The following is a 112,113-nucleotide window of genomic DNA, read 5'->3' as shown; positions in this document are numbered from 1 at the left end:
CAGGTCCTTCCTGGCGTTGTAGCTGATGAACGCGTCGTAGGGCGGCATCCCGCCGACGGTCTCCGCTCTCCACCGTCCCCCGTAGAAGTGCCCCCGCATTCCGGAACACGAGCGAACGCCGCGGCCCGGCACGGTCACCCGATTGTGCCCGCCGGGACTGACACGGCGGTAACTCGTGGCGGCCCGAGCGGCGTTCGGTCAGGTCCCGGTCCGGCGACTCAGCCAGGAGCGGTGACCGGCTGCTGACGGGTGTCCACCACGCTCCGCAGCTTGCCGGTGCCGGGGGTCCGTTCGAGGTCGGCGCGGTCCGTCTCCGTCACCTCCAGCCCCAGCAGCCCCTCGGCGACGGCCGTCCGCAGCTCGGGGTAGCCGGCGAGGAACACCTCGCGGGCCCGCGGGGCGCGCGGCTCGCCGCCCGCCCGCTCCAGGCGGACGGTGAGGTGCTCCCGCAGCCCGTCGTGGGCGAGCACGATCTGCGTCTCGCCCCGGTGGCCCAGGGACTCCTCGGCGAGCGTGACGAACCGGCGGTAGTTGAGGAAGTACGTGGCCACCCGCATCACGTCCCCGAGCCGCCCCAGCAGCTCGAAGCGCGGGGCGCGGTTGCCGCAGGGACAGGGGCCCGGTACGGCTCGGCCGAGGTCGCCGATGACGTACCGGCCCAGGTCCTGGCCCCGCCGCGCACGCGTGGCGAACACCAGCCGGCCGGTCTCGCCGTCGGCCACCGGTCGGTCCTCGTCGACGTCGAGGATCTCCAGGGCGTGCAGATCGGCGTGGAGGTGGTGCACGCCCCCGGTGCTCTCGGTGCACTGGTAGCCCAGCGGGCCCAGGTCCGTGCTGCCGTAGGTGAGCGAGCGGACCGTCTCGATGCCGAAGTCCTCCGCGAGCACCCGCCGCTGCTCGGCGGTGAAGTGCTCGCCGCCGTAGAAGATCCGGCGGATCCCGCCGTAGGCGCGCAGCAGGTCGCTCTGGTCGTGCAGCAGCTGCCACAGGTACGAGGGCATGCCGAACAGCGTGTCGACCTCGCACTCCACCAGCGCCTGCGCCGTCGCCCGGTGGTCGGGGCCGGCCGCCAGCGGTATCTGCACCCCGCCCAGCCGCTCCAGTATGGAGAAGAAGCTGATGAACCCGCCGTACATGCCGCCGCAGTAGAAGAGGTTGGCGGTCCGGTCGCGGCGCGGGTCGTAGCCGGCGGCCAGCAGACCGCGGGCGGCGGCGTGCATCTGCGCGTCGTAGTCCTCGTAGGTGAACAGCGACAGCGCGGGGGCGCCGGTGCTGCCGCCGCTGCGGAAATACAGCTCGACGTCGGCCCGGGAGACCTGCTCGTTCAGTTCCCGCACCGCGGCCTTGTCGCGCAGCGGCCCGCGCCGCGCGGGCGGCGGCACCAGGCGTACCAGATCGTCGAGGCAGGCCACGGTGGCGAACCGCTCGTCGGCCTGCACCGCCACGCGGCGGCTGTAGCGCTGCAGCGCGTACACCCCGTCGTGCGGTTCGCCGGAGTAGCCCGACAGCATCGCGCCCAGCGGCGTGACCCGCGTGGCGCCGGCGGTCAGCACCAGGTGGGAGAGCTCGGCGACGTCGGTGCGATCGCCCGCCACGCCGGCCGTCTGCAGGTAGCGGCGCATCGGCCGCAGCACTGCCAGGGCGCGCTTGCGCGGCAGCGGCTTGACCCAGATGCTCCGGTGCAGCGGGGACGCGGTGAGCGCCGGCCGGGTATCGGCGATCACGCGCCAGGAGCCGTCGGCCGCCGCGTGGACGCGCGTGAGTCCGAGGTGTTCCTCCAGCCGGGCGATCAGCTCGGTGGTGGTGACCTCCGCCTCCTCTGCGATGCCGGGCGGGTCGGCGGCCGGGGCGGGCGCCGCGGCCAGCACGCCGGCGAGACGCTCGGCGAACGCGAAGACCTCCTCCTCGTCGTCGGTGTCGAGGTAGACCACCTGCGGGCTGGAGCACGCCTGTTGCTCGTATGCGCAGACGTCGGCGGCCAGTGCCGCGAGCGCCTGGTCGTCGTGCCAGGCGGCGCGCGCCAGATAGGCGAAGGAGATCCTGTGGCCCCACTCCACCAGGCGGCAGCCGGGCGGTACGTGTTCGGCGACGCCCGCGACGGCCGCCTCCCCGCCCCACACCGCGACCGCGTCGGCGGGCGCGCACATCATGCGCAGCCACTCCTGCCGCGACGAGGGGAAGCGCAGCACGATCACGCGCTCGCAGACGGCTCCCGTGGGGTCCAGCGCGGCCAGTTCGGCCAGGACGTGCTGGGCGAACAGCGAGTCGCCGGAGCTGGTCTTGAGCACGTTGACGTTGCCGGTGAGCAGGCCCTCGACGACGCTGAGCGGGGCGACGGTCGCGGCGTTGCCGGGCGCGATGTGGGCGACCAGACCCACCGGCGCCCATGCCTCGTAGGCGGTCTCCTTCGCGTCGGGCCGGGTCAGCCGCCGGGGCGCCGTGCCGCCCAGTTCGCGACGGAGTTTGCGGGTCAGCTCGGCGCGGGTGAGGGCCAGGCCCAGTTCGGCGAGCACGCCCTCGTCCTCGTCGGCGGGCAGCTGTGCGGCCAGGCGCAGACGCGTCGGGTGCGCGGGGTCGAGCAGGGCGGTGGCCAGCGCGTCGCACGCGGACAGCACGGCCGCGGTGTCGATCGGGGTGGCGAGGACGGCCTCGACGGTGTCGGCCAGGGTCGCCAGGCGGCGGCCCGCCTCCTCCTCGCCGATGAACGAGTTCTGCCAGTAGTGGTGGAGGTCGGCTGGTGTGCTCGCAGGCGGTGTCGTCACGACAGTCCCTTCATCAGTTCGGCGGCGGCCACCGCACAGCTTCGGTTGCGGCTCACTCCGGCCCGGCCGAGGACGGTGAACCAGGGTGTGTCCAGGTCGCACGGGCACTCCCGGCCCGGCTGCAGGGTCGCCAGGTCCCCCATGACGACGCTCTGCGCGGGCACGGAGGTGATGTACGGGGAGACCAGGTGGAGGAAACCGGGCTCGCCGTGGGGCAACGGCTCCAGCGTGCGTGTCGAGCGGACGAACACCCGTGACCACACGGGGGCGTGCAGCCGGTGGTGGTCGCATTCGATGTAGGGAACGCAGTGCTCGACCGAGCCGAAGGTGTCGCGGATCCGTTCCGACGGCACACCCAGCTGCTCGGTGACGCGTGCGTACAGCTCCTCCTTGCCGATCTGCCGGTCGGTGTGGCCCTTCCAGCCACCGCCGAGCACGATCAGGGAGCCCTCCGGGAGGCGCAGCGGCGGCAGCTCCATGGCCCGCATCCGCTCCAGGGTGAACCAGAGGAAGGCGGGAAAGCCCAGGATCCGCACCGGTGCGTCGTCCTGGGCGAACCGCCGTAGCGCGGCGACGGTGCCGAACGGGTCGAACTCGTGGCCGCCGCCGGTGTGCCGCAGCGCGTACTCCACCTGCCGGGCGGGCGCGAAGTCGCACAGGTAGTTGTCGGTGAAGGCGGTGCCCAGTTTCAGGCCGGGTGCCGGCTCGTAGCTGTAGAGCAGGTAGTTGACCTCTTGGTCGGGAGTGATCCAGCCGTTGCGCTCGAAGATCCGGGCGACCATGCGCTGGGCTGCGCGGATGGTCCAGCGGTCGAAGAACATCTGCGACTTCTGGCCGGTGGTGCCCGAGGAGGTCAGGTGCAACTCCACCTCGTCCCGGGGGATGGAGAGCACCTCGTGCCGCTTGAAGAAGTTGGCGTGCAGGAGAGGAGCGCCGTACGCCTCGGCCGCACCCCGGCCGGCCCGCTCCGACAGCGAGCGGAAGAACGGGGAGCGGTCCGCGTGCCAGGCGTTGATCTCCGCCATGGCCGCGGCGAACAGCTCGTCCTGCCGGGGGCCGCAGGCGTACGGATCGGTGAGATCGCACAGCTCCTGGACCCGCGGCAGCAGGGTGGGGTCGGGGACCTCGACGGGGGCGAGGTGGGGATTGACGAGGGAACTGCTCACGGTCATCAGGCAACCTCGAAAGGGGGCAGGTAGGTCGACGCCCAGGTCGACAAGTAGGCGTCCAGGTAGGGCTGCAGGGGGCCGTCGGCGACCACGCCGCGGAAGTCGATCTGTTCGGCGGTCCGCGACATCACCACGTAGTCGTGGCGGCCGTCGCCGTCGGGCTCGGGGCGCATCGCCGGATAGAGCGCGCTGGGGATGAAGCCCTGCGCGAGGAACGTCGACAGCAGGTCGTGCCGCGCCAGCGGCAGCAGCGCCTCGACGTAACCGGCACCGGCCCTGGTCAGGACCCGGTTGACGGGCTCCAGCCAGGCGGCCGCGGCCTCCGGTTCGGGGTGCGCGGCGACCAGGGAGCAGTAGCGTCCGGCCCGGTTGAGGTACGCGTACACCTCGAAACCGTCGTCGTCGGGCACGAGCAGGGTGTTGGGCAGGTGCAGTGGGTAGAACCAGCGCTCGGCGCCGGGGAACCGGTCGCGGAAGCGGCGGCGGACGAAGCCGGGTGCCTCGATCATCTCCAGCCGGTCGGCCGGGGCGGCCGGGCGGGCCGGCACGGGGCGCGGTGCGGTCGTGCGGGTCAGTCCGTAGTCGATGCCCAGGCTGCGTTCGGCGGCACGGAGCAGGGGGGCCAACGGGGCCGGCACCTCGGCGACGGGGACGCGGCGGTCGAGCACGCCCGCGGAATGACGCGCGTAGAGCGCGAGGCTTTCACGGGTGCTGAGGTCCACGGCGTTGGCCAGCAGGCCCAGTGGCCGAAAGCCGTTGCGGGCGACGACACGCTGCGGACCGGCGCCGACGGTACGGACGGTGGCGTACACCGAATCCAGGCGACGGGTCCCCAGCGTGCGCCGGCACAGCTCGTCGGTGAGCGCCGAGGCCAGCCCGCCGGCCCGGTGACCGGGGTGCACGGCCAGGCCCTCCAGCCGGCCCACCCGGCCGCCCGGCTCGCCGTGGATCGCGGCCGACGCGATGAGGGCGCCGGTGTCCGGGCAGCGCGCGACCAGCCAGAGCGTGTCCGGGTCGCCGATGAGCCGCGACATCTCCGCGGGGTCGGTCCCCAGAGCACCGGGGTAGTGCGGCCCGTAGACGGCGTAGTAGAGCTGGCGCAGCTCGGCGATGTCGGCCGGCGACGCCGGGACGATCGCGGCGGTCATCGTTCTCCTCCGGTGGCCACGAACTCAGGGGACGGATCGGACGGGTGGGGCTGCTGCTGCACTCCGGCCTGCCCGCGATCCCGGCCGTCCGCGTCCGGCCCGCGCAGCAGCGCCAGCGCGATCGCCGCGGGCACCAGCCCCGCGGCCTGGACCAGGCACAGCGTCCGCGCCGGAAGGTGGTCGCCGAGCAGGCCGAACAGCAGCGAGGCGACGGGAAAGGACGCGCCGAGCACGGCCTGCATGACGGCGAAGAAGCCGGGCTTGTCCGCGGGCGGCACGAGCCGCTGGAACAGGGCGACGAAGCGCACGCCGATGACGCCCACGCACCAGCCGGCCACCACCAGGCAGCCCGCCAGGACCAGCCGCCCGGCCACCAGGTGGGCCACGGCGAACGCCGCTGCCATCACGGCCAGCAGAACGGCCCCCAGGCGCGTGGGCCGGCCGGGCACCCGGGCGCCGGTGATCGAGCCGAGCAGCGTGCCCGTGCCCAGCCCCGCTTCCAGCAGCGCCACGGTGGAACCGCCGCCACCGAGCTCCGACTTGGTGTAGAGCGGGATGACCACGAAGACGGCCGTGGTGAACAGGTTGGCCGCGGTGAAGCAGACCAGGATCTTCCGGATGGCCGGCAGCCCGGCCAGCACCTCGCGCAACCCGCGCGCCGTGCCGGCCCCGGCCGCCGCGCCGTCCTGCGCCTCCTGCGCCTCCTGCGGCTCCGGTGCGGCGGCCGGGCGGAAGCGGACCGTCGTGACGAGGAGCGCGGCGGCCAGGTAGGCGGCCGCACAGCCGGCGGCCAGCCCGGCCACGCCGGCCGCGTCCACGACCAGCGCGCCCAGCAGCGCACCGCCCAGGCTCGCCAGCGACTGTGTGGACAGCTCGAAACCGGTGGCGGCCTCGATGTCCTCGTCGTCGACGAGTTCGGGGACGGATGTGGTGAGGCAGGGGTCGAAGAACGCCTGGCACGAGGCCAGTACCAGCGTCGCCGCGTAGGCGGCCGCCGCGGGCGGCGCGCTGCCGTACGCCACCAGGGCCAGCAGCAGGACGGCGGCACCGGCCGTCGCCGCGGCCGTACGCAACACCGACCGGTGCGAGAGACGGGCCACGGCCCGGGCGACCACGGGCGCCAGCGCCACGGCCGGCAGCGTGCTGACGGCCATGAACAGGCCCGAGGCCAGCCCCCGTCCGGCGCCGACCGCGTACGCCACCAGCCACCACGCCACGCCGACCTGGAACATGCGTACCGCGGCCTGGGTCAGCACCTGGCCCAGCCAGACCGCGCCGAAGGCACGGTTGCGCAGGACGAGCGGCAGCCTGCGCCGCTGCCTCACGGTGGTGGCGGTCACGCGGTCGGCCTCTCGTCGACCACGCGGACCAGCTTGCCCGAGCGGGGGTTGACCACCAGGTCGGCGTGGCGTGCCCACTCGACGGCGAGCGGGTGGACGTGCCCGGCGGCCACGCTCTCCGGGTACAGCGGCCGGGCCCGGTTCAGCCCGTCGACGACCGTACCGCCCAGGGCGGTAAGCCCCCGGCCGTCGTCACCGGGCGCCGTGACCAGGCGCAGCACGAGCCCGTCGCGGCCCTCCCAGCGCCGCACCACGAGCTGGGTGCCCACGATGCGCCCGCCGGAATCCGCCGTGGCGACGGCGTCCTGCGCGTCCTGCGCGAACAGCGACACCGGTCCCACGCGCACCCCCTCGTCGGCCCGGCCCAGGATGCGGAAGCAGCCGGCCTCGGGGTCCGTCCACTCGGCGCGGTCTCCGGCGGGGTAGCGCAGGACGGGCATGAGGCGGCGGTAGAGCTGGGTCACCACGACGCGCCCCGGCCGGCCGGTCTCCCGAATGGGCTCCCCGGTCGTCTCGTCGAGGATCTCCAAGGCGGTGTGCGGGGTGAAGGTGCGATGCACACGCGGGTCCGGCCCGGGGACGGGACGGCCGAGGAGGCCGGCGTCGACGCTCGCATAACCCAGCGACCGCGGTTCGGCGTTGGGGAACGCGGCGGCCAGCAGGGGCCGCTGGTCGGCGAACAGCGGCTCGCCGCCGAAGAACAGCAGCTCCACTGCGGGCAGCTGACGACCCGTGGTCACCAGGTGCGCGGCGAGCCGGCACAGCGTGGTCGGGGTGCCCGCCACCACCTGCGCCCGGAAGTCCTCGAGTGCGGGGACGGTGGTCTCCACGGGAGCGGCCCCGCCGATGGGGAGACGGACGTTGGCGACGGGGGCGTGGGCCAGGGAGTCCAGGACGAAGAGGAAGCTGGCGTACAGGTCGCCGGCGTAGAACAGGTCCGCCACCCGGTGCCCCGGACGCAGCCCGGCGTCCACGAGGCCCTGGCCGAAGGCGGTGACGAACTCCCGCCACTCCTCACGGCCGTAGTACGAGAACTTCGGCGCGCCGGTGGTTCCGCCGGTCTTGTAGACGACCGCCTCCGTCAGCGGGCCGGTCAGCACGCGGTTGTTCTGGACGGTGTTGGCCGCCCAGTAGGCGTCCTGGTCCACGACGGGCAGCGCGGTGAGGTCCGTCACGGCCGGCGGGAGCGCCGCGTAGAGCTCGGAGTAGAAGGGAGAGTTGTCGCGGGCGTGACGTACGAGGTGCGCTAACGGATGAACGGACATGCGGCCTCTGCCTAGGTGGTGCGGACGGTAGCGGTTGGGGTCTGCCGGCACGGCGAAGCTGCGACGAGGGCGCAGAGAGGCGCCCGTGCGTCACGTGCCGGTTCACGATGTCGTTCCGCGGGGGGCGTGAGTACCGCCCTCCCGGCGTCGTGCCGTCGTCGAATCCGACGTTCCGTCACGAGGGAACGCCGTAGAAGATATCGCACATGAGAGACACACCTGGACACATGCAAGGCAAAGCTGACCAGAAACCTCTGTTTCATCGATTCCGCGGGGCGGTGGCGGTCGGGCGGGTGACCGCGAGACGCCGGCCGCGGTCATGTCCGCGGCCACCCCCGCCCGCACCTCACGGCAGTTGCCGCGGCCTTCCGCCCCCCGCGCGGCCGACCGCCTACCACCGGCTCACCGCGCGGACGACAACGAGTAGGATCGTTGGCGACATCGCGTGTCGGTCACCGGCTGGGTGAGGCATGGAGGTGTTGGGAGATGCCCACGGAGGCATTCCTTGTCAGTTGAGTTGAACCACACGATCGTCCACGCCCGGGACAACCGGGAGTCCGCGGAGTTCTTCGCGGGCCTGTTGGGCCTTGAGATCACCGCCGAGTGGGGCCCGTTCATCGCCGTCGACCTGAGCAACGGCGTCACGCTGGACTTCGCCACGATCCCCGCCGACAGGATCACCCCGCAGCACTACGCCTTCCTGATCTCCGAGGAGGAGTTCGACGCGGCGTACGCGCAGATCAGGCGGCGCGACATCGAACACTACGCCGACCCCCACCAGAAGCAGCCCGGCACGATCAACCACAACGACGGCGGCCGCGGCGTGTACTTCATGGACCCGACGGGCCACGCCATGGAACTGATCACCGTGCCCTACGGCGGCTGGCCTTCGTAAGCACACCCGCCGAGGGCTGCACCTCCCTCCGGGGTGCGGCCCTCGGCGGCTGCTCACGGCCGACGGTCTTGCCCGGGGAGAACCCGGTCCCGGCACCAGTCCCCTTGGTGTCGATCGGCTAGGAGCACCAGAAGAGGAAGCAGGTCCGCGGCCGTGTGGGGCGTGGTGCGGGCGTCGGGTTCGACCCCGCGTTCGTGGGTGAGGGCTGTGGCCGGGGTGGCTCCTCGGCGGGGGGTCGGGTGGCGGCGGGCGGCGCCGTGGTCGCGGCTGCGGGAACCGCGGAGGGGGAGACGGAGACGTCCGATGCCGATGTCGAGGGCTTCGCGGTGTGCGACGGGCGAGCCGGCTCTCCCGCGGTCCGGCCCGGTGCGGGCTGCGCGGTGGCGGACGCGTCGACGGGCGTGGGCGACGCCTGCGACTCCGTGTGCTCTGCGGGTGTCGGACCAGTGGGCAGCAGTTCCCCCGACAGGCCCGTCGCGACGACGCCGACCAGTACGACCCCACCGGCGACGCCGAGGGCCAGCTTGGTCTTGCCGCCCTTGCGGCGTCGCGCCCGGCGCGGGCCCTTGCTGCGGCGGCGCGTCGTCGACGTCCGGTGGGAGGCGTACGCTCCGTCGCCCTCACCGGCAGCCGCAGCCGCGTCGGATCCGGCGGCCGTGCCGGGGTCGAAGTCTCCATCGGCCGGGCCGGGTCCGTCGGGTTGGCCGCCCTGTTCGGGAAAGGGCCCGGTCTGGTACGACTCCAGGGGCTCGTACGCCTGCGTCTGCTCGTAGGTGTGCGGGGCCCCGAGGCTCCCGTCGTACCCGTAGGTTCCCGTGTGCCCGTAGACCGGCGGCTCGGGCATCGGCGGTACGTCGCTCCGGTAGAGGGGGTGCGGCCGTGCTGAGGGGTACCCGGTGGCTACGCCACCATGGGCACGGCGACACGTCGGGCACACCTCCGCCCCATCGAGATAGCTCCCGCATCCCACGCAGTAGTCCATGCGGTTGTCCGTTTCCTCCGGTCGCCGCCCCCGCCCCCCCCGATTGCGGCACCCTACTGGCGCGGCGATGTCCGGCCCACCCCGCCCCCTCGCCAGGCCCGAGCTGTACCGATGCGCCCCTGGTGCGGCACTACGCCCTGCCGACCCCCGGCTTGCCCGGTTGGCCGACAGCGAACGCGTGGAGGGCGCAGGTTCTCTTGCGGCACCGTGACCGTCGCGGCCGTTCGTGTCCGGCCCGGCGCATGACCGGCCGGACCCGGCCTAGCGCGAGCCGAGGAACTCGATCGCCCGCCGGGTCAGGAGCGCGGCGGCGTCCGGGTCGTAGGAAGGCAGCGAACCGTCCGCGAACAAGTGCTGGTCTCCGGGGTACAGGAACATCTCCGCGTCGGCGCAGTCGGAGACGAGTGCGCGGGCCGCGTCGATGTCCTCGGCGAAGAACGCATCGCCTTCCTTCGCATGCACCTGTACCGGCACACCGTGAGGCCAGGCCGCGCCGTACTCCGACACGGGGATGCAGGCGTGGAACAGCAGGGCGCCCCGCGCACCCGGCCGGGTCTGCGCCAGCTTCTGGGCGGGCAGCACACCGAGCGAGAAGCCGATGTAAACGGTGTCCTGCGGCAGGTGCTCGGCCGCACGGACGCCGCGGTCGGTGATCTCGCCGAAGCCGATCTGCTCGACGTGGCCCATGCCCTCCTCAAGGGAGCCGAAGGCAAGCCCGTCGAAGAGATCGGGCGTGTGGACGGTGTGGCCGGCCGCGCGGAGTTCGTCGGCGAAAGCGGCGACTCCGGGAGTCAGCCCCTGCGCGTGATGGAACAGTACGACCTGTGTCATGCCCGAACCCCTTGCTTGTGGGAAGCGAATGATCCGGAACTGTAGAACGTCGTGCGGACCCGCGGGGTGCGGGCCGTCGACGAGCGCTGCTACGGCCGCACCGCGCGCATCTTCCGCGTCGGCACGGCCGGCCCGACCGACGCGGACGCCACGCCGTACTGCAACAACGGTCACCGACACACACGATGCGGGACGAACCGACCTAGCCTTCGGGCCGGGACACCCTGCCCACGGTGGCGACCAGGGTACGCAGGAGGCCCGTGCCGGCGAGCACGACCGAGGAGACCGGCCGTCCCACCCATCGCGCCAGGTCGCCCTGGAGGTCGGGATCCACCTCGAGGGTCACCCTGATGTATCGGCTCTGCAGCGTGGTGACCTTGGTGTGCCGGGGTGCGGAGCCGTCCCGCCCGCGATCGCCGCGCGCTTCGCGCTGCAATGCCGCGCGGTAGTTGTCCTTGCGCTGGCTCATACCTCATCCTGACGCTTGATCAGTTCCTCCGCGAAGTCCATGTACGCCGAGCCCTTGGCCTGGACCGGGTTCCCGAAGGACTGGGCGTACAGGTCGAGCCGCGCGATCTGGGTGTCCAGCACTTCGAAACCCCGCTCGGTGAGTGCCTCGCGAGCGTCGGCGTCGGGCCCGGTGCGCGTGGCATCGGGACGGTTGGTGCGATTGAGCAGGACCGCCGTGCGGGCCGGTTCGGCGCGCAGGGACTGCACGTCCGCCATCTCACCGCGGATGGGAGCCATCCGGTCCAGTTCGATGGGGGCGGGGGTCACGGGCACGATCCACTCACCGGCGTACCTCATGATGCTGCGGGCGATGCGGGGATGGTCCTCCAGCTGGGGCGCATCGAGCACGACGGCCTGCCGGTTGCCGAGGAAGTCGTTCACGCGACGGTGGACGTCCCCCACCGGCAGGGCGATCACCGGAAACGGAAAGCCACCGGCCAGCTCGCTCCAGCGCAGCGCGGACGCGGCCGGGTCCCCGTCGACCAGCAGCGGCGACAGACCCGACTCATGGAGCGCGTGGGCCAGCCACACAGCACTCGTCGTCTTTCCGACGCCGGGTTTGAGGTTCACAAACGCACAGCTCAATGGCACAAGCTGACAATAACGGTCATGATCGTCCAGTCTCGGTCGCCGCGAGGGCGTGGCTTCGTGGTTCACCCGTAAGCAGTGAGGAACGGCGGGCACCCGGTCGTGGTCACGGCCGACCGTGTCCGTGGCGGTCCGAGCGTGCCCTAACCGAGAAAGCTCAACCGCACCCGCCGATCCGGGTTGTCGACGTTGGTGTCGACCAGGCACACCGACTGCCAAGTGCCCAGCGCCAGTTCTCCCCCGATGACGGGCAGTGTGGCGTGCGGGGGCACGAGCGCGGGGAGCACGTGGTCGCGGCCGTGGCCGGGGCTTCCGTGTTTGTGCTGCCAGCGGTCGTCCGCGGGGAGGAGGTCGCCGAGGGCGGTCAGCAGGTCCTCGTCGCTGCCGGCGCCGGTCTCCACCAGTGCGACGCCCGTTGTGGCGTGGGGGGTGAAGACGTTCAGCAGCCCGTCACGTCCCTGGGCGACGTCCCGCAGGAAGGACGCGCACTCCCGGGTCAGGTCGTGGACCGTCTCGCGGGAGCCGGTCCGTACGTCGATCTCTCGTGTCGTGAAGGTCTCAGCCATGGAGGGACCTTCTCAGAGTCGACGGGGCCGGTGGGAGGCGACTCGGCCGGGTGGGTCCTGATGGGGGCCGGTGGCCGTGGCCGGGGGTGTACCCAGGTACACCCCCGGCCGGCATGCAGGTCCAATGGCGACGGCCCCGTGAGGCGGCATCGTCGGTGTCATGCGAATGACACCTGTGGACATCAGGGCGATGGCCTCGTTCCTCGCCGTCACCTTCCTGGCAGCCGGCGTGCTGGGCGCGGTCCAGCCCACGACGGGGATATCGGTCGAGGTGATCCAGCTGACCCAGTTCGGTCCCGCCCTCGGGGTGGGGGTCGCCGCGATGCTGTGGCCGGGGCGCGTACGGGCGCTGCTCACGAGCGGCCGGCGGGGCGGCGGCCATGGGACGGCGCTGATCGTGACGGCGCCGCTGATCATCGCGGTGAGTGCCGGCGCGTACGCGGCGTTCAGCGGGGACATGCGGTTCACGCGTCCGGATGCCCCGTTCGCGCTGATCGCCTCGGCGCAGCTGATCGGCGCGTGCGGCGAGGAGATCGGGTGGCGCTGCTTCTTGCAGCCGCTGCTGCGCACGCGTTTCGGGCCCCTTGCCTCCTCGGTCGCGGTGGGCATCGTGTGGGGCGTCTGGCACGTCCAGGTGTTCGCGCAACACCCCGTGTACGCGGGGGCGTTCCTGGTGGCGGCGGTGTCCATGTCGGTGGTGATGGGGTGGGCCCTCGAAGGAGCGCGGGCTTGCGGGCTGCTGTTCGCGGGGGGCTTCCACGCGCTGGTCAACCTCGGCATGCTGCTGTTCATGGACGAGGAGTCCGGCGCGGTGCTCCCGATGGTGCTGTTCGGCGTCTCGTGTCTGGTGGCGGCGGTCGGGTGGACGTTGCTGGGCGCCGGGCGGGGGTGGGCGACGGCGGCGGCACCGGCTAAGCTCACCGCGATCATGGAAGATGTTCGATAAGCCGCGCGAGGTCGTCGCCCGCGCCGGTATCGCCCTCGGCCGGTGCCAGCTGACGAGTCTGCATGCGCTCGCGGCGTCGGCGGCCGGTTCGTTGGTGGTACTGGCGCTGCTGCTGTTGCCGGTGGGCATCGGCTTCCGGCTGCTGCCGCCTGCCGCGCGAGCCCTGCGCGCGCTGTCCGACCGCTCCCGCTCGCGCACCGCCCGCTGGACGGACGTCCGTCTCGGCCCGCCCGAGCCGCTGCCCGCCGCCCCCGGTGCGAACGCCCGCAAGAGGTCGGGGGCGATCCTGGCCGACGAGGGGTTCTGGCGTGACGTCGGGTGGGCGTGGTGGGAGCCGGTGACCGGCGGGCTCCTGGTGGCCCTCCCCCTCGCCCTGGTCGAGTACGGGGCGTTCGGCGCGCTGGTGCAGCCTTTCGTCTGGCGGCTCATCGACGACGGCAACTGGTACGCGTTCGTCCCGGTGCACACCACCGCGACCATGCTCGCCGCGCTGCTGCTGGGGCTCGTCTTCATGGCCGCCGGCCTGCTCGCCGCCCCCGCCGTGCTCCGCCTGCACGCCCGGGTGAGCCGGCCGCTGCTGTCGGCACCGCGCAGCACGCAGCTCACCCGGCGGATCGAGCGGCTCACCGACACCCGCGGCCGGGCCCTGGACACCCTCGCCGCCGAGCTGCGGCGCGTCGAACGAGACCTGCACGACGGCGCGCAGGCCCGGCTGGTCGCCCTGGGGATGACACTGGACCGGGCCACCCGCCTGCTGGAGACGGACCCGGAGGCGGCACGTGAACTCCTGCTGGAGGTCCGCAGCACGTCCGAGCGGGCCCTGCAGGACCTGCGCGACCTGGTCCACGGCATCCACCCGCCGGTCCTCGCCGACCGCGGCCTGGGCGACGCGGTCCGGTCGCTGGCGCTCGACAGCTTCCTCGACGTCCATGTCGCCGCGCGGCTGCCGGGCCGGCACCCGGCGCCCGTGGAGTCCGCGGCCTACTTCGCGGTGAGCGAGGCGCTGGCGAACGCGGCGAAGCACTCCGGAGCCCGCGAGGTCCACATAGCCCTGACACACGAGGACGGCCTGTTGCGCATCGTCGTCACAGACGACGGCCAAGGGGGTGCCGACCTCTCCCGGGGTACCGGACTGGCCGGCGTGCGGCAGCGGTTGGATACCTTCGATGGCACTCTCGCCCTGCACAGCCCGCAGGGCGGACCGACCACCGTGACGATGGAGATTCCGTGCGCGTTGTCCTCGCCGAAGACCTCTTCCTGCTGAGGGACGGGCTGACCCGCACACTCCGGGAGCACGGCTGCGAGGTCGTGGCGGTGGACAACGGCCCGTCCCTGCTGCGTGCGCTGCTCGACGAGGGCGACGCGGCACCGGACATCGCGGTGGTGGACGTGCGGCTGCCGCCGACCTTCACCGACGAGGGCCTGCAGGTGGCCCTGGAGGCCCGTCGCCGGCGCCCCGGCCTGCCCGTCCTCGTCCTCTCCCAGTACGTCGAGCAGCTCTACGCCAACGAGTTGCTGGCCGGAGGAGAGGGAGCCGTCGGGTATCTGCTCAAGGACCGGGTGACCCACACCGAGCAGTTCGTCGACGCGGTGCGGTGCGTCGCCGCCGGCGGCACGGTGATGGACCCCCAGGTCATCTCCCGCCTGTTGTCGCGCGGCGACGCCCGCGGCACGATCGGGAGCCTGACGCCACGTGAGCGCGACGTCCTGGAACTGATGGCGGAGGGCAGGTCGAACGCCGCGATCGCCGGTGGTCTGCACATCAGCGAGAGCGCCGTCGCCAAGCACACCGCCGGTATCTTCACCAAGCTCCGGATCAGCCCGTCGACGGACGACAATCGCAGGGTGCTGGCCGTGCTGGCCTATCTCAGGAGCTGAGCGCGGGCGCGCGCCGCGGGTTCGTCCCGGTCCAGGGCGACTGCTGCCGGGCAATGCGGCGGTATCCGCCGGCGGGGAAATGGGCGCGGCAGGCGTTTCCCGCAAGGGCGAAGCCGTGTTCCCGCCATGCTCCGGCAACAAAGGTCCAGTTGCCGAGACGGTGTTTGACCCCTCTCGGACGGCACCGCTACGTTCGGCGACATGTCTGCTTCAGCCCTGCTCACCACGCGCGGTCATATCGACCTGGTGCGGGTGGCGTCCGCCGCGTGTCGTCGCGGCGCGTGCTGATGTCCCGACGCTGATTTTCGAGACTTCGGGCCGTCTCCGTTCTTGCCCGCCCTCCATTGCCCGCTGTTGAGTCGGCGCACGGGTTTTTGTCGCGCTGAAGTGCGTGGTGCCGGCTTTGTGCCGCCACCGGCCGGCCCTCTCCGGCGTGCTCTTCCTTCCTTTTCTCCCCACCCCCGCTTCAACGGTGATCTGCCGCCGTCGACCACGGCGCCGCGTACCTACGGAAAGGCCGAGTGAGATGTCCGTACACCTGCACTGGTTTCTGCCGACCGGCGGCGACGGGCGGACGCTCGTCGACCGGCACGCCTACACCGACGGCGGCATCCGGCGGGACCGCATCACCCCGGTGAGCGGGGTACGGGCTCCGGACATCGAGTATCTGGCCCAAATCGCCAAGGCTGCCGAGCAGTTGGGCTTCGAGGCGGTGCTCACACCGACCGGAACGTGGTGCGAGGACGCCTGGCTGACGACGGTCGCGCTCACCCAGGTCACCGAGCGGCTGAAGTTCCTGGTCGCGTTCCGGCCGGGGGTGATCTCGCCGGTACTGGCCGCGCAGATGGCCGCGACCTATCAGCGGATCTCGCGCGGGCGGCTGCTGCTGAATGTGGTCACCGGCGGTGACTCGACCGAGCAGAAGCGGTTCGGCGATCATCTCGACCACGATCGCCGATATGCCCGTACGGATGAGTTTCTGCAGGTCGTACGGGGTGTCTGGAGCGGTGAGCCATTCGACTTCCGGGGCGCGCACTATCAGGTGCAGGGCGGGCTGACGGCGCTGCCGCCGGACCCGCTGCCGCAGATCTTCTTCGGTGGGTCGTCCGCGGCCGCGGGGCCGGTCGCCGCCCGGAACGTGGATGTGTATCTGACCTGGGGCGAGCCGCCCGAGCAGGTGAAGGAGAAGATCGACTGGATCCGGGGGCTGGCGGCGGAGGAGGGGCGTACGGTCCGGTTCGGGATCCGGCTGCACACGATCTCGCGGGACTCGTCGAAGGAGGCCTGGGCGACCGCCGGGCGGCTGCTGGACGACCTGGATCCGCGGACGGTCGCGGCCGCCCAGCAGGCGCTGGGCAGGAGCGAGTCGGTGGGTCAGCAGCGGATGCTCGCGCTGCACGGCGGCTCGCGCGACCGGCTGGAGATCTCGCCCGGTCTGTGGGCGGGGGTGGGGCTGGTGCGCGGGGGCGCGGGCACGGCGCTGGTCGGCAGCCATGCCGAGGTGGCCGACCGGATCGAGGAGTACCACTCCCTGGGCGTCGAGCACTTCGTGCTGTCCGGGTATCCGCACCTGGAGGAGGCGTACTGGTTCGGTGAGGGCGTACGGCCGGAGCTCGCCGCCCGTGGTCTGCTGGAGCCCGGACCGTCGCCGCTGGCGGGCGTACCGGCCGCCGACGGCCGGCCGGCGTCCGCGCCGGGCGGTGCGCCGCTGCTGATCACCGGGGGGCGCTGAGGCGGGGCGGAACACGTGCCGGGGAGCCCGGGAAGAGATCACTCCCTCCCCCGGTTTGTAGAAGCATGAACTACACCGGGGTGCGTGCGGTCGAGGTCGTGGTGGTCGGGGCCGGGCAGGCGGGACTGGCCGCGGCCTTCCATCTGCGGCGGGCGGGGTACGAACCGGACCGGGACTTCGTGGTGCTCGATCACTCTCCGCGGCCCGGCGGTGCCTGGCAGTTCCGGTGGCCGACGCTGACGTACGACAAGGTGCACGGCATGCACGCGCTGCCGGGGATGGAGCTGACCGGCGCCGATCCGCGGCGGCCGTCGTCCGAGGTGATCGGCGCGTACTTCGACAGCTACGAGCAGGCCTTCGAGCTGCGGGTGCACCGACCGGTGAGCGTACTGGCGGTGCGCGAGGGCGAGGACGGGCGGCTGCTCGTCGAGACGTCACAGGGGCCGTATGCGGCACGGGCGCTGATCAATGCCACCGGTACGTGGGACCGGCCGTTCTGGCCGCGGTTCCCCGGGCAGGAGACGTTCGGCGGGCGGCAGTTGCACAGTTCCCAGTACGCCGGGCCGGAGGGGTTCCGCGGGGCGCGGGTCGTGGTGGTGGGCGGCGGGACCTCGGCCGTACAGCAGTTGCTGGAGATCGCTCCCGTCGCGGCGGCCACGACGTGGGTGACGCGTCGGCCGCCGGTCTTCCGCGAGGGCTCCTTCGGCGAGGCCGAGGGCCGGGCCGCGGTCGCCCTGGTCGAGGAGCGGGTCCGGCAGGGGCTGCCGCCGCGGAGCGTGGTGAGCGTGACCGGGTTGCCGATGACGGACGCGATCCGGCGGGCCCGCGAGAGCGGCGTGCTGGAGCGGCTGCCGCTCTTCGAGCGGCTCACGCCCACCGGGGCGAGCTGGACCGACGGGCGCACGGTCGAGGCCGACACGATCTTGTACGGGACCGGGTTCCGCGCCGCCATCGACCATCTCGCCCCGCTGAAGCTGCGCGAGGCGCATGGCGGGCACCCGTGCGGTGCGCGACGCACGGGTTCACCTGGTGGGTTACGGGCCGTCGGCGAGCACCATCGGCGCCAACCGGGCGGGCCGGGCCGCGGTACGGGACATCCGCCGGCTGCTGGCGCGCGAGCCGGCGGTGGCCGTCGGGTGACGGGCACGGTGGGCGGGCGCGTGCGGCACGCGAGGCGCACCGCAGGCGCCCGCCCACCGTGCCCTCACACGCCTTGCAGCCGCGCCTCGTACGACGACGCCGCGTGCTCCACGAGGCCGATCAGCACCTCCTTGCAGGACGTGCGGTCGCGGGCGTCGCACAGCACCACGGGGGTGCCGGGGTCGAGGTCCAGGGCCCCGGCCACCTCCTCGGGCCGGTGCGCCCGGGCGCCGTCGAAGCAGTTGACCGCCACCACGAACGGGATCCCGCGGTGCTCGAAGTAGTCGATGGCCGAGAAGCTGTCGGCCAGCCGTCGGGTGTCGGCCAGCACCACGGCACCGAGCGCGCCCTGCGCCAGCTCGTCCCACAGGAACCAGAAGCGGTCCTGCCCCGGGGTGCCGAACAGATACAGCGCCAGGTCGTCGTGGATGGTGATCCGGCCGAAGTCCATCGCCACGGTCGTGGTGGTCTTGTCCGGGACCCCGTCGAGCCGGTCGACCGGGCGGCCGGCCTCGGTGAGCCGTTCCTCCGTGCTGAGCGGACGGATCTCGCTGACCGAGCCGACCAGCGTCGTCTTGCCGACCCCGAACCCGCCGGCCACCAGGATCTTCAGGGCCATGAAGGAGTCGGAGCGCAGGGCGTCACAGCGCGCGGAGTCCATCGATCACTTCCTTCAAAATGTGCGCGTCGGGCAACTGGGCGGGCGGCACCGGGGGGTTGACGCGGATCAGTTCCGCCGCGAGCAGATCGCTCAGCAGCACGCGGACCACACCGAGCGGCAGTCCGGAGTCGGAGGCGATCTCGGCCACCGGGCGGGGGCGGTCACCGCACAGCGCGAGGATGGCGAGCTGCTCGGGCGAGAGCACGGGAGGGTCGCTGCCGTCGGGGCCGGGCTCCGCCTGCACCACGGCCATCAGCTCGAAGGCCGCACTGCTCGGCCGGGCCCGCCCGGCGGTCATCGCGTAGAGCCGGACCATCGGCCCCGCTTCGTCGTCGTACCAGTGCGGGGTGGAGTCGGTCATGGGCGGCCGGTCACTTCGCACCGGCCCGCTCGGGCGTGCCGAGGTGCTCACCGACCCGCTTGACGAGCCGGGCCATCTCGTAGGCGACCAGGCCGACATCGGCCTCGGCGTCGCCGAACACCCCCAGGCACGACCCGTCTCCGGCCGCCACGACGAAGAGGAAGCCGCCTTCCAGCTCGACCATGGTCTGGACGACCTGGCCGGCCGCGAAGTGCCGGCCGGCTCCCTTGGCGAGGCTGTGGAAGCCGGAGGCGATGGCGGCGAACCGCTCACTGTCGTCACGGGTCAGTCCGCTCGACGTACCGACGGGCAGACCGTCGCCGGAGAGGACCACGGCGCAGCGGATCTCCGGTATGCGGGAGACCAAGTCGTCGAGAAGCCAGTTGAGTTCACCGGAGAGGTGCGGGTGCTGTTCGGCGGTCATGGTGTCTCTTCTCCTCGGGGCGGATGCTGCTGCGCACCGTCGTGCTGCCGGTCGTCGTGCGGGGAACGGCCCTGCGGTGGCCGGCCGGTGGCGTCACGGCCACGGGTCCAGCCGGCGCGCAGGGACGCCATGGTGGCGCGGGCCTGCTCCGGGGAGCGGCGCGGCGTGGGGGTGCCCTCGGTACGGGGCACCCACTCGGGTCGCTGCTGCTGCGGGGTCCCGCGCAGCGCGGGTGCGAGGCTGGCCTGCCGGACGCGGCGAGGCAGGACGGGGTCGGGCTCCGCGGGCGCGGGGCCGGCGGTGGCGGCCTGCGCGGGAACGGCCTCCGCCGGGACGGCCTTCGGCATGGCGGGCTCCGGAGGGGCGGTCGGCGCGGGGACGGGGGCGGTGTCCGGCGCGGGCCGGAGCGGCGGGGGCGGCGGGGGCGGTGCCGGAGGGTTCGGTGGGCGCGGCGGGACGGGCGCCGACGGGGTCGGGGCCGGCGGGAGGGCGCCGCGCCGGGCGGCCGCGGGCTCCAGTGCCCGCACGACGGAGGGCCGTCGGCGGAACGGCGACCGCTCTCCCCCGTCCTGTGCCGGGTCGCCGTCGCCCTCGGCCAGCAGGGCGTCGGGCAGCAGCACCACGGCCGTGACGCCGCCGTACACCGACGGCTGCAGCGTCACCTGGACGTGCTGGCGGTGGGCGAGCCGGTTGACCACGAAGAGGCCGAGCTGCTCGGTGTCCAGGAGGTCGATCTCGTCGGCGTCCGCGATGCGGCGGTTGGCCTCCTGCAGCGCCTCCTTGCCCATGCCGAGCCCGCGGTCCTGGATCTCCAGCACGATGCCCGTGCCCACGCGTTCGGCGTGCACCCGCACCTTGGTGTGCGGCGGGGAGAACATCACCGCGTTCTCGACGAGTTCGGCCAGCAGGTGGGTGACATCGGCGACCGCGTCACCGGTCAGCCGGGCCTCGGCGACGCCGAGCACCTCCACCCGCGCGAAGTCCTCGACCTCGGCGACCGCGGCCCGCACCACGTCCAGCAGCGGAACGGGATGGCGCCAGCCGCGGCCGGGCGCGGCGCCGGAGAGGATGATCAGGCTCTCGGCGTGCCGCCGCATCCGGGTGGTGAGGTGGTCGAGCCGGAAGAGGTCCTCCAGCTCCACCGGGTCCTCGGTACGGCGTTCCATGGTGTCCAGCAGGGCGAGCTGACGGTGCAGCAGCAGCTGGCTGCGGCGGGCGAGGCTCACATAGACGCCGGAGATGCCGCTGAGCGCGGCGGCACGGTCCGCGGCGGCCCTGAGCGCGGCGCGGTGCACCGCCACCATGGCCTCGCCGACCTGGCCCACCTCGTCCCGGCCGGTGCCGCGGTCGGCTCCGGGCGGGGCGAGGGCGTCGATGTCGACGGGCTTGCCCGCGTACAGCCGCCGCAGTGACCGGGGCAGGTCGTGGCCGGCGATCCGCAGGGCGGAGTTGCGCAGTTCCTCCAGCTCCACGACGAGCCGGCGGCCGATCTTGACGGAGATGAGCAGGGAGAGCAGCACCCCGGCCAGTCCCAGGACGACGGCGAGGCCGGATCCGCCGAGGGTGTCGGGGGACAGCGGGTGGGCGTCGCGGGCCGCCTCGGTGCTCGCCGACCGCTGCGCCGCGCGCAGTTCGCGCAGGACCGTGCCGTTGGCCTGGCTCCACTGGGCGGCGGGGACGGCCGTGGCGGCGGGGGTGCCCGCGCCGGCGTGCCGTACGGCGTCCTCGGCGGCCCGCAGCGCACGGTACGCCGGTCCGTCGAGGATCCGGTGGTAGGCCGCGGCGTCCTCGGTCCGCAGGTCGTCGACCGCGGCGGCGAACAGCTCGCGCTGGGTGTGCACGGCACCGATGAAGGAGTCGAACCCGTCGGACGACATCCGTCCGGAGGCCTGTGCGGCGCCGAGCACCGCGTCCTCGCGGGCGATCGCCTCCCGGGCCCGGGCGAGTTCCAGGACGACGCGCGGCTCCGAGCTGCCGGCCGGGTTCTGCAGGCCGGTCAGGGCCCCGACGGTGGCCAGGCCGTGTTCGACGATGTCGGTGTAGCGGGCGACGGCGCGGTCCGCGGCGGGCCCGGTCGCGGTCTGCTGCGCACGCAGCGCGGAAAGCCCGTCCGCGTCGCGCATCAGCCGGTCGATCCTGCCGGGCAGATCGGCGTCGGCGCCCTCCGCGTCGGCGCTGCCCGCGTTGACGCCGTCCCGGAGGGCCGTGACGGCGGCGTCGGTGGCCCGCCGGCGGTCGTGCAGCGTCTGCTGCCGCGCGGCGCTCGGGGCGGCCAGGGCGCGGGCGGCGGCGCTTCGCTCGTCCTGTACGGCGGCGGCGAAGTCGCCGACCGGCGCCACGAGGGTGGCGTCGATCTCCTTGAGCCGGTCGAGATCGGAGACGTTCCGTGCGGAAGTGACGGTGGCGAAGGCCCACAGGGCGATGAGGGACACCACCGGGACCATCAGCAGCGCGACGATCTTCGAGCGTACGGATCGGGGCATCAGCGGGAGGGGGAAGCGAGCGCCGTAATTCCCCCTCCAATCACCGCCCTTGGGGCCGGATTCGGGGTCGGCCCCGGAAATCACCGGGAGCGTTTTCACGGTCCCGGCACCGGATGGCGGTGCACCTCGTACACCCCCGGCACGATCCGGGTTCTGTCGTACGCGCATGAATTCCTCAAAGGTCAGGGAGAAGTGGGGAGTTCGGCCTCGCGGAACGATTCGGCGGAGGCGGAGGCGGCCCGCTCCTGGGCGGTTGGCGACAGTGCGACAAAGGCCACGGTGAGGAAGAGGGAAGAGCCGAGCAGAACGGTCAGCGGAAAGATGAATTCCATCGCGGTGGCCCCGGCCAACGGCGCCCGGGTGGGCGTCAGATCGATGGTCACGGCGGCCATTCCGGTGTAGTGCATGCTGGTGACCGCCAGCCCCATCACCAGGGAGGCGATGGCCGCGCCGGCCGCGCCCCGCACGCTGAGCGCGGCCCACAGGGCGGCCGTCGCCGCGGCGACGGCGATCGCGACGGAGAGCGCGACCAGGAGCGGGTCGTAGCCGACGTTCCCGTGCAGGCGCAGGGCGGCCATGCCCAGGTAGTGCATGGCCGCGACGCCCACACCGGTGCCCAGGCCGCCGAGCAGCAGGGAGCGCAGCCGGGCGGCGCCGTGGCCGACGGTGAAGACCCCGGCGCCGACGACCACCACGGCGACCAGCAGGCTGAGCACGGTCAGCGGGACGTCGTAGCGGATCGGGCTGCCGGTGACGCCGAATCCGAGCATCGCGATGAAGTGCATGGTCCAGATGCCGGCGCCGATGGCGACGGAGGCGGTCAGCAGCCAATTGCGGCGCGAGCGGCCTTCGGCGGCCAGCGCCCTTACCGTGCAGCGCAGTCCGAGGGCGGATCCCACGCACGCCATCGCATAGGCGAGGACCGGGGATACCCAGCCCGCACTGAAGTGGTGGATGTGGCCCACGGAGTTTCCTTTCGCGTTATTCGGTTCGCGGCGATGGACGGTAGCAGGTGATCGTCTTGTGAAAATCGGACACGGCTCGCACCCGAATCCGGGCAGCACTGCGGACTTCTCGACGCACGGCTTCCTTACCGGCGAGTTCCGTGACCCCAGGGCCGGGTAAATGTCCGCCATTACCCGGCACCGGCACCTCTGATTCTCCGTCAATTCCGGAGTACGGAACCGCGCTGGAAATAGGCGATGACCTCGACAATGAGAAAGGTCACGCATATCGCGCCCGCTATGCCGCCATACGTCGGGCAGTTGCCGCAAAGTGCACATCGCCACCGGACCGAACGGTTCAGGACTCCGCCACCAGTTCGGACTTCACACGTTTACATGATCGAAAACGAACGCGAGAACGAGTGTTCACTGGAAAGCATGATCGATACCGGGAGGGGTTCCATGGGCACAACGAGTCAGGTGATGCTTACGGGGCGCAAGCGGCGGGCTGCAGACCGTCACGGCGCCTCCGGTCGATATCCCTTGCTGGGCCGGAGAGTTGGTCCCACAACGCACGACTTTCCCAAGGAGCACAAGCCAGATGAACGACATCCTCACCAACGTGATCGCCGGCATCGTCCACATCGTTGGTTGGCTCGTCTGACGGACTTCGCAGCAAAAGCAGCGCCGCCCCTCCCTGTCCCGGGAGGGGCGGCGCTCCGCGTGTCCGCGGTGCCTCAGTTCTCCAGCTTCCGCCGGGAGGTCTCGGGCAGCGTCAGATACACCACGAAGGACACCAGGCACAGCGCCGCCACGTACCAGGGGAAGAGGTCGGCGTGGCCGGCCTGCTTGAACCAGGTGCCGACATAGGGGGCGGTACCGCCGAAGAGGGCGACGGTCAGGGAGTACGGGAAGCCGATACCGGCGGCCCGCACCCGAGCGGGGAACACCTCGGCGTTCACGGCCGCGGCGATCGCGGTGTACCCGGTGAGCAGCACCATGCCCGCGCACTGCACCAGCAGCAGCGACAGGAACGCGTCGGTGACCAGGTGCAGCAGCGGCACCGCCAGGACGGCGAACCCCAGCGAGAAGCCGAGCAGCAGCGGTTTGCGGCCGATGCGGTCCGAGAGCATCCCGCCGAGCGGCTGGAGCAGCGCGAAGAAGGCGAGCGAGAGGGTGCCCACGGTCAGCGATTCGCCCTTGTCGAAGCCGGCGTTGACCTGCGCGTAGGTGGGGAGGTAGGTCGTCCAGGTGTAGTAGGCGATGGTGCCGCCCGCGGTGATGCCGCAGATCAGCAGGGACTCGCGCGGGTGGCGGCGCAGCGCCTCGAAGAGGCCGGGCCGTTCGGCGGCCCGCCGCTCGGCGCCCGGGGTCCTTCCCGCTCCGGCGGAGCTGCGGGCCTGCGGAAGGGTCTCCTGGGCACCGCGCCGGATCCACAGTCCCAGCAGGCTCAGCACCGCGCCGATGAGGAAGGCCACCCGCCAGCCCCACTGGCCCATCTCCCGCTCGGTGAGCGTGGCCGCCAGCAGCGCCGCGGTCCCGGAGGCCAGCAGCTGGCCGAGGGTCGTGGAGACGTACTGGAAGCTGGAGAACAGTCCGCGCCGCCCCGGCCCCGCCGATTCGACGAGGAAGGTCGAGGACGCCGCGAACTCACCACCCACCGACAGGCCCTGCACCAGCCGCGCGACGACCAGGACCAGGGGAGCCAGGACCCCGGTGGCCGCGTAGGTGGGCGTGACGGCGACCAGCAGGCTGCCGGCGCCCATCAGCAGGATGGTGACGGTCAGCGCGGTCCGGCGGCCGCGCCGGTCGGCGACCGCGCCCAGCAGCAGCCCGCCGACCGGCCGCATGAAGAAGCCGACCGCGAAGACGGCGAACGTCGAGAGCAGGGGCACCAGGGAGTTCCCGGTGCCTTCGGGGAAGACCTGCTCGGCGAAGTAGACCGCCAGGAAGGAGTAGGCGTACCAGTCGTACCACTCGACGGCGTTGCCGACGGAGGCGGCGGCCAGCTGCCGCAGCCGCGACGGCGCACGGGCACCGTCATCGGGTGTCCGGCCCTCGGTGATCTGCTCGGCGCTCGACATGGTCCTCCGCTCCCGGTTCTTCTCCTGGGCCTGCTGCTGGGGCAGGATGAGCCGTCAGGTGATCATGTACCGATGAGGCGGGTGTCCGCCAGAGTCCGTGGCGGTCGAAAGGAGACCGAAAGGAGATGGCAACGTGCGGGTAGCACTGTTCGTCACCTGCATCAACGACATGCTCCATCCCCGGACCGGCCAGGCGGTGGTGACCCTGCTGGAGCGGCTGGGGGTGGAAGTCGACTTCCCCGCCGAGCAGAGCTGCTGCGGGCAGCCGCAGTTCAACACCGGGTACCGGCACGCGACCGAGCCGCTGGTACGCCGCTTCGACCGGGCGTTCCGGGACTACGAGTACGTCGTCACCCCGTCCGGTTCGTGCGCGGCGATGGTGCGGGACAACTACCCGCGGATCGGGGCGAAGGCCGCGGCCGAGGGGCGCGGCCGGGAGCTGGCCCGGGCCGCGGCGCTCGCGGTGCCCAAGACCTATGAGCTGACCGAGTTCCTGGTGGATGTGCTCAAGGTCGAGGACGTCGGCGCCTATTACCCGCATACGGTCACCTACCACCCCACCTGCCACGGTCTGCGGATGCTGGGGCTGGGCGACCGGCCGCGGCGGCTGCTGGCGCAGGTCAGCGGGCTTGAGCTGCGGGAACTGCCGGGCGCCGAGGAGTGCTGCGGCTTCGGCGGCACCTTCGCGGTGAAGAATCCGGCGGTGTCGGCGGCGATGGGCGCGGACAAGGTCCGCTATGTCCTCGGCACCGGCGCCGAGGCGGTCTGCACCGTCGACAACTCCTGTCTGCTGCACATCGGCGGCACCCTCGCCCGGCAGGGCGCGGCGGTCCGCCCGGTCCATATCGCCGAGATCCTGGCCAGCACGGAAGGGAGCGTGTGGTGAGCGGCACGTATCTGGGCATGCCGGCGTTCCCCCGGGCCGCGGAGGTCTCCACCCGCGACGCCCGGCTGCGCGCCAACCTCACCCATGCCACCCGCACCATCCGCGACAAGCGGGCCGGGGCGGTGGCCGAGCTGGACGACTGGCCGCAGTTGCGGGCCGCGGGCGCCGCGGTGAAGGACCGTACGCTGCGCCGGCTCGACCACTATCTGGAGCAGCTGGAGACCGCGGTGACCGCCGCGGGCGGCCGGGTCCACTGGGCGGCGGACGCCGAGGAGGCCAACCGGATCGTCACCGGGCTGGTGCGGGACACCGGCGAGCGCGAGGTGGTCAAGGTCAAGTCGATGGCGACACAGGAGATCGGGCTGAACCAGGCGCTGGCGGCGGCCGGCATCCGGGCCTACGAGACGGATCTGGCCGAGCTGATCGTGCAGCTCGGCGACGATCTGCCGTCGCACATCCTGGTCCCGGCGATCCACCGCAACCGCTCCGAGATCCGCGACATCTTCCGTCGCGAGATGGGAAGTTGGGGGCGGCCGGCGCCCGAGGGGCTGTCCGACTCCCCCGCCGAGCTGGCGGAGGCGGCACGGCTGCATCTGCGGGAGAAGTTCCTGTCCGCCAAGGTCGGGATCTCGGGCGCGAACTTCATGGTCGCCGAGACCGGCACGCTGGTGGTCGTGGAGTCCGAGGGCAACGGACGGATGTGCCTGACCCTGCCCGAGACCCTGATCTCCGTGGTCGGCATCGAGAAGGTGGTACCGACCTGGCAGGACCTGGAGATCTTCCTCCAGCTGCTGCCGCGCTCCTCCACCGCGGAGCGGATGAACCCCTACACCTCCACCTGGACCGGCACGACGGACGGGGACGGACCGCGGACCTTCCACCTCGTACTGCTCGACAACGGGCGCACCGACACCCTGGCCGACACCGTCGGACGGCAGGCGCTGCGCTGTATCCGCTGCTCGGCCTGCCTGAACGTCTGCCCGGTGTACGAACGGGCCGGCGGGCATGCGTACGGATCGCCCTACCCGGGCCCGATCGGCGCCATCCTCACTCCCCAACTGCGCGGCGTACAAGGCCCGTTGGAGGCCTCGCTGCCGTACGCCTCCTCGCTGTGCGGGGCCTGCTACGAGGTGTGCCCGGTCGCCATCGACATCCCCGAGGTGCTGGTGCACCTGCGCGAACGGGTGGTGGAGGGCGGGCCGGTCACCCGGAGCGGCACACGGGCCGTGCTCAAACCTGCCAGGGGGCACGCCGCGGAGCGGGCCGCGATGCGCGCGGCGGCCTGGGCGTTCGACCACCCGGGCGCGCTGCGGGGCGGGATGCGGCTCGCGGCCCGCACCCGTCGGCTCCATCCACGGCGGCTGCCGGGGCCGGGCCGCGCCTGGTCCAGTACCCGCGAACTGCCGGCGGTGCCGGCCGAGTCCTTCCGCGACTGGTGGCAGCGCACCCGGGAAGCACCGCCGAACGGGTCCGCGGAGCGGGGTGGGGCCAAGTGAGCAGCCGGGACGTGGTGTTGGGGCGGGTGCGGCGGGCACTGGCGGATGTGCCGCGCGGGCAGCGGCCGGCCGGCCCCGGTGATCCGCCGGTGGTCCGCGACTACCACCGGGTGCACGGGTCCCGTACGGCCGCGCAGACCGTCGATCTGCTCGCGGAGAACCTCGCCGACTACCGGGCGATCGTGCACCGCAGCGACCCCGGGGACCTGCCGGCGCTGATCCGCCGACTGCTGGCCGAGCGGGGGGCACGGACGGTGCTGGCACCGCCGGGGCTGGAGGCGGCATGGCTGGCGGCGGCGACGTCCGCCGACTTCGGCGTCACCCTCGTCGAGGACCGCGCGAGCGACACGCCCCGCGAACTCGACGCCGTGGACAGTGTGGTGACGGGCTGTGCGGTGGCCGTCGCGGAGACCGGCACCCTCGTTCTGGACGCCGGCCCGGACCAGGGAAGACGGCGGATCACCCTGGTGCCCGACCATCACATCTGTGTCGTCCGCGCCCCGGACCAGGTCGTCGGCTCGGTGCCGGAGGCGCTGGAACGGCTGGCGCCCGGGCGCCCGCAGACCTGGATCTCCGGCCCGTCCGCCACCAGCGACATCGAGCTGGACCGGGTGGAGGGCGTGCACGGGCCGCGGACACTGGAGGTGATCCTTTTGACGGGGCACGCCCAAGCGGTCCGCTAGCGCGTGCCCGATGGGTCAGGGCCGGACAGGCCCAAGGCCCCTGCCCCTCCGTCCGGCGGACCAGGACCGGCGGACCAGGACCAACGGCCGATCGCGTCCCCGCCCTGGCGCCCGGTACCTTGCTTTCGATCATCCGACGGGCCCTTACCGGGACCCGGCGTCCCCACAGGAGTCCCCATGCGCGTCATCGCCTTCGACCACCTCGTTCTGAACGTCGCCGACCTCGAACGATCGCTGGCCTTCTACTGCGGGCAGCTCGGTCTGGAGCCGGTCCGCGTGGACGACTGGCGCGCGGGCGAGGCGCCCTTCCCCTCCGTGCGTGTGAGCCCGACGACCATCATCGACCTCGTCGAGGGGCCCCGCGGCGGCTCCAACGTCGACCACCTCTGCCTGGTCGTCGAGCCCCTCGACTGGCAGGAGGTCGTCGACGCGGGCGAGTTCACGGTCGTCGACGGCCCCGGTCCGCGCTTCGGTGCCCGCGGCGACGGACAGTCCCTGTATGTCAGCGACCCGGACGGCAACATCGTCGAACTCCGCTGGTACGCGCCCGACGCCTGAGGCCACCGGAGCCCGTCACCGTCCGGGGCACCCACGGCCCCCTGGCCATGGGTGCCCCGGACGGTCCGCGTCACATACCGCCCGTGAGGCGGCCGACCAGCCCGCCGGGGGAGTCGTCCTCCATCTTGCGGTCGGAGGCGCCGTCGGAACCGCGCCCGCCCTCGCGACCCGACACCACCACGTCCTTGCCCATGGGGGCGTCGGAGACGTCCGCCCCGGAAGCCGAACGGGGGGTGGAGTAGTCCGGGTTGGCGTCGGCGGCGGCGGTGCCCGCGCCGCCGAGCAGGGCGGCGGTGGCCAGGGTTACTGCGAAGAGCGTGGTGCGGATACGCATGAATCCTCCTCAGAGCCGAGACATCGATCAGCCTCTGTACTTCCCGCCGTCGTCTGCGCGATGTGGAGAGCGCCACAAAGATCACCCCGTTGGACCCTTGCGCGGACGGTCCTCCTTGCTGCCTGCCCGTCATGCGCCGTACGGGGCAGGCCCCGTGCACACGTGCCATCGGTCAGGCCCGTACGGCGGGGCATGGCCGGGCCGGCCTGGACAGGTGTGCGACCCCGTTGTCAGTGGGGATTCCTACACTGATCGGGACGTCTCTCGCGCACGCGGTGCGCGGGCGCGCCCCGGGGGGAGGGAGCAGGCGATGCTGCGGCAGGAGTTACCACCTCGGCGTTCCGGAGCGGCCGACGGCCCGCCCGCGCCGGATCCCGGGACGCCGGCCCCCGCCGCGCCGACCACCGCACCGGCCCGGCTGCTGACCTGGCTCGGGCGGCTGGGCCCGCCGGCCGCCGCGTTCGGCGCTTTCCAGACGCTGATGGGGCTGCTGCCGGAGAGCCTGGCGGGCGAGGCGGCGCGATACAGCCTGGCGGCGACGGCCGGTGCCGGGGTGGGCGCCGTGGTGTGGCTGGCGGCCGCCCTGCTGCAGGCCCGTGCCACCGCCGCCGCATCGGCGTCGCCGCCCGGCCCCGCGGTGCCGGTGGCCGGTGCGCTGCCCGAGCTGATGGACGGCACGTACGAGGCGCTGCGGCGCGGTCTGTCGGTGATCGAGGTCCCCGGCCGCGGTCCGCTCACGGGCTGGCCGCACTCCCTCGCCGAGAGCCGTCCGCCGGTGCACCCGACGGCGTTCGGCACGGCGTACGGGCTGCATCTGCTGCTCGACATCGCGCCGTACGACGGGCGCATACGGGCCGGTGAAGTGGCCGAGACGCTGTGGCGGCTGCGGCTTCCCGGCGGCGGGTGGGCGGCCCGCTCGCAGGGCAGCGGGGCGCGCCCCGAGGTGACCGCGATCGTGCTGGGCGCACTGGCCCGGGCCGGCGCAGATCCGCGGCTGCTGGAGGCCGAAATACATTCCTGCGAGGCGCTGTTGGACCCGGACCACGATGCCTCGGGGCTGGGCAGCACCTATGTGGTGACCAATGTGCTGCGCGGTCTGCTGCGGGCGGCGCCCGGCTCCCCGGCGCTGCACCGGCTGCGTGAGGTCCTGGTCAACGGCGCCACGGCCGACCCGGCGCGCGGCCACCACCGCTGCTGGGGTGCGGCGCTGGCCGGCGGACTCGGCAATCCGGCGCCGTCCGCGGCGCACACGGCGCGGGCGGTGGTGACGCTGGACCGGGCCGCGCGGGTCCTGGGTGAGGACTCCCGGCAGCGGGCGGTGCGCGAGGAGGGCCTGCGCTGGCTGCTGGCGGGCGCGGCGGCGCCGGACGGCGACACCGATCTGGACAACTGCCAGGAGGAGGTGCGGCGCCCGGGCCAGGAGGACCCGCTGCATCAGGAACTGTTGTCGGTACGGCATTTCTCGGCCGCCTGGGTGGCCCGGGCCCTGATGACGGACGGGGCGCGGAAGGTCGCCGCGGAGGGGGCGGGGCCGCAGGTGTGGGAGGAGCGGCTGACCGCGGCCGTGGCGCGGGTACGGGGGATGCAGCAGGGCGGGGTGTGGCGGTGGGACGACGGCGCGATGGGCCATCCGGTGTGGATGGCGTATCAGGGCCTTTCGGTGCTGCGGCGGCACGCGCTGATGGTCTACCGGCCGTGAGGTCGGCCGGGTTCGGGGCGGCGGGGGCCGCCGGCGGTCGGCGGCCCCGGTGAACGGGAGGCGGACATGCAGGTCGAGGAAGCGCGGCGGCTGCTGGCGGAGCGGCTCGGCGGCGGGCCGCGGCCCCCGTCGCCCGAGTCGGCGCGTGCGGCGATCGCCCGGCTGGCACGGCCCGACACGCTCGGCCCGCTGGTGCGCCGATTAACCGCCGGCGACCGGGACCTCGCGGAGTGCACCCGGCTCTCGTACCGCCATGTGCTGGGCTTCGACAAGCTGTTGCTGCTGTCCGGGGCGCCCCGGTTCATGCTGCGGGTCCACTTCTGGCACGGCCGGACCGACACGGTCCCCGAGGACATCCACAACCACCGCTGCGCCATCGCCTCGGCCGTGGTGCGCGGCCGCGTCCGGATGGAGTGCTACGAACCGGCCCCGCACGGCATGCCCGTGGTCGCCTATCGGGAGACGATCGACGGGCCCGGCGGGGCGTGGCGGCTGCGGAGGGTCGGGGAAGCGCGGCTGCGGCTGCTGCGCACGGAGCGGTTCGGCGCCGGGCGGAGCTACGGTCTGGACGCCCGTACGCTGCACCGGGTGGTGAGCGAGCAGCCGACGGTGACGCTGTTCCTGGAGACCGCCGCGCAGCGTGCGGCGACCGACGTCTACGTCCGGAGCGGCAGGGCCGGCGGGCGCGCCGCCGCGGTCAGGGACGACGGCGTCGGGCGCCCGGCTGCGCCGCCCAAGACTCCGCTGCCGCCGGCCGTCTATCTTGCCGAACTCGACGCGTTGGCCCGCTCTTTGGGCTACTGAACGGGACCGGTCCCAGCCCCGCGTAGCCATAGCGGGCCGTCATCGCGCGCAGCCCCGCCGCGTCCAGCCGGCCGCCGAGCGCCTGGCGGATCACGCCGAGGTTGTACGCGTCCACGCCCGCCTCGGCCAGCTCGGCCGGCCGTGCCCAGCGGTAGGCCTGGTCGGCGCTGGGCAGTACGACATCCAGCGTCAGCGGGCGGACGATGAAGTTGTCCTGGTGGTTGCGGACGCGGCGGCCCTGATAGTCGCTCAGGAAGCTGGACGCGCCGGTGCGCGCGACGATCGCCCCGAGGAGTCCGGTCTCCTCCTTGAGCTCCCGCAGGGCTCCGCTCTCGGCGGACTCCCCGCGGTCCAACTTGCCGCACGGCACGCCCCACGCGCCGGGCAGGAAGCGCTCGCGGTAGCTGCGGCGCACGATCAGCACGCGGCCGTTGTGCACCACTACCGCCGCGGCCAGATGGGTGTGGGCTGCGGATTGATTCATCGGACATCTCGCAATCCGAAGGGACGGGCGGCAGGCCCGTGGCGGAGGTCCACCGTACCGGCGATGACTTCACGGCGGACCGGTGGCGACACGGGGCGGACGGTTGAACTGGCGTGCGGAGGGCTCCCATTGGGCGCGCACCGCGTTCGAGCCCGCCGGCTGCTGCCGGCCTGCGCTCGGAGCGGTCGAACGCCCCGGCCGCCGAGGGTGACCCTGGCGTGGGTAGGCATCCGAGGCGTACGCAACCCAGAGGTCTGGGTAGCCCGCTCACCCCCCGGCAGACTCCGTGTCATCGCCGCCGAACGGACGGTGGCGGGCGACAGGAAGGCAGCACGGCATCATGAGCGGCAAGAGCAACTCCCTTGCATGGAACGCCGGTTGGACGGCAGCCGTACAGCGACCCAGCGAGGGCTTCCACAAGAACTGGGCGCTGGAGGGGTTCGCGGACCAGACGGTGCGGCAGGTCGTGCGGGTCACCGGCGCCGGCACCCGGGCCCGGGTCAGGCTCTCCAACCGCTACGGGACCGCCCCGCTGGAGGTCACCGGCGCCACCCTGGCCCGCACGGACAAGGGGCCGGCCGTGCAGGACGGCACGGTACGCCGGCTCACCTTCGACGGCGCACCGTCCGTCCGGATCCCGCCGGGGGGCGAGGTCCACAGCGACGCCGCCGAGGTGACGGCGGCGGCGTTCGACTCCCTCACCGTCTCGCTGTACTTCGCACGTCCGACCGGACCGGCGACCTTCCACGCCCAGGCCTACGCCACGGCCTACCGCGCCGAGGGCGACCGGCTCGCGGCGTCCGATCCGGCGGTGTTCAGCGAGACGACGGTGTCCTGGTACCACCTCGCCGCCGTCGAGCTGGCGGACGGCGGCCCCGCGCGGCACGACACGGTGGTGGTCTTCGGCGACTCCCTCACCGACGGGTTCGCCTCGACCATCGACGGCAACCACCGCTACCCGGACGCGCTCGCCGAACGGCTGGCCGCGCGGGGCACCCCGCGCCCGGTGCTCAACCAGGGCATCGGCGGGAATCTGCTGCTCAACGACTCGGCGTGGTTCGGCGAGCGGGCGGTCGACCGCTTCCGGCGCGATGTGCTCGACCAGCCCGGCGTGCGCTCCGTGGTCGTCCTGGTCGGCCTCAACGACATCGGTTTCAGCGAGATCGATCTGCCGACGTACAAGCCGAACCCGGACAACTCCGTTGCGGACCTGATCGCCGGATACCGGACGCTGATCGCCATGGCGCATGCCGCGGGGGTGCGCATCACCGGGGCGACGATCATGCCGTTCAAGGGGTCGGAGTACCACTCACCGGCCGCCGAGGCGAAGCGCCGGGAGGTCAACGACTGGATGCGCACGTCGGGCGAGTTCGACGCGTTCGCCGACTTCGCCGCGGCGCTGGCGGACCCGGAGGACCCGGCCGCGCTCGCGCCCGCCTACGACAGCGGCGACCGCAAGCACCCCAACGACGAGGGCTACCGCGCGATGGCCGACGTGATCGATCTCGCCGCCCTCTAGGGCGTGTCCCAAATGCCGGAGAAGAGCGCGGCGGCCACCCCGACCAATTGAACTGGCCGCCGCACCATCGACCTTACCCGCGGGTCACTTACGGGTCACCACTTGATCGCCGGTCGGGGTGAGGTGTGCGTCACGTCGCACCAGCGCCGCATAGCGGCCGTCGGCGGCGAGCAGTTCGTCATGGGTGCCGCGTTCGGCGATCCGTCCGGCGTCCAGGACGACTATCTGGTCCGCGTCGCGGACCGTGGACAGGCGGTGCGCGATGGTGAGGGTGGTGCGCCCCTCGGACAGTGCGTCGATGGCCCGCTGCACGGCGTGCTCGGTGCGGGTGTCCAGGGCGCTGGTCGCCTCGTCCAGGACGAGTACCGGCGGGTCGCGCAGGATCGTGCGGGCGATCGCCAGGCGCTGCTTCTCGCCGCCGGAGAAGCGGTAGCCGCGCTCGCCGACGAGGGTGTCGTAGCCGTCGGGGAGGGCGGCGATGTGGTCGTGTATCTGGGCGGCCTTGGCGGCGCGTTCGATCTCGTCGTCGGTGGCGTCCGGTTTGGCGAAGCGGAGGTTGTCGGCGACGGAGGCGTGGAAGAGGTAGGTCTCCTGGGAGACCACGCCGACCGCCCGCGCCAGGGTGTCGAAGTCGAGGTCGCGGACGTCCGTGCCGTCGAGGGTGACCCGGCCCTCGGTCGCGTCGTAGAGCCGCGGTACGAGGTAGCTCAGGGTGCTCTTGCCGCTGCCGGTCGGGCCGACGACGGCGAGGCTGCCGCCGGCGGGGACGGTCAGGTCGATGCCGTCGAGGGTGGGCGCCGCGTCGGGGTCGTAGCAGAACCGCACGTTCTCGAAGCGGACCTCGCCGCGCGGGGCGGGCAGGCGGACCGGGTCGGCGGGCTCGGTGATGGCGACCGGCAGGTCGAGGTATTCGAAGATCCGCTGGAAGAGCGCGAGCGAGGTCTGCATCTGCACGCTGGTGGACAGCAGCGAGACGGTCGGCCGCAGCAGGCCCTGCTGGAGCGAGACGAAGGCGACCAGGGTGCCGATCGAGAAGACCGGCCCGCCGAACTGGAGGACCAGTCCCGCCGCCCAGTAGATCAGTGCGGGCATGGCCGCCATGACGATGCCGATGGTGGCCATCCGCCAGCGGCCGGCCATGTTGGCGCGGACCTCCAGGCCGACCAGGCGCTCGGACTCGTCGGCGAAGGACCGGGTGAGGGAGCCGGCCCGGCCCATCGTGCGGCCGAGCAGAATGCCGCTGACCGAGAGGGATTCGGTGACCATCGCGGACATCGCGGCCATCTGCTTCTGCCGCTGGGTGGTGATCTTCTTGCGTTCGTTGCCGACCCGGCGGCTGATCCAGACGAAGAGCGGAAGCAGCAGCAGCGAGACGGCGGTCAGCCGCCAGTCGAGCGCGAGCATGGCGCAGACCGTGGCGATGACCGAGGTCAGGTTGGAGACCAGGGAGGTGGCGGTCGAGGTGACCGTGGCCTGCATACCGCCGATGTCGTTGGCGATCCGGGACTGGACCTCGCCGGTGCGGGTGCGGGTGAAGAACGCCAGCGGCATCTGCTGGAGCTTGGCGTAGACGGCGGTGCGCAGGTCGTGCATGACGCGCTGGCCGACGGTGGTGGACACCAGCGTCTGCAGGACGCCGAAGACGCTGGTGGTGACGGCGGTGGCGATCATGCCGAGGGCGAGCAGGGTGAGCAGCCCGGTGCGCCGTTCGGGGATCGCCACGTCCAGGATCGCGCGGAGCAGGAACGGCGCGGCCACCGAGACCAGGGAGGAGGCACCGACGAGCAGGCCGACGAGGGCGAGGCGGGCGCGGTAGGGGCGGAAGAGGGCGAGGATCCGCCGCAACTGGACCGGCGCTTCGGGGTCCTTGGGCGGTGGGGTCCACTGGGGTTCGTCGCTGCGCATGGGCTCCTTCGAGGTGTACGGAAAAACGGGCGGGACAGACCGGTGCGAGCGTCATGGAGCTTAGCTCATTGTTACCTATACTCACAATGAACTAGGTCCTGATATCCGCTATCCTCGTGCCATGCCCTCCCCCGAGCCGACTCTCAGCACCGCCAACGTCGCCGAGCAGCTGGTACGGCTGACACGGCGGATGCACCGCGCCCAGAAGCACCATCTGGCGCACCTGGACATCGCCTTCACCCCCGCGCAGTCCCGGCTGCTGCGGATCGTCGACCACTACCGCGACGCCCCGCCCCGGATGGCCGACCTGGCCGAGCGGCTGGAGGTCGTGCCACGGGCGGTGACGACGCTGGTGGACGGGCTGGAGGCGCATGGCGCGGTGCGCCGGGTGCCCGATCCGGCCAACCGCCGGGTGGTACGGATCGAGCTCACCGACACCGGACGCGCCACACTCCGTGCGTTGCGCAGCGCGCGCCGCGCCGCGGCGGAGGAGATCCTGGCCCCACTGACCGCCGACCAGCGCCAGGTGCTGGGCGGTCTGCTGTCCACCCTGGTCGACGGACCGGGTGGACCGCACTGAGCAGACGCCCAGGGCCCGTCCGACGCCGATCCACCGGGCGGGCCCGGACGCGGAGTCGACCGGAGGAGTGCCCGCCATGCCCCTGCTGGAGCCGAAGCCCGAGTCCCTGCGGCCCACCGCCCACCACGGCCCCGCGCACGACCGGGTGGCCGACCGGCGGGCGTCGGGCACCCCCGAGCCGCTGCGCGGCGACCTGATCGCGCTGCTGGGCGCGGACAAGGTGCTGCACACGATCTCCGACCTGGTCCGCTACTCCTGCGACGCCAGCCCCTACCGCTTCGTCCCCCAGGTCGTGGTGGTGGCCGAGGACCTCGACGACGTCTCCGCGGTCTTCTCCTACGCCCACGGCAAGGGCCGCAAGGTCGTCTTCCGGGCCGCCGGGACCTCGCTCAACGGCCAGGCCCAGGGCGAGGACATCCTCGTCGACGTACGCCGGCACTGGACCGGGATCGAGGTGCTCGACGGCGGCGCCCGGGCCCGGATCCGGCCGGGCACCACCGTGCTGCGCGCCAACGCCGCACTCGCCCGCCACGGCAGGGTCCTGGGCCCCGACCCGGCCAGCGCCGCCGCCTGCACGCTTGGCGGGGTGGTCGCCAACAACGCCTCCGGGATGACGGCCGGCACCACCCGCAACTCCTACCGGACGCTGGCCTCGGTCACCGTCGTCCTGCCGTCCGGCACCGTCGTCGACACCGCCGACCCGGCCGCCGACGAGGAGCTGGCGCACGCCGAACCGGCGCTGTGCGCGGGCCTGCTGGCGCTGAAGGCCGAGATCGAGGCGGAACCGGAGCTGGTGGCCCGGATCCGCGCCAAGTACGCCCTGAAGAACACCAACGGCTACCGCCTGGACGCGTTCTTGGACGGTGCGACACCGGTGGAGATCCTGCGCGGGCTGACGGTCGGCTCCCAGGGGACCCTCGGCTTCATCGCCGAGACCGTCTTCGACACCGTGCCGCTGGACCGCCGCGCCTCCGGTGCGCTGCTGTTATTCCCCGATCTGGGCGCCGCGGCCGCCGCCGTACCGCGGTTCACCGACGCGGGCGCGCGGGCCGTGGAGTTGATGGACGGCAACACGCTGCGCGCCTCGGTGAGCGTGCCCGGGGTACCCGCGGACTGGGCGGCGCTGCCCAAGGACACCGCCGCACTGCTGGTGGAGTTCCGGGCGCCCGACGAGGCCGCCCAGGAGGCGTACGAGCGGGCCGCGGCGCGGGTACTGACCGAACTGGAACTGGTCGCTCCGGTCGCCTCCGTCAGCAATGCCTTCACCCGGGACGCGGCCACGCTCGGCGGCTACTGGAAGGCCCGCAAGGCGTTCGTCACGGCGGTCGGGGGCTCCCGGCCGTCCGGGACCACGCTGATCACCGAGGACTTCGCGGTGCCGCCGCACCGGCTGGCGGAAGCCTGTACCGCCCTGCTGGAGCTGCAGTCCCGGCACGGCTTCGACGCGGCGGTCGCCGGGCATGCCGGGCACGGCAATCTGCACTTCCTGCTGGCCTTCGACGCGGCGAAAGCGGACGACGTGGCGCGCTACGCCGCCTTCATGGACGCGTTCTGCCGGCTGACCGTGCGGCGCTTCGACGGCTCGCTCAAGGCGGAGCACGCCACCGGACGGAACATCGCCCCGTTCCTGGAGCTCGAATGGGGCCCGCGGGCAACGGAGTTGATGTGGCGGATCAAGGAGCTGGTGGACCCGCACGGCATCCTGGCGCCCCGCGTCCTCCTCGACCGCGACCCCCGGGCCCATCTGCGCGGCCTGAAGACCCTGCCCGAGATCGAGGCGATCGCCGACCCCTGCATCGAGTGCGGCTTCTGCGAACCGACCTGCCCCAGCGAGGACCTCACCACCACGCCCCGCCAACGGATCGTGCTGCGCCGCGAGATGCTCCGCCAGCCCCCGGGCTCCCCCGTGACCACCGAACTGCTGGACGCGTACGGCTATGCCGCGGTGGACACCTGCGCCGGCGACTCGACCTGCAAACTGGCCTGCCCGGTGGGCATCGACACCGGCGCGCTGATGCGGGACTTCCGGCATCGGCGCCACTCGCCGCGCGAGGAGCGGCTGGCGGAGCGGTCCGCCCGGCAGTTCGGTGCCGTGGAGAGGGCGGCGCGGCTGGCGGTGGCCGCCGCCGACCGGATCGGCGACCGCCTGCTGACGTCGCTGACCGGCACCGCGCGCCGGGCCGTACGCCCCGACCTGGTGCCCCAGTGGCTGCCCCGGATCCCCGGCGCGGCGGCCCGCCGGCTGCCCCCGACGCAAAGGGCGGGCGCGGCCGCGGTCTACTTCCCGGCGTGTGTCAACCGGATCTTCGGCGAGCATGCCGGACACCGAGGGCCTTCGCTGCCCGAGGCCGTCGTGGCGGTGTCCCGGCGGGCGGGCCGGCCGGTGTGGATCCCGTCGGACGTGACCGGGACCTGCTGCGCCACGATCTGGCACTCCAAGGGCTATGAGCGCGGCACCGCGGTGATGGCCAACCGCGTCGTCGAGGCGGCCTGGGGCTGGACGGCCGGCGGCCAACTTCCCCTGGTCGTGGACGCGTCCTCCTGCACGCTGGGCATCGCCCGTGAGGTCGTGCCGTATCTGACCCCGCTCAATCGGGCGCTGCACGCCGAGCTGACCGTCCTCGACTCCGTCGTCTGGGCCGCCGACGAGCTGCTGCCGCGGCTGCGGATCGAGCGCAGCGTCGGCTCCGCGGTGCTCCACCCCACCTGCGCCATGCAGCACTTGGGGGACGAGCCGCAGCTGCGGCGGGTCGCCGAGGCGTGCGCGCGGGAGGTGGTGGTGCCGCACGACGCGGGCTGCTGCGCCTTCGCCGGCGACCGCGGGATGCTGCATCCGGAGCTGACGGAGTCGGCGACCGCCAAGGAGGCGGCGGAGGTGACCGCGCGGCACTTCGACGCGCACCTGTCGGCGAACCGGATGTGCGAGATCGGCATGGACCGGGCGACGGAGGGCCGAGGGTACCGCTCGGCCCTCCTGGCGCTGGAGTGGGCCACCCGGTCCGGCGGGTGAGGACGGGCGGCGTCAGCCGGAGATGTGCAGCGCCACCGCGCTCTTGGCGGGCACGGTCAGCCGCGCCCGGCCGTCGTCGCCGACCGTGACCGTGTTGCCGGAGCAGTTGTCCGGTGCGGCCTTGAGCACGTTGCAGTACGTCCCGCCGGGCAGCGACGTGGCGAAGGTCTGCGTCAGTTCGCCGTCGCCGTCGTTGAGGGCGACGAAACCCTTGCCCCGGCGCCCGAAGGCGATCGCGCTCTTTCCGTTGTCCCACCAGTCGGTCAGCTCCGCGGACCCCACGGTGTTGCGGAACTTCACCATCGCGGTGATCTCCCGCTTGGCGTGCTGCTCGGTCCAGCCACCGCTCCCGCTGGGCGGCCCGGCGTCCTTGTCGGACCACTCGTAGCCGGAGTAGACGTTCGGCGAGCCGTAGGGCGAGGCCAGCATGAAGACGTTGGCGAGGGTGTAGGCCGCGCCGTCCTTGTAGGTGAGCGTCGAGCCGTTGCGCTCGGTGTCCCAGTTGTCGACGAAGGTACGGGCCTTGTCGCCGCCGAGTTTGCCGTCCGCGACGGACTTGAGCCGGGCGAGGTCGCCGCCCTGGAAGGCGCTCTTGAGGTGGCTGCCGTAGCGGAACTCGTCGACGTCGCCGATGCCGGTGTACTCGTCGGGCTGGACGGCCTCGCCGGCGCCGTGGATGACCTCCTGCACCCAGTAACCGGGATCGCTCATCTTGCCCTTGATGGCGGCGACGTCGGTGGCGGAGATGTGCTTGGCGGCGTCGATCCGGAAGCCGTCCACGCCCAGCGACCGCAGGCCGTCGAGGTACTTGGCGATGGTGGTGCGGACGTAGTCGCTGCCGGTGTCGAGGTCGGCGAGCCCCACCAGTTCGCAGTTCTGCACGTCGTCGCGGTTGGTGTAGTCGGAGATGCTTTTGCGGCAGCCGTGGAAATCCTGGTCCTGGTAGTAGCCGGGGTAGTTGTACTTGGTGTACTGCGTGCCGCCGGTGCCGGTGCCGGACCCGGCGGCCATGTGGTTGACGACGGCATCGGCGATGACCTTGACGCCGGCGCCGTGGCAGGCCCTGACCATCGAGGCGAACGCGTCCCGGTCGCCCAGCCGTCCGGCGATCTTGTAGCTGACGGGCTGGTACGAGGTCCACCACTGGTCGCCCTGGATGTGCTCGGTAGCGGGCGAGACCTCGACATAGCCGTAACCGGCCGGGCCCAGCTGGTCGGTGCAGGCCTTGGCCACGTCCGTGTACTTCCGCTCGAACAGCGTGGCGGTGACGGTCTTCTCGCCGGGCGGGGTGGCCTGGGAGGACCACGGCGCGACGGCGGCGAGGCCGGTGGCGGCCACTACTCCGGCCAGCGCCCCGCCCACCACACGGGAACGATGCTGCATCTTGCGGCTCCTTCGTCATGGGGCACGGCACGCCGCACCGCGCCCACGAGAGCAGCCACGCGCCAGGCCGCTATTGGGGGGTTTCCGTATCGGAGCCTGCCGTTTACCTCGTGAACACGTCAACCCTTTCCGCAAGGCTTTTCAGCAGCTTGCGAAAGATGCTGACGGGGAGCCGGGCGGTGTTGCAGCAAGAAGACCGGCGCGGCGGCCGGACACCGGCCCGGCGCCGCGAAAAGAGTCCAAGTGTGTCGTATCAAGAGTCCAATCGGCCCTCTTGTGCCACCGCCTCCCGGCCGACATGGTCCTGACCGAGGTTCACCTGCCCCGGCACACCACCGCTCCCTGGAGGATCGATGAACGAGGCACAACCGCAAGCCCACGACCACAACGAGGCGGGCCCCAGCCGCCGTTCGGTCCTGTGGACCGCCGGTGCCGCGGGGGCCGGGCTGGGCCTCGGCGGACTGACGACCGGCTCCGCCGCGGCGGCCGCGCCCACGGCGGCCGGCCCCGCGTCGGCGGCCGGCACGGCGCCCGCGGCCAAGGGCAAGACCATGATCGGGGTGCCGTTCGAACGGCGCTCCACCGTACGCGTCGGCATCATCGGCCTCGGCAACCGCGGCGACGGCATGATCGGCCTCTTCCTGGCGGTGCCGGGAGTACGGGTCGTCGCCCTGTGCGACCCGGTGAAGGAGAAGACCGCCAAGGCCGCCAAGAAGGTCACCAACGCCGGGCAGCCCGCGCCCGCCGTCTACTCCAACGGCGACCACGACTTCGAAAACCTCTGCAAGCGCGGCGACATCGACTTCGTGTACGTGGCCACGCCCTGGGACTGGCACTTCGAGATGGCCAGGACGGCGATGCTCAACGGCAAGCACGTCGGCGTGGAGTGCCCCCTCGCCCTGCGCCTGGACCACCTCTGGGCCCTGGTCGACCTCTCCGAACGGACCCGCAGACACTGCATGCAGCTGGAGAACTGCTGTTACGGCAGGAACGAGATGCGGGTGCTGCGGATGGCGCACGCCGGCCTGTTCGGCGAGTTGCTGCACGGGGCGGGCGCGTACCTCCACGATCTGCGCGGCCTGATGTTCGACCCGAAGTACTACGAGGGGCCGTGGCGCCGGCTGTGGCACACCCGGCTGCGCGGCGACCTCTACCCCAACCACGGGTTCGGCCCGGTCGCCAACTACATGGACCTCAACCGCGGCGACCGCGCCGTGCGCATCTCCAGCTTCGGCACCCCCACCCTCGGCCTCGCCGCGTACCGCAAGGAGCACATGCCGGCGAACGACCCGAGCTGGAAGGAGTCCTACATCGAGAGCGACCGGACGATCAGCCTCGTGCAGACCGCCAAGGGGCGGGTGATCCGCCTGGAGCACGATGTCTCCACCCCGCACCCCTACAGCCGCATCAACAGCCTCGGCGGCACCAAGGGGGTCTTCGAGGACTACCCCGAGCGGATCTACCTGGAGCCGGACCAGAGCAACGACGAGTGGGGCGACTTCGCGCGGTACGCGGAGTGGGACCACTGGCTCTGGAAGGAGCACGCGAACCCGCCCGGCGGACACGGCGGCATGGACTACATGCTGGTCTTCCGGCTGATGCAGTGCATGCGGCTGGGTCTCGTACCGGACTTCGACGTCTACGACGGCGCGACCTGGACGGCGCCGGTGCCGCTGAGCGACGCGTCCATCAAGGCCGGCGGCGCCCCGCAGGAGATTCCCGACTTCACCCGCGGACTGTGGAAGAAGGCCCGGCCGGGGATGGACTCGCAGAAGCCCGAGGAGTAGGGGCGGTTCCAAGGGCTCCCGGCCGCGCACCCGCGTCCCGCGGCCGGGGCTCTCGACATCAGCCGTCGGCGGCCGTGACGGGCGCGGTGCCCGGCTCCTCGGCCGGCTGCGGGGGCCGCTGCGGCGAGGCCTCCTCGGCCGCCGGCCGCCGCTCGCCGCCGAGGACCCGCTTCGCCGTCACCCGGTCCAGCGCGCCCTCCCAGCGGGACACCGCGAACACCGCGACGCAGTTGCCGAGCAGGTTGGTGGCCACCCGCATCGAGTCCATGATCCGGTCGACGCCGAGCAGCAGGGCGACCGCGGCGGCCGGGATGACACCCAGCGCCGAGGCCGTCGCCGACAGCGCCAGGAAGGCCGAACCCGGCACCCCCGCCATGCCCTTGCTGGTCAGCATCAACACCAGGACGACCGTGATCTGCTGGCCCAGCGACAGATCGACGCCGACGGCCTGCGCGATGAAGAGCGTGCCGACGGAGAGGTAGATCGAGGCGCCGTCCAGGTTGAACGAGTATCCGGTCGGCAGCACCAGCCCCACCGCGTCGTCCCGGCAGCCGGCGGCCCGCAGCTTCTGCATCATCCGCGGCATCACGGTCTCGCTGGAGCCGGTGCCGAGGGCCAGCAGCAGTTCCTCACGGGTGTAGCGGACGAACCTCCACAGGCTCAGCCCGGTGACGGCCTTGAGCGCCAGGCCGAGCAGCACCAGGAAGGCCAGCGCGACGCCGTAGCAGACCGCGATCAGCTTGCCGTACGTCGACATCGCCCCCAGGCCGTACTCCCCGACGGGGTGGGCGGTGGCGCCGAAGACCGCGAGCGGGGCGAGCCTCATGACGTAGCCGACGATGGTGAACACGACGTCCTGCGCCTGCTCGATGAGCGGCAGGAGCTGCGGCACCTTCTTCTGCCCGAGGTGCAGCAGCGCCGCCCCGACCAGGCAGGCCAGCACCAGGACCTGCAGCAGCGAGTTCTCGGCGAAGGCGCCGACCGCGCTGTTCGGCAGTGACTCCAGGACGAACTGGCCGGTGGAGGGCAGGTGTCCGCCGCCCGTCCTGGCGTCCACCGCGCCCTTGTCCAGGGACGCCGGATCGACGTGCATCCCGGCGCCGGGCGCGAAGACGTTGGCGGCCACCAGTCCGACGCCGAGCGCCAGGGTGGTCGCCACCTCGAACCAGATCAGGGCCTTCACCCCGATGCGACCGAAGGCCTTGAGGTCACCCGCCTTGGTGATGCCGGTGACGACGACGCAGAAGACCAGCGGGGCGATCATCGCCTTGATCAGACGGACGAAGCCGTCGCCGAGCGGCTGGAGCGAGGGGCCCGCCTGCGGCCACAGGCGTCCGACGAGGACACCGAGGACCAAGGCGACGAGCACCTGGGCGAACAGGCTGGTGCGCAGGAAGCGGCCTGCGCGGCGGGCGACTGTTGCGGTGGCGTGCGGCACGGGCACTCCTCCACGGACGGATTCTGTTATGCGGAAGTGGACTTCCGCGGTCCGTCACTATGGCCGCTTGTCGTTCACCACGAAAGATCCCGAGGCAACTCCCGGGAAAATCTTGGAGCTTGCGCCAAGGCGAATCGCGTGGCCCGTGGCCCTTTGCTCGACAGGAACCGCGATGCACGCATTCGGCCCGCTGCGCCGGGCTTGCGCCGCGCCCTTCACGCCCCGAGACGCGCCTTGTCGCCCATGACGACGACGGGCTGCCGCGCCGGGTCGAGGGTGCGCAGCAGCGTCTGCATCGCGACCTTCGGCACGCTGACACAGGCGGAGGTCCCGCTGCCGTGGTCACCGTGCAGCCAGATCCCGCCCCCCTTGGACTGCCCCTCGGGCCGGGTCGGGTCCAGCGGTGAGGTGCCCTTGACGCGGTTGTAGTTGATCGCGACGACGTAGTCGAAGTCGTGCCGGGTGCTCTTGTCCCAGTAGGGCGGCGGGGTGAACGCCGGCGAGTGCGTATAGGGCAGCTTGGCGCCGGGGTCGGCGAGCACACCGCCGGCGTCGGTCAGCGTGAACACGCCCACGGGGCTGCGCTTGTCGCCTTCGTGGTGGTTCAGCGTCCAACCGCGCCGGCCGTTGTGCGCCGCCCAACTCGCCTTGCGGTTCCATCCCCTGGCGTCCTTCTCGTAGAGGACGACGGTGGAGTCCGCGGAGTCCGCGCCCTCGCCGTAGACCGCGACGACCTGACGCGAGCCGGCGGGGATCCGCGACCGCAGGGCGCCGCCGATCCCGGGAACCTCCTTGAGATGGGTGGTGGCGGGCGCCCCGTGAGCCGCACCGCCCGGGCGCTTCCCCTTGCCCGCGTCGTCCGTGCCGCCCGGGTGCCGGCCGCCCGGCCCGCCGCCGCAGCCCGCCAGTAGGACCAGCCCCGCCGCGGCCACCGCCGCGCTCCTCACCGCACCGCCCGAAGTCCGCATGGCCCCATGGTCGCACCGCGAGCCTGACGACCGTTCAGTGCCCGTCCGCCGCGCACGGCTTCCCACACGATTGTCCGAATCATATGACCGCAGCGGAAAAACCGTTTGAAACCGGCCCGCGCCGCGGGCCAATCTTCCAGAACCTCCGCCGACAGACGAGACGGGCGAGAGGGGCATTTCGCCTGCCGGGACGGCGCTCTGCCGACCCCCCACCCACGACTTCGCCTGGGACATCATGCAGATTCGCGATCTTCCGCACCCCGACCCGGGCGTCCCGGACGTCCGTACGGGCGGCGCCTTCCTCCTGTGGCTCTACAAACAGCAGCTCGGCGGGCAGATCAAGGCCCTCTTGTGGGGGCTGGTGAACTTCGGCGCCATCGCCTCGTTCCCGCTGCCGGTGGGCCTGGCCGTGCAGGCCGTGGTGGACCGCGACGGCGGCCGACTCGCCCTGGCCGGCGGCCTGGTCGTGGTGCTGGGCGCGCTGATCGCGCTCGGCAGCACGATGCTGCACCGCGCCGCCGTCACCAACTGGATCACCACCGTCGCCCGGATGCAGCAGCTACTCGCCCGCAAGACCACGGAACTGGGATCGGCCATGACCCGGCGGATGGCGGCCGGCGAGATCGTCGCCGTCAGCACCGGCGATCTGGAGAAGATCGGCTGGTTCGTCGAGGCGATCTCCCGGTTCGGCGCGGCGGCGGTGACCACGGTCGGCGTCTCGCTGGCCCTGGTCGTCAGCCAGCCGCAGCTCGGCGTGCTGGTGGCACTCGGCGTACCCGTACTGGCGCTGGCCGTACTGCCGCTGCTGCCGCCCGCCACCCGGCGTGCCGACGCACAGCGCGAGAAGGCCGGCCGGGCCACGGAGCTGGCCTCCGACACCGTCGCCGGACTGCGCGTACTGCGCGGCATCGGCGGCGAGGAGCTGTTCCTCGGCCGCTACCGCAGCGCCTCCCAGGAGGTTCGCGAGGCCGCCGTCCGCAGCGCCCGGATGTGGTCGCTCATCTCGGCCGTCCAAGTGGTGCTGCCGGGGCTGCTGCTGATCGCGGTGGTCTGGTACGGCGCCCGGCTCGCCCTCGACGGCACGGTCGCCGTGGGCGGACTCGTCACGATCTACAGCGCGGTCACCTTCCTCCTCTTCCCGCTGCGGCACTTCGAGGAGATCGCTCAGGCCTACTCCTTCGCCCGGCCGTCGGCGAAGCGTACGGCCCGCGTACTGGCGCAGAGCCGGCCGGCCGGCGGCCGGACCGCCGGGCACGGTGCGGCGACGCCCACCGGCGATCTGCACGACCCGGTCAGCGGCCTGACCGCCCCGGCCGGCCGGCTGACCGCGGTCGTCTGCGGCGACCCCGACGCCGCGGGCCGGCTCGCCGAACGCCTCGGCGGGCATCCGCCGCGGACCGACGAGGACGGCGCGGACCGGATGGACAGCGGTGCCCCGCGGTCCGTCGTCCTCGGCGGCGCCCCGCTGGACGACCTGCCGCGCGACGCCGCCCGCCGGGCCGTACTCGTCCAGGACAAGGACCCGATGCTGCTCTCCGGCACCCTCGGCGAGCTGCTCGACGTGCCGTCCTCCGGGCAGGTGCCGGCCGCCGAGGCACTCGGCGCGGCCCAGTGCGCCGACGTACTGACCGCGCTCGCCCAGGCGTCCGTCGACGACTCCGGCGACCCCATGCGCACCCACATCACCGAACGCGGCAGATCGCTCTCCGGTGGCCAGCGGCAGCGGCTGGCACTGGCCAGATCGCTGGTCACCGACCCGGAGGTGCTGGTGCTCGACGAGCCGACCAGCGCGGTCGACGCGCACACCGAGGCGCGGATCGCCGACGGACTGCGGAAGATCAGAGCGGGCCGCACCACAGTGGTCCTCACCTCCAGCCCGCTCCTGCTGGACCGGGCCGACCAGGTCGCCTTCCTCCACGAGGGCAGGGTCGTCGCCGAGGCCGCCCACCGCGAACTGCTGCGCAGCCATCCCGCCTACCGCGCCGTCGTCACCCGCGAGACCGACACCGAGCCGGCGGTGGCCACCGGCCCGGTCGACGGGACCGGCCGGCCCCACCACACCCACCGGATCGACCAGATCGAGGAGACCGCATGATCGGCCTGGCGCCGCCGGAGCACGATCCGGACGCCCCGCAGACCCTCACCACGCTGCCCGTCGGCTCACCGGCGACCGTACGCGGCTACGTGCGCGGCCTGATCCGCCGTCACCGCCGCGAGTTCACGGTGCTGGTGGCCGTGAACGCCGCCGCGGTCATCGCCTCCATGGCCGGCCCGTACCTGCTCGGCGGTGTCGTCGAGAAGCTGGCCGCGGGCAGCCGGGACCTCCAACTCGGGCGCACCCTCGCCCTGTTCGCCCTCGCTCTGGCCGCCCAGGCGGTCTTCGTACGCATGGTGCGGCTCCGCGGCGCGATGCTGGGCGAACGCATGCTGGCGGATCTGCGCGAGGACTTCCTCGTACGGTCCGTGGCGCTGCCGCCGGGCGTCCTGGAGCGGGCCGGGACCGGCGATCTGCTGTCGCGGATCACCACCGACATCGACCGGCTCTCCAGCGCGATGCGCGAGGCCGTACCGCAGCTGTCCATCGGTGTGGTGTGGGTGGGGCTGCTGCTCGGCGGGCTGACCGTCACCGCGCCGCCGCTCGCGCTGTCCGTACTCGTCGCGCTGCCGCCGCTGGTCCTGGGCTGCCGCTGGTACTTCAAGCGGGCGCCGGGCGCCTACCGTTCGGAGGCCGCCGGGTACGCCGCGGTCTCCGCCGTACTCACCGAGTCCGTCGACGCCGGCCGCACCATCGAGGCCCACCGCCTGGGCGAGCGCCGCATCGCCCTCTCGGAGGACCGCATCCGCTCCTGGACCCAATGGGAGCGTTGCCCACATACACTTTTGCGCTGACCTGCGAAAATAGCAGAACCCCCGCCCATGTCCCACGGGGGAGGACACGAACGGGGGTTGCGCATGGTGGGTCAGTAGGAGCGCGACCCACATGACAGACACACGACCCAAGTACGCATTTGCTCGTCTGTCTCGGTGAAGGTGTTATCCGAACCGCAGACCGGGCACGCTGGCCCCATCGTGGGGTCGGTCTTGCGCTCATCTGTCTCTATGAGCATGCACGCCATGATTACTCCTCAAGCACATCAGGGCACTGGGAGTTCGGGCAGTACGCGTTGACGGTCACTATTGCCGCTGACGACCCGGCAGTAGGGCGCTCTCTGCCTGTGAAACGGAGGGGCGTCTCACAGCGGTCACACCTGACGGTCTTGCCGTCACGTCCCTTGGTAGCCGCTTTCAAGATGCGGCTGATGTGGTCACCCGCGTTACTGTCCATGCACTCACCGTAGCCAGTCAGGGGGCTCTACAGGGCAGGTTTTACGCACTGTTCCTCGAAGGTATGGAGACCCAACCGCCCGACCGTCCTCACAGGAAGGGCGGAGTGGGAGACAAGGCGGTCACTCAGGCCAGGAGTGGATACGGCCCGAGTGACCTTCGCGCTCCCCACTTAATCCCCCGTTGACGCCGGGAGACTGGGGCCGGGGGGGATGGTTGGGCCCTCCGCGAAGAGCGCGCCCGGCGCTGCACGTGCCGGGGGTTTAGTGGCGGTTGCTCAGGCATCCTGTCAAGGCTGAGCAACCGCCCCTCCATCGTCACCTGTGGGGAGGTGGGGCCGGCTAGCAGTCCGGTCCACCGATGGAGGGCCCGACGGTTAGCGGCCGTCGGGCGGTATGGATGGCCTACTGTCGGCCAGCAGTGCGACAGTTAGCGCACGGGAACGGGCAGGGGTGGACCGGGTGGCCGGCTGGCAGCTGCAGCACGTTCAGCCCGTATGCTGCCCGGTCCGGAAGCTCAGGGACGCGCTGCGTTTGCTGCTCGCGCATCGCGCACCTTCCTGGGGTCGGTACTGACGTATCGCACGGAGACCCGCATCTCAGGCCCTCCGTAGTCTGGCTGGAAGACGTAGTGATCATGTGTCGTGCTGACGATGACCCCGGGCGTACCCGTCCGGGTGTCTACTGCTGGCCTACGCATTCCGTACTCCTCTCCGTAGTGCTGCCACTACCGGGAGCACTCACAGTGGCCTACAGTCGGGAGCTAATCAACGTGTCAGAAACGGCAGATAGGTTGGTGAAGGCCCGTTGAACCGTAAGGAGTTACAGCCGGACAGCAGTCCGCAAGCTGCCTTCGGGGCACATGTCCGCAGATCTCGTGAGGATCGCGGGTGGAGGCAGGAAGATCTAGCCGACCTGATGGGGTACGCCAGTGCGCATATTTCGGCTGTAGAAACTGGTCGGAAGATGCCAACTTTGCGATTTTCGCGCAGCGCTGACCTGGCCTTCGGCACTGGCGATATGTTCGAACGTCAGTGGCGCGAGATACGGTACGGCGCGCTACTGGAGGGCTTCCCGGAGTACGTAGGACATGAAGGCCGGGCGGCAGAGATCAGGCTGTACGAAGTAGGCGTAATCCCAGGTCTACTTCAGACCCCGGAGTACGCAGCAGTTCTGGCGGACAGCGCCGTGACGCGAGGGGCGATCACTACTGATCAAGCAAGGGAGCGTGTGAGGATCGTTGCGGAACGGCAAGCAGCGCTTGTGCGCCCGCGCCCGCCGCTGGTCTTCGTTGTGCTGGACGAAAGCTGTATCCGTCGTCCCGTTGGCGGGTCTGCCGTCATGGATGCTCAGTTGGCACGACTGATCGAGTTCGCCGAGCTTCCTAACACCATGCTTCAGATTGCGACGTACGACATGGGGGAGCGCCGGCCGTTCGACCTGCCGGTATACCTACTGACACTGCTGGATCGTCAGCTCATGTCGTACGCCGAGTCGGCGCACCGGGGCCATCTCGAACGAGAAAGTACCGCCGTGCTACCGCTGCTGACGGCATACCATCAGCTTCAGGCCGAAGCGCCTTCACAGGCGGCAGCTGTGGCCTTGATCAGTCAGACACGAAAGGGCACCTTGTGACAACCGAAGCCCCCCGCTGGTTCAAATCCTCCTACAGCAACAATGGTGGCGCCTGCATCGAGGTTGCCGACAGCCAGCCCCACATCCTTGTCCGTGACAGCAAGCTGGGCAACGAGAGCCCCGTCATGGCGCTGACGCGCTCCGCGTGGTCCGGTCTGGTGGAGTTCGCCAAGAGCGCGTGACCCCGCCTACGGCCCCCGCAGTTGCTCATGCGCTGCGGGGGCTTTTACGTTCTGCCAGCCGGCCTGAAACAAGAAAGCCCCCGCAGAAGCGGGGGTTCTTTGCTGTCTACGCTGCCAGGCCGACACCGCACTTGCCGTGCGTCCACTCGCACTCGGTCCACTCCCCGGTGGTGGGGACGAAAAGGTGGGTCTCGGCGCTGCGCTGCCACTGAGTCAGCCCTACCAGCGCGCCCGTCTTGCAGTTACGCCCTGTGATGCGGAAGGCTTCGTACCGCGGAACCTTGGGGTGCTCCAGCAGCCTCTTGACCAACTTCCCCTGAGCCTTCAGAACGAGCAACAGCTCGGGACAGCGCTGGATCGGCTCCTCCCCGAGGCACGGCCCGAGCGTCTCGCACTGCACCCACATGCCATCAGCGTTGGGAACCCAAACGGCCAGCGTCACCACGAAAGAGCCACAGATGTTCACGCAAAACCCCCTTGCACTCACAGAATCTTCGTAAGTGGATGCCCATGATCCGGCTTTGGGGGTACCGGTGTCCATCCCCGTGCAAGCAAGAGTAGTTGAGACTTTGACGAAAACAGGACCGTACCGCCGGTAATACCGCGGATAGAGTACGGCACCCCGGATGACAACGTAGTCAGAAGATCTACTAGGACTAGTAGCACCCCGTGCGGCTACCGCCCGTAACCAAAAAGAAACCCCGGCAGACCCAACTAGGGCCTACCGGGTCGGTGTTGTTGATCAGTTGCCGTACCTCGCTGATACGAGCAACGCGAACTTCCGCGCTGCCGCCTCCTTGCGGGCCGGACACTCCAGCAGCATGGCCGACCCGTCCGCGCCTTCGATCGTGATGAACAACTGAGTCGTGTCCTTCTTCAGCAGCAGCGCGAACGGGCCAGCCAGGGCGACCCGGGTTGCCGTGATGCGCTTAGCTGCCTCTCCCCGGTCGACGCTAACCTTGGCGCCGGCAACTGGGACATCCATCTGTCCCGGCGCGGTGAACCGGAGCGGGTCCTTGCGCACCATCACTCCCCCGATGGCCGAGACGGCGAGTCTTAGTTCTGTGACCGCCTTCGCTGCGGCTCTGTCCTCATCACTCTTCTTGGAACCGAACACGATGCCCTCCCCTAGGTGTTGGGAAGGCATCGTACGTCCAGCTACGAGATCCCCAGAGCCCTTGCGTTGTTCAGCAGCGCCGTGAACCCCGCCCGGTCCTGGTCGCTGAGCCGGCCGGCGTACTGCGTCGACTTGAACCCCCCGTTTGGGGAGCACATCACCGGCTTGGCGCCCTCGATGCCGTAGGGGCACTCGAAGTCCTCGGTGACGCCGTCCCCGTCGCCGTACTTGTCGTCGTTCGGGTGATCCAGCCCGAGCGCGTGCCCCATCTCGTGTGTAGGCAGGTTCCGCCAGGCGTTATACGTGAGGTACCAGGACCCATCTCCGTACTCAGAGTCCATGAAGACCCATCCACCCCACGCGCTGTGATCCGTCGTGTTGTAGCAGGGGATTCCCTGGCTATACCCGGGCTTCCCGTAGGGCTGGAAGCGCTCCATGAAGTACACGTGGCCCTTCGTGGGGCAAAGTGCGGTGTTTGGGTAGGACTCAACTCCCCCGACCGTTACACGCACCCCTAGGGCGTTCAGCTGGGCTATCGCCGTGGTGAGCATGGGTGCCCAACGGTCCTTGATCTCCTGAGACTGGAAGGTGATCGTGAACTGTTGCGTGGGGCTCATAGCCTTCACGCCGAAGTCCGTTGCGATCTTCCAGCCGGGACCGGAATAAACGGGGCTTGCCGCTGACGCTGGCGAGATTGTGAGGGCCAGGGCCGCGAATCCCGCGGCAGTGCTGGCAAGGAACTTGCGCATAACGGCGCACCCTTCGTCGCTGTTGAGTTGTGGGGGGGGGGATGGGTGCCCCGGGCGGGAGTTGACCCCGCGCCCTAACGGCTGGATGCCGGGGCTGGTGATTCAGCGCTGGACAACCGCCGTGGTGCCAACGGGGAAGCACACGTTGAGGTACGGGGCGCCGTCCAGGTCGCGCGTCTTGCACTTCACGGCCTTCCGGCCGGTGCGGTATGTGACCTCGGCGAACGGAACACCGTCGTCGCCGCAGAGCCGGTCGCCGGGGCGGATATCGGTGGCGGGGATAGTGATGGTCTGCATCTCTCCTCCTACGGAGTTGTGGCCTACGAGTGCCTCGCCGTGGATTCGAACCACGAGACCCGGCGCTGGGGGCGCCATCGGGCTGGCCGGTTGCGAGGCAAGTTGCTAGCGACGAACGCCCGGAATGAGACTCTGGATGATCCGGCTTGCCTTCGCGTAGTCGTCGAGGCTTGGACCGGTGTCCTGCTTCGCCTCCAGCGTGAAGGCTGGCTCGTGCTCGTCACAGATACGCTGGAGGTACTCCATGGCCTCACGCTTCGTGGGCTTGGACGCGTCCGCTACCTCTTCTCCGGGGCTGACGATCAGCCAGTTCGGCCCCGAGCCGTATCCCGATCCCTTCGGGGCCGGGATGTTCTCTACGCGGTACGTCCCAAGCGGAGTGGCCACCTCGTAGTAACCGGTACCGACCCGCGTCGCCCGCAGCTTCTTTGCCATCGCTCCTCCTACGGCCTGCCTCATCAGCGCGGGTAGGCCATTCCCCGCGGACGCCCCGAAGGGCGTTTCGGCTCAGTGCCCGTTGTCGACAATTTCCACGTCGGGGGACCATCCGCCGTCGGTGCGCTCGGCGACCACGGCCACGCTCCGACCCTCGCCGTCCTGCATGGTCGCCTCGGCGGGGGCGCGGACGGTGCCGATGTAGTAGCCCTTGGCCGCGTTGTTCCGGCGGCGCGTCTCGGTGCTCTTGGCCTTGGACTCGTAGAACCAGCCGGCGCGGCGCCCCTGCCGGGTCAGCAGCTCCCACGACCACCCGAACTGTCCCCGCACGCGTCGGGCGGGGACGAGGTTGCCGTCCAGGTCGAAGAGGCCGGGGAACTCCGCAGTCCCGCCTTCGTCGGCGATGCGCGCGGCCAACCGGTCCTCTCGGGCGCACAGGCCGTGCGCCCACTGGCTGCGGAATCCGTCGTTGTCACTGCTCTCGATACTCTCGCTGCGCTGACCCTCGTGCGCTTCGGCCGACTTGCGCAGGGCCTCTGCCTTGGCTGCTGCTTCGGCGTCTTTCTTAACCTTTGCGTCGCGGAGCGCCTTTCCGAGACCCTCGGCGTTGAGCTGGGAGAACGAGATCCTGACCATGATGAGTCCCCTTACTTGAGAGCCCCAGTGGCTTCGAAGTGGTTCGAGAGTAAGGGTGGTGCTACTAAGATCACAAGCCCCTAGTAGCACCTTTCTTACTCGGTGCTACTAGGGCTAGCACCTTCACCCCCAGGACATCCCGCAGAGGCAGCTGTAGACCGTCCGCGTAGTGCCGTCAGATTCCGTGTGAGGATGAGCCGTTGCGCCAGCGTGGGTGCAGGCGTTGCCGTTGTACAGGTCCATCTCAACGGCGGTGATGTACTCCTGGTCTTCCTGGCTAGGCATCAGCGATCCCCCTCTATGGGCCGGGTCTTGGCGAATAGCTCGGCGAGAAGCCGCATCTTGGTGTCGCCGACGTTGGACGCCGGGACGTTGCAGTGGATACAGCGGGTACCGCTCGACACGCCGAACCACTTCCACGTGTGCTTATGGTCGCGCTCTTCCGTGCTGGTCCGCAGGCCGGCGCACCAGCCGTTGAAGTAGTCGCGCCCGTAGCGGGCCAGGACGCGCGGACCGTGCTCGGCGATGGTCTGTTCCGGGGTCATGAGTCACCGTCCAGGGCGGCACGGAGGGCCTGCGCAAACAGCGCGAACCCCCAATGCCCTCCGTAGCCCGGGTGATCCAACACCGCGCGAACGCGCTGGATGGTGGCCAAATCCTCGTTGTGCAGATCGATTCGCTGGCCGATCTCTGCCCGCAGGCGCGCGTTTTCTTCCCGTTGCTCAGCACTGATCGCGCGCCGGGTCTTGAGGGAGTTCCGCGCCCGGTCTCGCTCCATGCGGAAGCAGTCGGCCGCGTAGCTCAACTCGCAGTGCTGCTCAGCAAGCTCAGCGTCCGCAACGGCCATGGCAGCGTCAGCGGCAGAGAGGTACTCGGGTCGCTGGCCGTGATCCTTGACGTGACCCTCCCGCCAGCCGTCCAGCTTGCTCAGCGCCAGGGCGTACCGATCGCGTCGCTCGTTGCTCATCAGTCCATCTCCCTGTACCCGACAAGGAACGCAGCGAGTTGCAGCGCGTCATTCGGCTCGAACGTGCCGCCGGCGGTAAGAAGCTTCTGAGCGATCTTGTACGCTTCAACCCGCTCCGCCATGGCTTCGGCCCGCTCGATACCGTCGTCCGTGGCATCGATCTTCATCAGATGGCCTCTTCCAGGTCGACCAACAGGGCCGCAGCCTCGAAGCTGCTCATGACGACGGTGGAGACGGCGTCGCCAGCGGGGTCCCGCGTCACCATCTCGACTTCCAGGCCCTTTCGGAAGGCCTCCACCGTGTACCCGTGAGCCGTGTGGTAGGTAGTTGCACTCATGGCGTCTCTCCTGATTCGAAGGGGACTTGATGAGCGCCCCGCCCGGGACTTGCACCCGGCGTGTGGTCCTGTATCGGGGCGGTGTCTCTACTCACCCGCTAGGGAGTGAGTCCCAAGGGGCTAGCGACGGGCAGAAGAACGGCCCTCAGCGCGCTTCATGGCGGCAGCGCTGGCCCATGCCTGCGCCTCTGCAGGGGAGTTCGTGTACGCCTGGATGAACTTCGCCTCGAAGGTCCGCTTGCCGTTGTCCCTGGCCTTGCGGACCACTACCGGCGTGACTCCCAGAGCCTCGGCGATTTCTTCGGTAGTGGAGAATTCGTCCACGCCGATGCCGAAGTCATGTCGGAGAACGTCCGCCTGTCGCTGGCCCATCGAGTCCAGGACGGCGCGCACGGTGGCGACACGGACGCGGGTCTGCTCTCGGCTGATGTCACCTGCGGTGATCATGTCTTCGGGGATGCCAAGAATGCTGGCCAACGTGTCCCCAAGCGTCTTGTAATTGCCAGGGTTACCTTCTTCGGACTCACCGACGGGCACGTCAAGGCACACACGCCCCTGCCACGCCATCCGGGCAGCTCGGGCCCGGTCCTTGTCCAGGCGTCGCCCAGCGGGCGGGACGTGACGGCTCATCTGCTCCGCCAGGTACAGATCACCGTCCGCCTTGTTGACCATCTGACCGAACACCTTGATCGCGTCGTCATCGGCCCCGGCGCACCCGTCGAACCGCTGACCACGAACGCTGTCCTGCATGGCACGGGCGACTGTCTTGTAGATGTAGCCGCGGAAGGTGTCCACGACATCCTCACCAGCGCGTTCGGCGTCGAAGCGACCGATGGCCATCCAGGCGGCAACGCGACCGTCGTTCTCCAACTGCCCCCGGTCCGCCCCTCCCTGGCGCTGGTACTGGCTTGCCGCCTGAGCGGCGAGACGGGTGATGGTCTGCTCTGCGTCGCGAAGAACAGCCTCGATGGCGTCACGGTCGCCGGCCTGAGCGGCGGAAATGAGGGCAGGGGTGATCAGGGCGTCAGACATGACTGGGCCTCACATGTGTGTGGTGTGAAGCGCCCTGCGTTTCTTAGGTACGGCTGGCCTTACCTGTTTTTGGCAAGGGGGTGCCTAGGACGCGGGCGCTGAGAAACTGCGAAACTGCAGGTCAGACGGTGGTTTGATCGGTGCCACCGTGCGATGTAGTTGAAGGTAGAGCTATTTCTAGTAGCACGTCAATGACTTGTCATTGAGTTAGACAGCTCTACCCCAGGTGCAGTTGCAGCAAGAATGAAGGCGTGACCCAGGGTCCTACCTGAGGATGAGAGGGGTCACGGCCGGATCACGGGGTCTCAACCTTGGAATCAAAGAGTGGATCATTCGATTCACGCGTTCGAGATGCACGCAAAGAATCTTGAGATCGGGGAGCTACTAGTACTAGTAGCTCCACCTTTGTTGAACTCTCAACTAGAAGTCGGCCCCGTAGAGGCTGCCCCAGCTACGGCCACCGATCTCCGATTCGGCCTCGATGGGTACGCCGAACAGGTCGAAGGTCATGCAGCGCTCGAACTCCCGGGCAAACTCCGCCGCTTCGGCCTTGGGAACGGACGCCAGGATCTCGTCATGGATCGGGAGCTTCATGTACGGCAGCAGCCCGGCCGCCTTCATGTGGCGCATGGACTGACCGAGCACATCCCGTGCGGCGGACTGGCATGCGTAGTTGGTAACGGCGTACGTACGATCCCGATCCAGCGGCAGCCGGCGCCCGGTCGCGCTTACGTGAACCATGCCGTTGTTGAAGGCCTCCCGCTTCCACCTGTTGCCCGCCCGCTTGATCTCCGGGTACGCCCGGTCGTACGCAGCCATGGCGCGCCGAACATCGTCCACGGGAGCACCCGTCTGCCGGCTGACGGTGTCGGCCCCTCCGCCGTAGACCTTTCCGAAGCCGATGCCCTTGCAGACCTTTCGGTGGTACGGCGTGTAGCCGTCTCCGTAGACCAGGCGGGCGGTGAAGCCGTGCAGGTCTTCCCCCTCCTTGATCGCGTGCTTCATCCGCTTCACATCCGCCAGGGCGGCAAGCACGCGCATCTCCACAGCAGCAAAGTCCGTGGACACCATCACGTGACCTTCGTCCGCCAGCAGACAGCGACGGATCATCTGGTCTCCGGAAGGGAGCGTCTGGACAGCCGGCTTGGTGATGGACATCCGGCCAGTACGGGCCTGCAAGGTGTTGATGTTGGGGTGCACGTACCCGCGCTCATCCGTCGTCTCAAGGAACGTGTCCACGTATGCCGTGCGCCACTTGCCCGCTCGCTTCGCGTGAAGCACCGCGTCAGCAAGGGGGTTCGGCGTCCGGCTGCTGATCGGTTCCCACTTGTCCGTGAGATCGGCGAATCGGCGAAGGACCGACCCATCTACGGAGAGCGCTCCCCCGTCGGTTCGGTCGCTCCACTTCTCGCCCATCCCGAGTAGGGACTCTACGATCTGCCGATCACTGTTTACGTTCTCCACCCCGTACCGGGCGGCAATGGCTACGTACTTCTCTCGCTCCGCATCCAACGTCCCGTACAGCGACTCCGTGTACGGCCGGTCAACGAGCATTCCGGCGCGTGCCATGACGGCGCACATCTCCGAGATTTCGTGCTCGTACGCCACCAGCGCGGGGCGAACGCCCTTGGCCCTCATGTCGGCCTGGTGCGCCACCAATAGACGCGACGCAAGGATCACGTCCAGCATGGAATAGACGACGTAGACCGGCTGATTCCAGGGGACGTACTTCCATCCCAACCCGGACTTCTTCGTGTACCCGAGCGACTTGAACAGCGCGGTCAGCCCCTCTTGGGTGTCCGGCGCTGAAGGGTCTACGTACTTCGCAGATTGCGGCTTGAGGCTGGCACCGATTCCGCCGGCTTCCGGCCCGCGGGGGTCAAGCAGCTTGGACGTAATCATGGTGTCCGTGGTCTTGGCGCAGAACTCTTCGAGCGTGACGCCAAGGTGCTTGTCCACGACCAGGCCATCGAAGCCAATGACGTTGTGACCGACTAGCTTGGGCAGAATGCGCAATGCGTCAGCCGCCGCAGCACGGAACGCCGGTCCCAGTTCCACGGGCACAACCCATGCTTCGGTGGCCGTACCGAACTGCGCCAGCCTCAGGTAGTCCGGCCCCGTGTGGTAGATGCCGAGTCCCTGAGACTCGGTGTCAAACGCGACAACGTCTCGCTGCCGGCTGACCCATTCCATGAACAGGCGGAGATCCTCGGGGCGCTCACAGAGCCACCCGGTCCACCCCTGCCCGTTCAGCGATCCGCGGTATTCCTTCATGCCTCTCCCGTCCGGAACGCAAAAAGGGCCGCCCAGCATGGGCGACCCTTGGTTATGCGGTTGTGTTCTTACGAACTAGGACGCCAGAGAGGGTGGATCTCCTCTCTGATCTTCGTGAATTCACCCTCTTGCTTCTTCTTGATCTCCGCCATTTCTTCATGGAACTTCTGAATGGCGGGACTGTCGGCGGCGAAGATCCCCGGCCCGTCGGCGTTCTCAGCTTCGTTCTCAGCGAGACACACGCCCTGTAGAGCGATGCCCTTGTTGGTCTTCTTCGAAGTCACCTGCCGCTCAGCCATGGCGCTGTAGAACGCACGCCGGCTCCACCGTTCCTTGGACGGCAGGTTCTCCGCCTCACACCAGTCCAGGTAGGCATTGAACGCTTCCGACCCCGGCATCTGACATTCGTCCTTGCAGCGCACGATGACGCCCGGGAAGAAGCCGGCAAGGGCGTCTGAGGTCTCGCGGTATTCCTTGGTGGCGTCCGTGATTACAGCCGGGTCCTGAAGGCCGTTAGACAGCCACTCAACAGCCCCACGGACCGCCCATGCGGCAATGCCCTCCGCCTCTTCCACCTGGAATCGCCGGTCCATCACGGCCCGGTCCTCGCGCTCATGTGGAGCGAAGTACCGGCGGAACGGCACCAGCTTGACCCGTCGCCAAAGTCCCTCATCCTGCCCGCGGAACTTTGGCTGATGGTTGGTCGCCAGCATGATCAGGAACTTCGGAGTGAAAGTGAAGAACTCCTTACGCATGAATCGGGCGGTCATTTCGTCGCCACCCGACGCGCGCTTAAGGATCGCCTCTGACATGGGCTTGCCGGACTCACCCTCGGACGACATGACCAACCGAGCTTCCCTCAGCGCGGCAATGTCGTTCGGGATGCCGCCACTTGCCTTGTCCTCGAACGTGGCGAATGGCGTGTTCTTCGTGACTGCCTTGAAGATCTTGGCCAGCGCATCGGTGAGCACGCTCTTGCCGTTGGCGCCCTTGCCCCAGAGGACAGCGAAACACTGCTCCGACGTGTAACCCGTGAGTCCGTACCCGACCAGCCTCTGAACGTACGACGGCAGTTCTGGCAAGCCCGGGAAGATCTCACCGAGGAACTTTTCCCACCCCGGGCACTTCGCGTCGGGATCGTAGTCGATGGCCAGCGCTTGCGTGATCATGTCTGACTTCTCATGCGGACGAAGCCGGCCAGAGCGAAGGTCCACGGTGCCGTTCCGGAAGGACAGCAATTCGGGCTTTGCATCGAAGTCCGCCACGTCCGCGTACACCGACGGAACAGCCCGAAGTTCGCGCATGAGGTTGTCGATAGCCCGGGTGGTCGTAAACCCCTTGGAGATCTTCCGCAGGAACTTCCCCGGGTCATCCTTGGCATCTGCCGGAGCATCCTTGGACTTCTCGTCAGCGGCAGCGGTGAGAGCAGCACCCATGTGGTGAATGGCCTGCCGAACGCGGGTCTCGCTCTGTTCCCACACCACGCCGTTCCAGACGTAGAAGCCCAAGCCGGAGGCATACTTGATCCGGCCCCCGGTGAAGGCAACCAACGCATGCGCGTTCAGAACGTCGCTGCTGCCGTACCGCTTGGCAAACTCCGCCATGAGCGCTACGGCGCGTGCCGAGTCGTCCCCGTCGGGGACCAGGGCGCCAGTCTCGGTGTCCACCACGGCGGCACCCTCCTTAGTCACAGGCTTTGCCGCCTTTACGGCAGCGTGAAATGCCGCGGGGAAGGCGTCGGGATCACGCTCGCGCCATGCGGTGAGATCGTCTTTGTCCTTCGGCAAGGCCATCTCGAAGACCGTGATGCCGTTCTCCGAAAGACCTTCCGCAAGGCGACGGTTGAACTGCTGGCCGGCCGGGTCGTTATCCCCTGCAGCGATGACCTGGTAGCCCCGAAGGCCTTCGGCAAGCTCGACGAGAAGTTCCGGGTTGCCGGCCAGGGCAGCGCCTCGGATGAACACCACGTCGTACCCGACAGCAACCGCTGTGAGGCCATCTCCGGGCCCCTCAGTGACGATGACTGCCCGGTACCCACCCTGTCCGCGAAAGACCCCGTACGGGCTCCAGCGGGCCCCCTTGGGGTTCATCAGGGAGAGCCATCGCCCGGGGCACTCCCCACTGAGGTCTCGCCCTTGTGCGCCGCGCGCAACTCCGTCAAAGCCATAGAGCGGAACGACCATCCGAGGGAAGCGCGCGAAGGACCGGGAAACGAACGCGGGATGTGTCTCGCTTGGCGCCCAATCAAGCAAGCCCAAGCGCTCGGCGTCAGCCCCATCAATCCCGAAGCGGCTAAGGGCGTACTCCCTGTCGCCGTAGCCCAGCGTATCCAGCCACGCCCGAAGACCAGCGATAGCGCCAGGCCCTGCAAGCTGTGGCTTTTCCTTCGGCACCGTGGCGCCTTCGCCAGTCACGTTGAACAGCGCGGACCACGGCAGGTTCACCGACTCGATTACGTCCGCTGTCTGGCAGCCAGCGCGGCACGTGATCCGCACCTTGTTGTCATCGCCCCGCCAGATGCGGAGGGATGGGCGGGAGTCGTCGTGCGCCGGACAGCGCGCCAGATAGCCCCCGTCCATCTCCTCCGACACGTCAGCGAAGCGGCTCAGCAGATCTGACAGAAGCATGTGTCTCTCCCTTCGCTGACGCCCTAGTGGGTGAGTCCCAAACTCACCGCGTGGCGCCGCGCGCTTTCCGCAGGATCAAGGCGAACTGCTCTAGATCGGTCGTGAACCGCCACGTGGACGTATCCAGCCCTCGGGCCGTGCAGGTGAATCCGTGGACGTACCAGAACTCACGGGCTGGCAAACCGAGTTGAAGCCGTACACGAGTCCACGTGCGTACGTCGAAGTGCACGGCAGCACGACCGGCGTTGGAACTGCGCGTCTTATGGACGACTACGCCGTACGGGAAGCCGGCGTTCTCCGTCTCCGCCTTGGCCTGCCGGAGCCACGCGGGTATGGCCGGCGCCTTAACGTCCTTGCACTCGATGACGAAGGGCCACGCCCAGAGATCCCCCACGTCCTTGGCACCGGTCTGCGCCTGGCGCTTGACGTTCAGCGGGGAAAGGAAGTCCACGAACCGCTGTGCCGCGGGAAGGTTCTTCCAGTCGGGCTTGTACAGACCGAGGCGCTCGTTCAGGTAGTGGGCAGTAGCGGTTTCCCACGCGGTGCCCTTGGCTTTGGAGGGGTTCACTGAACGTCCCTCCATTCCGTGCGGGCAACCTGGATCACCGCGTCAGCAACCCACTTTTTCTTGAGGTAGACCGTCCGCTGCCCTCGGGCGGCACCGATGGAGTTGAACGGCCCGAAGGTCTCTTCAGTCAGCCCCTGCCAATTCGGCTTGCGGTAGGTGACCTTGAGCCGGTAAACGTCGTCATCGTCGCCGACCATTTGGCGTGCCATTAGTCCCCCTCCACCCATCTACGAAGCGCGCCGACAGTCACCAGTGCGACGACGACCAGCCCGACACACGCAAGGCCGATTCCTGCAGAGAGATGCCACCACGTGCTCATTCGTCGTCCCCCTTGTAGTCCTCCACTACCGGGTCTCCTTCGGTCCACCAATCCACGTTGCTGTACTTCGTCAAGCGGTACAGAAGCATGTCGATGTCGGTGCCTTCGGGTGCGACAACAACGAGTGTCACTTTGTGCTGCTTCACGCCAGCCTCCGCACATCAGCGCCGTTGCTCACCGCATCGGCAATCGCCGAAACGATCCGGCTCCAGTCCTTACGCTCACGGGCCTTGTCGGTGACCCAGACCGTGTCTCCCTTGCCAAGCCGGCGGATATCGCCCATGGGCGGTGCCGCATCGTGGCGAATGAGCTTGACCATTAGCTGTTCTCCCTGTTCCGCATGCGAATGATCCGGGCAACTGCCTGGTCATGCCGGCGGTAGTTCCCGAACGGAACGCGCTTGTCCGCCTTCAGGTCCCACACGACGTACAGCGGGTAGTCGCACCCGTAGGACCTGCAAAGTTCGCTTGGCTCTTGCAGCCGGATTTCGTAGTCGTTGTTCACCCCGACTCCAGACATGCAAAGGGGCCGGAAGGCGTTGAACCTCCCGACCCCTGTTGGCGATTGCTAGTTGGTCGCTGCCACTCCGGGCGTGATGAGCCGGACGTGAATCAGCGCGATGGTCTCGACACGAGGGGACTTGCGGCGGAAGAATCCGGATTCACTGCCCGTCGGCTGCACCTTCAGGAAGGGGATCATGACTCCCTCCAGTTTCTTGGTGAAGACCTCCAACACCATGGCGTCAGCAAGGCGAACCGTGTTACCGCGGCGCGACGCGTAGGCGACCAAGTCACCCGGGTAAATCTCGTCACCGTCGTAGTCGGTGACAACTCCGCGCTTACTCATCTGCTCTCCCTCAGTACGGCATGGGCTTTCCGCTTGGCGTGCGTGTATCCGGCTCTTGCGGCGGACGTGGTGCCGGCTGCTTCTGCTGCTGGATTTGACGGGGAATCAGCTACCGGACTTCGTCAGCTGCTTCGGGGTCGGCAGCTGCTGGTAGTAGTAGGCGATGGTCTTGAGAAGCTCCCAGCGAGGGTCTTCCGGCGGCCACCCTTCGGTGAGTTCCACTACCGCGTCGCCGGCTTCCTGAATGGTCACGTCTCGCATGGCGTCTCTCCCCTGTAGTTGCTGACACCCCGAAAAGCCCGACCCCATGAAGGGGACGGGCAATCGGGTTATCGGACCTACGGGACGTACGAGACCTCTTCTGAGAACGACGCGTACCGCTCATCCCAGTAGGTATCGAGGACGGTGACGCGCCCCGTGATGTCGATCTTTTCCGCGCGGACGTTCTTCGCGGTCACGCCATCCATGTGGGCAACGGCCTTTCGCGCCTGAGCAGTACCGCCGGCGATGACCGTCGCGCTGACGAACTCCCCCGGTCCAACCTGGTCAGTTCGGCTGACCTTGTACAGGGCCATGTGCGTGCCTCTCTCCCGTCAAAATTCGGACACCCCCGAAAAGCCCGACCCTTTGCAGGGACGGGCAATTGGGTTAGAAGTGGTTGGGGTACTGCTCGTCCTCCGGCGGCGTCTCGTCCCAGTAGGTAGCGAGAATCGTGACGCTACCCGTGGTGTCGACCTTTTCCGCCTTGAGGTTCTTCGCGGTTACACCCTTCATGTGGGCAACGGCCTTGCGGGCCTGAGAAGTTCCGCCGGCAACGACGATCGCGTTGACGAACTCCCCGGGGCCGACGTGGTCAGTGCGGGAAACCTCGTACAGGGCCATGTGCTTTCCTCTCCCGTGGAACTGTGGACACCCCGAAAAGCCCGACCCCACGAAGGGACGGGCGATTCGGTTAGCTGTACTCGGGGTCGCCTATCTCTTCATCAGCGATGCCGAAGCGGCGCCGGCGTTCGGCGATTACGGCGGGACGTTCTTCGGGGCGGAAGTTCCATAGCGGCTGCCGGATGTACTCATCGGACCGAACGGCCAACGCGAACTCCAGCGAGGACTGGCGCTCCATCAGCGCTCATCGGCGATGGCGTCGTTGAACGACTTCAACACCCGGACCACCGGCTGGTTGTAGCTGACGGTCTTGCCCTTCATCGGGCCGTTCTTGCCGATGAACGACACGTTCTCAATCTCCAGCTCTACGAGCGCCGGCTCACCGATGCGCGACAGCTTGGCCTTGACCTGGTGGAGAACCTGAACCAGGCCCCACGAGCCGGTAGAGAGCTTGAACTCACCCAGCTCGGGGTCATCCGCCAGGCGGAACGTGATCTCAATGGAAGGCTTGGGCCCGCGGTATTCCTTCGCTGCCGCCTTGCGCTCCGCCATGGTCTCGGGGCAAAGGCAAGCGTGACCAGCCTTCTCCGGCGGGCTGAGGAACTTCTTACCGTCGCAGTGGTGCATGAGCACGCCGTTGATCCACAGCTTGCCGTCGTCGTAGACCTTCTCGGGACCGTCGATGACAGCAAGGATCTTCGCGCGCTCGGTGAGAACGTCCAGGTAGAAATCGTTGGTTGCCTCTGTCTCGACAACCTCACCGCCGAACAGCTGGATAAGCGCGTCAGCGGTCGCCTGGTCCTTCACCGCCAGCCGCCAGTTGTCGAGGGTGGTGACCTTGCCGTTGACGTTCCGGCCAAGCGACATCCTGCCGGTGAAGTCGTCGTAACCGCCGGAGCGCTCGGCCGGCTTGCTGTCAGGGTCAGTCTCGAAGATGTTGTCGCTGAAGGACATGCAGGCTCTCCCCTGGTGAGTAGTCGGGGAGAGGCACAGGGTCGGGGTTCCGTCGGGCGGTTCCTGCCTTCCGTGTGCCTCTCTACTCACCCCCTAGGGAGTGAGTCCCAAGGGGCCTGTGGAGAAATGAGAAAACCCCCAAAGACCGAGGTCAATGGGGGGTGTTGGGGTTCTCAGACGCGCGTCAGGGGGCCCCATTCGCGCACGGTGTCATCCAAGGTGTCGGTGTTGCCCTCATCGCCGAACATCGTCACCGTGGGCAGGCCGTTGATGTACTTGCCGGTGAACGCATACACGTCGCCGACACGATCCAGGTACTTGGCGTCCAGGTCGTACGTCACGCCGTCGTACTCATACGTGCGGGCCGGCTTGGGGGTCTCAACTAGACGGAGACCAGCGGCCGTAGCGGTCACGCTGGTACCTCCGCGGGACACCACGTAGAAGGGACCCGTCAAGCCGTCAAACGGGCCAGCGTCCACCAACCACGGAGCGCCGGACAGGCCAGCGCGTGTGACCTCCGTCCCTGGCGCGTAGGTGGGGACGTACAGCTTGGCCCGACTCACCGGTACAATCGCGCACTCCCCGGAACGGGGGCCGTCGGCAAGTTCAACCAGCACGGCTGGCGCGAGGAACTCAGCGGAAGCGAACGGCCCGCAGACCACGCTGCCATACGTGGCGTCGAACCGGTCGGTGGTCACCTTGTCACCAATCTTGACCGTGGTCACAGCTCGATGTCTCCGTTTCCGATAACTACGAGTACCAGGACAACCAGGAACACCCCGCCGGGTGCCAGCAGGACGAACACCGGGTCGGACAGCAGCTCTGAAAGGGTCACTTCGCCCTCCTTTCCGTCCCCGTCACGAACTTGCTCCCGCTACCGGCTACCGGCTGACTCAGGACGGACCCGGACTCTTCCCGGTCCCAGCAGAGGAGTCCGCGGAGGTTGAGGAACCGCTCAAAGACCCTGTCATCGATCTTCACCAGTTTGAATTCCCACTTGTCCGGGGTGATCCAGAGGACAGCGCCGGCATCAAACTCGGGCATCGGGTGCCGAACACCCTCGGTGTCAATGATGCAATCTGCGTGGGCGTACGCGCTGAGCTGGAGTGCGACATCCGGATACGTGCTCTTGCTCGTCTTGTAGTCGATGATGACCAGACGCTTTTCCCCCTGGCGCGTCGGGTCGGGTGTGCTGGTGTCGGGAACGAACCAGACGTACGCGTAGGCGTCGAAGCTGCCGGCGTACTCGTGCGTGTCCGACCAGGCGATGTCCTCATGCCGAACGAACTCCGGGTTGACCTGCCGGAGAAAATCCTTGTAGTGCGCAACGTAGGCCACCATGTCCGGGTGGTATCCGTCGTCGTCCAGCGGGAGTCCGCGGGCCATCAGCTCGAACTGAGTGTGTGCCCGGCTGCCGATGTCGCTCCGGATGTCCGTGTACCGGCGGGCGGCGCCAGCGAGGTAGGCCCGTGCCCCCTTCCGGTCGCGCTCCGCCATACCTCGGATGAAGTCCAGGGAGTCAAGGGCGAGATCAGCGGTCATGCCAGCCGACCACGGAGCCAGGAACGGCTTCGCGATCATTCCGCAGATGCTGGTTACGCCCGGGTAGAGGATGTCCGTTCGATCGGTATCGAAGTAGTGCCGAAGCTGCTGCACCTTGCGTGTGCGCACCTTGCCCATGGGTCTCCCTCGGTAGTGCCAAGTGCTGTCACTAGAGGCCTAGGGAGTGAGTCCCACGCGGTGCGCGGAGTGACGAAGTGACGAAGTGGCGCACGTTCCGGGTTAGCCGTACAGAGATAGAAGAGAGAAAATGTATAGCTTGATTGGAAACAACCTAAGAACCGTCACTTCATCACTTGGCGCAGGTCAAAGGTTCTGACGCTTCCCGCGCTGACGGCCGTTGCGTCACCGGACATGCGAAAGGCCCCGCCCCGGCGCGCCGCCAGAGGGGGCCCGAAGGGTCTCGCGGTCAGTCCGCCAACTCCTGAGAGACAGCAGTCAGGTTAACGATCGTGGCATCTACGTGCGCCTTGAGTTCGGCCTTCGCCGCGGGGTCAAGGTCGTCAGCCTTGGTCTTGGCCACCTTCACCAGCCGGTTACCCGCGGACTGCAGCGCCAGCACTCCGCGCTTCACGGGGTGCTCTCCATCCTCTTCGTGCGCGGCGATTTGCTCCGCTGCGCTCCGGTCCCGCTTCGCCTGGTACTTCTCGCGGGCAATCTCGTTCTTGCCCTTCAGCGGTAGGTCGTAATGCTTCGCTACCGCCTCTGATGCCTTCACCCCACGGCCGGCCGCCTTGATGATGGCACGGAACCGCTTCGCCTCTTCCTTGTCCGTGTCGAGGCCCCGCAGATACTCGGCGCGCACGTCGCTCATGGCGTTCTGAACGGACCGTTCCAGCTTCTTCACCGCTACCTCAACGTCGTACGCATCCCCGCTGAGCTGCTGACCAGTTGCCGCGTACATGTCGTGTGCCGCAGCGCGTGCCCGGTACGACTCGGCGCGGACATCGGGGTCACCAGCACTGTTGGACAGGCGCACCCGCATAGCCAGGATGATCCGGGCTACCTCCCGCGCGGTCACGCTGGCCTTCATGTGGAGATTCACGCCATCAACGAGAGCCTTCGTGCCTTGGTCAACCAGGTCAGAGACCTCAGGTACAGATGCGTAGTCCGCTGTGGGCTCAAGCTCGCCGGCCGGTACCGCTTCCGTCTCGCGCGCCTTCTTCAGCTGTGCGTATTTACCATTGCGCTCGTTGGCCGGTAGCTCGCGAATGAGGATCTTCACGGACTCATCCAGCGTGGCAACCTTCTTTTCGTTGCCGGCCCGCGCGGCATCCCTCACTTTCTGGATGCCTTCAGTGATCTCGACGCGTACGCGCTCGTTGATCTCGTCAATGGTCTCGTGACGCTTCGGCACAGCATCTCTCCAGTGGTGGGGCGGGGTGGCGGTCGCTGCCATGGTGGCAGGGCCCCATGATCACCGCAACGGCGCACATGCTAGTACTAGTAGCACCCCCACAAAACACAAAGAGCCCCCTACCGCCGGTTAGGGCAGTAGGGGGCAAAGCATGCTACTCGCCGGCCAGAGCGTCTGCGTCTCGGTAGAGCTGATACAAGGGGCCGACGTTCAAGATCTTCGTATCGGCCTTGTAGTCGTCCAGTGCGGTTTCACTGGTGTGCCGCCCCGTGTCTACGGGGTACAGCGGTGAGGGTTCGGGGCGCGTCATGCGAACCATCTTGAAGCCTCGGGTGCGCAACGCTTCGTACTCGTTCGGGTACCGCACGTCAGTGACCACAGCGGGAAGGTTCCACTTCGCTGCCTCGTCCAGCTTGCGCAGACCCTGGCTCAGCCAGAAATCTTCATCCTGCTCACGGATGGACTGGCCGAGATTTTGTAGGAAGCGGCGGACTTCGGGGTACTCGTCCTTGGCTCGCTCCCAGCCACCGTCTTCCACGATGTCCGATAGCCACACGGACATCCCGACGGACGTAACAGAGACAATCGGGTTGATCTTCAGCGCCATGTCCTTGAGCGGGTCAGCGAAGGCCACGCGAACGTACTGGAACTGTCCGGTCAGCCGGCGAGCGATGGTGTCCTTACCGCTGCGTGCGCGCCCCATCAGGGCGATATTCGGGTACGACACGGGGACTCCCTGGGGTCGAGGCTCTGTCACCCGGGCCCTAGGGAGTGAGTCCCACCGTCACGCGTTCTTGCTGTCCTCGACCCGCTGAACGCCTTCGCCGACACCGAGCGCAGCGGCGACCACGGCCAGGACCAGGGCGCTGGGAACGGACGGAACAAAGTGCGCCACCAGGGCCAGGACGGCAACGGCAACGGCGTAGATTCGGGTCGCGTGGGTCTTGACGAAGTCCAAAATCACTCCTCGGTCTGGTTGTGCTGGATCAGCATGTGCTCCGCGGTATGGCTGGTCTGCCACTCCCGGACATCTCGGATGTCCGTGCGGAGTGCATCGAGGCGACCGTTCAGCCGGCTCACGGACTCCCGGATTTCGGCGGCAACTGCTTCCCTCGTTGCGGTGCCCTCATCGCTGACGGCCCCACGTACCCGGCGGGATAGTCCTAGGTACGCAGGGCCTGCCCCGACGATCGCGACACAGACAGCGGATAGAGCCGCGATTCCTTCGGGGCTCATGTCGCTAGGCCTTTACGCCGAATCCGTGCTTGCTGCCAAGCTTGGACAGGGAGGCCATGCCGGGGATGCCGTCAGCGTCGTTGCCGCGGTAGCCAAGGCGCCTCTGCCACGCTGCGTACGCGTCCCGGGTCAGGGAGCCGTACGAGCCGTCCGCCGAGTACTTAGCGGATAGCAGTCCTTCAGCCCGTAGCGCCGCCTCGACAAGCTTCACGTCCGCGGGGTGCGTGAGGCCGCCCTGCTTCAGGCCCGGGTCCCGCCGTGCTGCAGCGATGACGTTGGAGAGGTCAACTACCTTCCTGGCGGGGGCCGGTGCTGGCTTGCTCGGGACAGGCTTGGAAGGGGCAGCCTTCGGGGCAGCAGCGAACAGCGCCTTGGTGTCGATGGCGCCCGGGTCCCAGTGATCATTCCCCGGGACGTTGCAGTGTCCGTAGTGCCCCCCATTGCTGAGCCAGACCGACCGGTCCCGCTTGGTTGCAGCAGCAGCCGTCTTGGCCGGCGCACCCGTCGGGAACACGTCCTCGACGCCCCATGAGCGGATGGCAGCCATGAGCGCGCGGAAGTTCGGGCCAGGCTTCCAGTAGCCGGTGAAGGGCTTGCCGGCGCGGGCCAGGACCTCAATCTGGATGCACGCCTTACCGGTGCGGTTCGTCCGGGTGCTGCCGTCGTTCTTCAGAGCACGGGCTGACTCCCCCAGCGGGCCGAACTGTCCAAGGCGGTCGGTGGTCGGGTCGTAGAGGATGTGCGGCTCCGCACCGATCGAAACCAGGTACTTGCCAACCGAGCTGAACGCGGCATCGCCGGCACCGCTTTCGGTCGTGTGCCAGACGACACGGGCAGGGCGAGAGGGGCTGTCCATGGCGCCCCCGATTGACCCGTCTCCTAGGCGCTCTGCGCCCGGTATCCATGCAGTACCCATAGGGACCTCTCTAAAGTTGTGATCACAGGGAACAGAAAACACCGTTGAAGCCGACCCACGCGGGTTTGCTGTCGCTCTGAACGCCGTAGAGGCGGAGCCAGCCATCCGTAGTGATATCGAGCTTCAACGTGATGCGCGCTGAGCCAGCGTCAGAGCACGGGACAACGACCGTTCGCAGCGATGCCGGCCGCGCGCTGGTGGGCAGAGCCGTGGTGTTCAGCTGGAAGTAACCGGGGAGTGTTCCCGGGTACGTGGCGCGGGAAATGGCGCCCTGGAACATGATGGTGATCTCACCAAACAGATTCACCACGCGGTATTGGAAGTTGCCGTTGCTGTTCCCGTTGTTCGTCCATCCTGAATCCAGCGGGACATTGGTCCATACGCTGGTGCCCGCGGCAACGGTGACCCATGCCGTACCGTCGTACACTTCAAGGCGCTTAACGTCCTGGAGCCACGTACACATGCCGGACTTGGGCGTGGTGACCGTGGCGCCTCGAACGGTGGCCGATGCGAATACCATGACGCTCTTGGGAACGAGCCCCTCTACGATGCCCTGCCCCATGGTCTGGATATTGGGCTTGTCGCTCAGCGTCGGGTACGGAATGTTCTGGCCGTAGCCATCAGTCAAAGGCACTGTGTCTCCTAGTAGTCTGTGGCTATCCAGTTGTGCGTGCACGCAGCGAAACTGGTAGTGCTGCCGGAGGCCGACCGGCGACAGCGCAGGATGAAAGATGTAGTTGTGGTGTTGCTTACAGCAACGTCAACTTCGGTGTTGCCGCTGGAGATTGCTTCGGCGGGGACGGCCACGACAATCGGCACGTTCGCGAATGCCTTGGGAAACGTCACGGTGACCGTGCCCCATGCAGCGGGGGAACCTGTGGTTGCTGGCGTGGTCGCCTGCCCGGACTGAACGCGTGGTGCGTTGCTAGTCCGTAGCTTGCCGATGGCGACCCACCCGCCGGAGGTCTTGAGAATCTCGACTACGTCACCAACCGTTGCGCCGAGATATCCACTCAGGCATCGCACCTTGGGGTACGTGTCCGCTCCCCGTGTGACGGTTACGGTCCCGTCCGCATTCACCACGCTGACAGTCGCCATGAGCGCGCTGGCTTCAATAACGCCGGACCGTTTGACTCCGTCAATAGCCGCTCCAACTACGCGGTCGATCGCTGCCATCAGGCGTCCTCCCGTCCGCTCACAGTGGCGATAGAGAAACCGCCGCTCTTCTCGGACAGCGGGATGTCGAAGCTGTTGACGATGTGGATTTCCGGCGCGGGGCCGACCGGCCCGTAGTTCACCCGGATTCGGTCCCCTGCATCCAGGGCTGGGTTCGGCACCGTGGACAGTGAGACCGTTCGGTTAGGTGCCCGGTACTTCCGGAGAAGGGCGATGGCTGTTGCGTTGGCGTTGGAATTGCTGGTGATCAGACTTGAGCTGTACGCCTTCGTCACCTTGCCGAAAGGGCCGCCCCAATGCAGCGGGTCGGTTGGGTCGGTAATCTTCGCCTCGCCGCTTGCGGGCGGAACGTTGTCGCTCGCGTTCTCCCCTGTTACGACGACTCGGTTGAATACGTCGTCCGCCGTCAACTCCATCTCCGCGGAGACCATGACGCCGTGTTCACCGGTCGTCACGTCCCACACGGGAGCAACGCCTAGGTCGTCTGGATCGGGTATGTCCGCCAGGACGAACGTCCCGTTGGCGTTGCAGAACAGCTCACAACCGACGCTGTTTGCCACCTCAACGAGCGCTGCCCACTTGTCTGTCTGGGCGTCCCAAGTCTTTGATGCCAGCGCCTCAGTGCCCCGTGTGGAGTCGTCAACGAACGATGCGCCGGGGACGGTGTCAGGAATGTGGAAGGCGCAGAACGCAGCGGGACTGGCGTACCCCGAAGTGCTGGTAGCCGACTCCCAGAGAGAGCGCTTCAGAAGGATTTCAAGACCAGCCCCAGTGATGGACAGCGGACCCGTGTGGATGTTCCCGCTGACGCTGGTAATCACGAACGTGCCCGCGGGAACGCGCTCGGAGGAACCGTCAAGATACGTGATCCCGCGCTCTACGTAGATCTGCTGTCCGTAGACGTTGAACGTATCGGTATCACTGGTAGGCCAGGACGCCGGATCGGGAATGGAAAGAGACAGCGACCGCCGAACGTCGCTGCCCCGATCCACCTTTACGGAGCCATCCTCAAAGGCAACGTCCTCCGCTACGACATCTCCGTCGTAGAGAACGTTGACTTTGACCGACAGTCCATGATCCGTCGTCAGCGCCGGCAGAAACTTGGCGCTAACGGTCTGCATGTCATCCCCCTGTTAGCACATCCGCCCAAGCGGCGTACCCGTCGAATACGGCGAACCAATCGGCGTTGTCGTCGCTGATGTCCTGCCAGGTGGCGAGTGCCGATCCTTGGAGTCCGCCAGCGGGACGGTCCGTTTCTGCGATGGGCAATGACCAGCGCCACCCGTCATCCCGGGCGTCCTGAGTCAGCTGCTCCACCTCCGAGTCGCCGACGGACACATACAGATTTCCGTCGATGCCGTACCCGGGCATCGCCTGAATCAGCGCTGTCAGTCCGGTATCCAGCAGGGCGTTGAAGTGCTCGTTAGAGGGCTCATCCCATACGAGCACGGTGGCCGATCCGGTACGGCCCCCACGAACTCCGGACACCGTCACGGGGTTCTTCCTGCCCACGATCTGGTAGGTGGCCGAGCGCGCTGCGCGGGACCACTTGATAGGTGACTCCATCATCACCAACGTGTTCAGCGCGGGAAGCCCCGGAGCCTTGAACCAGACGTAGTTGGGGTCGTCCAGCTTGGGGCCAGCGATGGTCTGCGTGAACAGTTGGTCGTGGCGTACACCGCCAGCGTCATACCAGTTGATCGCGTACCACACGCGCTGACCTAGCGGGGCCTCGTAGTCCTCCACCAGGATGGGGCCGGCGCTGTAGGGGGCCCGGTCGTATTCGTATCCGTAGCCCCGCACGGGGTGCGCGTTGCCGCTTTCGTCCATTCTGAGAATCGTGACCGTCGTACTCGGATTAACCGGCTCGTAGTTCACGGTCACGGAGACAGACCCCGTGGCGTCGTCAGCGGCAATCTCATACTCCGCTGATGATTCCTTGAGCACCACGTTGTCAATGGTGTACGCATCCACGATCGACCCGGTGTGGTCCATCTGGACGCTGACCTTGGCACGGGTCGCGCCTACCGGACACGTTCGAGTCTCGGAGAACGGAGAGCCTGTTACCGCGCCGGAAGCCACGGTGAAGGAATAGAACTGGTCTGCGTTGTCCGCCAGGACTAGATTCCCAGCGCCGTCGTACCAGTCGACCCGCGTGCGCATGGACGCCGTGGTGCTGCCCGGTCCTGGATTGTGCCGGAAGACAACAGCAGAAACGGAGTAGGTAGTGCCCGCGGTGACAGGGACCAGGCGGTTAAGCGTCGCGGTAATTACCCCGCCTGCCGTCGGCGAGACCTGCATGCCGTAGTACCCATCGCTGATGCCGCTGGTGATGAACGCCCGTGCACTCGTCCCGCCATCGACCGTCCAGGCCGGCAGCGTGGATTCAGTGGAGTACTCGTCATAGGTCAGCTGGTTGCCCGCGGCGTTGGGTGCGACGCCAAGGCACATTTCGTCGATGTAGAAGGTCTGCGACCCTGCCGTAGCCGTTGCGCCGGTCACCAGATCAGCGGTCACCGCACCCGCCGGAGCGGCAGCCACCACACACGCCACAGTGGTTGTGGCGTTCGTGAACGAGGGAGTCACGGACGACGTACTGATGAGCGCGTTGCCAGCGTCGTACCAGCGAATGGAGAGCTTGCCCGTGTACGTGCCGGCAGCTGCTGCGATCAGCTGCGAGTAGGCCCGGTAGACCGTGCCAGCCGTAACGGCGTACTTGACGGCCGTAGTGGCCAGGACATCGCCAGCAGCTGCGGATGTCAGCGCGGTGCAGTAGTAGCCAGCGCCGGTAGAGAGCGTGCCCCAGAACCGGGCACCGGTCCCCCCGCTGAACGTCCAGTCGGCCGCGCTCACTTCGGCAGACTGAGCGTTGTAGCTGAGGACGTTGCCGGCAATGCGCGAGGTCTTACCGAAGTACCCAAGGTCGACTTGGACGAAGTCCGCAGCGGTCATGTTGGTGACGGTGTACGTAATCACCATCGACAGTGCGCCTGTGGGGGCCGTACCCACAGCAACGGGAGATGAAGTCTGCTGGAATCCCGAGGCGTTGGGTAGGTTGATCGCTGAGGACATCGTTCCCAGCGCAGAACCTGCAGTTGACGAGTCGTACCACGTAACCGTCATGGTGCTCACGCGGCTTGCGCGGGCAGCGCTGAGGTAGAGCAGATAGAAGAGCACATACTCGGTGCCCGCGGTGACCAGGACACGGGGGCTTGTGGCAGTTATGGACCCGCCAGCCGTCGCGGCGAACTTCAGTGCCTTGGTACCAGGTACAGCCACGTCGGTGGTGACTACCGCCTGAGTCGTGTTTGCTCCGGGCGTCCACCCTGACGTTCCACCCTCGAATTCACCAACGTTGTCCGGCAGCAGATTGGGATTGCTGTATGGCATGAGAACCTCCATTGGAGGGGCCGAGCGCTGTTAGGCGCCCGACCCCTAGCCGGTCAGTTGAATGGCCAGCCGAATGGAGGCAAGCCGGCGCGGGGGTCCGTTGACCCCTCGGCCACGGGGCCAGGCCCGTCGGGCGGGTATCCAGTGACCACCGTCTTGCCCTGGTCATCGGTGGTCGTGGTGGTTACCGGGATTTCAAGGCCTTCATCGCCTACCGGAACGGTGTCCTCGGGCATTACAGCGTCCTCCCTAGGGATGCGGGAGCAACCAGCCCCTGGTGAATTCGTCCGTCAGCACGCTGGTCTACGTACGCCTCAAAACTCTTGCCCGACTCAGTGACCAGTACGAGTCGAGCGCCGTCCTGGACTCCGCCAGCCATTCCTCGGTTTGCCAGCGTTGCGACGTTGTTCCAGTCGCCGGCCGTAAGAATGGCCTCAGGCTTGCCGGTCTTGTTGACGGCCATGGTCGCGCCCGGCATGAGCCATCCACCGGAGTCATATCCCTTCGGCGTGCTACCAACGGCCTGTTGGACATTGAAGATGGAGCCGTACCGGGACTTGATGTAGTTGATGCCCGCGACGATGTTCGCAATCGGGTCCGTGATCCTGTTGGGGAGACGGTGATCCCGGTACGCGGCGAAGGTGCCGGGAATCGTCTGCATCAGACCCTGTGACGGATGGCCGGCCTTGGCGTTGGAGTCCCATCGGTTGATCGCGTTGGGGTTGCCGCCCGACTCACGCATGATCAGCGTGCGAAGGGGACCGGCCCAACTAGCCGGAACGCCTGTGAATTTCATCGCCTTGGCGATCCAGTCACCGAGCTTCCCGCCACCCGTGTACTTGGCCAGCGATGCGGCGCCCTTTTCGTCTGCCTTCTCAGAGAAGCTAAGCATGCTGTTGATCATCTTCTCTGGGATGTGCTTGATGGACCTACCCCACCCGGTGTTCAGCCCGGGAATCAGGTTGATCAGCGGGTTAACGAGTGCCTTGACACCAGCCTTGGCCGATCCCGCGATGGTGTCGGCAAGCCAGCCGGCGCCGTCCTTGACCTTGTCCCACGCAGCAGATCCCCACCCCTTGACGGTGTTTGCCGCTGATCCGATCCAGCCGAAGATTCCGCCGTCCTTGAACGCCGGCAGGCCTCCGCCCATAGCTCGCTGAACGGCGTTGACACCGCCGGAGCGGGCAGCAGCGTTCATGGCGTTTACGTAGCCAGGCCCCATGGCCCGCGTCCACTCCGGGCGCATGATGGCTTCGCCGCCCGACAGGGCAGCTAGATGCACGTCACGCCCGGGGGTGTACCCGGGCAGGATGCCACCCGTTGCGTAGCCCTTGATGTTCAAGGGACGCAGCGAGGGGGCTCCGAACGCCGTTGCAATCTTGTTCCACAGCGGGACGATTCCGCCGTTGTACACGGTGTTGATCAGGAACCTAACGGGCTTCTTTGCGATGTCCTGGAGCTTGGTCCAAGCCCTACCAATGAAGTTCTTGGCAGTCTCGAAACTGTCGCCTACCCTCTTGACGCCTTGCTTGATGGCCTCGAAGGACGGCTTAATGCCGTAGCTCCAAACCCACTTGGCCTTGTCGCTGATCCAGTTGAACACCGGCTTGATCCCGTTGTTCCAAAGCCACTTGGCAGCGTCGATCAGACTGTTAAACGTGCGCTTGATAGGCTCGAACGCAGGCTTGATCCCATACGTCCAAAGCCACTTAGCCTTGTCGGCAACCCATTGGAAGACCGGCTTGATGCCGTTGTTCCAAAGCCACTTCGCAGCGCTCAACAGGGCGTTGAACATGTTCTTGATGAGCGTGAACCCCGGCTTGATCCCGTACATCCAAAGCCACAATGCCTTGTCGGCGATCCAGCCGAAAGCCGGCTTGATCGCGTTGTTCCACAACCACATGGCGACGGTTCCGATTCCCTTGATGGCGAACCAGAGGACAGATAGCGCTACCTGGATCGGGATTAGGGAGATCTTGATTACCGTTACGATGCCGTTAAACGCCGGCTTGATGACGTTGTTCCACAGCCACAGAATTACCGTACCGAGCGCGGTGAAGACAGGCTTCAGTACGTTGTTCCACGCCCAAGAGACGACAGTCTGAATACCCTGCCACGCGCCCTGAACGATGTTGCGGAACGTCTCTGATTTCTTGTGCGCAACGACGATCGCCGCACCTAGGGCGATAATCAGGGTGACGATCAAGATAATCGGGTTGGCGCGCATTACCGTGTTCAGGAATGCTTGTGCCCCGGCAAATCCGTTCGTAACTGCCGTTCCTACCAAGATGGCGGCCCGGTAGATGCTGAACACCGCGGTGACAGCGCCTGTTGCGATTGCTTGCGCGTTCATGGCGATGGTTATGCCGGCGATGCCGATAGCGAAGGGAAGCAGCCAGGGGCCGTACTCCCGAACCCAGTTAAACGCGCCCCTGGCGACTCCAGCTACACTGCTGAGACCGTGCGCGAAGGTGGTCAGCACTGGGACTACGTAGGTTCCGAGTACGTTTACCAGGCCTTGCTGCAGCCCTCTTGTGAATACCTGAAGCTCGTAGGAGGGGCCGGACCGCAGGCTGTTTCCCAGTCTGTTCACTGACCCTTCGACACCGTCTAGGCCCTTAGCTGCCTTAGCGGGGTCTAGCTTGAAGAGGCTCTTGCCCAGTTCCTCGGCTTGTGTTCCGAACAGCCCTACCGCTGCTGCTTCTCGCTTGACGGGGTCATGGATGCTCCGCAGCTTGTCAAGAACAATTTGCAAGCCCTTGTTGGCTGACTGTCCGCCCTTGCCAATCATCTGTTCCATGTTTTGCGCGTCCAGCCCAAGGGACTTGTAGGCGTCCCGAGAGCTGTTGCTCATGTCGATGGAACGAATGGAGAATTCCTTGAGCGCGTCCGCGATGATGTCCGTATCGCGTGCGCCACCCTGTAGACCTTGCCAGAATAGCCCTAGGGACTGAGTAGCGTCGATTCCCAGCTTGCGCAACTGGACAGGGTACTCTTGGAACGTCTCTAGGAGGTCTTCGGCGTTGGGGCCAAGCCTTTGCATGCCCGTGGTGATGATGTCCAGCGCCGCATCAGCGGAGGGCGCTAGGTGGTTTTTCATGAGGGCACTGACGGCCTGAGTTTGCATGCTCATATCCGTGCCAAACGTTGTTGACACGTCATGCATCTTCGTGGCGATGCTCTGCAGCTGCTTGTTAGTAGCACCCGGAGGAACCAAACCAGCATTTACGATGGCACGGATGGTCTCCGCTCCATCTTCAAAGGTCTCCGTAACACCGGCCGCGTAGAGCCGGCCCGCCACCTTGCCGTACTTCGCTGCGTCCTTGCTGCTAGCCCCCAACTGAGCCTGCAGCTTGCTGGTCACGTTCGACTGTTCTACGGCATCGGTGAGGCCCTTTACCAGGACGGCACCTGCTGCAACAGCGGCACCGGCTAGGCCGGCCTTTAGCTTGTCGCCAAAGGATGACCCTGCGGCTTGGCCGGCCTGGTCCCCGGCATCCTGCGCAGGTCCTACAACCTGCCGGCGAAGCTGCGCAGCGAACCCCTGCACCTCGGGTACAACGGATATGTAGGCAACTGCGATTTCGGGTGCGGGCATCTGCTACCCCCTCTTTGTGCGCTCTCGATGGGCCAGCAGATGGGCCGCTGTAATTGGGTTCTTGGGCTTGTCGCCAGGGCGCGGGTATGGCGCGGGGCTATTGGGTTCCTTGCCTTGTGCCACGCCAACCGTGACTACCGTGTTGTAGTTAACGGCATCCCATAGGTCAGCAAGGATGTAATCCGTTCGCGTCCATAGTGGTTCACGGCCGTTCATAGCCATTCGTGTAGCGCTGTCCGGGGGCAGCCCACGAATAAGCACATCGACACGGCGGGGACTCAGCGTTCCCCGCCACATGTCGAGAAGATCGAAACCCCGGAAGGCTAGGTCAGCCTCTATCGCATCACCGTGTTCACGGATCAGCGGTAGAAGGCTTAGGAGTTTCCCGCCCCTACCGCCTTACCGGCAACGTCCATGAACTCACCGAGTGCCTTGACCTTCGTGTTGGTCTTGCGGAAGGTCGCGTACTGCTCAGCCCCGAGTAGCGCTCGAAGCGCGCTCGTCAGCTTGTTGTCGTCGATGGCCTCAAGAACATCAATGTCCCACTCTTCGGTGGGCGGAACGAGATAGGTCTCACCATTGTACGCAACGGGTAGCGGCTGGCCGGTCGCGTCGTTCTTCGTGGGCATGGTCTCTCCTCATGGGTGGTCGGGTGGATTAGAAACGGCCGGAGCATCCACCCAGAAACTCCGGCCGTTCAGATGTGGGGTTAGGCCGTAGCGCCCTGCGGGTCGTTGTCGTAGTCCAGGTACAGCGAGTCATCCGCGCCGGGGTAGATGGTGATGGTCAGCTCGAAGGCCTGAAGGTCAGACTCAGAGAGAGTCACCTCACCAACTTCGGTAACCTCACCAGTCGGGATGTGTCGTCGGCGGGTGATGTCGCCATCTACCATTTCCAGGACGAAGCTGCGCTTCTCCGACTTCGGTACCTTGACGGTGCGGGTGTTCACGCCAGCAGCGGTGGCGACAGTGGAGCCGGGGTTAACCAGTCCAAAGACCACAAGGTTGTCTTCAAGGCAAGTGACCTTGATGCTCCGCTTGTGCTTGCTGCGGGTGGTCCGAACGAGCTTCCCGCCCCATGCGTAAAAGTCGTTGGTGTCCTCATCCCGGGACTCAGACGCGCCGTCCTCGGAAAGCAGACCGACGGCCTTCCAAGCGGGAACAGTCGTCATCGCGTCATCGAGCGTCGCCGGCAGGGCAGTCCCGACAGCTGCAGTCCAAAGGTCAGCGCCGGTCCATAGGCGCGGGTTTGCGATATCTCCAGCCATGCCGGAGCCTCCAATTTGGTAGGGCCCGGAGCGCTACAGGGCGCTTCCACGGGCAGAGAATTCGACAGCGAAGGCGTACCGAGGGCGGCCGGTAGCGCTGTCTGGTAGCCACATGGGGCCAGATACCTCTTCCACGTCGTAGACCGTGGTGCTGCCTCGCTTGCCAGCCATGACTAGTACGTGGGCGCGCACAACCTTCATTAGGTCTTCTGACGCCTTCTCAGTGGGACCCCAGCACTCCACGTTGATCCGCGGACGGTCGGTGACAATGGTCCGCCGAAGGCCTCCGATACGCTCGATGCGTACGAACTCTTCGGGAAGCGGCGACGGAACGCGGGAGTAGACCGGGGTGCCGGGTACGACTGCCCGAAGATACTCAATGGTCGTCAGCACAGCGTCCGGGAACGCGACGGCCGGCCTCATTTGACGCCATCCATGGAACGCAGCAACGCACGGCGGGTGTTCTCCGCTGTCGCGCCGTCCTCATAGCCGGCAATGACCGCACCGCGCATACGCTTGCTGCCCTTTTTCAGGTCAACTCGGGTTTGTAGGCCTTGTGCGGTAACCCGGCCTTCAACGACCCGTGCCACCCGCTCAACCTCGGCGTCGAGTTCCGCAAGCTGGAGAAGCTTTCGAATCTCGCTCATCTTCATTTTGATCCGGTCTGCCATCAGCCGGTCACCCGCTTAAGACGGGCCTCAACATGGTGGACCCGACCACCTAGGTAGTACCGCGCGACTTCTCCGTCTACCTCAGCGGTGATCCCGTCGTATTCGACACGATCGGTGGCGAGTAGATCGATGTCCGACCCGCGCGCCGTACTGAGCTTCCACCCCGTGATGATGGTGGTCCGGTCCCCCGTCGTCTCGCTGGAGGGCGAATCGCCAATGGGCTGCACACTGAGGCCGGCGTACGCCGTGCCCACGGCGCTGCCCCAGTCACGTTCGCTGGAGGGATTCCCGTACGGGTCCACCACTAGGGGCGCACGAAGCACCGTGACGGACTGCATAGTGAGTAGTCTCATTCGGCAGTCACCTCGGGGTAGACCGGCCCTGCTTCCAGGGTTCGCCAGCGCACGCGGTACCGCCTCAGGTCCCTCAACTCAGCAGTGGTCAGCTGCACACCGATGGTCTCTGACGCGTAGGTCAGTGACTCGGACCCCACGGTCTCTTGCCGGATGTCGTTCGGATTCCCGAAGACGCGGGACGCGACGGCCAGGACCACGGCTTTGATGTCGTCCGGGGCCGTGGTGTCGTCCGCCAGGGAGGGAAGGTCCGGTCGGTTGATGAACCCCCGCACCTTCCCCGAGGCCAGACGTAGGGCGATGTCCGCGGAGTCTGTTGGGATGTCCCGCTGGAGATAGGCGGACAGCTCAGCGGGAGTAGCCAAGGGCAGCGCCATGCTGTCCCCCTCTCATAGCGGAAGGCGATTAGGCGCCGTCGTTCTCCGTGTACTTGACGAAGGCGTTCACGTCGTTGATGAGATAGCCGTACTCAGCCTCAGCACGAACAGCGATCAGGTTGTTCTGCCACAGCGAGACCATGGCACCGGACGCACCGATCGGCAGCGTTGCCTGGTCGGTAACGTCGTAGGTGATGCCACCGACAACGCCCCAGATGGCCTGCGAGAAGTCGCCTCCGTAGCCAAGGGTATCCAGTGCAGTACCGGTGCCACGGATACCGTCAGCCATGCGGGACGGGCGCCCCAGAAGCGACCCGCTTCGGATCGGGCCGGCGGTCATGTCGTAGGTGGACTCAACGAAGATCGGCCGGCCCGTGGTGTCCACGGCAGTCAGAAGCTTCGGTTCGATGGCGGAGTCCAGGGCGAAGCTCTTCAGCTTCTTCCCGCTGTCCACCAGCAGCTGAAGGCCCGAAACCAGATCGGTGTAGATTCCACCGTTGGCAGCCGTCGCGGTACCCAGCTCCACGGAATGCGTGGTCTGGTCAAGGTGCTGAGAGAACGGGGACGACGAAGTACCCGATCCGGCACCGTGGAAGAACGCGTTGTCAAACGCGACGGCGAAGGACTCACCGAGCTTCTTCCGCATGTTCGCCATGAATCCACCCGGGTCAGCCCGGACAACCTCAGCAGAGACCACGAAGATGCCGGCAAGCTTGGCGCTCTTCATGGTCTTGAGGCCAACGGACCCGGTGCTGATCGGCTTCGCGCCAGCCTCAGCAACCCACTCAGCCGTGGGGGTGCCGGTGAAGATCGGGATGGCCTTGCCCTGCGGCCCTAGCGGAACCTGGGGAATGAGCTGCATAGCAACGCTCTGCTTCGCAGCCTCTTCGAAAATCGGGGCGGACATCTCCGGGGGCAGGTAGCCGGCAAAGGTACCGGAGGCATTGGTGCCGAGTAGATTTAGCTTGGTGCTGTCAACTGCGGGCATGCTTCTCTCCTAATGGGGAGTGCGTAGTGATAGGGGGTTAGCGTGCGCCAACAATCCCCATAACCTTCTGTAGAAGCGGGTCACCATTCAGCGGGAGGGCGCTGCCCTGGTCACCGCGGGAACCCTGGAACAGCCCCTGCAAAGAGGTCTGCACAGACTCCGCTTCCTTCTGTGCTGGTGCGATGCTGTCGAGAAACTCACCAATAGCCGTGGTGTTCGGCTTGTTGTCTTCACCAAGAAACTGCGTTACATCGACCCGCGCCAGGACGGCCTCAGCGTTGGTAAGCCGGCCCTTGGCAGCGGCAACAAACGCGTCATGCGCGCGCTCGGCCCCTACCTCTGCCAGCACTTCAGCGCGCGTGGCGACCTTGGCGTCCTCAACGGCACGCTCAATCTCGGTAAGCTGAGAAGCCTTCCAAGCCTCGAAGTCCTTTAGTTCCTTGGCGTTCGTCTTGGCCTTGTTCTCGTTCAGACGAGAAAGCGACTTCCACTTCTCGGCTTCGGCCTGTGCTTCGGCAAGCTGCTTCGCCAAATTCTCACCGGAGTCTTCGCCAGACTTGGTGACCTCAGTGGTCTCTTCAGACATCGCTGTATCCCCGTTTCGGGTAGTCCGCATGCCATTTCGGTGCGGTAAGGTCAGTTGATATCGCCAGGGCCGGTGAATGCTTGGCCCTTGTACGTGAGGGTCGGCCCGTACTCCCCGTGGTTACGGACCACCAGAATCTTTCGGTAGTCCAGCTCTCCGCGGGCGCCACGATCGGATGGCTTACCCGTCACCCGCTCTACAGCGGAGTGGAGTTCTTCCAGACGCGCCTTATCAAGCACGTGTGGGGCGGGGCCCTCAATAGGCTCCGGGGTGCACTGGCATCCCGGGTGACAAGGCATCAATTCCTTGACCCGGTATCGCTGCGTGCTGGCAACGATGCACAATGCACAGTTCTTGGAGCCGTGCAATTTGCGGCGGTAGTACTGCGCCTTCGAATCGCGCAGCGTCTGCTGTGCCGCGTGGGTCTTTGCTAGCTGCATATCCGTGGTCACCAACTTCGCAATGCGGTTGGCGCCAAGGTTCACAGCAGCGTCAAGAGCCGCACCCTGTTTCAGGGCCCGGTACATCTGCACTGCTGGCCGGCGGTAGACCTCCCGCGGGTCGGCCCCGTTGCGGAGTGCCGATCCTGAGGTTTCCTCAGGGGAGAGTCCCACCGGAGCGGCAGACCCCCCGAAGAGGCCTGCCACCTGCTCAGCTAGGAAAGCGTTTGTGAGTGATGCGATCTGCTGCTGTCCTCCGGCAACCATGGGTACAACCGCATCTATGAACGCTTGGATGTCAGAGTCCCGCCACGAGCCGAGACCAGTCCAGGCGTTCTGTGCGAACTGGAGAACACGCAGGCGTACCTGATCCGTGATGAGCTTGTACGTGGCAGGTCCGATAGGCACGGGGCCCCCCTTACGAGGTAGCGGCAGGCTGCTCAGCGGGCGCCTGAGGGGCGTTCGAGGTGGGTGCCGGGGGTGGCGCTAGGGCGCTGGCCAACAGGGCGTCAGAGGCCCTTTCAGCTGCCATGCGGTCGATCTCCTGAGGAGTGAAGTTCAGTACCGCCATCAGGGTTCGCCACGGGACGCCGGCAGCACTCAACTTGGTAGCAGCATCGGCCATTTCAGCAAGTGCGCGCCTCTGCGGGTCGCCCCATTGGACCTCTGAGTCAAAGGCTTCCGCCCTCGGATCGTTGAGGTACAGGTACCCGATCCGAATGGCCTCTTCGATGGCTTCGCCGAAGTGCGCCATGCGCTCTTTGGCCTTGGCCACCAGCCCAGTTTCCGAGGCGTCGAAGGCGTCACCTGCAGCGTTGATGAACTCCCCGAGTAGGTAATGCGCTGGGGTCCTGGTGATTGCCGCCATGTCCCGGACATCGTCCTTCACAGCGGAGAGAATCGGCGTCAGGTCGGCCTGCGAGAAGTCACCAAACTTGGCGGTTTCGTCTTCGACGGCCCACACCAGATCAGCGCCGGGCTTGAAGGGCTCAACGGGGTTGCCGTCTTCATCCTCGAAGGACGCGCCCGTAATCCAGCGCTGTCGGTACGCCTGCATCTTGGAGATGACGAGACGGTCAAGAACCTGATTGTTGATGCGGTCCTGGATATCTAGTACGTCTTCAGCCTCTGCCAGGCACGTACCATCGATGTTCATCCGGTTTGCGAGACGCACAACAGGAGGACGGCCTACGGGGTTCTTTGCCGATCCCGCGGCAACCCACGAATCCAGCGAGAAGCCCTCGTAGGCGTAAGACGAGTCGTCGCGAAGCGGGGCGGTGTACGAGTGGACCTCTGCGCCCACCATCAACAGCGCGCGACGCTGACTGACGACCGTGTCATTCCACATCTTCAGAACGGCAAGGGGCCGGCGCTTACGGATGGGGTCCATTTCCGCGATCATCTCGCGGGGGTCCTCTACGGTGATGACCGGATACTTACCCGCGGAACCGTTGGGCGGTCCGACGAATAGGTACGCCTCACGCATGTACAGCGCTGCGCGGAACCCAAGGGGTATGTCCGCATCCATGCTGTTCGCTTGCCACATAGCCCACGCGTCTTTGTCGTCCGTAGCAGTGGCGTCAGAGCCGGCGCGAAAGCCGGTCACGCGAAGCCTCTCTAGAAGGGATTCACAGATAAGGCCTACGTAGTTGGACCGTGCCTTGCGCTGGAACTTCTGGAACGTCTCGCGTACGCGCTCGTCGCCCTCCGGCAAGTCCGCGTCACCCACGGCGTACCGGTGCAGTCTGTGTAGGTCGGAAAGTCGCGCTACTTGCTTCTCGGCCAGTCGCTTGAACCACCATCCGGGACTGCCAGGGGTCTGTGAGTCGATCACCTTTCCCCCTTCCCGGGGCGGTTAAAGTCGGGTCACTCGGCGACTCTTCTTCTTGCCGGTGAGTCCCTTAGCAACAGCGTGAGAGCGCGCCTCATACGCCAAAATTGCCGCAACGGCGGCGTCGATCTTTCGGGGAGAATCGGGGAAGTCCTTCGCGATCTGGAGACCCTTCTGAGAGGGCCGGCGACGGGCATTCAGAAAATGCCGCGTAAGGACATGCGACCCGTCGTACGTGATCTCACGATCAACGATCGCGTTATGCAGTTTCTCGGTGGCGCGCACGATGGTTACCGCACGTCCACCGTTCATCCAGAACTCAATTGGGTGTGCCTGGCTAGCACGGATTACGAGATGCTTGGAGAGGTACTTTGCTTCCCACTCACCCACATCTGTTTCCCAACGGGCAGGGTCCGCGAAGAATCCAACAACGTTGTACTTCTTGAACGCCTCGGCGACTGCTGCGTGCACTTCGGACTTGGGCACTTCCCAGTTACGACCGGACAGCCCCTCAGGCTGTTCCCAGACTCCCAGGTGAAATATGTGACCGTCTGCTACTCGGCAACCCACCAGCGCCGTAGCGTCAGCGACACCGCGCACGCGCTTGCGTGAGCCGTCGAACCCAAGGGTTATGGATGTACCAGGTTCAATCACGGCGTCAGGTGCGGCGATACCCTTCAACTCCGGTTCGCTCAACCATGAATCGGATGCATGGGTGATCTGGTTGAGAAAGTACGCGCGGAAGATCTGCGGCGGCATCGCGGGGTCAAGGCGCTCAGCAGCAAGGCGCTTGAGGTCAACCCACCCACCGTTAACGTCTGCGCTGTCCCCGTAGGCCTGAGCTAGGCCCTTCATAACGGACAACTCGTCTTCCAGGTCGGTGTCCGCGGGGGCTTCCCTGTGGTCGTACAACAGCCCGTTGTCCAGCGCGCGGCCCTCAAGGATGTTCTTGTAGAACGCGGCGGATTCTTCGGCAACGCTACCCTCCCCCGGAGTAAAGGCGTTCGGGGATTCCAGCGTCGTACCGTTGATCTTCGCTGCGTTCTTGCGGATCACCTCGGCGAACCGCTTTCCGCCGTTGCCCTGCTTCCACTCCTCCGTCTGGTCCATGATCGCGAACACAGCTCGGGCACCTTCGGCGGAAGACGCGGAGGATGTCACGGGCATGATGCGCCCGCGGGGAAGGTTCACGAACGAGTCAAGCGGCTCGATATCGAAGTGATCAAGGGCTGGCCCTAGCCGGAGCATCTCCAGCAACGGGCCCCACGCGTTCGCCGTCTGCTGCTCAGAAACGGCAGCAACCTGTACGAGGGGCGTACGGACTGCCAGCCAGGGCTTGCCTACCGGGCGACCGTTGGCATCCCATCCATCCGGCACAACGCCGGCCAGGGCCTCCGCGCATGCGATGGCGGAGAGGATCGGGGACTTACCCCACCCCTTCGGGCGGGAGAGCACTCCGCGGCGGTACTGCCGGCGGCCGGTCAGCGGGTCAAGCGCGTACCAGTTCAGTACAAACTGCGCTTGCTCCGGAGTCAGAATCAGCGGCTCGTACTCCCCCTTATCCGGGGCAGCGAGCATGCTGGAGATGAAGTCGAGGACGTGCCATCCAAGGGTGGGCACTTCGCCCGGGTACTCAGGCTTGAACGGCACGGCGGCTCACCTCATTGGGTCTGGCCTCCCTGGACAGCGCGAAGTCCCCCGTAACGAGCACGGCTTTCACCGGTCTCACCTGCGGGGCGCTTACGGTCTGCTTCGTCGGCTTGGGCGAATGTCATGCGAAGGCGGGCACGGTCCGCGGGAGTCGCACCGAACTGGGCGACGCGAAGGCGGATTTCACCCGCGTGCTTAAGGCCGTTTTCGTCGTAGTGGTAGGCCTTGACGAGCGGGAGCGTGTCCCGCAGGTACTGCCAGTCAGTGGAGCTGAACAGATCAGCCTGCGGGGAGTTCACCCATGTTTCCCACCACTCCGCGACTTCCGGGTACTCGGCGTATCGCGCGGGAAGGGCCGGAGGCTCTACAACCTCAGCGCGGAGCGTGGTCTGTGAGACCGGATCACCGTTACGGCGTGCCCGCTTGGCGGGGTCTTTGGGGGCGGGGCCTCTGCCGGCCATCGGTCACCCCCTTTGGATCAGTAGATAAGCGGCCCTGCCTGAGCGGCGATGTTGGCCAGAGTCAGCGGGGAATTTCGGAACCGGCGACCGGTCACGGTGGCGTACTTGCGGGCACCGATGATCTCGCCCTGCATGTCGCCGTTGCGGAACTTGCGGGAAGTCAGCACCATTCCACGGCCCCAGATGTGAAGGCCGTCGCCGGACGGAGAGATCTCGATGTACGTGTCAGGCAGCGAAGCAAGGAAAGCCTCTGCCTCAGCGCTGGGCACGCCATCGGCGATGCAGTGATCAATGTCCACGCAAACAATGCCGTCACCGTTGAGGACGAAGCCAAGGCCGGCGCCAGCGCGGGATTCCGCAGCTTCCGCGTACGTCGCCCAGGTAGAGTCATCTGACGCGGAAGCCGGTGAACCAGCAGCGGTGAGAGGGCACTTGGAAACGGCGCGACGGACCCAGCGGGGTCGGCGGGTAAGGGCCGTAGGAAGTTCCAGGCCAGCAGAGGGCGCCTGAGGGGCGCTCACGTCTGCAGCTGCAGGGGCGGTCGGCTTAGGGGCCTTCGTCCGCGATCGGGACGCCATGACCCTGCAAGACTTACCGCAGTACTTCGCGTGCGATCGCGCTGCAGCAGGGATCGGGTCCCCGCAATGGCTGCATCGACGGTCCGTCATGGGTACATCCTACCTGGTCAGGGGCTGTTTTGACCCCGTTCTGCAGGGTCTCGTAGGGGGTTGTGCTGGCGCGAGTTAGCGCTTTCGCGGCTCTGTGAGGCCGACTGAGGCGTTGGGGTGCTCGTTGAGCCCGGTTGCCAGGCAGTCTGCGGTAGGCCGTAAGGCGTTGACCTGCATGCCTTCCTGGGGCCCTCAGATCCCAGACCCGTACAGAAGTCGAGCCGCAGCACCTCCCGGGGCCTGTGATCACCCGGGGAGGGGGTCACCCCCCAGGGTGGTGGGAGGGGGTCAAATTTGCGTGCCCGGGGCTAAATTCATGCCTGGATGACGCTCATCTGGCCGCCTCTGACGGTGCTTCCAGCGGGCTTCATTGCCCTCTCTGGACGACTTTTGCGCGTGGTGATCAGCGCAGAGCAAGGTCAAATTGGCCATTGAGTGGTCATCACCAGGCTTGACGTGATCCACATCAGTGCCAACGTTCGTGCATCGAAGGCCTTCAGCGCTCATGCGCGTGCACCGATGACCGTCACGAGCCTTGACATTGGCTACGATCTGTCGCCAATTCCTGGGCAAGCGTCGCTTACGGTTACTACCTTGCCATCCACCACTCATGCGCTCACCTCACTCACGTGTGCATCGCTGCTGAATACGTGTGCGTGCTCGCGTGCCGGCCTGTCGCTACGGAGCCTTAAGGCGGCCCGGTGCACGCCCGGTTGGGCCCTCATGGGGGCCTACACGGGGCCGTAGGGGGCTACGCGGGGTGCATGGGGGCCTGCAACGCGCGTGAGGGGCTCCTCGGAGGCCTACGGGGTCACACCCGCACAGCAGAGAGGGTTAGCTCTGCGTTGTCCACGTTGATCAGCAGGGAAGCGCTGTAGGTCGCCACTGGGAAAGGGCCAAAGCCCTGAGTCGCGCCAGCGGGGATGCTCTCCGTGCGCGGAGTAACGGCAAGGCCATCCACTGTGGCGAACACGGTGAACGTAACGTTACGCGTGGTCGCCCCGGTGTTTTCGATGATGAGCCCCGTAGCGCCGTCGTTCGTAAGAGAGTTGCCGTTGACAGCGTCGCCAGCCACACCAGCGGGCAGCGTGGCGCCGTCCCGGGTGAACTGCGTAGCGGTGATTGCTGTGCGTGCCATGAAAGCTCCTAAAGGGCGTAATTGACTTCGCCCGCAAGGGCAATGAGCACGAGCGCGAGTTGCTCGGTGAGTTCCTCGGGAGTTGCGCCGGATGCTGTGGCTACGCGTGCTTGTTCGCCCGTAGAACCGTTCTCAAGAACCACGGTTACATGCACGATCTCTCCCTAGAAAGGCGCCTTCGTACAGCCGGCATCTTCGTTGGTCTTAAGCCGGTGGCAGGTCCCACACAGCGCCTGGACGTTGCCTGCGGTGTCCGTACCACCCTTGTACAGCGGGACGATGTGGTCCACGTCCAAGGCCGAAGCGGCGTAACGGAGCCTGCAGCGCGCACAGTTGGCATGTCCGGCCTTGCGAAGGGCCTTGCGCATGTCCGCTGCAGCGTCGTTGCCGGCGGCTATGATTACGCGCCTCTTGCGTCGGGCCTTGACCGCCGGACGCGCCTCGTAGGCAGCGTGGTGAGCGCGGCAACGGCCCCTGTGGGTGGCCCGCGACTTGCACTCAATGCACGTACGCACGGGGCCTCCCAGCGTGAAGTTGTTGAAGTACACGCGGCAGGATTCGAACCTGCAAAATCTCTCGGGTCTAAGCCGAGCGGCTTTACCGTTTGCCCACGCGTGCGAGGAACGTCAAGTACGATGAACGTGCCGAAGCCAACATGGCGGCTACGGAAGGCCCCTGGTGTTAATGCGGATTACCGCCAGGGGCCGTATTGCTGCCCGGGTCCCTCCGTCGGACAGCGACAACGCTTTGTTGGGACTGGATTCGAACCAGCGTCCCCCGATTGCGTCGGGTGCTTTGGGCCACTGAGCTACCCTTGCGTTGCCTACTTCGGGCGCGTGCTGATCAGTCACGCACGGGACGCCCCTGCTTATGTAGCCCGTCGCGTGGGGAGTGTTCAAGCCTCCGGCCCACGGGCACTACGCGGTGACCCTCTCGGGACGCGCAGCAGTCTTAGACGGCACCCCAGCCCACGGCCCCATAGGGTCTTACGCGTATCACCTGGGGTGCCGCCGGCCAACGCGCTTCAACCCACGGGAGAGGGTGGGGAGCACAGTTGGCGAATAGAGAGAGAGGCGGGTACGCGGACCGCCGCGAGTCATAAGAGTGTGTGCGCGGTAACCCCGCCTCTCTACCTATGTACTAGGGAGTGAGTCCCATGCAGCGGGGAGGGCGGGCGCCAGGATGAGTGACGAAGTGACGAAGTGAGGCAACTTCCGGATTACCCCTACAGAAAAGAGAAGAAGAAAAATGTATAGGTTGATTGGGAAGTACCTAAGAACCGTCACTTCGTCACTACAGTTATAACAAAGAGTAACCAAGCGACGCTTTTTATTACTCACAGAGACAAGAGCGGACGACGCCTCTCCGCGCTGCCCGCTCCGACACCCCAGGACTCGTTACCTATTCGTTATCATCCACATCTGCCCATTTGATTCGAACTCGGTCCCGACCGTTGAATCGTGCGCCACGGTGCGATGCCTGAGACACCGTCACGGTATCGATTGCCAAGCCAAGAAGATCTCGGCGAAGTGCAGCACTGGCACCCTTCCACGCTTCAGCACACAGCTCGGTGTCCATCAGGAAGGTAATGTCCACGCCCCGCCGGCCAACGGCTGATTCGGCAGCCTTCTTCGCTGCCACGACAGCTTCGTTGGCCTCTTTTAGTGCAGGCGCGAAGAACCCCGCTGACGGTCCCTCGTACAGTCCCGCCTTTCGGTCCGCCCACACCCGAGCAAGGTCCGCCTCCGCTGCCGTGAGTGCCTTTATGGCTGCCGCGGAGTCCGCTGTCGCCTCGGGGTGCACCCTCATGGCCCATCGCTCCGCCACCACGGCAATCAGCGGGTCATCCGGTTCACTGTTGGTCAACCGGGCTTCCCAAGCACCATGCACGTAGCCCTCAGCAAGATGCTTAACCAGGCTTGCAGGGGCCGGGCACGTTTTACCGGACCTTGGTTTCCAGCACCGGTACCCCGTTCCGCTGTACGGCATGGGCCCATTGCACCCCGCACACTTCAACAAGCCCGTCAGCAAATGCTTAGGGCGTGTGTCGTGTGCCGCCCCGTCCGCAGGCTTGCCAATTCCTAGTTGGTGCCCCCTCAGCGCGCGCTGGGCGTCTTTCTGCTCTGCGTCGGTGACCAGCGGATCGTCCTCCGCCATGACGCTCACCCTGTTACCTGCTGCATCCCGGTACAGCATGCGCACTGACCTGTTATCTTGCCGGCCTGTGGTCTGCCACCCGGCGTACGCAGGGTTGTTCGTCATGTCCCGGAGTGTCGCGTGTGCCCACTCCCCTCCCGACGGCGACGGGATGCCGCGTCCGTTTAGCCTGCGTACAGCCGCCCTCCCGGAGAGCCCTTCAGCCACCAGCAGAGTGACGAACACTCCCCGAGCAACCTGAGCCTTGGTGCGCGACGGGTCATCAGGGTCTCCGGCGCTGTCGTGGTCCCGGGCTAGCTTCCGTTCGACAACGATATCCCCGTCTTCGTCTTCCTTCTCCACCAGGACGACGCGGAGACCGTACGGCGCACTGTGGTTGACCCACTCCCCGTTTTCTCGCTGTAGCGTCTTGGTGGACCTCACACGCTCGCTGAGAATCTCTGTTTCCTCGCGTGCATCCTCAGCGCGACGGATGATCTCTTTGCGGTCCCGAGGGTTCGTGCTGTCCAGCCCGATACCCGGCTTATCCGGGTCGCCGTTGTCGAACAGAAGTCGCCTTGGGCGTCCGTCCTCAGGCTCGATGATCCGCAGAATTGCGCCGGCTCCCCGCCGGTCCCATCGGTCAAGGCGGTAGACCCACAGCGCTCCGGTCTCGCCCTTCTCCAGCGCGCTGAGGGCGGAGTCTTGCTCCGTACGTCCCTTCTTGCTACGCCGGAACCGGCTTGCGCTGCCCACCTCGCGCCACACGTGCCGGACAGTGAGGCCCAGCTCATCAGCGATGGCGCGCCCACGGGCTTCCTGCGCGCGGATACTAATCTCACGGCGCCCTTTAGCGGCGCGGGCTGCCGACTTGCGACAGAAGAGATCAATGAGCGTCTCGGGTGCTTCCACCAGCCAAGAGTCCCACCAACACGGCGAGTTGTAAATGGGTGACTCTCCTGGGAGCGCTACACGCTCTTCCTGCGCTCGGTGCTCTTCCCCGTCATCGACCTGACGCATGTGCTGCTGCTGGGTGCGGTGCTGCTGCTCGGCGGGGTCTTCGTCCTCCAGGGCTGGATGACCCCGGGGCAGCTGACGACGGGGGCGCTCCTGGCGCAGATGATGATCGAACCGGTCGGCATGATCCTGCGCTGGTACGACGAACTGCAGGTGGCCCAGGTGTCCATCGCCCGGCTCGTCGGCGTCCGCGAGATCGAACCGGAGGAGGCGGACACCGGGCGGTCCCCCGACGGCCGTGACGTCCACGCCGACGACGTGACCTTCGGCTACCGCGCCGGGGTCGACGTACTGCGCGAGGTGTCGCTGCGGATCCGCCCGGGGAGCCGACTGGCGCTGGTCGGACCGTCCGGCGCCGGCAAGTCGACACTGGGCCGGCTGCTGGCCGGAATCTACGGTCCCCGCCGGGGCAGCGTCACGCTGGGCGGGGCGGAGCTCTCCGCGATGCCGGCCGAGCGGGTGCGCGAGCAGGTGGCCCTGGTCAATCAGGAGCACCATGTCTTCGTGGGCTCACTGCGCGACAACCTCCAGCTGGCGCGTACGGGAGCGACCGACACCGAACTCTGGGCGGCGCTCGGCGCGGTGGACGCGGCCGAATGGGCCCGGGCCCTGGACGACGGCCTCGACACGGAGGTCGGGTCGGGCGGCCACACCCTGACCCCCGCCCAGGCCCAGCAGATCGCCCTGGCCCGCCTGGTGCTCGCCGACCCGCACACGCTGGTCCTCGACGAGGCGACCTCGCTCCTCGACCCCCGGGCGGCGCGCCACCTCGAACGCTCCCTGGGCAGGGTGCTGGACGGCCGCACGGTGGTGGCCATCGCCCACCGCCTGCACACCGCCCACGACGCCGACGTGATCGCCGTCGTCGAGGACGGCCGCATCAGCGAACTGGGCAGCCACGAGGAACTGGTCGCGGCCGAGGGGGCGTACGCGGCGCTGTGGCGGTCCTGGCACGGGTGACGCGGGGGCCGGACGCATCGGGCGGGGCGCACCGGGGGAACCGGGGTGCGGCGCCGCGGTGCGGATGGTGCGGGCCGACCACGGCGCGTCCGTCAGAAACAGCCGACGCCAGAGATGACCGAGGCCGGAATCAGCCGACGCCGGATACGGCCGGCGTCAGATGTAGCCGAGTGCGCCCAGGGCGCCGACCCCGCCCAGCACCATGAACACCGGCATCAGCACCTTCAGTTCCACCCAGCTGCCGGCCTTGAAGCGCATGGCCTTCGGCGGCCCGACCGGGTACCAGCGCTTGCGGCCTATCGGGATGGGCCACAGCACGGGGCACCCCGAGACGGTCAGCGCATCGCCGATGTCGTGGACCAGCGCGCCGAGCACGATGGGCAGGCCCAGCCACAGGTACTGCTGCCCCGGTTCGGTGAACAGCCAGTGCGCGCCGTTGCCCGGCTGGTCGAGCACCCCGGCCAGGATCCAGGCCGAGGCCGCGCCCAGCAGCCACACCAGCACATCGCTGGAGACCCGGGCGGCCCGCCACAGCAGCCCCTCGATGGCGAGCACCATATGGACGAAGAGGATGCCGAGTACGGCCCAGCGCCCGCCCTGCATCGCCAGCAGCGACATCCCGCCGCCGACCAGCACGGCCCACACCCAGGTGTGGGTCAGCGTGCGGTGCCCCCCGTTGCGGTTGGAGTCGCCGCGCATCTTGGTCGCCTTGTAGACCGCGTGCGAGAGGGCGTCGACGACCTCGCACAGGATCCGCGACAGCGGCCCGAACGCCCGCGAGATGGTCGCGGACTTGTGGTCGAGGTCCGGGGCGAGCGCCGCTCCGGCACATATCAGCGCTCCGCAGACGAGCACCGGCCAGGGCATCGGATGCTCGGTGGCCGCGGCCGCCGCGCCCACCCCCAGCCAGGCCGCAGCCCCGGACAGCGAGTGCGCCGGTCCCATCATGGTCGTTCCCACCCCTTGTTCTGCCGCGTCGCGTGTCCTGTGCGCCGCGCGCTCGGTGACCGCGCCTCTGACGCCCGGTCGGCGACTCAGCGTAGCGTCAGATGATCTCCGTACGAGGACCGGGTGACCCGGTCCCCCACCCCCTTTCGGGTGCCGTTGCCCTCCCGCCTCGGCCCGGCCTCCCCCACCCGGCCGTGATCTCCCCCGGACACCCCGCCCGCCCCGCATCGAGTGATCTCCACCACGTCGCGGCCTCGGCACCGCACCGCGGGGACCAGCGGCAACGACAGCACGTCCACGGCCATGTACGGAACGTGAAGGCATTGCACGGATGCCTTCGTGAGTGCCGCGGCCGCCGACGGCCCCGGAGCCGCACGAAGGAGCCTCCCGCCCGCGCCCGGACCCCGTCCGCTCCGGCGGCCAGTCCCCCGGCAACAGCTCCTTGCGCCCGCGTTTGCGCAGGTCAGAGCAGAAGGAGCGGCATTCCGGGGCGAGCCGGCCGGGGCTTTGGACGCAAGGGCGCGGCCCCGCGACGGGTGCGGTACCACCTCGGCGATCTTCGGCAGATCCCTCTTCCGGTCGCCGGTTCCCTGATCCGGGCCCGAGGCAGGCAGTATGGGGGCGTGACCCTCATCGATCATCTGCCGAACGACGCCGACCCCGATGCCCTCTTCGAAGCCTTTTCGGGCTGGGCCGAGCAGCAGGGCATCTCGCTCTACCCTGCCCAGGAGGAGGCGCTGATCGAGGTGGTGTCGGGAGCGAACGTCATCCTGTCCACCCCCACCGGCTCCGGCAAGAGCCTGGTGGCGGCCGGTGCGCACTTCACCGCTCTCGCCAACGACCAGGTCACCTTCTACACCGCACCCATCAAGGCGCTGGTGTCGGAGAAGTTCTTCGACCTGTGCAAGCTGTTCGGCACCGAGAACGTCGGCATGCTCACCGGCGACGCCTCGGTCAACGCCGACGCGCCGGTCATCTGCTGCACCGCCGAGGTCCTCGCCTCGATAGCGCTGCGGGACGGCAAGGACGCCGACATCGGCCAGGTCGTGATGGACGAGTTCCACTTCTACGCCGAGCCGGACCGCGGCTGGGCCTGGCAGATCCCCCTGCTGGAGCTGCCGCAGGCGCAGTTCATCCTGATGTCGGCGACGCTCGGCGACATGTCGCGCTTCGAGGAGGACCTGACCCGGCGCACGGGGAAGCCGACGGCGGTGGTGCGCTCGGCGACCCGGCCGGTGCCGCTGTCGTACGAGTACCGGACCACGGCGATGACGGAGACGCTGACCGAGCTGCTGGAGACCCGCCAGTCCCCCGTCTACATCGTGCACTTCACCCAGGCCGCCGCCGTGGAGCGGGCGCAGGCGCTGATGAGCATCAATATGTGCACGCGTGCCGAGAAGGACGAGATCGCCCAGCTCATCGGCAACTTCCGGTTCACCACCAAGTTCGGCCGGAACCTCTCGCGCTACGTCCGCCACGGCATCGGCGTGCACCACGCCGGCATGCTGCCGAAGTACCGCCGGCTCGTCGAGAAGCTCGCACAGGCGGGCCTGTTGAAGGTGATCTGCGGTACGGACACGCTCGGCGTGGGCGTCAACGTCCCGATCCGCACGGTGCTGTTCACCGCGCTGACGAAGTACGACGGGTCGCGGGTGCGGACGCTGCGGGCGCGGGAGTTCCATCAGATCGCCGGCCGCGCCGGCCGGGCCGGTTTCGACACCGCGGGCTTCGTGGTCGCGCAGGCCCCCGAGCATGTCGTGGAGAACGAGAAGGCGCTGGCGAAGGCGGGCGACGACCCCAAGAAGCGCCGCAAGGTCGTGCGCAAGAAGGCGCCGGAGGGCTTCGTCAACTGGGGCGAGAACACCTTCGAGAAGCTCATCGCCTCCGACCCCGAGCCGCTGACCTCCCGCTTCAGGGTGACGCATGCGATGCTGCTGTCGGTCATCGCCCGGCCGGGCAACGCCTTCGACGCGATGCGGGAGCTCCTGGAGGACAATCACGAGCCGCGCAGGAACCAGCTCCGGCACATCCGGCGGGCCATCGCGATCTACCGGTCGCTGCTGGACGGCGGGATCGTCGAGCGGCTCTCCGAGCCGGACGCGGAGGGCCGGATCGTACGGCTGACCGTCGACCTCCAGCAGGACTTCGCGCTCAACCAGCCGCTGTCGACCTTCGCGCTGGCCGCGTTCGACCTGCTCGACCCCGAGTCGCCGTCCTATGCGCTGGACATGGTCTCGGTCGTGGAGTCCACGCTGGACGATCCACGGCAGATCCTGGCCGCCCAGCAGAACAAGGCCAAGGGCGAGGCCGTGGCCCAGATGAAGGCCGACGGCGTCGAGTACGAAGAGCGCATGGAACGGCTCATGGACGTCGAGTACCCCAAGCCGCTGGAAGAGCTGCTCTTCCACGCCTACGGGCTGTACCGCAAGAGCCACCCCTGGGTCGGTGACCACCCGCTGTCGCCGAAGTCGGTCATCCGCGACATGTACGAACGCGCCATGACCTTCACGGAGTTCACGTCCTTCTACGAGCTGGCGCGCACCGAGGGCATCGTGCTGCGCTACCTGGCGAGCGCGTTCAAGGCGCTGGACCACACCGTGCCGGACGATCTGAAGTCCGAGGACTTCGAGGACATCATCGCCTGGCTCGGCGAGATGGTGCGGCAGGTCGACTCCAGCCTGCTCGACGAGTGGGAGCAGCTCGCCAACCCCGAGGAGGAGACCGCGGACCAGGCGCAGGAGCGAGCCGATCAGGTCCGCCCGGTCACGGCCAACGCGCGGGCGTTCCGGGTGCTGGTGCGCAACGCGATGTTCCGGCGGGTGGAGCTGGCGGCGCTGGACAAGGTCGAGGAGCTCGGCGAGATGGATGCCGAGTCCGGCTGGGACGCGGACGCCTGGGGCGAGGCGATGGACGCCTACTGGGACGAGTACGAGGAGCTGGGCACGGGTCCGGACGCCCGCGGCCCGAAGCTGCTGCAGATCCAGGAGGATGCCGAGCACGGGCTGTGGAAGGTGCGGCAGACTTTCGCCGACCCGAACGGTGATCACGACTGGGGCATCTCGGCGGAGGTGGATCTGGCCGCCTCCGACGAGGAGGGACGCGCGGTGGTGCGGGTCACGGATGTGGGTCAGTTGTAGGACGACGGCTTCACCCGAGGCCGTCGAGGACGCGACGGAGGGCCACCGGTCATGACCAATCCCGCCGAGAGGCTGGTCGATCTGCTGGATCTCGAACAGATCGAGGTGAACATCTTCCGGGGCCGCAGCCCGCAGGAGAGCCTCCAACGGGTCTTCGGCGGCCAGGTGGCGGGCCAGGCGCTGGTGGCCGCCGGGCGGACCACGGAGGGTGACCGCCCGGTCCACTCGCTCCACGCCTACTTTCTGCGGCCGGGCCGTCCGGGGGTGCCGATCGTGTACCAGGTCGAGCGGGTACGCGACGGGCGGTCCTTCACCACCCGCCGGGTCGTCGCCGTCCAGGAAGGACGCACGATCTTCAATCTGACCGCCTCCTTCCACAAGCCGGAACCCGGCTTCGACCATCAGTTGCCGATGCGCCGGGAGGTGCCCGGCCCGGAGGACCTGCCGACGGTCGCGGAGGAGGTCCGCGAGCACCTGGGCGGTCTGCCCGAGGCGTTCGAGCGGATGGCGCGCCGGCAGCCCTTCGACATCCGCTATGTCGACCGGCTGCGCTGGACCCCGGACGAGATCGAGGGTGCGGAACCGCGCAGCGCGGTGTGGATGCGCGCGGTCGGCCCCTTGGGCGACGATCCGCTCGTCCACACCTGCGCACTCACCTATGCCAGCGATATGACGCTGCTGGACGCCGTCCGCATCCCGGTCGAGCCGCTCTGGGGGCCGCGCGGCTTCGACATGGCCTCGCTCGACCACGCGATGTGGTTCCACCGTCCGTTCCGCGCGGACGAGTGGTTCCTCTACGACCAGGAGTCCCCGATCGCGACGGGCGGCCGAGGCCTGGCCCGCGGCCGGATCTACGACCGCGAGGGCAGGCTTCTGGTTTCGGTGGTGCAGGAGGGGTTGTTCAGAGCCCTGTAGGACGTGTCCGGCGGGCTCGTTCCGTCGCCCGGGTGGCCGACCGCCCCGGCGCGCGGCGCGCGGCCCGGCTGCCTACGCTCGTCCCATGGACTTCCACATCACCGCGGCGGAGGAAGCGCTCGTACTCCACGTCGCCGCCCTCGTCCGCGCCGACCGCTCCCCCACCGACGACGACCTGGCGGACGAGATGGGCGACGAGGTCCGGCCCCTCCTTCAGTCCCTCATCGAGAAGGGCTGGCTGGTCGTCGACAGGGAGCGGGCGCTGACGCTGTCCACGATCGCCCGGGCTGCTGTGGCGAACCGGCGGGATGTCGAGGGCCCGCTGGCGTGACGGGCGCCTGCGCACCCTGCCCCGTCGGCTTCTCCATCTCCATGTCCATCGCCGTCGCCGCGATCGGCTGACAGATCGTTTCCTCACCACCCACAAGGAGGACCGTCGGCGTATCGGCGCGCAGGCGGGGAAAGTTGTCGCCGGACATACCAACCACCTTGCACAAAGGGATAGTTAATGCGCCGAGTCGCCACTGTCATCCTCGGAACCATCGCGCTCTGCGGGGTCCTCGCCACCCCGGCCCAGGCAACCACCGGACCCGCCGCCGACCAGGCCTTCACCTTCATCGGCCATGTGTGGGGCCTCGTCGCACCGGCGAGCGTCACCGAACACGCCGCGAACGCCGCCATCGAATCCAGTAAGTGACGACGAGGATCACACCGTCTTCGCAGCGGCCGGCACCATGAGTTGACGCCATGAGTCGAGCTGTCTGAAGACGGGGGACCGCGAGGTCGAGACCACGGGCGTGGACTCGGCCTCGCGGTTTTGCACGACTGCGGTCAGCGCGGAGCGGACTCGCCCCGGACCCGCGTCCCTCCCCTACCGCCGTGGCTCGCCTACGGCCGCAGCTCGTCTGCGCGCTCTGTAGGCCGCGGCCTTGACGCGGTTGCCGCACTCGTCCATCCCGCACCAGGTGCGCCGGGCACCGCGCGAGCGGTCGAGATAGATACGAGTGCAGCGAGCGCGACCGCACTCCTTGAGACGGGCGTGGGGGTCGGCGAGCAGCGCGATGCCGCTTCTGGCCACTTGGGAGAGTGCGGCGTGCAGGTCGCCGGACATCTCCAGTCCCGCGTCGCTGAGCTTGATCGTGGGCACCGGCCCGGCGGCCGCGTCGTTGACGATCTCGAGGCCGCCCGGATCGAAGGGCCGATCGAGCACGCGGTCGAGCGCAAGCCGGTAGAGCGCTTCTCGCAGTGAGAGCGCGGACTCGAAGGCGGCGAAGTCGGCGGTAGCCCGGCCAGGGAGCTCTTCGCATTCGGCCACCCACCGCTCCAGGTCCGCGGGCGCGGCCAGGGCGTCGACGGGCTCGTCTCGACGGGACAGCACGGTGCCGGCCAGATCAAGGGCCGGGTTGCCGCTGACGAATGCGAAATCCACGTCACCATCTTGACCGGTGACGCACTGAATGGCAACGTCGTCACCCGTTGAGATGGTGACGGCCAGTGCGAACGGGAGGAAGCGTGGGCGAGAGCCGCGGCATCGAGGCCGTCGTCTTCGATGTCCTGGGAACACTGGTCGACGAACCCGGCGGGCTTCGGGCGGCAATCCGCGAGGCCGCACCCGCGTCCGACGAGGCCGCTGTCGACGAGCTGCTCACCTTGTGGCAGCAGCATGTCGAGGTCGAGCAGCAACGCATGGCGCAAGGGCACCGCGCGTACGCCAACACCGAGATCATCGACAGGGAGGCCGCTCAACGGGTGGCCGGCCATGCCGGACTCACCGATCCGGCAGCCATCGCCCGGCTGGCCACAGCCAGTCAGCGACTGCCGCCCTGGAGCGACTCCGTCGCCGGGCTCGACCGGCTCGCGCGGCACTTCCCCGTGCTCGGCCTCTCCAACGCCGGCCGTACCGCCCTGCTGCGACTCGACGCACATGCCGGACTGCGCTGGCATCAAGCCCTGTCCGGCGAAGCGGTCCTGGCCTACAAGCCGGCACCGGAGGTCTACCAGCTCGCCGTCGAAACCGCCGGATGTCCACCAGAAGGCATCCTCATGGTCGCCGCGCACGCCTGGGACCTGCGCGGAGCTCAGGCACGGGGCATGCGGACCGCGTATGTCCGGCGACCGGCCGGGGACCCGCCGACGCGTTCCGACGTCTTCGACTGGCGGTGCGACGGACTCGACGAACTGGTCACCGCGCTGACGGCGAAATAGCCGGGCGATCCGCGCCCCGCCGAGCGGGCATACCGCACCCACTCCTGCCGCATTGCCGGCGACTCCTTCCGTTTTCCGTGCCGGACCGGGCGAGTTACGCTCAAGGTAATTGGGCCGACACGGCTGATCGTGGAGGTCGGCATGGATGTCACGGTGGGAACCTTCAACCTCAACAATCTCTTTTCACGGTTCAACTTCCAGGCGGAGATTGCACAGATCCAGCCGGTCGGACCCGACGGCGAGCTGACCTCAAAGTATGTGTTCGACGACCCTGAGAAAGTGCGGGTCCGCACCTACAAAGGCAAGCTGGTCAAGGGCAAGGACCCCGCGGAGCAGAAGCTGATCGCCGAGCGGATCAAGGCGATGGACCTCGATGTGCTGGCCGTTCAGGAGGTCGAGGACATCGACACGCTGCGATACTTCGCCGCTCAACATCTTGATAATGCCTACAGGTTTCTTTCGCTGATCGAAGGCAACGACCCCCGGCTGATCGATCTGGCCCTGCTCTCCAAATTCCCGGTGGGTGCGGTCACCTCATGGCAGCACACCTTCCACCCCGAGGCGCCCGACGAGCGAGTATTCAGCCGGGACTTACTGGAAGTGGACATCCTGGATCCACACGACACCGACCGGCGTCTGCTGACGCTCTTCAACAATCACCTCAAGAGTCAGTTCGTCGAGCACGGGGTGGACCCTGAGGAGGGCAAGGCCGCAGCCGATGCCCGCAGGCACCGGCAGGCGGAGTCGATCGCCCGTATAGTCGCCGCACGCACCCGCCCCGACGGGCGTTTCATCGTGCTGGGGGACATGAACGACTCCCCGGACGCGCCGACCCTCGCCCCGCTGGCCACCTCTGAGCAGCTGGGTCTGACGGAGGCACTCGCGCATCCGCAGGAGACCCGCGCACCCAAGGCCGACAATCCGCCGCCACCCGCTTCGGGGTCGTGGACCCATCGGTTCAAGGCGGCCGGACAGAATGCCCATTACGAGCTGTTCGACCAGATCTGGCTGAGCCGGAGCCTCACCTCGCAGCACAAGAGTTCGCACATCGACCGGCGCACCCGGCACGGCGGTGACGGCTCCGATCACGACCCCGCCTGGGTGGTTCTCGATTTCTAGCCGCTGCCGGCCGCCTTTCTCGCTTCGGAGTGATGACCAATGCCACTGAAGAACTACGGAGTTCTGGCCTGCCGGGTCGTCGAGCGGCGCCGCGAGGGCGCCCCCGATGAGACCCCGCATTACCAGATGCACCTCACCGACGACGCCGGCACGCATTACCGGGCCGCGGTCAACGTCAAGTCCCAGCAGCGTCCGCCCGATCTGCTCTTCGTGACCGATGAGAACTTCCGCCATCCAGTGACCGGGCAGCTGCCCGCGGCCGGCAGCGGATGGAATCTCCTGGCGTCGCAGCCGGGCACGGCCGGCCTGGACTTCATCCGCGGCAATCTCTTTCCTCCGGACGCGGTACGGTCGCTGCCGCCCGATCTGCCCGGCCTGGACAACGACTTGGAGGACATGCTGGACCACCACGTGGAGAGAGCCATCGCCGACTCGAATACCGAGATCTATCTCTTCGGAGAGCGCTACGGGCCCGAACGCAACGAACCTGACAAGGTGTTCGGTTTCCTGCCCGGCAACGGTGTCCACGAAATTCACATGAACCAGGGCAGCAGCGGACAGTTCCGCTCCAGCAACGGAGTCTGGCAGGACGGCGGGCTGCTGCTGCACTTCCCCGCCGAAGCGCGCTGGGTCGCCGTCTTCCTGGCGTTCCAGTCCCAGGTATGGCACACCGACGAGCGCACCGGCCACCCCCTCACCGCCGCACCGGCACGGCCCGTCACGCGCGACGCCTCGGTGCGCATCCTGGCCGCGTTGGTCAACCCCGCCGGGCAGGCACCCGAGCGCGAGACCGTCACGCTCCTCAACGCCTCCCCGGTCACCATCGACCTCGACGGCTGGCGCCTCGCCGACCAGCAGGACCACCTGCTGCCGCTGCCGGCGCAGCCGCTCACCGCCGGCGCCACCCTCGCTGTCGCGGGTGGCAACGAATTCCAACTCGGCAACCACGGCGGGTCGATCACGCTCCTCGACCCTGCCGGGCTCAAGGTCGACGGCGTCTCGTACACCGAGGAACAGGCCCAGCGCGAGGGCTGGACCGTCTCCTTCTGACATCGGAAGGTGCGTTTCGCGTTTCGTTCGATGCGTTGTGGGTGATCCCGGGGCGGGCGCGCTGGGCCGCACCACGGTGCGCCCGCCGATGCCGCGGGTCCGGTCTCGGCTCGGTCGGCGGCCTCGGGGGCGTCCGGCGCGACGGCGGAGGCGGCAGTGGCTACGGGGGCAGCGGGCACCCGCGCACCCGTCAGGAGACGCACCGTGAAAGTCCTGCAACCCACGCTGGCGAAGGTGCCGTGGATACTCGCGGCGCTGGCCCTCACGATCGGCGTGCTGCTGGACCTCGTCGCGCCCGAGCCGTACACGGGACTCCCGCTGCTGGCCGCCGCACCGCTCGTCGCGGGCGCCACGCTCTCCTTCCGCTCCGCGCTCGCCGTCGTGTGTGTCACCTGCGTGGTCTCGGTGGCGGTGGACATCGAACGCCGACGCCCGGCGACGCCCTTGCTCGTCGATCTGGCCGTCGTCGGCTTGATCGGCGTGCTGGCTCTCGGGGTCAACCGGCTCATAGTGCGGCAGGGGCGGGATCTGGCACTGGCCAGGGATGTCGCGGAGGCGGTCCAGCGGGCGGTGCTCCCGCACCCGCCGAGGCAGGTCGGGCCGCTGGACGTGGCCGCGGGGTATACGGCGGCACAGGCCGAGGCACAGATCGGCGGTGATTTCTACGCGGTGCAGGAGACGCCGTTCGGGGTGCGGATGATCATCGGGGATGTGCGGGGCAAGGGCATCGCGGCGGTCGCCGCCGTGTCGGTGGCGATCGGAGCGTTCCGTCAGGAGGCCGAGTACGCCCCCACCTTGGTCACGCTGGGAGAGCGGATGGACGAGGCGATGGCCAGGGCAGCGGCCCGCGGCGGCCCGGTGACCTCCACGGAGGGCTTCACCACCGCGGTACTGGTCGAGGTGTCCGCCGACGGCGAGGTGCTGAGCCTGGTGAACCGCGGACATCCGCCTCCGTACCTGGTGCACGACGGGCAGTTCGTACGGCTCGACCCGACCGCCCCACAGCTGCCTCTCGGGGTGGGACTCGGCGACATCGCTCCCCCCGGCCCCGTATCCGTCGACACGCTGCGACTGCCGCCCGGCGCCTCCCTGCTGCTGGTCACCGACGGTGTCACCGAGGCGCGGGACAGGCGGGGGGTCTTCTACGACCCGGTCCGCTCAGAACGCCTGCGCAGGTCGTTCAAAGATCCGGAGACGCTGGTCGATGCCCTCACCAAAGACGTCGGCCGCTGGACCGAGGGCGACCGCGAGGACGACATGGCCATCCTGGCCGTCACCCGGCGCCGCCCTTCCCGCCCCACCTGACCGGCGAACGAGCAAGGGTGTCGCCGCAGGGTGTGGGGGCGGGGGCCGCTCGGCACCGGCAGCCCGCCGAAGTCGGGAGAGGAGCAGCCGGCGGCTGGGGCCGGTTTGCCGCCGGACGGACGTGACAGCATGCGGCCATGCCTTTCCCGCACCCCAACGGCGATTACGCGATCACCGCGATGTACTCCGTACCCGATGACGCCTGGTACTTGGAACTGGATCTCGTGGCAGGGCAACGCAATCTCGTGACCGCGATCGTCCCCGACGAGGACCCGGCACGGGAGCCGACGTTGTGTTTCCACCCTCATGAGCCACACCTGGACGTTCCGTACGAGGTCATGCGGTGGTTCATGGACCAGGTCGAGGAAGAGGTCCGCACCTCCCGCGCCTGGATGCGGCTGCGGCCCGAGCTGGTCGAGGTCGTCCACCGCTTGCGGCAGGAGTACCTGGGTGTCATCGACGATGACGAATTTCGTCATGTACTGGCGGAGGTGCGCGCCGCAGTCCCCGAGGCAGACCTCCCCGCCGTTCTCGAGGCCGCCTTCGGACGGAGGCCCGACGGCACCACCGTGGACCAGTGACAGCCGCTCCGGTCGTCAGGCGTCCAAGGGCGCAGAACCAAGGGGGTCTGTACGACCGACCCGTAGCACCTGTTCGGGAGCCCGCTGGTCCTGACCCGGATCCCAGCGGTCCTGCTCCGGATCTCAGCTCGGCGACCGCCACCACGCGCTCCATGTCAACACACGCAGCGTCAGCCGCCCTTCCACTGTGCTGTCTCCATGAATCCCGGCTCCCGCGCACCCTGCCCGTCCCGTCGTGAGTACGAGAGGGCGCGGGCGGCGATACCGACCAGGGCGCCGTGGTCACCGTCCTGCGGAACCGCCCGCGGCACACCCGGCCCGCAGGCCCGGATGGTTCAGGCACATCTGGGCAGCCGCGGTCAGATGTCCTCGGGGTCCAGCTCGAACGTGAAATAGATGCTCAGTGTGTAGGGCTCGTCCTCATCGTGCGTGAAGTCCCATGAGACATCCACCAGGAAGACGTCGTGTTCCCGCACCCACTCATGGGCCTTCCCGAAGGCCTCCGCGGCAGTGGTCGCCGGGAAGAGCTTCCTGGCCATGGGATGCACCTGACTCTCGGCATCCCTGTCGTCGAAACCCTTCGGTACGTCCAGGCAGAGGCCGGGATCGAACTCCATGGACTACGCCCTTCCAGTCGCCTTGCCGCTACGGGTCGCCAGAGGCCGGCCCTCCGAACACGACGCCCGGTAGGACCACCGCATGCCCGCAACGGTTGCTTCTGCCGAACAGCGGCGAGCCGGCAGCCTGGCGGCCTGCCCCACGGCCGCCGAAGGTCGGTCGCCGACAGGCCTACGATCAGCCGGCCGCACCCGAGCCACTTGCGAAGCGGAACCCCAGAGCCCGCATCAACTCCGTCACCAGGTCCTCCGCGAGCGGGTCCGCCTCGGCCGCGAGTACCGCGGCCACCGCGTCCGGATCAGGTGCGCGGCCGGCTTCTCTTGCCCATGCCACCGCGGGCCCGGCCGCCATCGCGTTCCGCTCGATCACCTCCTCTGGAGCTCCGTAGGAGTCCCGCGCCGTCTGCGGTGACAGCACGCATTCCCACCTCTGCCCCTGCGGGCTCGTCGCCTCTACCGCCGCCACATCACTGTCAAACACATGAGCGACGAGCACCGGAGCCCGGGTCTCCTGGACGAGGGAGTCCGCAGGCCTTCCACCGCCATGAAGTTGCACAATCCGCCACAGACCATCCTGGGCGGACCAGCACATCTCGCCGCCCGCCTGGTTCATCGCAGGCAACTCCGTCAGAGGTCTGTCGGTCCGGGCCGTCACGAAAGATCCAAAGAATCCCATGAGCGGAGACCATAGGACCCACCACTGACAGACCCCACGTTCGGACCGTCGCGGCCGGTTCGGACCGTCGGGTCCCGACGGCTCTCCGCCGATCGACGCACCGGCGGAAATTCCCTACCCTGCTGGCCGGAAAGGGCGGAGACTCGTCCCATGACTGACATGGGGTCGTTCCGGGAAGCGGTCACGGCGTGGGCGGCCGGTGGCCCCGGCGACCCCGCGCGCGAGCTGGCCGCGCGACTGCCCGTCCGGGCAGTCGTCCTGCTCGAAGGGCCGAGCGACGCCGCGGCGGTCAGCGCGCTGGCCGCGGGCCGCGGACGGAACCTGGCTGCCGAAGGAGTCTGCGTCCTGCCGATGGGCGGCGCGATGAACGTCGGGCGCTTCGCCCGCCTCCTCGGGCCCCCCGGCCTGGGCCTGCGCCTCACGGGGCTGTGCGACGAGGCGGAGCGTCGCTACTACGCCCGCGGCTTGGAGCGGGCCAGTGCGGCACAGCAGGAGTTCTTCGTCTGCGCGGCGGACCTGGAGGACGAACTCGTCCGCGCGCTGGGCGCAACACGCGTGGCGGAGCTCGTCCGGGCGGAAGGCGAACTGCGCGCCCTGCAGACCTTCCTGCGCCAGCCCGCACAGCAGGACCGCACCCCACAACAGCAGTTGCGGCGCTTCCTCGGCACGAAGAAGGGGCGCAAGATCCACTACGGCCGGGCCCTCGTCGAGGCCCTCGACCCCGACCGCATACCCGCCCCACTCGACGGCCTCCTCACCAGCCTCTGACCGCCGGGCGATGCCCATCTCGGCAGAAGAATCCGGACGGCGAGCCCGGGGTCTCCGCAGCGAGCGGCAACCGCTCGTGCGCGCTTCAGCCACAACGCCTGTCGCTCGCAGCCAAGAACGGCAGCCGCAGCCGCTCCGACCCGGCGCCTGTCTCTCCCCCCGCTACCGTTTTCGTGGCTCCGCAATGGGGCCTCTGGCCTTCGGGTCCGGCATGACTCCCCCTCCTGTTGTTCATGATCCGGGGGTGGTGTCACCGGGTCCCGAGGCATCGACGGACCGCTGATGAGGGGCTTGAGCACCGGCTTCACCCAAGCCGGAAGAGCTCTCCGTAACGTGGATGTGGCAGCTCGGTGCCCAGGCAAGGCCGGACGAGGGCGTGATGCAGGGGCCTGCACGTGATCGACACCGGCGACATCGACGTCTTCCTCGGCTTGGACGTCGGCCAGGGCGAACACCACGCCACCGCCGTCCCACCGGCCGGGAAGAAGGCGTTCGACAAGCGCCTGCCCAACACCGAGCCCAAGCTGCGCGAGCTGTTCGCGAAACTCCAGGCCGAGCACGGAACGGTACTGGTCGTGGGCGGCCAGCCGGCCTCGATCGGGGCCCTGCCGCTGGCGGTCGCCCGGGACATGGGCTGCCCGGTCGCCTATCTGGCCGGGCTGACGATGCGGCGGATCGCCGACCTCTACCCGGGCGAGGCCAAGACCGACGCGAAGGACGCGTTCATCATCGCGGACGCGGCCCGCGCGATGCCACACACGCTGCGGGCGATCGCCGGCGAAGATCGCGCAAGGCAAGCACCACACCCAGGCCCTGCTCCGCCTCGCCAGGCGCCGGGCCGACGTCTTGTACGCGATGCTCCGCGACGGAACCTTCTACGAACCGCAGCGGTCGGCCGCGGTCACCTGCCCTGCGGGTATGCGAGGAGAACGACTCGATCGGCCTCGACGTCGAAGCCGATCACCGGATGACCGGAGTCGCCTTCCGGGTCCATCAGCACCGGCTTGCCCAGCCGCCGCCCGATCTCCCGAAGAAAGCCGCAGAACACATCCAGTCGCTCCTGGCCCTGCAACTCCCGCAGGTCGACGTCGAAGTCGACTTCATCATCGGCATGGAAACGAAAGATCGCCAACACATCGGCAGCCGGCCAGACCCGCAGGGCCGGGCACTCGGCATCCGCCGGACGGGACAGCACGGCCTCCGCCCGAGGCACCGGAAGCACCCTCTCTCCCTCGAAGTACTGGCACTTCCAGCCCTTCTCCACGACCAGATCGAGGACCGCCTGCCAGTCCTCCACCGAGGCATCCGGGACACGCACGTCCGGCAACGACCCCATCAAGTCCGGGTCGAAGAACCGCTTCACGTCATCCCACAGCAGATCAGCCACCCCGCCATGCTGCCCCGGCTCACCGACCCACCGCACCCTCGTTTCCCTTGACCAAAGACATAGGGGCACCCCCCGCCCCCTCCCCCGCCCCCACCACCACCACCGCCACCGCCACCGCCACCGCCACCGCCACCAGAGCAATGAGCAGCTCCGTCGGGCGTACCAGCGCTTACGCTCACGGGATGGAGCGTGACGAGACGACGGCGCATCTGGAGTGGTGGGCCAACCAGCACACCCGCCTGGCCCACATTCCAGTCAGGGTGACGGCCAGCGCCGGCGCGGGCGAGTGGGAGGCCGTGATCTCGCCTCCCCTCGACCACGACGCCTACGAAACCCTGACACAGCTCATCGACGCGGACCCCTGCTTCACCCTTCGCTTCGACGACTCCGCCGTCGAAGTCCAGGCGGAGGACTTCGGCAACGTCAGTCGTCTTCGGCTGGCCGTCATCACCACGTCCTAGACGTCGTTCCGTTGGGACATGCCGCATCCGGCATCATGGTCGGCAGTCACGGGCAAGGCGAGAGGGCGGGTACTGCAGGTGTCTGGGATCGGGCAGCCGGCTCTGACGGAGCTGTGGCAGCAGCAGTGGCCGGACTGCCCTCCCGTGGGTCACCGGCTCCGCGGCTCCTACGGGGACGCCTGGGTGCGCTTTCACAGCCTTCCGGAGTCACAGCGGTACGCGCAGGACGAGAGCGAGTACGCCATCGTCCTGGACCGCTACAACACCGTCCTCGATGAGCTGTTCGCCGGTACGGACGTGTACGTGATCACTCCGGTATGGACGACCGATCCCGACGTCCCACCGCATCAAGCGGACGCCGGTTACTGGCAGAGTCTGCTGGTGACGGACGACGTCGACCCGGAGTTCCGCACCTACTACCACCTCTTCGCCTCCAGGCGGCCCTGGCAGCACGGCTGCATCAATGATCTGCTGCGCGACATCGCCGACGACCAGGTGGCCGATGTCCTGATCACCGACATCCAGCTGCAGCGCATCCACCATCCCTATGACGGTGGCGCTGACGTCTTCCTCGCAACTCCCGAAGAACGGGACGGGATGCGCGACCGTCACGCCGACTGGCTTTCCAGCCACCCGGCCGGCCTCTGACCGGCCGGAGTGCTGTTGCCGCCGCCCCCGGCGGAGCCCGGTTCGAACGACCGGCCGGCGGAGACAGATGGACGCCGGTGCGAGGTCAGCGAGGCAAAGAACTGCTCGCCTTGCGTTCGTAGCGGTGGTGCCGCATGCACAGCCGACAGTACCTCCCGGCCCCGGATTCGGTCGTAGAGCGGTTGTCGGTCAGCCGGTGGCGCCGCGTGCGAGGGAGGCGGGCCCGGGGCGGGTGCTGGTGGGCGCGGTGGTGGGTGTCCTGGGTCGGGGCGGGTTGTCGTTGCGGGCCTGTTCCAGGGCTCGGGTGAGGTGGATGCGGTACCACATCACCTCGTCGAAATCGTCCGCTGTCAGTACGCGCTCGTAGGCCTCCCGGGCCGCTGGTGTTGCGGTGATGGCCGACGCGAGGGTGGGCCTGAGTCGGCGGAGCAGGGAGCGCTCCAGTGGGTTCTCGGCCACCGAGGCCAGTTCTTCCGGGGGGAGTACGGCGGCGATCACCGCTGCGGACTCCCACGGGTCCTCGGTCTGGCCCATCAGCTGGCCGACCCTTCGGCTGCGCCACTGGCGCGCCCGCCGGTCCTGTCCGTTCTCGAGCATCACCCGCATCGCGGTGGGGGTGCTTCCGCGCAGCAGATCTGGTTCCCGGTCGGCGAAGTCGGTGACCTCGGAGGCGAGATAGAGCCAGACCACCGCGCCGTAGCGGTTCACATAGAAACGGACGGGGCCGAAGCAGCCGGCTCGGGTCAGGCGCAGGACGCGGCCGGGGCCGATGCCCATCAGGGCCGCGGCCTCGGTCGTGCCGACCGTGCGGACGCGCTCGCGGAGCGCGTCGGGGAAGCCCGGCTCGGCCTGCAGCCGGGCGACCTCCTCCGCCGGGACCCGGCGCCGGCCGGGTGCTCCGGCGCCGCCCGGCCGGCCGTCGCTGCCGGCGACCGGGATCGTTCGTACTTCTCCGAGCTGGGTGGCGAGCTCGAACTCGCCGGTCCTCAGCTCCAGTTCGCGGGCTGCGCGCCCCATCGCGAGCGTCTGCCGCCCGTCGCACATCACTGTCATGTCGGTTCCCCCGCAACTCGGTCGATCACTGACAGTGACGACCATAGCCGCAGCCAATGACAGTGCGTCAACCTCTCCCGCCGGCCTGTGGATAACTCTCCGGCCGGCGGACCGCGACGCCCAGATGCTCCCCGACGCGATTGACCAGCAGGGCCATCTCGTAGGCGATCTGGCCCAGATCGGCGTCGGCGCCGGCCAGCACGCACAGGCAGCTGCCGTCCCCCGCAGCCGTCACGAACAACACTCCGTCGTCAAACTCGATCATGGTCTGGCGTACCCGCCCGACGCCGAAGTGGAGTGCCGAGCCCTTGGCCAGGCTGTGCAGTCCCGAGGCGACGGCCGCGAGATGCTCGGAGTTCTCCCGCCCCAGCTCCTCGCTCGCGCCGGTCACCAGCCCGTCGTTGGAGAGCACCAACGCGTGCCGTACCTTCTCCACCCGTTTGGTCAGGTCGTCCAGCAGCCAGTCGAGTCCGCTGCTCAATGCCATGTGCCGCTTCCTCCCCGTATCCCCGTCCGCGCGCCCGGCCGGACGGCAGGCGCGCGGTCCGTCCGCAGCCTGCCGTGCCAGCCTGTCCCACCTCCGCCGTCTCGGCAAGCGGCCCTGCGGTCCGGCGCGCCACGCGGCGCGGGTTCGTGCGGCACCGGGAGGATGCCGGTATGGGACACAAGATGAGCAAGGACGAGTGGCGGCGTTTCCTCTCCGAAGGCGCCCGCACCGGCAAACTGGCGACCGTACGGGCCGACGGCGGTCCGCACATCGCCCCCGTGTGGTTCCTGTTGGACGGCGACGACCTGGTGTTCAACACCGGTGCGGAGACCGTCAAGGGCCGCAATCTGGCCCGCGATGGCAGGGTGGCGCTGTGTGTCGACGACGAACGGCCGCCGTTCTCCTTCGCGGTCGTGCAGGGGTCCGCGGAGATCAGCGACGATCTGCCGGAGGTGCGCGACTGGGCGACCCGGATCGCCGCCCGCTACATGGGCGAGGACCGTGCGGAGGAGTACGGCGCCCGCAACGGGGTGCCGGGCGAGGTGGTGGTCCGCGTCAAGATCGACAAGGTGGTCGCCGTCGCGGCGCTCGCGGACTGAGGACCCCCGCGGCACGGGCCGTCCGCCGTCCGCGTCCTGACGGGCCGCCGCTCACCCCACCGGCGCCGGCACCCTGGCGGAGTGCCGGCGCCCGGCGTGCTCGACAAGCCGGACCAGGACCTCCTTGCCCGAGTCGCGATCCCTCGCGTCGCAGAGCACGACGGGGGTGCCGCGGTCCAGGTCCAGCGCGCGGGCGACCTCGTCGGCACCGTAGGACCGCGACTCCGCGAAGCAGTTGACGGCCACCAGGAAGGGGATCGCGCGGCGCTCGAAGTAGTCGACCGCCGGGAAGCAGTCCTGCAGTCGGCGGGTGTCGGCCAGCACCACGGCCCCCAGTGCGCCCTCGGACAGGTCGTCCCACAGGAACCAGAAGCGGTCCTGTCCCGGGGTGCCGAAGAGGTACAGGGAGAGCCCCTGCCTGATGGTGATGCGGCCGAAGTCCATCGCCACCGTGGTGGTGGCCTTCCGCCCTACCGGTCCGGTGTCGTCGACCGCCTCGCCCGCCGCGGTGAGCCCTTCCTCGGTGCGCAGTGGGCGGATCTCGCTCACCGCCCCCACCAGGGTGGTCTTGCCCGCGCCGAAGCCGCCCGCGACTAAGATCTTCAGGGTCAACTCGGGGTCGGGGACCGGGGCTGCGCCGTCCGGGGCCCCAAGTGCGGCGTTCATCGGCCGTCTCCTCCAGGATGCAGGTCCTGCGCGTCACGGGGTATACGGATGCATGGCTCGACGAGGGGAGCCTGGCGGCGGCAGAGCGCCGCGCGAATCCATGGCGAGGACCGTACCCGGCGCCGACGGGGATTTCCGCCCGTTCGCCAAAGCCGTCGTCTTCTTCGATCAAGAATCCCACCGACCCTGATTTCCATGGTAGTTGGGTCGTACGTTCGTTCCCCGCGACGGTGGCCCATGGGAGATCATGTCTCCATGACGCAACAACAGGAACGTGAGGAGCTCGGACCGGCCGCCGCGAACACCTCGGCCGGCTCCGTGGAACGCAACGGCATCGATCCGGTGCCGGACAGCGAGCGGCACGGCACGCCCCGGTCCCTGTTCTGGCCGTGGGCCGCATCCGGGCTGTCGCTGCTGTGCATCGCCTACGGGATCTACCTGATGGGCCTCGGCCTCAGCCCCTGGCAGGCGGTCGCCACCGGGGCCCTCGGCTATGTGCTCTCGTTCCTGCTGGTCGGACTGGTCTCGGTCGCCGGTGCCCGTACGGGCGCGCCCACCATGGCGATCGGCCGGGCGTCCTTCGGGCTACAGGGCAACAAGCTGCCCACTTTATTCAGTTATGTCTCCAACGTCGGATGGGAGACCGTGCTCGTCGCGCTCTCCTCCCTGGGCGGCGCGGTGATCCTGGCACGGGTCGCGCCCGGCACCTTCGCCCAGGCCGACGGGCGGACGCCGACCACGGCGGCGCAGGCGGTCTGCTTCGCGGTGACGGCGATCGCGGTGGTGGTCGTCGGCATCTACGGACACGCACTGATCATGAAGGTGCAGAAGTATCTGACCTGGGCCATCACCGTACTGACCGTGGTGTACATGGTGCTGATGGCCGACCGCGTCGAGTGGTCCGCCCTGGGGGACGGCCGCTCGGGCGACCTCGGCACGTTCGTCGGCGGCGTGGTGTTCGCGATGACGCTCCTGGGGCTGGGCTGGGTCAACTGCGGCGCGGACTACAGCCGTTATCTGCCGCGTACGAGCAGCGGGCGGGCGATCACCGGGTGGACCACGCTGGGCGGGGTGCTGCCGCCCCTGGTGCTGCTGGTCTTCGGCGTGCTGCTGAACGCCGGTGATCCCAAGCTCGCCGAGGCCGCGGCCGCCGACCCGGTGGGCGCCCTCGCGGCGGAGCTGCCGACCTGGTTCCTGGTGCCGTATCTGCTCACCGCCATCGGGGGCTTCGCCTCCGGTGCGATCATGGACATCTACAGCTCGGGCATGTCGATGCTGGCGCTGGGCATCCCCGTCCGCCGGCACCTCGCGGTCCTGGTGGACGGTGTGCTGATGGCCGTCGGCGGCTGGTACGTGCTGTTCGTCTCGCCCAGCTTCTTCGCCACGTTCCAGGCGTTCCTGTCGATCATCGGGGTGGCGATGGCCGCCTGGACGGCGGTCTTCCTGGTGGAGCAGTGGCGCCGTCGCCACACCGGTTTCGACCTGCGAAACGTACGGTCCCTGGGCTGGCCGGCGGTGCTCTCGCTGATCGTCGCCACCGCCGTCGGGCTGGGCCTGATCACCTCGGCGGACCCCCACATCGCCCGGGCCGTAGGCTTCCTGCTGACCGACAGCGCCGCGAAGGGCACGCTGGGCGCCATGAACCTCGGCGTCGTGGTGGCGCTGGCCGTCGCCGGCGTCCTGTACGCCGTCACCGCACCCCTCGCCGCCCGGCGCACCCCGCCCGAAGGAACACCATGACCGACCACCACGCCGACCGGCCGCACGAGGTCCGGGCGTTCTTCGCGGCCCGCGCCGCCGGCTGGGACGCCAAGTTCCCCGACGACGGTCCCGCCTATGCGGCGGGCGTCGGGGAACTGGGCCTGCAGGCGGGCGACCGGGTGCTGGACGCCGGCTGCGGCACCGGGCGTGCGCTGCCCGCGCTGCGGGAGGCGGTGGGCCCGCGCGGCGCGGTGCTGGGCGCGGACCTCACCCCCGAGATGCTGCGGGCCGCCGTACGTGCCGGGCGCGGCCGGCATGCGGCGCTGCTGCTCGCGGACGCGGCCCGGCTGCCGCTGCCCGCGGCCTCCCTGGACGCGGTCTTCGCCGCCGGCCTGATCTCCCATCTGCCGGACTCGGCCGGCGGGCTCGGCGAACTGGCCAGGGTCGTATGCCCCGGTGGCCGGCTCGCCCTCTTCCACCCCATCGGGCGGGCCGCCCTCGCCGCGCGCAAGGGCCGCCCGCTCACGCCCGACGACCTGCGGGCCGAGCCGAATCTGCGTCCACTCCTGGCCGGGAGCGGCTGGGACCTGA

113 protein-coding genes, 2 tRNA genes, 1 other RNA gene and 4 pseudogenes (1 of these 120 cut by a window edge) are annotated in these 112,113 nt (G+C 68.3%); 38 read left to right on the top strand and 82 right to left on the bottom strand.

Translation table 11 applies throughout. The features are described from left to right. Window positions 1-218: 218 nt before the first annotated feature. Genes AC0680_RS02730 through AC0680_RS02710 form a run of 5 tightly spaced genes read right to left on the bottom strand, consistent with a single transcriptional unit; the run spans window position 219 to window position 7,684 of the window. Complete coding sequence (locus AC0680_RS02730) at window positions 219-2,762, bottom strand: acyl-CoA reductase (RefSeq protein ID WP_478624339.1); 2,544 nt, start codon at window positions 2,760-2,762, stop codon at window positions 219-221. After that, a complete protein-coding gene (locus AC0680_RS02725) occupies window positions 2,759-3,934 on the bottom strand; it encodes a LuxE/PaaK family acyltransferase (RefSeq protein ID WP_478624337.1) in 1,176 nt (391 codons plus the stop codon). Before AC0680_RS02725 ends, AC0680_RS02730 begins: the two co-directional genes overlap by 4 nt. Continuing rightward, the gene (locus tag AC0680_RS02720) at window positions 3,934-5,079 is read right to left on the bottom strand and encodes a GNAT family N-acetyltransferase (protein WP_478624335.1); all 1,146 of its coding nucleotides are present in this window, start codon (window positions 5,077-5,079) and stop codon (window positions 3,934-3,936) included. Before AC0680_RS02720 ends, AC0680_RS02725 begins: the two co-directional genes overlap by 1 nt. Beyond that, window positions 5,076-6,419 carry an MFS transporter gene (locus tag AC0680_RS02715; protein WP_478624334.1) on the bottom strand — a complete coding sequence of 448 codons (1,344 nt, stop codon included), beginning with the start codon at window positions 6,417-6,419 and terminating at the stop codon, window positions 5,076-5,078. The genes AC0680_RS02720 and AC0680_RS02715 overlap by 4 nt, the downstream gene beginning before the upstream one ends. Next, on the bottom strand, window positions 6,416-7,684 hold the full coding sequence (locus AC0680_RS02710) for a phenylacetate--CoA ligase family protein (protein WP_478624332.1): 1,269 nt from the start codon (window positions 7,682-7,684) through the stop codon (window positions 6,416-6,418). Before AC0680_RS02710 ends, AC0680_RS02715 begins: the two co-directional genes overlap by 4 nt. Before the next feature lie 505 nt (window positions 7,685-8,189). Here AC0680_RS02710 and AC0680_RS02705 point away from each other — a divergent pair. Further along, on the top strand, window positions 8,190-8,579 hold the full coding sequence (locus AC0680_RS02705) for a VOC family protein (protein ID WP_478624330.1): 390 nt from the start codon (window positions 8,190-8,192) through the stop codon (window positions 8,577-8,579). A 118-nt stretch (window positions 8,580-8,697) separates the two neighbouring features. On the opposite strand, the gene AC0680_RS02700 is transcribed toward AC0680_RS02705, so the two are convergent. The 5 genes from AC0680_RS02700 to AC0680_RS02680 all read right to left on the bottom strand — a co-directional run bounded on the left by AC0680_RS02700 (window position 8,698) and on the right by AC0680_RS02680 (window position 12,056). After that, window positions 8,698-9,423, bottom strand: coding sequence for a hypothetical protein (locus tag AC0680_RS02700; protein WP_478624328.1), 726 nt, complete (start codon window positions 9,421-9,423; stop codon window positions 8,698-8,700). A 399-nt stretch (window positions 9,424-9,822) separates the two neighbouring features. Beyond that, window positions 9,823-10,392: a dienelactone hydrolase family protein gene (locus AC0680_RS02695; protein ID WP_478624326.1), complete on the bottom strand. Its 570-nt coding sequence runs from the start codon at window positions 10,390-10,392 to the stop codon at window positions 9,823-9,825. Between the two features lie 202 nt (window positions 10,393-10,594). Next, the gene (locus AC0680_RS02690; RefSeq protein ID WP_478624324.1) at window positions 10,595-10,861 is read right to left on the bottom strand and encodes a hypothetical protein; all 267 of its coding nucleotides are present in this window, start codon (window positions 10,859-10,861) and stop codon (window positions 10,595-10,597) included. Continuing rightward, window positions 10,858-11,472 carry a nucleotide-binding protein gene (locus AC0680_RS02685; RefSeq protein ID WP_478624323.1) on the bottom strand — a complete coding sequence of 205 codons (615 nt, stop codon included), beginning with the start codon at window positions 11,470-11,472 and terminating at the stop codon, window positions 10,858-10,860. The genes AC0680_RS02690 and AC0680_RS02685 overlap by 4 nt, the downstream gene beginning before the upstream one ends. Window positions 11,473-11,633: 161 nt before the next feature. Further along, the gene (locus AC0680_RS02680; RefSeq protein WP_478624322.1) at window positions 11,634-12,056 is read right to left on the bottom strand and encodes a secondary thiamine-phosphate synthase enzyme YjbQ; all 423 of its coding nucleotides are present in this window, start codon (window positions 12,054-12,056) and stop codon (window positions 11,634-11,636) included. Between the two features lie 160 nt (window positions 12,057-12,216). On the opposite strand from AC0680_RS02680, the gene AC0680_RS02675 reads away from it, so the two are divergent. From AC0680_RS02675 to AC0680_RS02650, 6 genes and pseudogenes are all read left to right on the top strand, one after another. Then, window positions 12,217-13,002 carry a lysostaphin resistance A-like protein gene (locus AC0680_RS02675; RefSeq protein ID WP_478624321.1) on the top strand — a complete coding sequence of 262 codons (786 nt, stop codon included), beginning with the start codon at window positions 12,217-12,219 and terminating at the stop codon, window positions 13,000-13,002. Continuing rightward, window positions 12,992-14,266, top strand: a complete 1,275-nt coding sequence (locus tag AC0680_RS02670) for a sensor histidine kinase (protein ID WP_478624319.1) — start codon at window positions 12,992-12,994, stop codon at window positions 14,264-14,266. The genes AC0680_RS02675 and AC0680_RS02670 overlap by 11 nt, the downstream gene beginning before the upstream one ends. After that, window positions 14,230-14,880: a LuxR C-terminal-related transcriptional regulator gene (locus AC0680_RS02665; protein ID WP_478624317.1), complete on the top strand. Its 651-nt coding sequence runs from the start codon at window positions 14,230-14,232 to the stop codon at window positions 14,878-14,880. The genes AC0680_RS02670 and AC0680_RS02665 overlap by 37 nt, the downstream gene beginning before the upstream one ends. Before the next feature lie 201 nt (window positions 14,881-15,081). Continuing rightward, on the top strand, window positions 15,082-15,168 hold the full coding sequence (locus AC0680_RS02660) for a putative leader peptide (RefSeq protein WP_478624474.1): 87 nt from the start codon (window positions 15,082-15,084) through the stop codon (window positions 15,166-15,168). Window positions 15,169-15,406: 238 nt separating this feature from the next. Further along, window positions 15,407-16,612, top strand: coding sequence for an LLM class flavin-dependent oxidoreductase (locus AC0680_RS02655; RefSeq protein WP_478624315.1), 1,206 nt, complete (start codon window positions 15,407-15,409; stop codon window positions 16,610-16,612). A gap of 65 nt (window positions 16,613-16,677) precedes the next feature. Beyond that, window positions 16,678-17,752 (top strand): annotated as a pseudogene (locus AC0680_RS02650) (NAD(P)-binding domain-containing protein). A 64-nt stretch (window positions 17,753-17,816) separates the two neighbouring features. Here AC0680_RS02650 and AC0680_RS02645 read toward each other — a convergent pair. From AC0680_RS02645 to AC0680_RS02620, 6 genes are all read right to left on the bottom strand, one after another. Beyond that, on the bottom strand, window positions 17,817-18,413 hold the full coding sequence (locus AC0680_RS02645; RefSeq protein WP_478624313.1) for a GTP-binding protein: 597 nt from the start codon (window positions 18,411-18,413) through the stop codon (window positions 17,817-17,819). Beyond that, entirely contained in the window at window positions 18,394-18,774 is a 381-nt protein-coding gene (locus tag AC0680_RS02640; protein WP_478624311.1) for a DUF742 domain-containing protein, read from the bottom strand. The genes AC0680_RS02645 and AC0680_RS02640 overlap by 20 nt, the downstream gene beginning before the upstream one ends. 10 nt (window positions 18,775-18,784) lie before the next feature. Then, window positions 18,785-19,198 (bottom strand): roadblock/LC7 domain-containing protein, encoded by a 414-nt coding sequence (locus AC0680_RS02635; RefSeq protein ID WP_478624309.1) that lies wholly within the window; start codon window positions 19,196-19,198, stop codon window positions 18,785-18,787. Next, window positions 19,195-21,681: a sensor histidine kinase gene (locus tag AC0680_RS02630; RefSeq protein ID WP_478624307.1), complete on the bottom strand. Its 2,487-nt coding sequence runs from the start codon at window positions 21,679-21,681 to the stop codon at window positions 19,195-19,197. The genes AC0680_RS02635 and AC0680_RS02630 overlap by 4 nt, the downstream gene beginning before the upstream one ends. 182 nt (window positions 21,682-21,863) lie before the next feature. Further along, the gene (locus AC0680_RS02625) at window positions 21,864-22,646 is read right to left on the bottom strand and encodes an MHYT domain-containing protein (RefSeq protein WP_478624305.1); all 783 of its coding nucleotides are present in this window, start codon (window positions 22,644-22,646) and stop codon (window positions 21,864-21,866) included. Between the two features lie 716 nt (window positions 22,647-23,362). Then, the gene (locus AC0680_RS02620; RefSeq protein ID WP_478624303.1) at window positions 23,363-24,709 is read right to left on the bottom strand and encodes an MFS transporter; all 1,347 of its coding nucleotides are present in this window, start codon (window positions 24,707-24,709) and stop codon (window positions 23,363-23,365) included. A 133-nt stretch (window positions 24,710-24,842) separates the two neighbouring features. Between AC0680_RS02620 and AC0680_RS02615 the strand changes: the two genes are divergently transcribed. The 4 genes from AC0680_RS02615 (at window position 24,843) to AC0680_RS02600 (ending at window position 28,332) form a co-directional block, all read left to right on the top strand. Next, a complete protein-coding gene (locus tag AC0680_RS02615) occupies window positions 24,843-25,595 on the top strand; it encodes a (Fe-S)-binding protein (RefSeq protein ID WP_478624301.1) in 753 nt (250 codons plus the stop codon). Beyond that, the gene (locus AC0680_RS02610) at window positions 25,592-27,091 is read left to right on the top strand and encodes a lactate utilization protein B (RefSeq protein WP_478624299.1); all 1,500 of its coding nucleotides are present in this window, start codon (window positions 25,592-25,594) and stop codon (window positions 27,089-27,091) included. Before AC0680_RS02615 ends, AC0680_RS02610 begins: the two co-directional genes overlap by 4 nt. Further along, a complete protein-coding gene (locus tag AC0680_RS02605) occupies window positions 27,088-27,774 on the top strand; it encodes a LutC/YkgG family protein (RefSeq protein ID WP_478624297.1) in 687 nt (228 codons plus the stop codon). Before AC0680_RS02610 ends, AC0680_RS02605 begins: the two co-directional genes overlap by 4 nt. Before the next feature lie 177 nt (window positions 27,775-27,951). Continuing rightward, complete coding sequence (locus AC0680_RS02600) at window positions 27,952-28,332, top strand: VOC family protein (protein WP_478624296.1); 381 nt, start codon at window positions 27,952-27,954, stop codon at window positions 28,330-28,332. A gap of 70 nt (window positions 28,333-28,402) precedes the next feature. Here the strand turns inward: AC0680_RS02600 and AC0680_RS02595 are convergent, their stop codons facing one another. Then, window positions 28,403-28,666 carry a hypothetical protein gene (locus AC0680_RS02595; protein ID WP_384429164.1) on the bottom strand — a complete coding sequence of 88 codons (264 nt, stop codon included), beginning with the start codon at window positions 28,664-28,666 and terminating at the stop codon, window positions 28,403-28,405. 310 nt (window positions 28,667-28,976) lie between these two features. Between AC0680_RS02595 and AC0680_RS02590 the strand changes: the two genes are divergently transcribed. Together AC0680_RS02590 and AC0680_RS02585 are read left to right on the top strand one after the other, a co-directional pair. After that, on the top strand, window positions 28,977-30,365 hold the full coding sequence (locus AC0680_RS02590; RefSeq protein WP_478624294.1) for a hypothetical protein: 1,389 nt from the start codon (window positions 28,977-28,979) through the stop codon (window positions 30,363-30,365). 66 nt (window positions 30,366-30,431) lie between these two features. Beyond that, window positions 30,432-31,169, top strand: coding sequence for a hypothetical protein (locus AC0680_RS02585; RefSeq protein ID WP_478624292.1), 738 nt, complete (start codon window positions 30,432-30,434; stop codon window positions 31,167-31,169). Here the strand turns inward: AC0680_RS02585 and AC0680_RS02580 are convergent. Beyond that, window positions 31,063-31,653 (bottom strand): NUDIX domain-containing protein, encoded by a 591-nt coding sequence (locus AC0680_RS02580; RefSeq protein WP_478624290.1) that lies wholly within the window; start codon window positions 31,651-31,653, stop codon window positions 31,063-31,065. The genes AC0680_RS02585 and AC0680_RS02580 overlap by 107 nt on opposite strands. Window positions 31,654-31,993: 340 nt before the next feature. Here AC0680_RS02580 and AC0680_RS02575 point away from each other — a divergent pair, with 340 nt between their 5' ends. Beyond that, window positions 31,994-33,172 carry an SGNH/GDSL hydrolase family protein gene (locus tag AC0680_RS02575; protein WP_478624288.1) on the top strand — a complete coding sequence of 393 codons (1,179 nt, stop codon included), beginning with the start codon at window positions 31,994-31,996 and terminating at the stop codon, window positions 33,170-33,172. 84 nt (window positions 33,173-33,256) lie between these two features. On the opposite strand, the gene AC0680_RS02570 is transcribed toward AC0680_RS02575, so the two are convergent. Further along, window positions 33,257-35,077 carry an ABC transporter ATP-binding protein gene (locus tag AC0680_RS02570; RefSeq protein ID WP_478624286.1) on the bottom strand — a complete coding sequence of 607 codons (1,821 nt, stop codon included), beginning with the start codon at window positions 35,075-35,077 and terminating at the stop codon, window positions 33,257-33,259. A gap of 121 nt (window positions 35,078-35,198) precedes the next feature. On the opposite strand from AC0680_RS02570, the gene AC0680_RS02565 reads away from it, so the two are divergent. Next, on the top strand, window positions 35,199-35,657 hold the full coding sequence (locus AC0680_RS02565) for a MarR family winged helix-turn-helix transcriptional regulator (protein WP_478624285.1): 459 nt from the start codon (window positions 35,199-35,201) through the stop codon (window positions 35,655-35,657). Window positions 35,658-35,733: 76 nt separating this feature from the next. Continuing rightward, the gene (locus tag AC0680_RS02560; protein ID WP_478624283.1) at window positions 35,734-38,667 is read left to right on the top strand and encodes an FAD-binding and (Fe-S)-binding domain-containing protein; all 2,934 of its coding nucleotides are present in this window, start codon (window positions 35,734-35,736) and stop codon (window positions 38,665-38,667) included. Window positions 38,668-38,679: 12 nt separating this feature from the next. Here the strand turns inward: AC0680_RS02560 and AC0680_RS02555 are convergent, their stop codons facing one another. Continuing rightward, window positions 38,680-40,050, bottom strand: coding sequence for an alpha-amylase (locus tag AC0680_RS02555; RefSeq protein WP_478624281.1), 1,371 nt, complete (start codon window positions 40,048-40,050; stop codon window positions 38,680-38,682). Between the two features lie 353 nt (window positions 40,051-40,403). Between AC0680_RS02555 and AC0680_RS02550 the strand changes: the two genes are divergently transcribed. Continuing rightward, complete coding sequence (locus AC0680_RS02550; protein WP_478624279.1) at window positions 40,404-41,837, top strand: Gfo/Idh/MocA family protein; 1,434 nt, start codon at window positions 40,404-40,406, stop codon at window positions 41,835-41,837. A gap of 58 nt (window positions 41,838-41,895) precedes the next feature. On the opposite strand, the gene AC0680_RS02545 is transcribed toward AC0680_RS02550, so the two are convergent. Further along, window positions 41,896-43,275 carry a cation:dicarboxylate symporter family transporter gene (locus AC0680_RS02545; protein WP_478624278.1) on the bottom strand — a complete coding sequence of 460 codons (1,380 nt, stop codon included), beginning with the start codon at window positions 43,273-43,275 and terminating at the stop codon, window positions 41,896-41,898. A gap of 215 nt (window positions 43,276-43,490) precedes the next feature. Continuing rightward, window positions 43,491-44,243, bottom strand: coding sequence for a L,D-transpeptidase family protein (locus AC0680_RS02540; RefSeq protein WP_478624277.1), 753 nt, complete (start codon window positions 44,241-44,243; stop codon window positions 43,491-43,493). A 235-nt stretch (window positions 44,244-44,478) separates the two neighbouring features. Between AC0680_RS02540 and AC0680_RS02535 the strand changes: the two genes are divergently transcribed. The 4 genes and pseudogenes from AC0680_RS02535 to AC0680_RS02520 all read left to right on the top strand — a co-directional run bounded on the left by AC0680_RS02535 (window position 44,479) and on the right by AC0680_RS02520 (window position 49,383). Continuing rightward, the gene (locus AC0680_RS02535) at window positions 44,479-46,338 is read left to right on the top strand and encodes an ABC transporter transmembrane domain-containing protein (RefSeq protein ID WP_478624276.1); all 1,860 of its coding nucleotides are present in this window, start codon (window positions 44,479-44,481) and stop codon (window positions 46,336-46,338) included. Next, a pseudogene (locus AC0680_RS02530) lies at window positions 46,335-47,108 on the top strand (ABC transporter transmembrane domain-containing protein); the annotation flags it as partial. The gene AC0680_RS02535 and the pseudogene AC0680_RS02530, both read left to right, overlap by 4 nt. Window positions 47,109-48,373: 1,265 nt before the next feature. Next, window positions 48,374-49,201, top strand: coding sequence for a helix-turn-helix domain-containing protein (locus tag AC0680_RS02525; protein WP_478624274.1), 828 nt, complete (start codon window positions 48,374-48,376; stop codon window positions 49,199-49,201). Then, on the top strand, window positions 49,198-49,383 hold the full coding sequence (locus tag AC0680_RS02520) for a DUF397 domain-containing protein (RefSeq protein ID WP_478624272.1): 186 nt from the start codon (window positions 49,198-49,200) through the stop codon (window positions 49,381-49,383). The genes AC0680_RS02525 and AC0680_RS02520 overlap by 4 nt, the downstream gene beginning before the upstream one ends. Window positions 49,384-49,489: 106 nt before the next feature. On the opposite strand, the gene AC0680_RS02515 is transcribed toward AC0680_RS02520, so the two are convergent. The 52 genes from AC0680_RS02515 to AC0680_RS02260 form a co-directional block, all read right to left on the bottom strand. Then, window positions 49,490-49,849, bottom strand: a complete 360-nt coding sequence (locus AC0680_RS02515; RefSeq protein WP_478624270.1) for a hypothetical protein — start codon at window positions 49,847-49,849, stop codon at window positions 49,490-49,492. 276 nt (window positions 49,850-50,125) lie between these two features. Continuing rightward, window positions 50,126-50,500, bottom strand: a complete 375-nt coding sequence (locus AC0680_RS02510) for a hypothetical protein (RefSeq protein WP_478624268.1) — start codon at window positions 50,498-50,500, stop codon at window positions 50,126-50,128. A gap of 41 nt (window positions 50,501-50,541) precedes the next feature. Further along, a complete protein-coding gene (locus AC0680_RS02505; RefSeq protein ID WP_478624266.1) occupies window positions 50,542-51,249 on the bottom strand; it encodes a hypothetical protein in 708 nt (235 codons plus the stop codon). A 102-nt stretch (window positions 51,250-51,351) separates the two neighbouring features. Continuing rightward, window positions 51,352-51,546, bottom strand: a complete 195-nt coding sequence (locus AC0680_RS02500; RefSeq protein ID WP_478624265.1) for a hypothetical protein — start codon at window positions 51,544-51,546, stop codon at window positions 51,352-51,354. Between the two features lie 105 nt (window positions 51,547-51,651). Then, on the bottom strand, window positions 51,652-51,981 hold the full coding sequence (locus tag AC0680_RS02495) for a hypothetical protein (protein WP_478624263.1): 330 nt from the start codon (window positions 51,979-51,981) through the stop codon (window positions 51,652-51,654). 9 nt (window positions 51,982-51,990) lie between these two features. Then, an RNA gene (locus AC0680_RS02490) (hammerhead ribozyme type II) lies at window positions 51,991-52,054 on the bottom strand. Further along, window positions 52,054-52,617: a hypothetical protein gene (locus AC0680_RS02485; RefSeq protein ID WP_478624262.1), complete on the bottom strand. Its 564-nt coding sequence runs from the start codon at window positions 52,615-52,617 to the stop codon at window positions 52,054-52,056. The genes AC0680_RS02490 and AC0680_RS02485 overlap by 1 nt, the downstream gene beginning before the upstream one ends. Window positions 52,618-52,901: 284 nt before the next feature. Further along, window positions 52,902-53,162 carry a hypothetical protein gene (locus AC0680_RS02480; protein ID WP_478624260.1) on the bottom strand — a complete coding sequence of 87 codons (261 nt, stop codon included), beginning with the start codon at window positions 53,160-53,162 and terminating at the stop codon, window positions 52,902-52,904. Beyond that, window positions 53,159-53,584 carry a hypothetical protein gene (locus AC0680_RS02475; protein WP_478624259.1) on the bottom strand — a complete coding sequence of 142 codons (426 nt, stop codon included), beginning with the start codon at window positions 53,582-53,584 and terminating at the stop codon, window positions 53,159-53,161. The genes AC0680_RS02480 and AC0680_RS02475 overlap by 4 nt, the downstream gene beginning before the upstream one ends. Beyond that, entirely contained in the window at window positions 53,584-53,751 is a 168-nt protein-coding gene (locus AC0680_RS02470; RefSeq protein WP_478624258.1) for a hypothetical protein, read from the bottom strand. Before AC0680_RS02470 ends, AC0680_RS02475 begins: the two co-directional genes overlap by 1 nt. After that, window positions 53,751-53,921: a hypothetical protein gene (locus AC0680_RS02465; RefSeq protein WP_478624257.1), complete on the bottom strand. Its 171-nt coding sequence runs from the start codon at window positions 53,919-53,921 to the stop codon at window positions 53,751-53,753. Before AC0680_RS02465 ends, AC0680_RS02470 begins: the two co-directional genes overlap by 1 nt. Before the next feature lie 120 nt (window positions 53,922-54,041). Continuing rightward, window positions 54,042-54,953, bottom strand: a complete 912-nt coding sequence (locus AC0680_RS02460) for a sigma-70 family RNA polymerase sigma factor (protein ID WP_478624255.1) — start codon at window positions 54,951-54,953, stop codon at window positions 54,042-54,044. Window positions 54,954-55,373: 420 nt separating this feature from the next. Next, a complete protein-coding gene (locus AC0680_RS02455; RefSeq protein ID WP_478624254.1) occupies window positions 55,374-57,227 on the bottom strand; it encodes a DNA polymerase in 1,854 nt (617 codons plus the stop codon). A gap of 68 nt (window positions 57,228-57,295) precedes the next feature. After that, on the bottom strand, window positions 57,296-59,854 hold the full coding sequence (locus AC0680_RS02450; RefSeq protein ID WP_478624252.1) for a phage/plasmid primase, P4 family: 2,559 nt from the start codon (window positions 59,852-59,854) through the stop codon (window positions 57,296-57,298). Between the two features lie 43 nt (window positions 59,855-59,897). Next, window positions 59,898-60,422 carry a hypothetical protein gene (locus AC0680_RS02445; RefSeq protein WP_478624251.1) on the bottom strand — a complete coding sequence of 175 codons (525 nt, stop codon included), beginning with the start codon at window positions 60,420-60,422 and terminating at the stop codon, window positions 59,898-59,900. Next, on the bottom strand, window positions 60,419-60,631 hold the full coding sequence (locus tag AC0680_RS02440; RefSeq protein ID WP_478624250.1) for a hypothetical protein: 213 nt from the start codon (window positions 60,629-60,631) through the stop codon (window positions 60,419-60,421). Before AC0680_RS02440 ends, AC0680_RS02445 begins: the two co-directional genes overlap by 4 nt. 106 nt (window positions 60,632-60,737) lie before the next feature. Then, window positions 60,738-60,887, bottom strand: a complete 150-nt coding sequence (locus AC0680_RS02435) for a hypothetical protein (RefSeq protein WP_478624248.1) — start codon at window positions 60,885-60,887, stop codon at window positions 60,738-60,740. Continuing rightward, on the bottom strand, window positions 60,884-61,060 hold the full coding sequence (locus AC0680_RS02430) for a hypothetical protein (RefSeq protein WP_478624246.1): 177 nt from the start codon (window positions 61,058-61,060) through the stop codon (window positions 60,884-60,886). Before AC0680_RS02430 ends, AC0680_RS02435 begins: the two co-directional genes overlap by 4 nt. A 248-nt stretch (window positions 61,061-61,308) precedes the next feature. Beyond that, complete coding sequence (locus tag AC0680_RS02425; RefSeq protein ID WP_478624245.1) at window positions 61,309-61,587, bottom strand: hypothetical protein; 279 nt, start codon at window positions 61,585-61,587, stop codon at window positions 61,309-61,311. Between the two features lie 105 nt (window positions 61,588-61,692). Further along, a complete protein-coding gene (locus tag AC0680_RS02420) occupies window positions 61,693-61,839 on the bottom strand; it encodes a hypothetical protein (RefSeq protein ID WP_478624243.1) in 147 nt (48 codons plus the stop codon). Between the two features lie 86 nt (window positions 61,840-61,925). Further along, entirely contained in the window at window positions 61,926-62,162 is a 237-nt protein-coding gene (locus AC0680_RS02415; RefSeq protein WP_478624241.1) for a hypothetical protein, read from the bottom strand. 73 nt (window positions 62,163-62,235) lie between these two features. Continuing rightward, window positions 62,236-62,469, bottom strand: a complete 234-nt coding sequence (locus tag AC0680_RS02410; protein WP_478624240.1) for a hypothetical protein — start codon at window positions 62,467-62,469, stop codon at window positions 62,236-62,238. A gap of 70 nt (window positions 62,470-62,539) precedes the next feature. Beyond that, complete coding sequence (locus tag AC0680_RS02405; RefSeq protein WP_478624238.1) at window positions 62,540-62,707, bottom strand: hypothetical protein; 168 nt, start codon at window positions 62,705-62,707, stop codon at window positions 62,540-62,542. Further along, window positions 62,707-63,423 carry a recombination directionality factor gene (locus AC0680_RS02400; RefSeq protein WP_478624236.1) on the bottom strand — a complete coding sequence of 239 codons (717 nt, stop codon included), beginning with the start codon at window positions 63,421-63,423 and terminating at the stop codon, window positions 62,707-62,709. The genes AC0680_RS02405 and AC0680_RS02400 overlap by 1 nt, the downstream gene beginning before the upstream one ends. Before the next feature lie 173 nt (window positions 63,424-63,596). Beyond that, a complete protein-coding gene (locus tag AC0680_RS02395) occupies window positions 63,597-64,148 on the bottom strand; it encodes a phiSA1p31-related protein (RefSeq protein WP_478624235.1) in 552 nt (183 codons plus the stop codon). 106 nt (window positions 64,149-64,254) lie between these two features. Continuing rightward, complete coding sequence (locus AC0680_RS02390; protein WP_478624233.1) at window positions 64,255-65,103, bottom strand: hypothetical protein; 849 nt, start codon at window positions 65,101-65,103, stop codon at window positions 64,255-64,257. A 289-nt stretch (window positions 65,104-65,392) separates the two neighbouring features. After that, entirely contained in the window at window positions 65,393-66,340 is a 948-nt protein-coding gene (locus AC0680_RS02385) for a hypothetical protein (RefSeq protein WP_478624231.1), read from the bottom strand. A gap of 154 nt (window positions 66,341-66,494) precedes the next feature. Further along, the gene (locus tag AC0680_RS02380; protein WP_478624230.1) at window positions 66,495-67,067 is read right to left on the bottom strand and encodes a deoxynucleotide monophosphate kinase family protein; all 573 of its coding nucleotides are present in this window, start codon (window positions 67,065-67,067) and stop codon (window positions 66,495-66,497) included. Between the two features lie 57 nt (window positions 67,068-67,124). Beyond that, complete coding sequence (locus AC0680_RS02375; RefSeq protein WP_478624229.1) at window positions 67,125-67,298, bottom strand: hypothetical protein; 174 nt, start codon at window positions 67,296-67,298, stop codon at window positions 67,125-67,127. 282 nt (window positions 67,299-67,580) lie between these two features. Further along, window positions 67,581-68,432, bottom strand: coding sequence for a peptidoglycan-binding protein LysM (locus AC0680_RS02370; protein WP_478624227.1), 852 nt, complete (start codon window positions 68,430-68,432; stop codon window positions 67,581-67,583). Window positions 68,433-68,514: 82 nt separating this feature from the next. Continuing rightward, window positions 68,515-69,120 carry a hypothetical protein gene (locus AC0680_RS02365; RefSeq protein WP_478624226.1) on the bottom strand — a complete coding sequence of 202 codons (606 nt, stop codon included), beginning with the start codon at window positions 69,118-69,120 and terminating at the stop codon, window positions 68,515-68,517. A 14-nt stretch (window positions 69,121-69,134) separates the two neighbouring features. Then, window positions 69,135-69,668, bottom strand: coding sequence for an H-type lectin domain-containing protein (locus AC0680_RS02360; protein ID WP_478624225.1), 534 nt, complete (start codon window positions 69,666-69,668; stop codon window positions 69,135-69,137). Continuing rightward, window positions 69,668-70,789: a DUF5047 domain-containing protein gene (locus tag AC0680_RS02355; RefSeq protein WP_478624224.1), complete on the bottom strand. Its 1,122-nt coding sequence runs from the start codon at window positions 70,787-70,789 to the stop codon at window positions 69,668-69,670. Before AC0680_RS02355 ends, AC0680_RS02360 begins: the two co-directional genes overlap by 1 nt. A 1-nt stretch (window position 70,790) precedes the next feature. Then, window positions 70,791-73,058, bottom strand: coding sequence for a hypothetical protein (locus AC0680_RS02350; protein WP_478624223.1), 2,268 nt, complete (start codon window positions 73,056-73,058; stop codon window positions 70,791-70,793). A gap of 235 nt (window positions 73,059-73,293) precedes the next feature. After that, window positions 73,294-76,656 (bottom strand): phage tail tape measure protein, encoded by a 3,363-nt coding sequence (locus AC0680_RS02345; RefSeq protein WP_478624222.1) that lies wholly within the window; start codon window positions 76,654-76,656, stop codon window positions 73,294-73,296. A 374-nt stretch (window positions 76,657-77,030) separates the two neighbouring features. Continuing rightward, complete coding sequence (locus AC0680_RS02340; protein WP_478624220.1) at window positions 77,031-77,285, bottom strand: hypothetical protein; 255 nt, start codon at window positions 77,283-77,285, stop codon at window positions 77,031-77,033. Window positions 77,286-77,365: 80 nt separating this feature from the next. Next, on the bottom strand, window positions 77,366-77,923 hold the full coding sequence (locus AC0680_RS02335) for a phage tail tube protein (protein WP_478624218.1): 558 nt from the start codon (window positions 77,921-77,923) through the stop codon (window positions 77,366-77,368). A 419-nt stretch (window positions 77,924-78,342) separates the two neighbouring features. Next, on the bottom strand, window positions 78,343-78,594 hold the full coding sequence (locus tag AC0680_RS02330; RefSeq protein WP_478624216.1) for a hypothetical protein: 252 nt from the start codon (window positions 78,592-78,594) through the stop codon (window positions 78,343-78,345). Continuing rightward, window positions 78,594-78,932 carry a hypothetical protein gene (locus tag AC0680_RS02325; RefSeq protein WP_478624215.1) on the bottom strand — a complete coding sequence of 113 codons (339 nt, stop codon included), beginning with the start codon at window positions 78,930-78,932 and terminating at the stop codon, window positions 78,594-78,596. Before AC0680_RS02325 ends, AC0680_RS02330 begins: the two co-directional genes overlap by 1 nt. Window positions 78,933-78,943: 11 nt before the next feature. Continuing rightward, window positions 78,944-79,324 (bottom strand): hypothetical protein, encoded by a 381-nt coding sequence (locus tag AC0680_RS02320; RefSeq protein WP_478624214.1) that lies wholly within the window; start codon window positions 79,322-79,324, stop codon window positions 78,944-78,946. A gap of 28 nt (window positions 79,325-79,352) precedes the next feature. Next, window positions 79,353-80,312 carry a phage major capsid protein gene (locus tag AC0680_RS02315; protein ID WP_478624212.1) on the bottom strand — a complete coding sequence of 320 codons (960 nt, stop codon included), beginning with the start codon at window positions 80,310-80,312 and terminating at the stop codon, window positions 79,353-79,355. 37 nt (window positions 80,313-80,349) lie between these two features. Then, complete coding sequence (locus tag AC0680_RS02310) at window positions 80,350-80,898, bottom strand: hypothetical protein (RefSeq protein WP_478624211.1); 549 nt, start codon at window positions 80,896-80,898, stop codon at window positions 80,350-80,352. Between the two features lie 50 nt (window positions 80,899-80,948). Then, on the bottom strand, window positions 80,949-81,746 hold the full coding sequence (locus tag AC0680_RS02305; protein WP_478624209.1) for a hypothetical protein: 798 nt from the start codon (window positions 81,744-81,746) through the stop codon (window positions 80,949-80,951). A 10-nt stretch (window positions 81,747-81,756) separates the two neighbouring features. After that, complete coding sequence (locus tag AC0680_RS02300; RefSeq protein ID WP_478624207.1) at window positions 81,757-83,172, bottom strand: phage portal protein; 1,416 nt, start codon at window positions 83,170-83,172, stop codon at window positions 81,757-81,759. 21 nt (window positions 83,173-83,193) lie between these two features. After that, window positions 83,194-84,819, bottom strand: a complete 1,626-nt coding sequence (locus AC0680_RS02295) for a terminase (protein WP_478624205.1) — start codon at window positions 84,817-84,819, stop codon at window positions 83,194-83,196. Window positions 84,820-84,830: 11 nt separating this feature from the next. Continuing rightward, the gene (locus tag AC0680_RS02290) at window positions 84,831-85,280 is read right to left on the bottom strand and encodes a phage terminase small subunit (protein WP_478624203.1); all 450 of its coding nucleotides are present in this window, start codon (window positions 85,278-85,280) and stop codon (window positions 84,831-84,833) included. A gap of 17 nt (window positions 85,281-85,297) precedes the next feature. Then, entirely contained in the window at window positions 85,298-85,579 is a 282-nt protein-coding gene (locus AC0680_RS02285) for a hypothetical protein (protein WP_478624201.1), read from the bottom strand. A 1,180-nt stretch (window positions 85,580-86,759) separates the two neighbouring features. Then, window positions 86,760-87,086: a hypothetical protein gene (locus AC0680_RS02280; protein ID WP_478624200.1), complete on the bottom strand. Its 327-nt coding sequence runs from the start codon at window positions 87,084-87,086 to the stop codon at window positions 86,760-86,762. A 164-nt stretch (window positions 87,087-87,250) separates the two neighbouring features. Further along, entirely contained in the window at window positions 87,251-87,454 is a 204-nt protein-coding gene (locus AC0680_RS02275) for an HNH endonuclease (protein WP_478624473.1), read from the bottom strand. 175 nt (window positions 87,455-87,629) lie between these two features. Beyond that, window positions 87,630-87,704: transfer RNA gene (locus AC0680_RS02270), tRNA-Leu, on the bottom strand. A gap of 132 nt (window positions 87,705-87,836) precedes the next feature. Next, window positions 87,837-87,900 (bottom strand) — tRNA-Cys (locus AC0680_RS02265). Between the two features lie 587 nt (window positions 87,901-88,487). After that, window positions 88,488-90,134 carry a recombinase family protein gene (locus tag AC0680_RS02260; RefSeq protein ID WP_478624198.1) on the bottom strand — a complete coding sequence of 549 codons (1,647 nt, stop codon included), beginning with the start codon at window positions 90,132-90,134 and terminating at the stop codon, window positions 88,488-88,490. Window positions 90,135-90,179: 45 nt separating this feature from the next. Here AC0680_RS02260 and AC0680_RS02255 point away from each other — a divergent pair. Continuing rightward, window positions 90,180-91,199, top strand: a pseudogene (locus AC0680_RS02255) (ABC transporter ATP-binding protein); the annotation flags it as partial. 156 nt (window positions 91,200-91,355) lie between these two features. Here the strand turns inward: AC0680_RS02255 and AC0680_RS02250 are convergent. Then, window positions 91,356-92,147 (bottom strand): metal-dependent hydrolase, encoded by a 792-nt coding sequence (locus AC0680_RS02250; protein ID WP_478624196.1) that lies wholly within the window; start codon window positions 92,145-92,147, stop codon window positions 91,356-91,358. Between the two features lie 623 nt (window positions 92,148-92,770). On the opposite strand from AC0680_RS02250, the gene AC0680_RS02245 reads away from it, so the two are divergent. From AC0680_RS02245 to AC0680_RS02230, 4 genes are all read left to right on the top strand, one after another. Then, window positions 92,771-95,284, top strand: coding sequence for a DEAD/DEAH box helicase (locus AC0680_RS02245; protein WP_478624194.1), 2,514 nt, complete (start codon window positions 92,771-92,773; stop codon window positions 95,282-95,284). Window positions 95,285-95,335: 51 nt separating this feature from the next. Further along, window positions 95,336-96,199 carry an acyl-CoA thioesterase gene (locus tag AC0680_RS02240; RefSeq protein ID WP_478624193.1) on the top strand — a complete coding sequence of 288 codons (864 nt, stop codon included), beginning with the start codon at window positions 95,336-95,338 and terminating at the stop codon, window positions 96,197-96,199. 85 nt (window positions 96,200-96,284) lie between these two features. Then, entirely contained in the window at window positions 96,285-96,530 is a 246-nt protein-coding gene (locus tag AC0680_RS02235) for a hypothetical protein (RefSeq protein ID WP_478624191.1), read from the top strand. Between the two features lie 177 nt (window positions 96,531-96,707). Beyond that, a complete protein-coding gene (locus AC0680_RS02230) occupies window positions 96,708-96,896 on the top strand; it encodes a hypothetical protein (RefSeq protein WP_478624189.1) in 189 nt (62 codons plus the stop codon). Window positions 96,897-97,070: 174 nt separating this feature from the next. On the opposite strand, the gene AC0680_RS02225 is transcribed toward AC0680_RS02230, so the two are convergent. Further along, complete coding sequence (locus tag AC0680_RS02225) at window positions 97,071-97,628, bottom strand: CGNR zinc finger domain-containing protein (protein ID WP_478624187.1); 558 nt, start codon at window positions 97,626-97,628, stop codon at window positions 97,071-97,073. An 83-nt stretch (window positions 97,629-97,711) separates the two neighbouring features. Here AC0680_RS02225 and AC0680_RS02220 point away from each other — a divergent pair, with 83 nt between their 5' ends. From AC0680_RS02220 to AC0680_RS02200, 5 genes are all read left to right on the top strand, one after another. Next, a complete protein-coding gene (locus AC0680_RS02220) occupies window positions 97,712-98,404 on the top strand; it encodes a haloacid dehalogenase type II (protein WP_478624185.1) in 693 nt (230 codons plus the stop codon). Between the two features lie 141 nt (window positions 98,405-98,545). After that, window positions 98,546-99,523 carry an endonuclease/exonuclease/phosphatase family protein gene (locus tag AC0680_RS02215; RefSeq protein WP_478624184.1) on the top strand — a complete coding sequence of 326 codons (978 nt, stop codon included), beginning with the start codon at window positions 98,546-98,548 and terminating at the stop codon, window positions 99,521-99,523. Between the two features lie 39 nt (window positions 99,524-99,562). Further along, window positions 99,563-100,573, top strand: a complete 1,011-nt coding sequence (locus AC0680_RS02210) for a DUF2278 family protein (RefSeq protein WP_478624183.1) — start codon at window positions 99,563-99,565, stop codon at window positions 100,571-100,573. 204 nt (window positions 100,574-100,777) lie between these two features. Beyond that, on the top strand, window positions 100,778-101,878 hold the full coding sequence (locus AC0680_RS02205) for a PP2C family protein-serine/threonine phosphatase (protein WP_478624182.1): 1,101 nt from the start codon (window positions 100,778-100,780) through the stop codon (window positions 101,876-101,878). 137 nt (window positions 101,879-102,015) lie between these two features. Next, the gene (locus AC0680_RS02200) at window positions 102,016-102,459 is read left to right on the top strand and encodes a hypothetical protein (RefSeq protein WP_478624180.1); all 444 of its coding nucleotides are present in this window, start codon (window positions 102,016-102,018) and stop codon (window positions 102,457-102,459) included. Between the two features lie 359 nt (window positions 102,460-102,818). Here AC0680_RS02200 and AC0680_RS02195 read toward each other — a convergent pair whose 3' ends face one another. Both AC0680_RS02195 and AC0680_RS02190 read right to left on the bottom strand, forming a co-directional pair. Further along, window positions 102,819-103,076, bottom strand: coding sequence for a hypothetical protein (locus AC0680_RS02195; protein ID WP_478624179.1), 258 nt, complete (start codon window positions 103,074-103,076; stop codon window positions 102,819-102,821). A 178-nt stretch (window positions 103,077-103,254) separates the two neighbouring features. Then, a complete protein-coding gene (locus AC0680_RS02190; protein WP_478624177.1) occupies window positions 103,255-103,494 on the bottom strand; it encodes a hypothetical protein in 240 nt (79 codons plus the stop codon). 408 nt (window positions 103,495-103,902) lie between these two features. Between AC0680_RS02190 and AC0680_RS02185 the strand changes: the two genes are divergently transcribed. Beyond that, window positions 103,903-104,520: a TOPRIM nucleotidyl transferase/hydrolase domain-containing protein gene (locus AC0680_RS02185; RefSeq protein ID WP_478624175.1), complete on the top strand. Its 618-nt coding sequence runs from the start codon at window positions 103,903-103,905 to the stop codon at window positions 104,518-104,520. 398 nt (window positions 104,521-104,918) lie between these two features. Next, window positions 104,919-105,293, top strand: a pseudogene (locus AC0680_RS02180) (IS110 family transposase); the annotation flags it as partial. A gap of 128 nt (window positions 105,294-105,421) precedes the next feature. Here the strand turns inward: AC0680_RS02180 and AC0680_RS02175 are convergent. Further along, window positions 105,422-105,907 carry a hypothetical protein gene (locus AC0680_RS02175; protein ID WP_478624173.1) on the bottom strand — a complete coding sequence of 162 codons (486 nt, stop codon included), beginning with the start codon at window positions 105,905-105,907 and terminating at the stop codon, window positions 105,422-105,424. 47 nt (window positions 105,908-105,954) lie between these two features. Here AC0680_RS02175 and AC0680_RS02170 point away from each other — a divergent pair, with 47 nt between their 5' ends. Together AC0680_RS02170 and AC0680_RS02165 are read left to right on the top strand one after the other, a co-directional pair. Next, window positions 105,955-106,368 carry a hypothetical protein gene (locus AC0680_RS02170; RefSeq protein WP_478624172.1) on the top strand — a complete coding sequence of 138 codons (414 nt, stop codon included), beginning with the start codon at window positions 105,955-105,957 and terminating at the stop codon, window positions 106,366-106,368. 78 nt (window positions 106,369-106,446) lie between these two features. Beyond that, a complete protein-coding gene (locus AC0680_RS02165; protein ID WP_478624170.1) occupies window positions 106,447-107,016 on the top strand; it encodes a DUF3885 domain-containing protein in 570 nt (189 codons plus the stop codon). Window positions 107,017-107,205: 189 nt separating this feature from the next. Here the strand turns inward: AC0680_RS02165 and AC0680_RS02160 are convergent, their stop codons facing one another. Both AC0680_RS02160 and AC0680_RS02155 read right to left on the bottom strand, forming a co-directional pair. Next, window positions 107,206-108,069: a DUF6397 family protein gene (locus AC0680_RS02160; protein ID WP_478624168.1), complete on the bottom strand. Its 864-nt coding sequence runs from the start codon at window positions 108,067-108,069 to the stop codon at window positions 107,206-107,208. A gap of 67 nt (window positions 108,070-108,136) precedes the next feature. Then, entirely contained in the window at window positions 108,137-108,556 is a 420-nt protein-coding gene (locus AC0680_RS02155) for a roadblock/LC7 domain-containing protein (RefSeq protein WP_478624166.1), read from the bottom strand. Window positions 108,557-108,726: 170 nt separating this feature from the next. On the opposite strand from AC0680_RS02155, the gene AC0680_RS02150 reads away from it, so the two are divergent. Next, window positions 108,727-109,155, top strand: coding sequence for a PPOX class F420-dependent oxidoreductase (locus AC0680_RS02150; protein ID WP_393491550.1), 429 nt, complete (start codon window positions 108,727-108,729; stop codon window positions 109,153-109,155). A gap of 51 nt (window positions 109,156-109,206) precedes the next feature. Here AC0680_RS02150 and AC0680_RS02145 read toward each other — a convergent pair whose 3' ends face one another. Then, the gene (locus AC0680_RS02145; RefSeq protein WP_384429253.1) at window positions 109,207-109,821 is read right to left on the bottom strand and encodes a GTP-binding protein; all 615 of its coding nucleotides are present in this window, start codon (window positions 109,819-109,821) and stop codon (window positions 109,207-109,209) included. Between the two features lie 255 nt (window positions 109,822-110,076). On the opposite strand from AC0680_RS02145, the gene AC0680_RS02140 reads away from it, so the two are divergent. Together AC0680_RS02140 and AC0680_RS02135 are read left to right on the top strand one after the other, a co-directional pair. Next, entirely contained in the window at window positions 110,077-111,561 is a 1,485-nt protein-coding gene (locus tag AC0680_RS02140; RefSeq protein ID WP_478624163.1) for a purine-cytosine permease family protein, read from the top strand. Then, on the top strand, window positions 111,558-112,113 hold the 5' portion of the coding sequence (locus AC0680_RS02135; protein ID WP_478624162.1) for a class I SAM-dependent methyltransferase. Its footprint extends 56 nt past the window's final position; 556 of the gene's 612 nt are visible here — the first part of the coding sequence; it begins with the start codon at window positions 111,558-111,560; its stop codon lies off the right edge, out of view. Before AC0680_RS02140 ends, AC0680_RS02135 begins: the two co-directional genes overlap by 4 nt.

The organism is Streptomyces sp. NPDC043738, from assembly GCF_056436545.1.
This window is presented reverse-complemented; position numbering and strand designations above follow the sequence as displayed.

Bases quoted from the DNA above. Each gene is read 5' to 3' on its own strand.
- AC0680_RS02725 (WP_478624337.1), bottom strand. From the start codon at position 3,934: ATGACCGTGAGCAGTTCCCTCGTCAATCCCCACCTCGCCCCCGTCGAG.
- AC0680_RS02720 (WP_478624335.1), bottom strand. From the start codon at position 5,079: ATGACCGCCGCGATCGTCCCGGCGTCGCCGGCCGACATCGCCGAGCTG.
- AC0680_RS02710 (WP_478624332.1), bottom strand. From the start codon at position 7,684: ATGTCCGTTCATCCGTTAGCGCACCTCGTACGTCACGCCCGCGACAAC.
- AC0680_RS02700 (WP_478624328.1), bottom strand. From the start codon at position 9,423: ATGCCCGAGCCGCCGGTCTACGGGCACACGGGAACCTACGGGTACGAC.
- AC0680_RS02695 (WP_478624326.1), bottom strand. From the start codon at position 10,392: ATGACACAGGTCGTACTGTTCCATCACGCGCAGGGGCTGACTCCCGGA.
- AC0680_RS02690 (WP_478624324.1), bottom strand. From the start codon at position 10,861: ATGAGCCAGCGCAAGGACAACTACCGCGCGGCATTGCAGCGCGAAGCG.
- AC0680_RS02680 (WP_478624322.1), bottom strand. From the start codon at position 12,056: ATGGCTGAGACCTTCACGACACGAGAGATCGACGTACGGACCGGCTCC.
- AC0680_RS02675 (WP_478624321.1), top strand. From the start codon at position 12,217: ATGCGAATGACACCTGTGGACATCAGGGCGATGGCCTCGTTCCTCGCC.
- AC0680_RS02670 (WP_478624319.1), top strand. From the start codon at position 12,992: ATGTTCGATAAGCCGCGCGAGGTCGTCGCCCGCGCCGGTATCGCCCTC.
- AC0680_RS02660 (WP_478624474.1), top strand. From the start codon at position 15,082: ATGTCTGCTTCAGCCCTGCTCACCACGCGCGGTCATATCGACCTGGTG.
- AC0680_RS02655 (WP_478624315.1), top strand. From the start codon at position 15,407: ATGTCCGTACACCTGCACTGGTTTCTGCCGACCGGCGGCGACGGGCGG.
- AC0680_RS02645 (WP_478624313.1), bottom strand. From the start codon at position 18,413: ATGGACTCCGCGCGCTGTGACGCCCTGCGCTCCGACTCCTTCATGGCC.
- AC0680_RS02640 (WP_478624311.1), bottom strand. From the start codon at position 18,774: ATGACCGACTCCACCCCGCACTGGTACGACGACGAAGCGGGGCCGATG.
- AC0680_RS02635 (WP_478624309.1), bottom strand. From the start codon at position 19,198: ATGACCGCCGAACAGCACCCGCACCTCTCCGGTGAACTCAACTGGCTT.
- AC0680_RS02630 (WP_478624307.1), bottom strand. From the start codon at position 21,681: ATGCCCCGATCCGTACGCTCGAAGATCGTCGCGCTGCTGATGGTCCCG.
- AC0680_RS02620 (WP_478624303.1), bottom strand. From the start codon at position 24,709: ATGTCGAGCGCCGAGCAGATCACCGAGGGCCGGACACCCGATGACGGT.
- AC0680_RS02600 (WP_478624296.1), top strand. From the start codon at position 27,952: ATGCGCGTCATCGCCTTCGACCACCTCGTTCTGAACGTCGCCGACCTC.
- AC0680_RS02595 (WP_384429164.1), bottom strand. From the start codon at position 28,666: ATGCGTATCCGCACCACGCTCTTCGCAGTAACCCTGGCCACCGCCGCC.
- AC0680_RS02590 (WP_478624294.1), top strand. From the start codon at position 28,977: ATGCTGCGGCAGGAGTTACCACCTCGGCGTTCCGGAGCGGCCGACGGC.
- AC0680_RS02585 (WP_478624292.1), top strand. From the start codon at position 30,432: ATGCAGGTCGAGGAAGCGCGGCGGCTGCTGGCGGAGCGGCTCGGCGGC.
- AC0680_RS02580 (WP_478624290.1), bottom strand. From the start codon at position 31,653: ATGAATCAATCCGCAGCCCACACCCATCTGGCCGCGGCGGTAGTGGTG.
- AC0680_RS02575 (WP_478624288.1), top strand. From the start codon at position 31,994: ATGAGCGGCAAGAGCAACTCCCTTGCATGGAACGCCGGTTGGACGGCA.
- AC0680_RS02570 (WP_478624286.1), bottom strand. From the start codon at position 35,077: ATGCGCAGCGACGAACCCCAGTGGACCCCACCGCCCAAGGACCCCGAA.
- AC0680_RS02565 (WP_478624285.1), top strand. From the start codon at position 35,199: ATGCCCTCCCCCGAGCCGACTCTCAGCACCGCCAACGTCGCCGAGCAG.
- AC0680_RS02560 (WP_478624283.1), top strand. From the start codon at position 35,734: ATGCCCCTGCTGGAGCCGAAGCCCGAGTCCCTGCGGCCCACCGCCCAC.
- AC0680_RS02555 (WP_478624281.1), bottom strand. From the start codon at position 40,050: ATGCAGCATCGTTCCCGTGTGGTGGGCGGGGCGCTGGCCGGAGTAGTG.
- AC0680_RS02550 (WP_478624279.1), top strand. From the start codon at position 40,404: ATGAACGAGGCACAACCGCAAGCCCACGACCACAACGAGGCGGGCCCC.
- AC0680_RS02540 (WP_478624277.1), bottom strand. From the start codon at position 44,243: ATGCGGACTTCGGGCGGTGCGGTGAGGAGCGCGGCGGTGGCCGCGGCG.
- AC0680_RS02535 (WP_478624276.1), top strand. From the start codon at position 44,479: ATGCAGATTCGCGATCTTCCGCACCCCGACCCGGGCGTCCCGGACGTC.
- AC0680_RS02505 (WP_478624266.1), bottom strand. From the start codon at position 51,249: ATGCGCAAGTTCCTTGCCAGCACTGCCGCGGGATTCGCGGCCCTGGCC.
- AC0680_RS02500 (WP_478624265.1), bottom strand. From the start codon at position 51,546: ATGCAGACCATCACTATCCCCGCCACCGATATCCGCCCCGGCGACCGG.
- AC0680_RS02495 (WP_478624263.1), bottom strand. From the start codon at position 51,981: ATGGCAAAGAAGCTGCGGGCGACGCGGGTCGGTACCGGTTACTACGAG.
- AC0680_RS02485 (WP_478624262.1), bottom strand. From the start codon at position 52,617: ATGGTCAGGATCTCGTTCTCCCAGCTCAACGCCGAGGGTCTCGGAAAG.
- AC0680_RS02480 (WP_478624260.1), bottom strand. From the start codon at position 53,162: ATGACCCCGGAACAGACCATCGCCGAGCACGGTCCGCGCGTCCTGGCC.
- AC0680_RS02475 (WP_478624259.1), bottom strand. From the start codon at position 53,584: ATGAGCAACGAGCGACGCGATCGGTACGCCCTGGCGCTGAGCAAGCTG.
- AC0680_RS02470 (WP_478624258.1), bottom strand. From the start codon at position 53,751: ATGAAGATCGATGCCACGGACGACGGTATCGAGCGGGCCGAAGCCATG.
- AC0680_RS02465 (WP_478624257.1), bottom strand. From the start codon at position 53,921: ATGAGTGCAACTACCTACCACACGGCTCACGGGTACACGGTGGAGGCC.
- AC0680_RS02460 (WP_478624255.1), bottom strand. From the start codon at position 54,953: ATGTCTGACGCCCTGATCACCCCTGCCCTCATTTCCGCCGCTCAGGCC.
- AC0680_RS02455 (WP_478624254.1), bottom strand. From the start codon at position 57,227: ATGAAGGAATACCGCGGATCGCTGAACGGGCAGGGGTGGACCGGGTGG.
- AC0680_RS02450 (WP_478624252.1), bottom strand. From the start codon at position 59,854: ATGCTTCTGTCAGATCTGCTGAGCCGCTTCGCTGACGTGTCGGAGGAG.
- AC0680_RS02440 (WP_478624250.1), bottom strand. From the start codon at position 60,631: ATGGCACGCCAAATGGTCGGCGACGATGACGACGTTTACCGGCTCAAG.
- AC0680_RS02430 (WP_478624246.1), bottom strand. From the start codon at position 61,060: ATGGTCAAGCTCATTCGCCACGATGCGGCACCGCCCATGGGCGATATC.
- AC0680_RS02425 (WP_478624245.1), bottom strand. From the start codon at position 61,587: ATGAGTAAGCGCGGAGTTGTCACCGACTACGACGGTGACGAGATTTAC.
- AC0680_RS02415 (WP_478624241.1), bottom strand. From the start codon at position 62,162: ATGGCCCTGTACAAGGTCAGCCGAACTGACCAGGTTGGACCGGGGGAG.
- AC0680_RS02410 (WP_478624240.1), bottom strand. From the start codon at position 62,469: ATGGCCCTGTACGAGGTTTCCCGCACTGACCACGTCGGCCCCGGGGAG.
- AC0680_RS02405 (WP_478624238.1), bottom strand. From the start codon at position 62,707: ATGGAGCGCCAGTCCTCGCTGGAGTTCGCGTTGGCCGTTCGGTCCGAT.
- AC0680_RS02400 (WP_478624236.1), bottom strand. From the start codon at position 63,423: ATGTCCTTCAGCGACAACATCTTCGAGACTGACCCTGACAGCAAGCCG.
- AC0680_RS02390 (WP_478624233.1), bottom strand. From the start codon at position 65,103: ATGGGCAAGGTGCGCACACGCAAGGTGCAGCAGCTTCGGCACTACTTC.
- AC0680_RS02370 (WP_478624227.1), bottom strand. From the start codon at position 68,432: ATGGACAGCCCCTCTCGCCCTGCCCGTGTCGTCTGGCACACGACCGAA.
- AC0680_RS02360 (WP_478624225.1), bottom strand. From the start codon at position 69,668: ATGGCAGCGATCGACCGCGTAGTTGGAGCGGCTATTGACGGAGTCAAA.
- AC0680_RS02355 (WP_478624224.1), bottom strand. From the start codon at position 70,789: ATGCAGACCGTTAGCGCCAAGTTTCTGCCGGCGCTGACGACGGATCAT.
- AC0680_RS02350 (WP_478624223.1), bottom strand. From the start codon at position 73,058: ATGCCATACAGCAATCCCAATCTGCTGCCGGACAACGTTGGTGAATTC.
- AC0680_RS02345 (WP_478624222.1), bottom strand. From the start codon at position 76,656: ATGCCCGCACCCGAAATCGCAGTTGCCTACATATCCGTTGTACCCGAG.
- AC0680_RS02340 (WP_478624220.1), bottom strand. From the start codon at position 77,285: ATGCCCACGAAGAACGACGCGACCGGCCAGCCGCTACCCGTTGCGTAC.
- AC0680_RS02335 (WP_478624218.1), bottom strand. From the start codon at position 77,923: ATGGCTGGAGATATCGCAAACCCGCGCCTATGGACCGGCGCTGACCTT.
- AC0680_RS02330 (WP_478624216.1), bottom strand. From the start codon at position 78,594: ATGGCAGACCGGATCAAAATGAAGATGAGCGAGATTCGAAAGCTTCTC.
- AC0680_RS02325 (WP_478624215.1), bottom strand. From the start codon at position 78,932: ATGCAGTCCGTCACGGTGCTTCGTGCGCCCCTAGTGGTGGACCCGTAC.
- AC0680_RS02320 (WP_478624214.1), bottom strand. From the start codon at position 79,324: ATGGCGCTGCCCTTGGCTACTCCCGCTGAGCTGTCCGCCTATCTCCAG.
- AC0680_RS02315 (WP_478624212.1), bottom strand. From the start codon at position 80,312: ATGCCCGCAGTTGACAGCACCAAGCTAAATCTACTCGGCACCAATGCC.
- AC0680_RS02310 (WP_478624211.1), bottom strand. From the start codon at position 80,898: ATGTCTGAAGAGACCACTGAGGTCACCAAGTCTGGCGAAGACTCCGGT.
- AC0680_RS02290 (WP_478624203.1), bottom strand. From the start codon at position 85,280: ATGGCCGGCAGAGGCCCCGCCCCCAAAGACCCCGCCAAGCGGGCACGC.
- AC0680_RS02280 (WP_478624200.1), bottom strand. From the start codon at position 87,086: ATGGCACGCACAGCAATCACCGCTACGCAGTTCACCCGGGACGGCGCC.
- AC0680_RS02275 (WP_478624473.1), bottom strand. From the start codon at position 87,454: ATGCGCAAGGCCCTTCGCAAGGCCGGACATGCCAACTGTGCGCGCTGC.
- AC0680_RS02250 (WP_478624196.1), bottom strand. From the start codon at position 92,147: ATGATGGGACCGGCGCACTCGCTGTCCGGGGCTGCGGCCTGGCTGGGG.
- AC0680_RS02240 (WP_478624193.1), top strand. From the start codon at position 95,336: ATGACCAATCCCGCCGAGAGGCTGGTCGATCTGCTGGATCTCGAACAG.
- AC0680_RS02235 (WP_478624191.1), top strand. From the start codon at position 96,285: ATGGACTTCCACATCACCGCGGCGGAGGAAGCGCTCGTACTCCACGTC.
- AC0680_RS02230 (WP_478624189.1), top strand. From the start codon at position 96,708: ATGCGCCGAGTCGCCACTGTCATCCTCGGAACCATCGCGCTCTGCGGG.
- AC0680_RS02215 (WP_478624184.1), top strand. From the start codon at position 98,546: ATGGATGTCACGGTGGGAACCTTCAACCTCAACAATCTCTTTTCACGG.
- AC0680_RS02210 (WP_478624183.1), top strand. From the start codon at position 99,563: ATGCCACTGAAGAACTACGGAGTTCTGGCCTGCCGGGTCGTCGAGCGG.
- AC0680_RS02200 (WP_478624180.1), top strand. From the start codon at position 102,016: ATGCCTTTCCCGCACCCCAACGGCGATTACGCGATCACCGCGATGTAC.
- AC0680_RS02195 (WP_478624179.1), bottom strand. From the start codon at position 103,076: ATGGAGTTCGATCCCGGCCTCTGCCTGGACGTACCGAAGGGTTTCGAC.
- AC0680_RS02185 (WP_478624175.1), top strand. From the start codon at position 103,903: ATGACTGACATGGGGTCGTTCCGGGAAGCGGTCACGGCGTGGGCGGCC.
- AC0680_RS02160 (WP_478624168.1), bottom strand. From the start codon at position 108,069: ATGACAGTGATGTGCGACGGGCGGCAGACGCTCGCGATGGGGCGCGCA.
- AC0680_RS02155 (WP_478624166.1), bottom strand. From the start codon at position 108,556: ATGGCATTGAGCAGCGGACTCGACTGGCTGCTGGACGACCTGACCAAA.
- AC0680_RS02150 (WP_393491550.1), top strand. From the start codon at position 108,727: ATGGGACACAAGATGAGCAAGGACGAGTGGCGGCGTTTCCTCTCCGAA.
- AC0680_RS02145 (WP_384429253.1), bottom strand. From the start codon at position 109,821: ATGAACGCCGCACTTGGGGCCCCGGACGGCGCAGCCCCGGTCCCCGAC.
- AC0680_RS02140 (WP_478624163.1), top strand. From the start codon at position 110,077: ATGACGCAACAACAGGAACGTGAGGAGCTCGGACCGGCCGCCGCGAAC.